This is a genomic window from Streptomyces sp. NPDC088261 (genome assembly GCF_044740805.1).
Lineage (GTDB): Bacteria > Actinomycetota > Actinomycetes > Streptomycetales > Streptomycetaceae > Streptomyces.
Genome location: NZ_JBIURL010000009.1, coordinates 1 through 115343, shown reverse-complemented (window position 1 = coordinate 115343; position 115343 = coordinate 1). Strand labels below are relative to the sequence as shown.

The window sequence follows — 115343 nt, the reverse complement described above, 5'->3', positions numbered from 1 at the left end:
TGTCCATCGACGAGGCCAAGAAGCAGGGCGCCATCGCCGAGTTCGGCGAGAAGTACGGCGAGCGCGTCCGCGTGGTGACGATCGGCGACTTCTCCAAGGAGCTGTGCGGCGGTACGCACGTCAGGAACACCGCCCAGCTCGGGCTGGTGAAGCTGCTCGGCGAGTCCTCCATCGGCTCCGGCGTACGGCGGATCGAGGCCCTGGTCGGCGTGGACGCGTACAACTTCCTCGCCAAGGAGCACACCGTCGTCGCCCAGCTCCAGGAGCTGGTCAAGGGCCGCTCCGAGGAGCTGCCCGAGAAGATCTCCGGGATGCTCTCCAAGCTGCGGGACGCCGAGAAGGAGATCGAGAGGTTCCGCGCCGAGAAGGTGCTGGCCGCTGCCGGCGGCCTCGCCGACAGCGCCAAGGACGTGCGCGGTACGGCCCTGGTGACCGGCCAGGTCCCCGACGGCACGTCGGCCGACGACCTGCGCAAGCTGGTCCTCGACGTGCGCGGCCGGATGCCCGGTGACCGGCCGGTGGTCGTCGCCCTGTTCACCACGTCCGGCGGCCGTCCCGTGACGGTCATCGCCACCAACGAGGCCGCCCGGGAGCGCGGCCTCAAGGCCGGTGAGCTGGTGCGTACCGCCGCCAAGACCCTCGGTGGCGGAGGCGGCGGCAAGCCGGATGTCGCCCAGGGCGGCGGGCAGAACCCGGAGGCCATCGGGGACGCCGTGGCCGCCGTCGAGCGCCTTGTCGCCGAGACGGCCTGACGCCCCCGTGGACGCCCCCGTACCTGCCGTGGAACGGCTCGCATGAGACGCGGACGCAGGCTCGCGATCGACGTCGGGGACGCCCGGATCGGGGTCGCCTCGTGCGACCCCGACGGGATCATCGCGACGCCGGTGGAGACCGTGCCGGGACGTGACGTCCCGGCCGCCCACCGGCGGCTGCGGCAGCTCGTCGAGGAGTACGAACCGATCGAGGTCGTGATCGGCCTGCCCCGGTCCCTCAACGGCGCCGAGGGGCCTGCCGCGGCGAAGGTACGTACGTTCGCACAGGAGGTCGCGCGGGGCGTCGCACCCGTGCCGGTACGACTGGTGGACGAGCGGATGAGCACGGTGACCGCCAGTCAGGGGTTGCGTGCTTCCGGCGTGAAGTCAAAGAAGGGCCGCTCCGTCATCGACCAGGTGGCGGCGGTTGTCATCCTTCAGAGTGCCCTGGAGACCGAGCGAGGCTCCGGCGAAGCCCCGGGCGAGGGCGTCGAAGTGGTCATCTGATCGCGGTACGGTAACGTTCCGCGCGATGCGGCGGTGTTCGAACAGCTGCCGCACAGCAAGAGGCGAAACGGACGCCGTACCGCTGGTGCCACGGCCGCCGCCTCGCGGCTCTAGGGGATCGATGACTGACTATGGCCGGGGCCCCGGCTCCGAACCGTGGCACCCCGAAGATCCCCTGTACGGGGATCAGGGGTGGGGAGCGCCGCAGGCGGCGGACGGCCAGGGCGTTCCCTACGGCGAGCAGCCGCAGCACCCTCAGCAGCAGTATCCGCAGCAGGGGTACGACGCCGGTCAGGCCGGTCAGGATCCGTACCAGCAGCAGCAACAGCAGCAGTACCCGCAGCAGTCGTACGACGGCGGGCAGCAGTACGACGCGCGGCAGCAGTACGCGGATCCCCAGCCGTACCAGCAGAATCCGCAGCAGTACCAGGACCCGCAGCAGTACCAGGGGCAGCAGCAGTACCAGCAGCAGCCGCAGGGATACGGCGGGCAGCAGGTGCCGCACCAGCAGCAGTACCACCCCGGTAACGGAGCCTGGGACCCCCAGCAGCAGGCCGCGATGGTGTACGGCGGGAATCCGTCCGACCCCTACGCGGCCCAGCACCAGGGCGGTTACCCGGAGGGCCAGGACTACTACGGCGCCCAGGACGCGTACCCGCAGTCCAGGCCGCAGCAGCCCCAGCCCCAGCAGCCGCAGCAGCCGCAGGCACCGGCCCCCGCCGCGGCGGCGGCTCCGGCCGCACCGGCGGTTCCGGAGAACGAGTGGGACGCTCAGCGGCCCCCGGAGACCCACCCCTTCTTCACGGGCGACGACGACGCGTCCGGCACCCGGGACCCCCGGAACGACGACGAGGACGACGACGGGCACGACGACGGACACGACGACGAGGACGACGGCCGGGACAGCCGTGACCGTCGTGGCAAGTCGGCGAAAAAGAAGAAGAAGGGCGGCAACGGCCGCGCCTGCCTCGTCCTCGCCGTGGTGCTCGTGGGCGGCGTCGGCGGGATCGGCTATGTCGGCTACACCTTCTACCAGGACCGCTTCGGCCCGCCGCCGGACTTCACGGGTACCGGCACCACCGAGGTACAGGTGGAGATCCCGCCGGACTCCGGGGGGTACGCGATCGCGGCGATCCTGGTGAAGAACGGCGTGATCAAGAGCGAGGGCGCCTTTGTCGAGGCGCAGAAGAACAACCCGAAGGGCAATCTCGTCCAGGCGGGCGTCTTCACGCTCCGGAAGGGAATGTCGGGCGAGAACGCCGTCAAGGCGATGCTCGACCCGGCCAGTCACAACGCGCTGGTCATTCCCGAGGGCAAGCGCAACGCCGAGATCTACAAGATGATCGACGACAGGCTCAAACTCGACAAGGGAACCACCGCCGCCGTCGCGAAGAAGCAGCTCAACAGTCTCGGTCTGCCGGACTGGGCACAGGGCCACAAGAACCTCAAGGACCCGCTGGAAGGTTTCCTCTATCCGGCGAGCTATCCGGTCGCCAAGGGCATGAAACCGGAATCCGTCCTCAAGAAGATGGTGTCCCGGGCGAACGCCGAATACGGCAAACTCGACCTGGAGGCCAACGCCAAGAAGTTCAAGGTCGACGGCCCGTGGGAGATGATCACCGTCGCCAGCCTCGTGCAGGTCGAGGGCAAGACCCACGACGACTTCCGGAAGATGGCCGAGGTGGTCTACAACCGTCTCAAGCCCACCAACACGGAGACCAACCAGAAACTCCAGTTCGACTCGTCCTTCAATTACCTCCAGGGCGAGAGCAACATCAATATCAGCGAGTCCGAGATCAACAGCAATCAGGACCCGTACAACACCTATACGCAGCGGGGTCTCCCGCCGGGACCCATCAGCAACCCGGGCGCCGAGGCACTGGCGGCGGCGCTCGATCCGACCTCGGACGGCTGGCTGTACTTCGTGGCGACCGACGGGGTGCACAAGACCGAATTCGCCAAGACGTACGAGGAGTTCCAGAAACTCAAGGACAAATTCAATGCCAAGCAGGGAAACTAGTCCGGGGATCCGCCGGGCGGCCGTCCTGGGGTCGCCCATCGCGCACTCCCTGTCGCCCGTCCTGCACCGCGCGGCCTACGGCGAACTCGGCCTGACCACGTGGTCGTACGACCGGTTCGAGGTCACCGAGACGGGGCTCGCCGACTTCCTCGGCGGGCTCGACCCGTCCTGGGCCGGGCTGTCACTGACCATGCCGCTCAAACGGGCGGTCATCCCGCTCCTGGACGGCATCACCGACACGGCGGCCTCCGTGGAGGCGGTCAACACCGTGATCCTCGGCGCCGACGGCCGGCGTACCGGCGACAACACCGACATCCCGGGGATGATCGCCGCCCTGCGCGAGCGGGGCGTGACCACGGTGGAGTCCGCCGCGATCCTCGGCGCGGGCGCCACCGCGTCGTCCGCGCTCGCCGCGCTCGCCCGGATCTGCACGGGCCCGGTCACCGCCTACGTACGGGGGGAGACCCGCGCCGCCGAGATGCGCGGCTGGGGAGCCCGCCTCGGCGTCGAGTTCCGTACGGCGGACTGGGCGGACGCGGCCGGGGCGCTCGACGCCCCGCTGGTCGTCGCCACCACCCCGGCCGGCGCCTCCGACGCGCTCGCCGGACAGGTCCCCGACCACCCCGGCACCCTCTTCGACGTCCTGTACGACCCCTGGCCCACCGCCCTCGCCGCCGCGTGGTCCGCGCGGGGCGGCCAGGTGGTCGGCGGGCTCGACCTGCTCGTCCACCAGGCCGTCCTCCAGGTCGAGATGATGACGGGCCGCGCCCCCGCGCCGCTGCCGGTGATGCGTAAGGCGGGCGAACAGGCACTCGCCGCCCGCTGACGCCTGTCCGGCCGGCCCCTGGCCACGGATCCGGCCGGATCAAGCCGCCTCTGTCCGTTTTCTGGACCGGCGGGCGGTCCGCGCCCGCGATCGTGGGAGGATCGGAGACGGCGGGCCAGGGCCGCGCACCCGGTGGCGCCGATGCAGTTCCGGGCGCGAGTAGAGGAGCACCGTTGAGCAGGTTGCGCTGGCTGACCGCGGGGGAGTCGCACGGCCCCGCCCTGGTGGCGACGCTGGAGGGTCTTCCCGCCGGTGTGCCCATCACCACGGAGATGGTGGCGGACCACCTCGCCCGGCGGCGCCTCGGCTACGGTCGCGGCGCGCGGATGAAGTTCGAGCGTGACGAGATCACCTTCCTCGGCGGCGTACGGCACGGCCTGACCATGGGATCGCCCGTCGCGATCATGGTCGGCAACACCGAGTGGCCCAAGTGGGAGCAGGTCATGTCGGCCGATCCGGTCGACCCCGAGGTGCTGGCGGGACTGGCCCGCAACGAACCCCTCACCCGCCCCCGCCCCGGTCACGCCGACCTCGCGGGCATGCAGAAGTACGGCGTCGCGGACGCCCGGCCCATCCTGGAGCGCGCCAGCGCCCGGGAGACCGCCGCCAGGGTCGCGCTCGGCGCCGTCGCCCGCTCCTACCTCAAGGAGACGGCCGGCATCGAGATCGTCTCGCACGTCGTGGAGCTGGCCTCGGCCAAGGCGCCCTACGGCGTCTACCCGAAGCCCTCCGACGTCGAGCGGCTCGACGCCGACCCGGTGCGCTGCCTCGACGCGGACGCGAGCAAGGCGATGGTCGCGGAGATCGACCAGGCCCACAAGGACGGCGACACCCTCGGCGGCGTGGTCGAGGTGCTGGCGTACGGCGTGCCCGTCGGGCTCGGCTCGCACGTCCACTGGGACCGCAGGCTCGACGCCCGGCTCGCCGCCGCGCTGATGGGCATCCAGGCGATCAAGGGCGTCGAGGTCGGCGACGGCTTCGGGCTGGCCCGGGTCCCGGGCTCCCAGGCGCACGACGAGATCGTGGCCACCGAGGACGGCGTCCGGCGCTCCTCGGGCCGGTCCGGCGGTACGGAAGGCGGCCTGACGACCGGCGAACTGCTGCGCGTACGGGCCGCGATGAAGCCCATCGCCACCGTGCCGCGCGCGCTGGCCACCGTCGACGTCGTGACGGGGGAGACGGCCAAGGCCCACCACCAGCGCTCCGACGTGTGTGCCGTGCCGGCCGCCGGGATCGTCGCGGAGGCCATGGTCGCGCTCACGCTCGCGGACGCCGTCGCGGAGAAGTTCGGCGGCGACAGCGTGCCGGAGACCCGCCGCAACGTGGAGTCGTACCTGAAGAACCTGGTGATCCGATGACCGGCCCGGTGGTGGTGCTCGTCGGGCCCATGGGGGTCGGCAAGTCGACCGTCGGCGAGCTGCTCGCCGAACGCCTGGGCACCCACTACCGCGACACGGACGCCGACATCGTCGCCGCCGAGGGCAGGACGGTCGCGGACATCTTCGTGGACGACGGCGAGCCGCGCTTCCGTGAGCTGGAGCGCGAGGCGGTACGGCTCGCGGTCGCCGAGCACGACGGCGTCCTGGCACTCGGCGGCGGGGCGGTCCTCGACGCGGCCACCCGCGACCTGCTCGCCGGACTGCCCGTCGTCTACCTGACGATGGAGGTCGGCGAGGCCATCAAGCGCGTCGGGCTGAACACCGCCCGCCCCCTGCTCGCCATCAACCCGCGCCAGCAGTGGAAGCAGCTGATGGAGGCCCGCAGGCACCACTACACGGACGTCGCGCGGGTGGTGGTCGCGACCGACGACCGCACCCCGGACGAGGTCGCGGAAGCCGTCCTCGACGCGCTGGAGCTCAAGCATTCCCCCGGGACGGCCCCCCGGACCCCCGGCAAGGAGAAGCTCGTATGACAGACCAGGAGTCCACCCGCGTCCAGGTCGGCGGCAGCGCGGGCCACGCGCCGTACGAGGTGCTGGTCGGCCGGCGGCTGCTCGGTGAACTGCCCGCGCTCATCGGCCCCCAGGCCCGGCGCGTCGCCGTCATCCACCCCGAGGCGCTGGCCGAGACCGGCGAGACACTGCGCCAGGACCTCACGGACCAGGGGTACGACGTCGTCGCCGTGCAGGTGCCGAACGCCGAGGAGGCCAAGACCGCCGAGGTCGCGGCGTACTGCTGGAAGGCGCTCGGGCAGACCGGCTTCACCCGTACCGACGTGATCATCGGCGTCGGCGGTGGCGCCACGACCGACCTGGCGGGCTTCGTCGCCGCCACCTGGCTGCGCGGCGTGCGCTGGATCGCCCTGCCGACGACCGTGCTGGCCATGGTCGACGCGGCCGTCGGCGGCAAGACCGGCATCAACACCGCCGAGGGAAAGAACCTGGTCGGGGCCTTCCACCCGCCCGCCGGAGTGCTCTGCGACCTCGCCGCGCTGGACTCGCTGGGTGTGCACGACTACGTCAGCGGCATGGCCGAGATCATCAAGGCCGGCTTCATCGCCGACCCCGCGATCCTCGACCTGGTCGAGGCCGACCCGCAGGGCGCCCGTACGCCTGCCGGACCGCACACCGCCGAGCTGATCGAGCGCTCGATCCGCGTCAAGGCCGAGGTCGTCTCCAACGACCTCAAGGAGTCCGGGCTGCGCGAGATCCTCAACTACGGCCACACGCTGGCCCACGCCATCGAGAAGAACGAGCGGTACAAGTGGCGGCACGGCGCCGCCGTCTCCGTCGGCATGGTCTTCGCCGCCGAACTGGGCCGCCTGGCCGGGCGGTTGGACGACGCGACGGCCGACCGGCACCGCGCCGTCCTGGAGTCCGTCGGGCTGCCGCTCACGTACCGCGCCGACCAGTGGCCCAAGCTGCTGGAGAACATGAGGATCGACAAGAAGTCGCGGGGGAACCTGCTGCGGTTCATCGTGCTCGACGGGCTCGCCAAGCCGACCGTCCTGGAGGGCCCCGACCCCGCCGTCCTGCTCGCCGCGTACGGCGAGGTGTCGGCGTGAGCCGGCCGGTCCTGGTCCTCAACGGCCCGAACCTGGGGCGGCTGGGCTCACGGGAGCCCGACGTGTACGGGTCGACGTCCTACGCCGGTCTGGTGGAGGTCTGCCAGGCACTCGGCAAGGAGCTGGGCCTCGACGTGGACGTCCGCGAGACGAACGACGAGGGCGAGCTGATCCGCTGGCTCCACGAGGCCGCCGACGGCTCGATCCCGGTCGTGCTCAACCCCGGGGCGTTCACGCACTACTCGTACGCCATGCGGGACGCGGCGGCGCAGCGCACCGCGCCGCTCGTCGAGGTGCACCTCTCGAATCCGTACGCACGCGAGGAGTTCCGCCACACGTCGGTGGTCGCGGCGGTCGCCAGCGGTACGGTCGCGGGCTTCGGGATCGGCTCGTACCGGCTGGCACTGCGGGCGCTGGCCGACGAACTGACCGGCTGACAGACCGGGCACTCACGTGCGCCCCCGGCCGTTCCCCGGGGGACGGCCGGGGGCGGTACCGTGTCGCAGCGCGGGAACCACGCGACCGGGGCCCGGCGTCAGACGCACCAGCCAGTCGTACGAACCGGCCGGTCAACGGGTCGGCCGGACGAGTCGAGTCAGTCGCACGAGACGGAGTGGCACCGGATGCAGCACGCAGTGGGGGCTCCGCTGCCGCCTCACCAGGGGTCGGCGCACGACGGTTGGACGCGGCAGGCGCCTCCGCGGGGCGCGCAGGGGGCGCCGCCCGGCGGGCAGGCACCTCCATCCGGCGGGCAGGGGCACCCCCCCACCCCGGGCTGGCACCCACCGCAGGGCCCGCCGGCGCCACCACTCGGCCCGCCGTCGGGGCCGCCGGGACTGTCCGGGCCGCCGCAGGGCACCTCCCAGGGTCCGCCTCGGCCCCCCCAGCCCCCGCAGGGTCCGCCGTCGGGGCCGCCCGGGCCGCCGCAGGGCGCGTCCCAGGGGCCGCAGCCCGGGCTGCCGCAGGGCACGTCCCAAGGCCCGCCCCGGCCCCCGCAGCCCCCGCAAGGTCTTCCGCCGCACCACCCCCAGGACCGCCTGTACCGTCCGCCACCCCCCGGTGCCGTGCCGCCGCTGGGTCATGCGCCCCGGCAAGCGCCCGTCCCGCCGCCCGGCCGTCCCTCGGCGCCGGCGCCCTCCGACGTCACCGGGCACGTCCAGCTGCCGCCCGGCGGCCCCGTGCCCATCCCCGCGCCGCTGCCCGGCGACAGCGGTACGGGCGTGGCGACGCTTGCCGTGCTGCTCATCGGCCCGGCCGGCGCGGGCAAGACGACGGTCGCGCGCCACTGGGCCCAGAGCCGCCGGGTGCCCACGGCGCACATCAGCCTCGACGACGTCCGCGAGTGGGTCTGCTCCGGCTTCGCCGACCCGCAGTCCGGGTGGAACGACCACTCCGAGGCGCAGTACCGCCTGGCCCGCCGCACCTGCGGCTTCGCCGCGCGCAACTTCCTCGCCAACGGGATCTCCTGCATCCTCGACGACGCGGTCTTCCCCGACCGCCCGGTCGTCGGCCTGGGCGGCTGGAAGCGCCATGTCGGCCCCGGCCTGTTGCCGGTGGTCCTGCTGCCGGGGCTGGAGATCGTCCTGGAACGCAACGCGGAACGCACGGGCAACCGCCGGCTCGCGGACGAGGAGGTGGCCGGGATCCATGGCCGGATGGCCGGCTGGTACGGGTCGGGGCTGCCGATCATCGACAACTCCAAGTACGACGTGGAAACGACCGCGCGGGTCCTGGACGACGTCTTGGCGCGCGCGCTGGCGAGCCCACCGAGCTGGTAGCGCGGCTGCCTGTCGGCGGTGGGCGCGGCGTCTCGCTTGTCCTCGCGCTGGACGGGCGTCTGCGCCCCGGTGGTGGGCGCGGCTTCCTTCTTCGTCCTCAATCGCCGGACGGGCTTGTTTGTGCGTCTGCCCGGGGCGCGGGCGCGGCTTACCGATGTCCTCAATCGCCGGACGGGCTGGGTTTGTCGTGGTGGCGGGGGGCGGGGCCTCCGGAGGCACGTATGTCCGGACTGCATGTTTTACGTCGCGTGCGACCGGTCGTATTGATTGACGATCGCCATGCGACACAAAACACGCTTTACGTCCGGACACACGCACCTCCTCCGACCCCACCCCCCTCACGCCGCCGGGAACAGTGAACGACCCCGCCCGCCCCGGGGGTGGTTGTGGCCCGGCACGCGGGCGCGGCTTACTGATGTCCTCAAACGCCGGACGGGCTGGATGGTGCCCCCGCGCGGTGCGCCGGTGCGGGTCAAAGATGTCCTCAATCGCCGGACGGGCTGGGGGTGCGGCCGGACGGGCTGGAGAGGGGCGTCCGGGCGGGCTGGGGTGCGTCGGGACGGGCTGGAGGCGTCTCCGGGTTGCGGGCCCGGGTTGCCCCCGGGTGCGGGGCACCGGTTGCTCCCAGGCCCGACGGGCCGTCGGTTGTCTTGACGCGGGCCTGGAAGGGGGACGGGCAGGGGTCGTGTCCGGAACGTAAAGCGTGTTTTGTGTCGCATGGCTACCGTTACGCAAAACGAGGGCGCGCACGCGACGTAAAACATGCAGTGCAGGACATGGCCCCTGACCGGCCCCCGGCAACCGGCCCGCGGACAAAGCCCCGGCCCGCAGCGGGCACCATCAAGCCCGTCCGGCGATTGAGGACAAGCAGGAAGCCGCGCCGCCCACCAGGGCGCAGGCGCCCGTCCGGCGTGAGGACAGGGAAGAAGCCGCGCCGCCCACCAGGGCGCAGGCGCCCGTCCGGCGTGAGGACAGGGAAGAAGCCGCGCCGCCCGCCTGGGCGTACGCGTCCGTCCGGCGCGAGGACAGGCAGGCAGCCGCGCCGCCCATCAGGCCGCGCCCCCCCGGTCGGCCTCGTTGAGGGGGCGGGAACATCGGCCCCCTCCTACGCTCGGACCATGTCACAGGTGCACGCGGCCCGCCGCGCGCGGCTCCGAGACCGCTGCTCCGCCGCAGGCGACACCGCGGCGCTCGTCTCGCGGCCCGCCAACGTCCGCTATCTCGCCGGCGGCGCCCCACCCGGCGCGGTGCTGCTCGTCGGCCCCGACGAGGACCTGCTCCTGTGCCCCCGTACCCCCGTGCCCGAGTCCACCGAGGGCCACGTCGACGAGGAGCTGCGGCTCACCGTCCTGCCCACCGCCGGCGGCGACCCCGCGGTCGCCGCCGCCGGGGTGCTCGCCCGGTCCGCCGTGGACTCGCTGGCCGTCGAGGAGCACCACCTCACCGTCACCCGGCACCGGGCGATCGGCTCCGTCGCGCCGGGACTGCGCCTCACCGACCTGGGCGCCGCCGTCGAGCACCAGCGGATCGTCAAGGACGAGGAGGAGATCGCCTGCCTCCGGATCGCCGCCGAGATCGCCGACCACGCGCTGGGCGAACTGCTGGAGTCGATCCTCGTCGGCCGCACCGAACGCCACCTCGCCCTGGAGCTGGAGCGCCGGCTGGTCGACCACGGCGCCGACGGTCCCGCCTTCCCCACCGCGATCGCCACCGGCCCCCACTCGGGCCGGCCGCGGCACCGGCCGACGGACCGGCGGGTCGAGGAGGGTGATTTCCTGTCCGTCACCCTCGGCGCCGACTACCGCGGCTACCGCTGTCTGATCGGCCGTACGTTTGTCATCGGGACGTCTCCCGCCGAGTGGCAGATCGAGTTGTACGAGTTGGTCTTTGGCGCACAACGGGCAGGTCGGGAGGTCCTTGTGCCCGGCACGGGATACCGCGACGTGGACCGCGCGGCCCGGCAGCCGCTGGAGGCCGCGGGCCACTCGGAGGGGCTCGCTCCCCGTACGGGGCACGGCGTCGGGCTCGAAATCGACGAGGACCCGCAGATCGCCCCCGCCGCCATGGGTAAACTGGACGCTTGTGTGCCGGTCACCGTCGGACCGGGGGTCCACCTTCCGGGCCGGGGCGGTGTCCGGATCGATGACACGCTCGTCGTCCGCCCCGAGGCGGACGGCGGACCCGAGCTACTCACCATTACGACCAAGGAGCTGCTCGCGCTCTAGCGCGGCGCACCCCTGGTCGTCCGCCAGCTTTCAGTCCAGGAGATTCCGCAACCGTGGCTTCCACGAACGACCTCAAGAACGGCCTGGTGCTCAAGCTCGACGGGGGCCAGCTCTGGTCCGTCGTCGAGTTCCAGCACGTCAAGCCCGGCAAGGGCCCGGCCTTCGTGCGCACCAAGCTGAAGAACGTGCTCTCCGGCAAGGTGGTCGACAAGACCTTCAACGCCGGCGTGAAGGTCGAGACGGCCACCGTTGACCGCCGCGACATGCAGTTCTCGTACATGGACGGCGAGTACTACGTCTTCATGGACATGGACACGTACGACCAGCTCATGGTCGACCGCAAGTCCGTCGGCAACGCCGCGAACTACCTGATCGAGGGCTTCACCGCCAGCGTCGCCCAGCACGAGGGCGAGGTGCTCTACGTGGAGCTGCCCGCCGCCGTCGAGCTGGTCGTCCAGCACACCGACCCGGGCCTCCAGGGCGACCGCTCCACCGGCGGCACGAAGCCGGCGACTCTGGAGACCGGTTACGAGATCGGCGTCCCGCTCTTCATCACCACCGGTGAGAAGATCAAGGTCGACACCCGCACCGGCGACTACCTCGGCCGGGTGAACAGCTAACCGTGGCTGCCCGGAACAAGGCCCGCAAGCGGGCCTTCCAGATCCTCTTCGAGGCCGACCAGCGCGGTGCGCCCGTGCAGACGGTCCTCGCGGACTGGATACGGCACGCCAGGACCGACGAGCGCCAGCCGCCGGTCGGTGAGTACACCATGGAGCTGGTCGAGGGGTACGCGGTGTACGCGGACCGGATCGACGACCTGATCTCCACCTACGCGGTCGGCTGGACGCTCGACCGCATGCCGGTCGTCGACCGGAACATCGTGCGGCTCGCCGCGTACGAACTGGTCTGGGTGGACGACACCCCGGACGCCGTGGTGATCGACGAGGCGGTCCAGCTCGCCAAGGAGTTCTCGACCGACGACTCCCCGTCCTTCGTGAACGGCCTCCTGGGCCGTTTCAAGGAGCTGAAGCCGAGCCTGCGCCGGCCTGCCGACACGCCCTGAGGGCGTCCGCGGGCCCGCCCGTGCTCCCGTGCTTCCCGCCGCCGGGCAGGCTGACCGTCAGCCTGCCCGGCGACGTCCGTCCGGGGGCCGTGCGGTCCTGGCCGGGGGAGTCCGTGCCGTCCTGGCCGGTGGAGGCCGCGCGGTCCTGGTGGCGGCGGGGACCGGGGGCGCGCGGAGCAACCCGCTCCGCGCCTCTTGGAGCCCGTGTGCGCCCCCCTGGATCACGTCCGCGCCCGGATGCCCGGCCGCGGGCCCGGAGGCCGGTGGCGGTGCCGTGGGACGGATTCACGCCGCCTCGCACGCCCCGGGAGTGCGCCGTACCCCGGCCGAGCACGCCGGAAGGACGGACCCGGCGTGCGGGTCCGTCCTCCCGAGGTGACGTTTCTGCTGTTTTGCGTGGGGCGGAGGATCAACCCTCGTCGTGCGCGACGGCACGGCGGGCGTCCGCGTCCAGGACTCCCCAGCTGATCAGCTGCTCGGTCAGGACCGACGGCGACTGGTCGTAGATGACCGCGAGGGTGCGGAGGTCGTCCTGGCGGATCGACAGCACCTTGCCGTTGTAGTCCCCGCGCTGGCTCTGGATCGTCGCCGCGTAACGCTGGAGAGGGCCTGCCTTCTCCTGCGGGACGTGGGCCAGGCGCTCCAGCTGGAGGACCAGCTTCGGCGGCGGCTCGGCTGCGCCGCCGGGCGTCGTACCGGGCAGGAGCTCCTGCACCGGGACCCCGTAGAAATCCGCCAGCTCGGCGAGGCGCTGCACCGTGACGGCACGGTCGCCGCGCTCGTACGAACCGACCACGACGGCCTTCCAGCGGCCCTGGGACTTCTCCTCCACGCCATGGAGCGAGAGGCCCTGCTGGGTGCGGATGGCGCGGAGTTTGGCCCCGAGCTGCTTTGCGTATTCGCTGGACATATAGCTCCCCGGACGAAGTCTGGTAACTCACTGTGAGGTTACGCAGCGTTACTTGGATGCGTCAAGCCGAATGGTCCGTACCGCCCTTCCGCACAGCCTCGCGGCCCGTCCCCCGCAGGGGCGCCACCAGGCACTCCACCGTGCCCTGCTAACGTGGGTGGCGCAATTTCGACGTCCTTTAAGATCCGTCCCGTGAGGCGGAGAAGGAGGTCCGTTTCCAATGGACTCGCACAGCCCTGCCCACAGCTCCGAGGCCGCCCGCCCCGTGCTGGAGGCCCCCGACATCGCCCGGGTCCTGACCCGTATCGCCCACGAGATCGTCGAACGCGCCAGGGGCGCCGACGACGTGGTGCTGCTCGGCATCCCCACCCGCGGTGTCCACCTCGCCCAACGGCTGGCGGACCGCCTCGCGGAGATCACCGGCCGTACGATCCCGGTCGGCTCCCTGGACATCACGATGTACCGCGACGACCTGCGCATGCGGCCCGCCCGCGCGCTGGGCCGCACCGACATCCCCGCCGACGGGGTCGACGGACGCCTCGTGGTCCTCGTGGACGACGTGCTCTTCTCCGGCCGTACGATCCGCGCGGCGCTCGACGCGCTCGGCGACATCGGCCGCCCCCGGGCCGTCCAGCTCGCGGTCCTCGTCGACCGCGGCCACCGCGAACTGCCGATCCGCGCCGACTACGTCGGCAAGAACCTCCCCACGTCGCTGCGGGAGACGGTCAAGGTCCAGCTCGCCGAGGAGGACGGGCGCGACACGGTCCTGCTCGGCCTGCGCGGGCCCGCCACGTCCGGCGAGCGGTAGCCGCAGCTCCCGTACGAAATCCGACCCACCCGTACGGCAGCGCTCGCGCGCCCGCACACCGCCACCACCTCCGGAGCAGACACCCGATGCTGCGTCTCCCAGGGACAAGCCCCCGCACGCCCGGCCACCTCATCTCCGCCGGCGATCTCACCCGCGACGAAGCCGTCCACATCCTCGACACCGCCGAGGAGATGGCCAGGGTCGCCGACCGGCCCATCAAAAAACTGCCCACCCTCCGCGGCCGTACCGTCGTCAACCTCTTCTTCGAGGACTCGACCCGGACCCGGATCTCCTTCGAGGCCGCCGCCAAGCGCCTCTCCGCGGACGTCATCAACTTCTCCGCGAAGGGCTCGTCCGTCTCCAAGGGCGAGTCGCTCAAGGACACCGCGCTGACCCTGGAGGCGATGGGCGCGGACGCCGTCGTCATCCGGCACGGCGCCTCCGGCGCCCCCTACCGGCTCGCCACCTCCGGCTGGATCGAAGGGGTCGTCGTCAACGCGGGCGACGGCACCCACGAACACCCCACCCAGGCCCTCCTCGACGCGTTCACCCTGCGCCGCCGCCTCGTCGGCGCCGACCAGGGCATCGGCCGTGACCTGGAAGGACGCCGGGTCACGATCGTCGGCGACGTCCTGCACAGCCGGGTCGCCCGCTCCAACATCCTGCTGCTGCACACCCTGGGCGCCCAGGTCACCGTGGTCGCGCCGCCCACCCTCGTACCCATCGGCGTCGAGCGGTGGCCCTGCGAGGTCAGCTACGACCTGGACCAGGTGCTGCCCGCCTCCGACGCCGTCATGATGCTGCGCGTGCAGCGCGAGCGGATGAACGCCGCCTTCTTCCCCACCGAGCGGGAGTACTCCCGCCGCTACGGCCTGAACGGCGACCGGATGGCCCGGATGCCCGGGCACTCCGTCGTGATGCACCCCGGCCCGATGAACCGCGGCATGGAGATCACCGCCGAGGTCGCCGACTCCGACCGCTGCACCGCCGTCGAGCAGGTCGCCAACGGTGTGTCGATCCGCATGGCCGTGCTCTACCTGCTGCTGGGCGGCAACGAGCCCGCCGTCAGCCACGCCCGTACCGAGGAGAACAAGTAACCATGACCAAGATCCTTGTCCGGGGCGCACGGGTGCTCGGTGGCGCGGTGCGGGACGTCCTGATCGACGGCGAGACGATCGCGGAGGTCGGCGCCGGCCTCGACGCCGGTGACGCGACCGTGATCGAGGCGGACGGGCTGGTCCTGCTGCCCGGTCTCGTCGACCTCCACACCCACCTGCGCGAGCCGGGCCGCGAGGACTCCGAGACGGTCCTCACCGGCACGAAGGCGGCGGCGATCGGCGGCTTCACGGCCGTCCACGCCATGGCCAACACCTTCCCCGTCGCCGACACCGCCGGAGTGGTCGAGCAGGTCTGGCGGCTGGGCCGCGAGTCCGGCTACTGCGACGTCCAGCCCGTCGGCGCGGTCACCGTCGGCCTGGCGGGCAAGCAGCTCGCCGAGCTGGGCGCCATGCACGACTCGGCGGCCGGCGTCCGGGTCTTCTCCGACGACGGCAAGTGCGTGGACGACGCCGTGATCATGCGCCGGGCGCTGGAGTACGTGAAGGCCTTCGACGGCGTCGTCGCCCAGCACGCCCAGGAGCCCCGCCTCACCGAGGGCGCGCAGATGAACGAGGGCGTCGTCTCCGCCGAACTGGGCCTCGGCGGCTGGCCCGCCGTCGCCGAGGAGTCGATCATCGCCCGCGACGTCCTGCTCGCCGCGCACGTCGGCTCGCGGGTGCACATCTGCCATCTCTCCACGGCCGGTTCCGTCGAGCTGGTCCGCTGGGCCAAGTCCAAGGGGTGGAACGTCACCGCCGAGGTCACCCCGCACCACCTGCTCCTCACGGACGAGCTCGTACGGTCGTACAACCCGGTCTACAAGGTGAACCCGCCCCTTCGTACGGAGGCCGACGTGCTGGCCCTGCGCGAGGCGCTGGCCGACGGCACGATCGACTGCGTCGCCACCGACCACGCCCCGCACCCGCACGAGGACAAGGACTGCGAGTGGGCCGCGGCGGCCATGGGCATGGTCGGCCTGGAGACCGCGCTCTCCGTCGTCCAGCAGACGATGGTCGACACCGGACTGCTCGACTGGGCGGGGGTCGCGGACCGCATGTCGTTCCGCCCGGCCAGGATCGGCCGCCTGGAGGGACACGGCCGGCCCGTCTCGGCAGGCGAGCCCGCCAACCTCACCCTGGTCGATCCGGCTTACCGTGGTGTCGTGGACCCCGCGGGTTTCGCCTCCCGCAGCCGCAACACCCCCTACGAGGGGCGTGAACTGCCGGGACGCGTGACCCACACCTTCCTGCGGGGCCGCGCCACGGTCGTCGACGGGAATCTGGCGTGACAAGCGTGACAACTGCGAACCTCTTCATCCCCCTGGCCGCCGAGCAGAAGTCGGCGGAGGTGACCGACTGGGCCGCCAGGATCGGCTGGGTGGCCGGCCTGCTGCTCTTCGTCGTGCTCGTCTACTGGCTGATGCGGCAGGGCTGGAAATGGCGCGGCAGTCTCCAGTCCGACGTCCCGGACCTGCCCACGGCCCCGGAGACCCCGGGCGAGGCCCGGCTGGCCCTGACCGGCCGCTACCACGGCTCCACCACCGCCGGGCAGTGGCTCGACCGGATCGTGGCCCACGGGCTCGGCACCCGCAGCCGCGTCGAACTGACCCTGACCGACGCCGGACTGGACGTGGTACGCCCCGGCGCCACCGACTTCTTCGTCCCCGCCGCCCAACTGCGCGAGGCGCGGCTCGACAAGGGCATCGCCGGCAAGGTCCTCGCCGAGGGCGGCCTGCTGATCGTCACCTGGCAGCACGGCGACCGGCTGATCGACTCCGGCTTCCGGTCCGACCGGTCGGCCGAGCAGGCGGAATGGGTCGCCGCGATCAACCACGTCGTCATGAACTCCATGAACCACTCGACCACGACGGAAGGCGCATCATGACCACCTCCCCCCGGGGATCCGCCCGTGACAAGGCGTCTCCCGCCGTGCTCGTCCTGGAGGACGGCCGCAGTTTCCGCGGCCGCGCCTACGGGGCCGTGGGGGAGACGTTCGGCGAGGCGGTGTTCTCCACCGGCATGACCGGCTACCAGGAGACCCTCACCGACCCCTCGTACCACCGCCAGGTCGTCGTGATGACCGCCCCGCACGTCGGCAACACCGGGATCAACGACGAGGACCAGGAGTCCCGCCGCATCTGGGTGTCCGGCTATGTCGTACGGGACCCCGCGCGCGTCCCGTCCAACTGGCGCTCGCGGCGCTCGCTGGACGACGAACTGTCCGCCCAGGGCGTCGTCGGCATCAGCGGGATCGACACCCGCGCCCTCACCCGCCACCTGCGCGAGCGGGGCGCGATGCGCGTCGGCATCTTCTCCGGGGAGGCGCTCAACAGCGCCTCCGGCAAGGGCGTCGCGGACGGCGCGGCGCTGCTCGCCCGTGTCCTGCGGGCCCCCGAGATGAGCGGCGCCGAGCTGTCCTCGGAGGTCACCACCACCGAGCCGTACGTCGTGCCCGCGATCGGCACCAGGCGGTTCACCGTCGCCGCCCTCGACCTCGGCATCAAGGGCATGACCCCGCACCGGCTGGCCGAGCGCGGCATAGAGGTCCACGTCCTGCCCGCCACCGCCACCCTGGACGACGTCTACGCGACCTCCCCCGACGGGGTCTTCCTCTCCAACGGCCCCGGCGACCCCGCCACCGCCGACCTCACCGTCGTCAAGGGCGTCCTGGAGCGCGGCACCCCGCTCTTCGGCATCTGCTTCGGCAACCAACTGCTGGGCCGCGCGCTGGGCTTCGGCACGTACAAGCTCAAGTACGGCCACCGGGGCATCAACCAGCCCGTGCAGGACCGGACGACGGGCAAGGTCGAGGTCACCGCGCACAACCACGGCTTCGCCGTCGACGCCCCGCTCGACCGGGTCTCCGAGACCCCGTACGGCCGCGCCGAGGTCAGCCACGTCTGCCTCAACGACAACGTGGTGGAGGGCCTGCGGCTGCTCGACCGGCCGGTGTTCAGCGTCCAGTACCACCCGGAGGCGGCCGCGGGCCCGCACGACGCCGCGTACCTCTTCGACCGCTTCACATCCCTGATGGAGGACCAGCGTGCCTAAGCGCACCGATATCCAGTCCGTCCTGGTCATCGGATCGGGACCGATCGTCATCGGCCAGGCCGCTGAGTTCGACTACTCCGGCACCCAGGCGTGCCGGGTCCTCAAGTCCGAGGGCCTGCGCGTCATCCTGGTCAACTCCAACCCCGCCACGATCATGACGGACCCGGAGATCGCCGACGCCACGTACGTCGAGCCGATCACCCCCGAGTTCGTCGAGAAGATCATCGCCAAGGAGCGCCCCGACGCGCTGCTGCCCACCCTCGGCGGCCAGACGGCGCTCAACACCGCCATCTCCATGCACGAACAGGGTGTCCTGGAGAAGTACGGCGTCGAGCTGATCGGCGCCAACGTCGAGGCGATCAACAAGGGCGAGGACCGCGAGCTGTTCAAGGGCGTGGTCGAGGCCGTCCGCGCGAAGATCGGCCACGGCGAGTCCGCCCGCTCGGTGATCTGCCACACGATGGACGACGTCCTCGCGGGCGTGGAGACGCTCGGCGGCTACCCCGTCGTCGTCCGCCCCTCCTTCACCATGGGCGGTGCCGGCTCCGGCTTCGCCCACGACGAGGAGGAGCTGCGCCGGATCGCCGGCCAGGGACTGATGCTCTCGCCGACCACCGAGGTGCTCCTGGAGGAGTCCATCCTCGGCTGGAAGGAGTACGAACTGGAGCTGATGCGCGACAAGAAGGACAACGTCGTCGTCGTCTGTTCCATCGAGAACTTCGACCCGATGGGCGTGCACACCGGCGACTCGATCACCGTCGCGCCCGCGATGACGCTGACCGACCGTGAGTACCAGACTCTCCGGGACGTCGGCATCGCGATCATCCGCGAGGTCGGGGTGGACACCGGCGGCTGCAACATCCAGTTCGCCGTCAACCCCGACGACGGCCGCATCATCGTCATCGAGATGAACCCCCGGGTGTCCCGGTCCTCCGCGCTCGCCTCCAAGGCCACCGGCTTCCCGATCGCCAAGATCGCCGCCCGGCTCGCCGTCGGCTACACGCTGGACGAGATCCCGAACGACATCACCGAGAAGACCCCGGCGTCCTTCGAGCCCACGCTCGACTACGTCGTCGTGAAGGTCCCGCGCTTCGCCTTCGAGAAGTTCCCGCTCGCCGACGCCACGCTCACCACCACCATGAAGTCGGTGGGCGAGGCGATGGCCATCGGCCGTAACTTCACCGAGGCGCTCCAGAAGGCCCTGCGCTCCCTGGAGAAGGCCGGCAGCCAGTTCTGCTTCACCGGTCCGCCCGGCGACAAGGACGCGCTGCTGGAGACCGCCAAGGTCCCCACCGACGGCCGGATCAACACCGTCATGCGGGCCATCAGGGCCGGGGCCACCCCGGAGGAGGTCTTCGACGCGACGAAGATCGACCCGTGGTTCGTGGACCAGCTGTTCCTGATCAAGGAGTACGCGGACGAACTGGCCGCCGCCGACCGGCTCTTCCCCGAGCTGCTCGCCGAGGTCAAGCGGCACGGCTTCTCCGACGCCCAGATCGGCGAGATCCGCGGACTGCGCGAGGACGTCGTCCGGGAGGTCAGGCACTCGCTGGGAGTCCGCCCGGTCTACAAGACGGTCGACACCTGCGCCGCCGAGTTCGCCGCGAAGACCCCCTACTTCTACTCCTCGTACGACGAGGAGAGCGAGGTCGCGCCCCGCGAGAAGCCCGCCGTGATCATCCTCGGCTCCGGGCCCAACCGGATCGGCCAGGGCATCGAGTTCGACTACTCGTGCGTGCACGCCTCCTTCGCGCTCAGCGACGCCGGCTACGAGACCGTGATGGTCAACTGCAACCCCGAGACCGTCTCCACCGACTACGACACCTCCGACCGGCTCTACTTCGAGCCGCTCACCCTGGAGGACGTGCTGGAGATCGTGCACGTCGAGTCGCTGGCCGGGCCGATCGCGGGCGTCATCGTCCAGCTCGGCGGGCAGACCCCGCTGGGCCTCGCCCAGGCCCTCAAGGACAACGGCGTCCCGGTCGTCGGCACACCCCCCGAGGCGATCCACGCCGCCGAGGACCGCGGCGCGTTCGGCCGGGTCCTCGCCGAGGCGGGCCTGCCCGCGCCCAAGCACGGCACCGCCACCACCTTCGCCGGGGCCAAGGCGATCGCCGACGAGATCGGCTACCCGGTGCTCGTCCGCCCGTCGTACGTGCTCGGCGGGCGCGGCATGGAGATCGTGTACGACGAGACGCGCCTGTCCTCGTACATCGCCGAGTCCACGGAGATCAGCCCCACCCGCCCGGTCCTCGTCGACCGCTTCCTCGACGACGCCATCGAGATCGACGTGGACGCGCTCTACGACGGCACCGAGCTGTACCTGGGCGGCGTCATGGAGCACATCGAGGAGGCCGGGATCCACTCCGGCGACTCGGCGTGCGCCCTGCCGCCCATCACGCTCGGCGGCTACGACATCAAGCGGCTGCGCACGTCCACGGAGGCGATCGCCAAGGGCGTCGGGGTACGCGGTCTGATCAACATCCAGTTCGCCCTGGCGGGGGACATCCTGTACGTCCTGGAGGCCAACCCGCGCGCCTCCCGTACGGTCCCCTTCACCTCCAAGGCGACCGCCGTACCGCTCGCCAAGGCCGCCGCCCGCATCTCGCTCGGCGCCACCATCGCCGGACTGCGTGCCGAGGGCCTGCTCCCGGCGCACGGCGACGGCGGCACGCTCCCGCTGGACGGGCCGATCTCCGTCAAGGAGGCCGTGATGCCGTGGTCGCGCTTCCGCGACGTCCACGGACGCGGTGTCGACACCGTCCTCGGCCCGGAGATGCGCTCCACCGGCGAGGTCATGGGCATCGACTCCGCCTTCGGCACGGCGTACGCGAAGTCGCAGGCGGGCGCGTACGGGCCGCTGCCGACCAAGGGCCGCGCCTTCATCTCCGTCGCCAACCGCGACAAGCGCTCGATGATCTTCCCGGCGCGCGAGCTGGTGGCCCACGGCTTCGAACTGCTCGCCACCTCCGGCACGGCCGAGGTCCTCAAGCGCAACGGCATCAAGGCCAGGGTCGTACGCAAGCAGTTCGAGGGCGAGGGCCCCAACGGCGAGCAGACCATCGTCCAGCTCATCCACGCGGGCGAGGTCGACCTCATCGTCAACACCCCGTACGGCACCGGAGGGCGGCTCGACGGCTACGACATCCGGACGGCCGCCGTGGCGCGCGGGGTCCCGTGCCTGACGACGGTCCAGGCGCTGGCCGCCGCCGTCCAGGGCATCGACGCGCTCACCCACGGCGACGTCGGCGTCCGGTCCCTCCAGGAACACGCGCGACACCTGATCGCGGCCCGCGAGGACCAGTAGCCCGTACCCGAGGGGGGACACCGGAACCGGTGTCCCCCCTCGCGCATGACCTCCCGCACGCCCCCGCACGACCTCTTCGTGATCTCTTGAGGAAGCACCCACTCCATGTACCGACTCCTCTTCCAGCTGGTCTTCCGGCGGATGGACGCCGAACGCGCCCACCACCTCGCCTTCCGGTGGATCCGCCTCGCCGCCCGCGTCCCCGTCCTGCGCACCTTCGCCGCGGCCCTCCTCGCCCCCCGGCACCCGGAGCTGCGCACCGAGGCGCTCGGCCTGCGGATGCACGGCCCGTTCGGACTGGCCGCCGGCTTCGACAAGAACGCCGTCGGCGTGGACGGCCTGGCGATGCTCGGCTTCGACCACGTCGAGATCGGGACCGTCACCGGGCAGCCCCAGCCGGGCAACCCGAAGAAGCGGCTCTTCCGGCTCGTCGCCGACCGCGCCCTGATCAACCGGATGGGCTTCAACAACGAGGGCTCCGAGGCCGTGGCCGCCCGACTCGCCGCCCGGCGCGAGGTCTTCCGTACCACCGTCGGCGTCAACATCGGGAAGACCAAGGTCGTCCCCGAGGGTGAGGCGACCGCGGACTACGTCCTGTCGACGGAACGGCTGGCCGCCCACGCCGACTACCTGGTGGTCAACGTCAGCTCGCCCAACACCCCCGGACTGCGCAGCCTCCAGGCCGTCGACCAGCTCCGGCCGCTGCTCACCGCCGTACGGGAGGCCGCCGACCGTACGGTCACCGACCGCCGCGTCCCGCTCCTCGTCAAGATCGCCCCCGACCTCGCGGACGAGGACGTCGACGCCGTCGCCGACCTCGCCGTCGAGCTGGGCCTGGACGGCATCATCGCGACGAACACCACCCTCGCCAGGGACGGCCTGGGACTCCGCTCGCCCGCCGGCACCGTCGCGGAGACCGGCGGACTGTCCGGCGCGCCCCTCAAGGCCCGCTCGCTGGCCGTCCTGAGCCGGTTGTACGCCCGGGTGGGGGACCGGATCACCCTGGTCGGCGTCGGGGGCGTCGAGGACGCCGAGGACGCCTGGCAGCGGATCCTCGCGGGCGCGACGCTCGTCCAGGGCTACAGCGCGTTCGTCTACCAGGGGCCGTTCTGGAGCCGCCAGGTCCACCAGGGGCTCGCGGCGCGGCTGCGCACGAGCCCGTACGCCACCCTCGCCGACGCCGTCGGCGCCGAGACCCGGAAGGTGACCGCATGACCGCACGCCAGGAGCCCGCACCGAGGGAGGCCCCGGAGCCCGGCGAGCCCTTCGGCGCCAGGCTGCGCCGGGCCATGGACACCCGCGGGCCGCTCTGCGTCGGCATCGACCCGCACGGATCGCTGCTCACGGCCTGGGGCCTGGGCGACGACCTCGCGGGACTGGAGCGCTTCACCCGCACGACCGTGGAGGCGCTGGCCGACCGGGTCGCCGTCCTCAAGCCGCAGTCCGCGTTCTTCGAGCGCTTCGGCTCCCGGGGCGTCGCCGTACTGGAAAAGGCGGTCGAGGAGGCGCGGGCGGCCGGCGCGCTGGTCCTGATGGACGCCAAGCGCGGCGACATCGGCTCGACGATGGAGGCGTACGCCCAGACCTACCTGGACAGGGACTCGCCGCTGTTCTCGGACGCGGTGACGCTCTCGCCCTACCTCGGCTTCGGCTCGCTGCGCCCCGCCCTGGACGCGGCCGCCGCCTCCGGGGCGGGTGTCTTCGTCCTGGCGCTCACCTCCAACCCGGAGGGCGCGGAGGTCCAGCGGGCGACCGCCGCCGACGGCAGGCCGCTGGCGCAGGTGGTGCTCGACCACATCGCCGCCGAGAACCGGGGCGCCCCCGTCCTCGGCTCGGTGGGCGCGGTCGTCGGCGCCACGCTGGGCGACGCGGGGGTCGACCTCGCCGTCAACGGACCGCTGCTCGCCCCCGGCATCGGGGCGCAGGGCGCGATCCCGGCGGACCTCCCGGGCGTCTTCGGCGCCTCGGCCGGGAACGTCGTCCCGAGCGTCAGCCGGGGTGTCCTGCGGCACGGTCCTGACGTCGCGGCGCTGCGCGCGGCGGCCGAGCGCTTCACGGCGGAGGTCAGGACGGCCGTCGCGGCGGCCGGGGACACTCCTCCGTGACGTCCGGACGCGCCGGTACGCACCCGGACCCGACCGGACGACGGCTTCGCGGGGACGTTACGGAGACGTTCCGGAGACCGCGCGGGGACCTGGCGGGGACCCGTCGGCGACGCGACGGGAGCCCTCTTGACCAAAATGTGGGGCAAAATGACCGGAATGTCGCCCCCGATCAATGCTGACCAGGACTTTTCGTCTGTTCTCGCTGACTCCGGCGGCCTTGGCCGCTAGTCTCCGTCGAGAGCCAACGTGCAGTGCGTTGCCCGTTGCTCGCCCTGGTGCGGGGCGATCAGGTCCCGCGCCGGTCCGTATCCGACAGTTCGACATCCGAGGTGACGTAGGCGTGGCTCTTCCGCCCCTTACCCCTGAACAGCGCGCAGCCGCGCTCGAAAAGGCCGCCGCGGCTCGCCGGGAGCGGGCCGAGGTCAAGAATCGACTCAAGCACTCCGGTGCTTCCCTCCATGACGTCATCAAGCAGGGCCAGGAGAACGACGTCATCGGGAAGATGAAGGTCTCCGCCCTCCTTGAGTCCCTGCCCGGTGTGGGCAAGGTCCGCGCCAAGCAGATCATGGAGCGGCTCGGGATCTCCGAGAGCCGCCGCGTGCGCGGTCTTGGCTCCAACCAGATCGCGTCCCTGGAGCGCGAGTTCGGCGGCGCGGCTTCCTGACGTTCCCGGGCACTCCCGGGAACCTGGATAATCGCCGCATGGCAGCAGAGGTACGACCGCGGCTGACCGTGCTCTCCGGCCCCTCCGGGGTAGGCAAGAGCACGGTCGTCGCGCATATGCGCAAGGTTCACCCCGAGGTCTGGCTCTCGGTGTCGGCCACCACGAGAAAGCCGCGCCCCGGCGAGCGCCACGGCGTCCAGTACTTCTTCGTCTCGGACGAGGAGTTCGACAAGCTGGTCGCCAACGGCGAGCTGCTGGAATGGGCCGAGTTCGCGGGCAACCGGTACGGCACTCCGCGCCGCGCGGTCCTGGACCGCCTGGAGTCGGGTGATCCCGTACTGCTGGAGATCGACCTCCAGGGCGCACGGCAGGTCAAGGAGTCGATGCCCGACTCCCAGCTGGTCTTCCTGGCTCCGCCGAGCTGGGACGAGCTGGTGCGCCGGCTCACCGGCCGGGGCACCGAATCCGCGCCTGTCATCGAGCGACGGCTCGCGGCCGCCAGGATCGAGCTGGCCGCCGAGTCGGAGTTCGACACGACCCTCGTCAACACGTCCGTCGAGGACGTCGCGCGCGAGCTGCTAGCCTTGATGGCAGTTGCATGATCTTTAGTGTTGGCATCTTCGGTGCCGATGCCTCTTAGTGTCCCTAAGCGTTTCCCTGAATTTTCTTCGGAAGGCCAGAGAGTGTCCTCTTCCATTTCCACGCCCGAGGGCATCATCAACCCGCCGATCGACGAGTTGCTTGAGGCCACGGACTCGAAGTACAGCCTCGTGATCTACGCGGCCAAGCGCGCGCGCCAGATCAACGCGTACTACTCGCAGCTCGGCGAGGGCCTGCTGGAGTACGTCGGCCCGCTGGTGGACACCCACGTCCACGAGAAGCCGCTCTCGATCGCGCTGCGCGAGATCAACGCCGGTCTGCTGACCTCCGAGGCCATCGACGGCCCGGCCCAGTAGGCACGTACACGCTCGCTCAGTCACGTACCCGCACTTTCACCCAGGCCCGGCAGTACGACTGCCGGGCCTGTGGTGTGTCATGTCCTAGGAGGAGACACGGTGGACGGCAGGCCGAAGGTTGTTCTGGGAGTCGCGGGCGGGATCGCCGCGTACAAGGCGTGCGAGCTGCTGCGGCGGCTGACCGAGTCGGGCCACGACGTACGGGTCGTGCCGACCGCGGCCGCGCTGCACTTCGTGGGGGCGGCCACCTGGTCCGCGCTCTCCGGCCACCCGGTCTCCACCGAGGTCTGGGACGACGTGCACGAGGTGCCGCACGTACGCCTCGGGCAGAGCGCCGACCTGGTCGTGGTGGCACCGGCCACCGCCGACCTCCTCGCGAAGGCGGCCCACGGCCTCGCCGACGACCTGCTCACCAACACGCTCCTCACCGCCCGCTGTCCCGTCGTCCTCGCCCCCGCGATGCACACCGAGATGTGGGAGCACCCCGCGACCCAGGAGAACGTCGCGACGCTCCGCCGGAGGGGCGCGATCGTCGTCGAACCGGCGGTCGGGCGGCTCACCGGCGCCGACACCGGCAAGGGGCGGCTGCCGGACCCGGGCGAGATCTTCGAGGTCTGCCGCCGGGTGCTCGCCCGTGGCGCGGCCGCGCCCGACCTGGCCGGGCGTCATGTCGTGGTCAGCGCGGGCGGGACGCGCGAACCGCTGGACCCCGTGCGCTACCTGGGGAACCGCTCGTCGGGGAAGCAGGGATACGCCCTGGCCCGTACGGCGGCGGCGCGCGGCGCGCGGGTCACGCTGATCGAGGCCAACACGGGGATCACCGACCCGGCGGGCGTCGACGTCGTGCACGTGGGGACGGCGGTGCAGCTGCGCGAGGCCGTGCTGAAGGCGGCGGCGGACGCGGACGCGGTGGTGATGGCGGCGGCCGTCGCGGACTTCCGGCCCGCCGCGTACGCGCCGGGGAAGATCAAGAAGAAGGACGGCGAGGAGCCCGCTCCCGTCGCGCTGGTCCGCAACCCGGACATCCTCGCCGAGATCGCGGGCGAGCGCGCCCGGCCGGAACAGGTGGTGGTCGGCTTCGCGGCGGAGACGGACGACGTCCTCGCCAACGGCCGGCGCAAGCTGCTCCGCAAGGGCTGCGACCTGCTGGTCGTCAACGAGGTGGGGGAGCGCAGGACCTTCGGCGCGGAGGAGAACGAGGCGGTGGTGCTCGCGGCCGACGGCGGCGAGACGCCCGTACCGTACGGCCCCAAGGAAGCGCTCGCGGACGTCGTCTGGGACCTGGTCGTCCCGCGCCTGGGCCCGGCCGGACTCGACCCCCGATCCAGAAACGCATGAATTCTCTGTGGCGGAGTGTCGGACGGTGTTTCGCCGGAGCCCGCGCCTCCCGCGGCCGGAACCCCGGGAAAACCGCAGGATAAGCCGCGTATTGCCCCCGGAGGGGGCCCGATCGGCGGATCCGGCGCCACGCCGGTGAACACCGTGAAACCTTCATGGATCGAGAAACGTGGCCCGGTGTCCGCATCTGACCGATAAAGTGGTCGAGGAGCGTCGCGGGGCGCAGCCCCCCGCCGTTCCGGAACCACCCATGTTTGAGCCAGCAGCCGCTGCAACCCCAGGGAGCGTTGTGTCCCGTCGTCTCTTCACCTCGGAGTCAGTGACCGAAGGTCACCCCGACAAGATCGCTGACCAGATCAGCGACACCATTCTCGACGCGCTCCTGCGGGAGGACCCGACCTCCCGGGTCGCCGTGGAGACCTTGATCACCACGGGCCAGGTCCATGTGGCCGGCGAGGTGACCACGAAGGCGTACGCGCCGATCGCCCAGCTGGTCCGCGACAAGATCCTGGACATCGGTTACGACTCCTCGAAGAAGGGCTTCGACGGCGCCTCCTGCGGCGTGTCGGTGTCCATCGGCGCCCAGTCGCCCGACATCGCGCAGGGTGTCGACACCGCGTACGAGAAGCGTGTCGAGGGATCCGCCGCGGGTGACGAGGGCGACGACCTCGACAAGCAGGGCGCGGGCGACCAGGGCCTGATGTTCGGCTACGCGTGCGACGAGACGCCCGAGCTGATGCCCCTCCCGATCCACCTGGCGCACCGGCTCTCCCGGCGCCTGTCCGAGGTCCGCAAGAACGGGACGATCCCGTACCTGCGCCCGGACGGCAAGACGCAGGTCACCATCGAGTACGACGGCGACAAGGCCGTCCGTCTCGACACGGTCGTCGTCTCCTCCCAGCACGCCTCGGACATCGACCTGGACTCGCTGCTGGCGCCCGACGTCCGCGAGTTCGTCGTGGAGCACGTCCTGAACCAGCTGGTCGAGGACGGCATCAAGCTCGACACCGAGGGCTACCGCCTGCTGGTCAACCCGACCGGCCGCTTCGAGATCGGCGGCCCGATGGGCGACGCCGGCCTGACCGGCCGCAAGATCATCATCGACACGTACGGCGGCATGGCCCGCCACGGCGGCGGCGCCTTCTCGGGCAAGGACCCGTCGAAGGTCGACCGCTCGGCGGCGTACGCGATGCGCTGGGTCGCGAAGAACGTCGTCGCGGCCGGCCTGGCCTCCCGCTGCGAGGTCCAGGTCGCGTACGCGATCGGCAAGGCCGAGCCGGTCGGCCTCTTCGTGGAGACCTTCGGCACGCACACGGTCGACCCGGAAAAGATCGAGCAGGCCATCGCCCACGTCTTCGACCTCCGCCCGGCCGCGATCATCCGCGACCTGGACCTGCTCCGCCCGATCTACGCCCAGACGGCGGCGTACGGCCACTTCGGCCGCGAACTCCCCGAATTCACCTGGGAGCGCACGGACCGCGTGGACGCCCTCCGCGAGGCAGCGGGCCTGTAGCACCCCCGGCACCGCACGACGGACCCCGGCCACGTTCTCTGGTGGCCGGGGTCCGGCGCGTTCCGGCCCGGTCACGCCCCGGTCGGCCCCGCGCCGTCCCCGGTCGGCTGCGGGTCCGCCGGTGTCGGTGGGGTCTGGTAGGTATGAAGCTGTGAGCAGCGACGACGAGCAGTCCGAGGGGTCCGGAGAGGGGGGCGGGCCTGAGCAGCTCGCGTTCATTCGGGAGACCGTGCGGAAGGCCAAGGTGCCGCGGGCGAAGCCGCGGACGTGGCGGGGGGCCGCGTTGGCGGGGGAGTTGCCCGTGGCGCGGGTGGTGGTGAACAAGGGGGTGCTGCACCTCGACCAGTTCTTCGACTACGCGGTGCCCGAGGAGCTGGACCGGGACGCGCAGCCGGGCGTGCGGGTGCGGGTGCGGTTCGGGGCCGGGGCGCGACAGGTGCGGGGCGGGCGGCGGGAGGGCGGGCGGCTGATCGACGGGTTCGTCGTGGAGCGCCGGGCCGAGTCCGACTACGCCGGGCCGCTGGCCGCGCTGGCCGGGGTGGTGTCGCCCGAGCCCGTGCTCGGCCCGGAGCTGCTGGGGCTCGCGCGGGCCGTCGCCGACCGGTACGCGGGGAGTCTGGCGGACGTGTTGCAGCTGGCCGTCCCGCCCAGGAACGCGCGCGCGGAGAGCAGGCCGTCACCCGATCCGCTGCCGCCGCCCGCCGCGCCGGAGCCGGGGAGCTGGGAGCGGTACGGGAAGGGCGCGGCGTTCCTGGAGGCGCTGGCCGGGGGCGGGGCGCCGCGTGCCGTGTGGACCGCGCTGCCGGGGCCGCACTGGGCGGACGAGCTGGCGCGGGCCGTGGCGGCCACGCTGGCCTCCGACCGGGGCGCCCTCGTCGTCGTACCGGACGGGCGGGTGGCGGGCCGGGTCGACGAGGCGCTCACGGAGCTGCTGGGGGCCGGGCACCACGCGCTGCTGACGGCCGAGGCCGGTCCCGAGAAGCGGTACCGGGAGTGGCTGGCCGTACGGCGCGGGTCGGTGCGCGCGGTGGTCGGGACGCGGGCGGCGATGTTCGCGCCCGTACGGAACCTGGGCCTGGTGGCCCTCTGGGACGACGGCGACGGCAGCCACAGCGAGCAGCACGCGCCGCAGCCGCACGCCCGCGAGGTCCTGCTGCTGCGCGCGGCCCACGACAAGTGCGGGTTCCTGCTGGGCGGTACGAGCTGCACGGTGGAGGCGGCCCAGCTGGTGGAGACCGGCTGGGCGCTGCCCCTGGCCGCCGACCGCGAGCAGGTACGGAAGGCGGCTCCGCTCGTCCGTACCGTCGGGGACGGCGAGCTGGCCAGGGACGAGGCCGCGCGGGTGGCCCGGCTGCCGAGTCTGGCCTGGCAGGCCGTCAGGGAGGGGCTCAGGACGGGCCCGGTGCTGGTGCAGGTGCCCCGGCGCGGCTATGTGCCCCGGCTGGCGTGCGAACGGTGCCGTGCGCCCGCCCGCTGCCGGCACTGCGCGGGGCCGCTGGAGGCCCCGGAGCAGCGGGAATTGCACTGCGCGTGGTGCGGGAGGGGCGAGCCGGCCTGGCGCTGCGGGGAGTGCGGGAATACGCGGCTGCGCGCGCAGATCGTGGGGGCGCGGCGGACGGCGGAGGAGCTGGGACGGGCGTTTCCGGCCGTGCCGGTCCGTACGTCGGGCCGGGACCACGTCCTCGACTCGGTGCCGGGGCGTCCGGCCCTGGTGGTCAGTACGCCGGGGGCCGAGCCGGTCGCGGAGGGCGGCGGGTACGCGGCCGCGCTGCTGCTGGACGGTTGGGCGATGCTGGGGCGGCCCGATCTGCGGGCGGGCGAGGAGGCGTTGCGGCGCTGGATGCAGGCGGCGTCGCTGGTGCGCGGGCAGGGGGAGGGCGGGACGGTCGTGATCGTCGCCGAGCCGACGCAGCGGCCGGTGCAGGCGCTGGTGCGCTGGGACCCGGTGGGGCACGCGCAGCGCGAGCTGGCGGAGCGGGCCGAGCTGGGGTTCCCGCCGGTGTCCCGGATGGCGGCGGTGACGGGGCGGGCGGAGACGGTCGGCGCGTTCCTGGGCTCCGCCGCGCTGCCGTCGGACGTGGAGGTCCTGGGGCCCGTACCGCTGCCGGTGACGGACCCCGGCCGGCCGCGCAGGCCCGGCGATCCGCCGCCGGGGGAGGTCTGGGAGCGGGCGCTGCTGCGAGTGCCGCCGGGGAGTGGGGCGGCGCTGGCGGGGGCGCTGAAGGCGGCGCAGGCGGGGCGGTTGGCCCGGGGCGGGGCGGAGCCGCCCGTGCGGGTCAGGATCGACCCGCCCGACATCGGGTGAGGGGTGGCGGCGGGCGCCACGGGTCGGTGGTGGTGGGGGCGGCGGGGGCGTTGCGGGTTCGGGTGCGCCGGGGCGTTGCGCTGCCTTCGGCCGCGCTGTGTCCTCAATCGCCGGACGGGCTTGATGGGTTGGCCGGGCCGGATGGGGATCGGCGTGTGCGCGGAGGGGTGTGAGGGGTCCGGACCGGCTTGCTTCGTTGCCCGGGTGGCGCGAGGAGTGCCGGATGGGGTGACGGGGCGTCGCACCCGCGTGGGGGCGGCCGGTGGAGTGCGCGACGCCCGGTGCCGGAGTGGGCGGCGCCGGACGGGCGTTTCCAGCCCGTCCGGCGATTGAGGACACCCCCCTCAGCCGCCCCGAGGGCCCGGGAACGCGGTCGGGCGGGTCTCCTCGCGGAGCGACTGCGTGCTCGCCGTCGGCTGCGGTGGCATCGAGCGCGCCGCCGGGACCGCCGGCAGCGGGCCCGGGACGGCCGGCACGGACGGCCGGGACGTGGCGGGCGAGGCGGGCGCGGCGGGGTCCTGGGCGGCGGCGGCATGCTCCGCCTCCGCCGCCCCCGGCTGCGGCGTCGCCCGCCGTGCGCCGTAACGGCGGTGCACCGCCTGCTTGGTGACCCCCAGCGCCGACCCCACCGCGTCCCAGGAGAAGCCCAGCGAGCGGTCGAAGTCCACGGCCGCCGTCACCAGGGTCTCGACGCTGTCGCGCAGCTCCTGCGCGAGGCGGACGGTCGGCGCGGGGGCTCTGCCGTAGACGACGAAGCCCGTCGACGGGCCGGAGCGGCGCGGGCGGTAGACGTTCCCCAGCTGGGCGGTGAGGGTGCGCAGCGCGTCCACCTGACGCCTGACCCGCTCGATGTCCCGCACCAGGAGGTGCAGACTTGCCCGGGCTTGTGCGTCGTGGGTGGTGTGGTCGGCCATGAACAAGCCTCTCGAACCGGCGTTGAAAAGGATCCGGGCCGCACCGGTGCGGCCCGTGTAGGTCAATCTCCCTTGACAACGCGTAACCCGCCGTTGTGGTCACGCTGCGGGGGCGTATCCGTATGTGCGCGGGGCGCGCGCCACGACGTACGCCCCCTCAGGCCCCCACCCCCGCCGCCGCATAGACTGGTGCGTCGCCCGCGCCCCGTACCGGCTGGTCACCGCGCGAGCGGCCCACCGCACCCGTCCGAGAGGCAGTCAGCCACCGATGAAGCTCGTCTTCGCCGGCACCCCCGAGGTCGCCGTACCCGCCCTGGACGCACTCCTCGCCTCGGGCAGGCACGAGGTCGCCGCCGTCGTGACCCGGCCCGACGCCCCCGCCGGACGCGGGCGCAGGCTGGTCGCCAGTCCGGTCGCCGAGCGCGCGGAGGAGGCCGGCATCGAGGTGCTCAAGCCCGCGAAACCCCGCGACGAGGACTTCCTCGCCCGGCTCCGGGAGATCGCCCCCGACTGCTGCCCGGTGGTCGCCTACGGCGCGCTGCTGCCCCGCGTCGCCCTCGACATCCCCGCCCACGGCTGGGTGAACCTGCACTTCTCGCTGCTGCCCGCGTGGCGCGGCGCCGCTCCCGTACAGCACGCCGTCATGGCCGGTGACGAGATGACCGGCGCGGCCACCTTCCAGATCGAGGAAGGGCTCGACTCGGGGCCGGTCTACGGGGTGATCACCGAGGCGGTACGGCCCACCGACACCAGCGGCGACCTGCTGACCCGCCTCGCCTTCGCCGGCTCGGGACTGCTCGCCGCGACCATGGACGGCATCGAGGACGGCACCCTCAAGCCCCGCCCGCAGCCCGCCGAGGGCATCACGCTCGCCCCCAAGCTGACCGTCGAGGACGCGCACGTCGACTGGGGGGCGCCCGCGCTCCGCGTCGACCGGGTCGTCCGCGCCTGCACCCCCGCCCCCGGCGCCTGGACGGTCTTCCGGGGCGAGCGGCTCAAGCTGATCCAGCTCGGGCTGTTCCCCGGCCGTACGGAACTGGCCGCGGGCGAGCTGGCCGTGGGCAAGAACGCCGTGCACGTGGGGACCGGTTCGCACGACGTCGAGCTGCTGTGGGTCCAGCCGCAGGGCAAGAAGCCGATGCGCGCCGCCGACTGGGCCCGCGGGGTACGGATCGCCCCGGGCGAACGGCTGGGCGCCGCCGACGTAGGCTGAGAGGGATCGACTCTTTCCTCACCGCGGAGCACCTTTGAACGAGCAGGCCCGTCGCCGTCCCGCCACCCCGTACCGCCGCCCCAAGAAGGATCCCGTGCGGATGCTCGCCTTCGAGGCGCTACGGGCGGTGGACGAACGGGACGCGTACGCGAACCTCGTTCTCCCGCCCCTCCTCAAGAAGGCCCGGGAGAACAAGGAGTTCGAGACCCGCGACGCGGCCCTCGCCACCGAGCTGGTGTACGGGACGCTGCGCCGCCAGGGCACCTACGACGCGATCATCTCCGCGTGCATCGACCGGCCGCTGCGCGAGGTCGACCCGCCCGTCCTGGACGTGCTGGCCCTCGGCGCCCACCAGCTCCTCGGCACCCGCATCCCCACGCACGCCGCCGTCTCCGCCAGTGTCGAACTGGCCCGGGTGGTCCTCGGCGACGGCCGCGCGCGGTTCGTCAACGCCGTCCTGCGGAAGATCTCGCAGCACGACCTGGACTCCTGGCTCCAGCAGGTCGCCCCGTCGTACGACCAGGACCCCGAGGACCATCTCGCGGTGGTCCACTCCCACCCCCGCTGGGTGGTGTCCGCGCTGTGGGACGCGCTGGGCGGCGGCCGCGCCGGCATCGAGGACCTGCTCGAAGCCGACAACGAACGCCCCGAGGTGACGCTCGTCGCCCGCCCCGGCCGCTCCACCACCGCCGAACTGCTCGAAGCGGTCGGTGAGGACTCCGCGCTGCCGGGCCGCTGGTCGCCCTACGCGGTACGGCTGGCCGAGGGCGGCGAGCCCGGAGCGCTGGACGCGGTACGGGACGGCCGGGCCGGCGTCCAGGACGAGGGCAGCCAACTGGTCGCGGCAGCCGTGGCCAACGCCCCGCTCGACGGCTCCGACGCCCGCTGGCTCGACGGCTGCGCGGGCCCCGGCGGGAAGGCGGCCCTGATGGCCGCCCTCGCCGCCGAACGCGGCGCCTTCCTGCTGGCCGCCGAGAAACAGCCCCACCGCGCCCGCCTCGTGGCCCGCGCGCTCGCCGGGAACCCGGGGCCGTACCAGGTGATCACCGCCGACGGCACCCGCCCGCCGTGGGTCCCCGGCTCCTTCGACCGGGTGCTGGTCGACGTCCCGTGCTCGGGTCTCGGCGCGCTGCGCCGCCGCCCCGAGTCACGCTGGCGCCGCCGCCCGGAGGACCTGGAGGGCTTCGCCCCGCTCCAGCGCGGCCTGCTGCGCGAGGCGCTGGGTGCCGTACGGATCGGTGGGGTCGTCGGATACGCGACGTGCTCGCCGCACCTCGCCGAGACCCGGATCGTGGTCGAGGACGTCCTCCGCGGCCGCGGCGGCCCGGCCGTCGCCGCGGAATGGGTGGACGCCAGGCCCCTCATGCCGGGCGTGCCCGCGCTGGGGGACGGCCCGGACGTCCAGCTCTGGCCGCACCTGCACGGCACGGACGCGATGTACCTGGCCCTGCTGCGCCGTACCGCGTGAGCTTCGGCGCGCGGTGTGTGACCGCCGCCGGCGCGGCGGTGTCCTCAAGCGGCGGACGGGCTTGATGTGCGGCGTCACCCGTCCGCGCGATACGCGAGGATTGCGCGGAGTGTGACTGTCCGTGGCGGACATCGGCCGGATCCGGCCTCCCCCGGACGGTCGGGAAGCGCCCCGGAGCATGGCAGGCTTGGCACATGGCTCAGATCAACCCCAGCATCCTGTCCGCCGACTTCTCCCGGCTCGCCGAGGAGGCGAAGGCCGTCGAAGGCGCCGACTGGCTCCATGTCGACGTCATGGACAACCACTTCGTACCGAACCTGACCCTCGGCGTCCCGGTGGTCGAGGCGCTCGGACGGGCGACGGACACCCCGCTGGACTGCCACCTGATGATCGACGACCCCGATCGCTGGGCCCCGCAGTACGTCGAGGCGGGGGCGGGCTCGGTGACCTTCCACGTGGAGGCCGCCGCCGCGCCCGTACGGCTGGCCCGTGAGATCCGCGCCAAGGGGGCCAGGGCGTCCATGGCGCTCAAGCCGGCGACACCGATCGAGCCGTACGAGGACCTTCTCCCCGAACTCGACATGCTGCTGATCATGACGGTCGAGCCGGGCTTCGGCGGACAGGCGTTCCTGGACATCATGCTGCCGAAGATCCGCCGCACCCGGCAGCTGGTCTCCAAGCACGGCCTGGAGCTGTGGATCCAGGTCGACGGCGGGGTCTCCGCCACCACCATCGAGCGCTGCGCGGAGGCCGGGGCGGACGTCTTCGTCGCCGGTTCCGCGGTGTACGGGACGGACGATCCGGCCGCCGCCGTACGGATGCTGCGCAACCAGGCGAACGAGGCGACCGCGGCCGCGTCCTGGGCGTGCGCGCACTGACGCGCGCCGAATCGACCACTGAGCCACACGTAAGTGAACGGGCCCCATCAGGGCTGATCAAGAACGGCTGGATCTGACAGGATGAAGAGCGGATCCGGGGTGCGAAGAGCCCAGAGTGTGAAGAGCAGTGAGGAGATCGCGGTGTCTGGTATGTCGGCGGGTCGGCCGGCCCTGCGGATGGGACCCGCGGAGCTGGTGCAGGCGGCGGCCATGGCACGCCGTTTCTACCTCGAGGGCAAGTCCAAGATCCAGATCGCGGAGGAGTTCGGCGTCAGCCGCTTCAAGGTGGCCCGGGTCCTGGAGACCGCCCTGGAGCGCGATCTCGTACGGATCGAGATCCGCGTACCCGCCGAGCTGGACGCGGAGCGCTCCGACGCCCTGCGGGCCCGCTACGGACTGCGGCACGCCGTGGTCGTGGAGTCCCCCGCGGAGGCCGCCGACGAGTCGCCCGACCCGGAGAACCTGGGCGAGGTGGCCGCCGACCTGCTCGGCGAACTGGTCGCGGAGGGCGACGTGCTCGGGCTGGCCTGGGGCCGCTCGACGATCCACATGGCCGCCGCGCTCGACCGGCTGCCGCCCTGCACGGTCGTCCAGCTGACCGGGGTGTACGACGCGGGCACGGCCGAGCGCGGCTCGGTCGAGGCCGTACGGCGCGCCGCCCAGGTCTCCGGCGGCGAGGCGCACCCCATCTACGCGCCCATGCTGCTCCCCGACCCGGCGACGGCCGCCGCGCTGCGCAGCCAGCCGGGCATCGCCCGCGCTTTCGAGTACTTCGACAAGGTGACGGTCGCGGCCGTCTCCATCGGCTCGTGGGAGGCCGGGATCTCCACGGTCCACGACATGCTGAGCGACGAGGAGCGGTCCCACTACGCCTCGCTCGGCGTGGCCGCCGAGATGTCCGCGCACCTCTTCGACGCGGAGGGCCGGCGGGTCGGCCGTGACCTGGGGGAGCGGTGCATCACGGTCGAGGCCGACCGGCTGCGCCGTATCCCGGAGGTCGTGGCGATCGCGGGCGGACTGCGCAAGGCCGAGGCGATCGGGGCGGTGCTGCGCTCGGGTCTGGTCACCAGCCTGGTCACGGACACGGCGGCGGCGGACTTCCTGCTGACGGAGTTCACGCCGGCGCCGCGCCCGGCGCTGGAGCGGTCGGACCCGGACACGCTCTAGGGGGGTATCCGGCCCGCCGGAGCCTGTCCGGGGCGGCCCGCCGGAATCCTGTGTGTTCCCCTGTGTTTCCTGTCACGCGGTCGCGACGGACGAACGCCCAAGAACGCGGCCCGGGGTCCGGAGGAAGCCACAGAACCGGGGGCCGGTGTTCGCCCCCGGCCCGGGTGATCGGTGATGATGACGTAGGAGCCGTCGCCCCGGTCCGCTCCGGCCCGGTGCTGACTCCCCACCCACCCCTTCCGCAGAACTCCAGGTGACAGGGTCAGCATGCGTTTCCTCAACGGCCAGACACCGTCCTACGACCTGACGTACGACGATGTGTTCATGGTCCCCGGCCGGTCGGCCGTCGCCTCCCGTCAGGACGTCGACCTCTCCGCCCCCGACGGCACCGGCACCACCATCCCGCTCGTCGTGGCGAACATGACCGCGATCGCGGGCCGCCGGATGGCCGAGACCGTCGCCCGGCGCGGCGGGCTCGCCGTCATCCCCCAGGACATCCCCATCGAGGTCGTCGCCGACGTCGTCGGCTGGGTCAAGACCCGGCACCTCGTGCTGGACACCCCGATCGTGCTGTCGCCCTCCCAGACCGTCGGCGACGCCCTGTCCCTGCTGCCCAAGCGGGCCCACGGCGCGGGGGTGGTGGTCGACGCCGACCGCCGGCCCGTCGGGATCGTCACCGAGCACGACCTCACCGGTGTGGACCGCTTCACCCAGCTCTCCGAGGTCATGTCCAAGGACGTGCTGGCGATCGCCGCGGACAGGGACCCGCGTGAGGCGTTCAACGCGCTCGACGGGGCCAACCGCAAGCTCGCCCCGGCCGTGGACGCGGACGGGCGGCTCGCCGGGATCCTCACCCGCAAGGGCGCCCTGCGCGCCACCCTCTACACCCCCGCCGTCGACGGCAGGGGCCGGCTGCGGATCGCCGCCGCCGTCGGGATCAACGGGGATGTGGCGGGCAAGGCCCGGCAGTTGCTCGACGCCGGGGTCGACACGCTGGTGGTCGACACCGCGCACGGCCACCAGGAGTCGATGCTCGCCGCCGTCAGGGCCGTCCGGGCGCTCCGCCCCGACGTGCCCGTCGTCGCGGGCAACGTCGTCTCCGCCGAGGGGGTACGGGACCTGATCGAGGCGGGCGCGGACATCGTCAAGGTCGGGGTCGGCCCCGGCGCCATGTGCACCACCCGCATGATGACGGGCGTGGGCAGGCCGCAGTTCTCGGCCGTCCTGGAGTGCGCCGCCGAGGCGGCGAAGCACGGCAAGCACGTCTGGGCCGACGGGGGTGTACGGCACCCGCGCGACGTCGCCATGGCGCTGGCCGCCGGTGCCTCGAACGTGATGATCGGCTCGTGGTTCGCGGGGACGTACGAGTCGCCGGGCGACCTCCAGGAGGCGTCCGACGGGCGGCTGTACAAGGAGTCCTTCGGGATGGCGTCCGCCCGCGCCGTACGCAACCGTACGAGCGAGGAGTCGGCGTACGACCGGGCGCGCAAGGCGGTGTTCGAGGAGGGCATCTCCACCTCCCGGATGTTCCTCGACCCGGCGAGGCCCGGCGTCGAGGACCTGATCGACTCGATCGTCGCGGGCGTGCGCTCGGCGTGCACCTACGCGGGGGCGGGCTCGCTGGCGGAGTTCACCGAGAAGGCCGTGGTCGGGGCCCAGAGCGCCGCCGGATACGCCGAGGGCAAGCCGCTGCACGCCAGTTGGGGCTGAGCCGGCGAGGTCGATGGGGCGGGCAGCGGGGCGGGCTTCCGAAGTCCGCGAAAAATTTCTGAAGTTTGCGGACATGGATGGGTGAGGACCGGGTAAGCGCCTTCCCGCACTGTCCACGGAGCAAGGGAGGCCGATGTGTCCACGGCGAACGCGGTGCCGGCGACGCGCATCCGCTACGGGACGCGGCACGACGCCACGTCCACGGAGCACGCCCTTCCGTATCTGGAGCGCCCGGCGGACGTGGCACCCAAGGACGCACGGGAGATCTCGAAGCTCTTCTTCGCCCGGCTCGCGGAGCTGGAGGAGGGCACGCGTGAGTACCAGTACGCGCGCAACACCCTGATCGAGCTGAACCTTTCGCTGGTGCGGTACGCGGCGGGCCGGTTCCGTAACCGCGCGGACCAGATGGAGGACATCGTCCAGGTCGGCACCATCGGCCTGATCAAGGCGATCGACCGCTTCGAGCTCACCCGCGAGGTGGAGTTCGCGACCTTCGCCGTCCCGTACATCGTCGGCGAGATCAAGCGGTTCTTCCGGGACACCAGTTGGGCCGTGCACGTGCCGCGCCGGCTCCAGGAGCTGCGCATCGACCTCGCGCGGGCGTCCGACGACCTGTCGCAGCGGCTGGACCGCGCGCCCACGACGGCCGAGCTGGCCGAACACCTCGGGCTGGAGGAGGAGGAGGTCATCGAGGGCGTCGTCGCCGGGAACGGCTACACGGCCGGATCGATCGACATCCCCTCCGACGACTCCTCGGACTCCTCCGCCCCGCTCTCCGACCGCCTCGGCGCCCCCGACGCGGGCCTGGAGGCGGCGGAGAACGTCCAGGCGCTCAAGCCGCTCCTCCGGGAGCTGGACGACCGGGAGCGGCAGATCCTCCAGATGCGCTTCGGCGACGAGATGACGCAGGCGGAGATCGGCGCCGCACTGGGCGTCACCCAGATGCATGTGTCCCGGCTGCTGTCCCGGATCACCGGGCGGCTGCGGGACGGCCTGCTCGTGGTGGAGTAGACGACGGCGTCACACCGGACCGGTCCCGCCGGGTCTTACGGAGGAGAGGCACCCCACGTGTGTGGGTGCCTCTCCTCCGTCGTACGGGGCGTCGTGTTCTACTTCGGTGACGGCCTCCGCCGACCCGCCACCGCAGAGAAGTGAACCACCAGCAGTGCGACTCAACGATCTCGACGAACGCATCGTCCACGCCCTCGCCGAGGACGCCCGCCGTTCCTTCGCGGACATCGGGGCGCTCGTCGGGCTGTCCGCGCCGGCCGTCAAGCGGCGGGTCGACCGGTTGCGGGCCGAGGGGGCGATCACCGGATTCACCGTACGGGTGGACCCCGCCGCGCTCGGCTGGCAGACCGAGGGGTTCATCGAGATCTATTGCAGCCGCAACACCTCGCCCGAGGCCATCCACCGGGGCCTGGAGCGCTACCCGGAGATCGCGTCCGCCTCGACCGTGACCGGGGACGCCGACGCGATCGTCCAGGTCTTCGCCGCCGACATGCGCCACTTCGAGCAGGTCCTCGAACGCATCGCGGGCGAGCCCTACGTCGAGCGGACGAAATCGGTGCTGGTGCTGTCGCCCCTGCTCAGGCGCTATTCGTCGGGGTCTCCCGGCGCCCCGGGTTCACCCGCGCGTCACGGCTGAGACCCCCCGCGCAACAAATCGCCGCCCCCACCCTCCCTCGCGCAACAGATCGGTGGTCGGCGCGCAACGGACGTCTCTTGTCCCGGCCGGGCGGCGGCCCGTACGGTCGAGACGTCCCCCAGAACCCCTTTCGTACCGTCCGAGGTCCCGCCATGCCGTCGCTCCGCACCGCCCTGCTCCAGAGCTCCGGCCGGCCCGGTTCCGTGCCGGGCAGTCTCGCGGTGCTCGACGCGGCGGCCGGCCGGGCGGCGGCGGCCGGGGCCGGGCTGCTGGTGTGTCCCGAGATGTTCCTGACCGGGTACGCGATCGGCGACGACGTGAGCCGGCTGGCCGAGCCCGCCGACGGCGCCGGTGCCCGGGCCGTCGCCGCGATCGCCGCCCGGCACGGGATCGCGGTCGCGTACGGCTACCCCGAGCGCGACGGCGAGCGGGTCTTCAACGCCGCCCAGGTCGTCGGCCCCGACGGGGCGCGGCTCGCGAACTATCGCAAGACCCATCTCTTCGGCCCGTTCGAGCACGCGCACTTCAGCCCCGGCGACCGGCCCGTCGTCCAGGCCGAGCTGGGCGGGCTGCGGCTCGGACTGCTGATCTGCTACGACGTCGAGTTCCCGGAGAACGTCCGGGCCCACGCCCTCGCCGGGACCGACCTGCTGCTGGTGCCCACGGCGCAGATGCACCCCTTCGAGTTCGTCGCCGAATCCGTCGTGCCGGTCAGGGCCTTCGAGAACCAGATGTACGTCGCGTACGTGAACAGGACCGGCCAGGAGGGCGCGTTCGAGTTCGTCGGACTGAGCCGCCTGGCGGGACCCGACGGCGCGACCCGGGCGCGCGCCGGACGCGGCGAGGAACTGGTCCTCGGTGAGGCCGACCCGGCGCTGCTGAGCGCTTCCCGCGAGGCCAATCCGTATCTGCTGGACCGCCGTCCCGGGCTGTACACGTCCCTCAGCTGACACCCGGCCCGCCTTTCCCACCCCGCGCCAGTCGTACCCGCAAGGAGTCCGTACCCCATGACGGTGCCCACCGCTGTCGAGCACGTCGAGCCGGCGCTGCCGCCGATCACCATGTTCGGACCCGATTTCCCCTTCGCGTACGACGATTTCCTCCGGGACCCGGTCGGCCTCGGCCAGATACCGGCGACCGAGCACGGCCAGGAGGTCGCCGTCATCGGCGGCGGGGTCTCCGGCCTCGTCGCCGCGTACGAACTGATGAGGATGGGGCTGAGACCGGTGGTGTACGAGGCCGACCGCCTCGGCGGCCGGCTCCGTACCGTCGGCTTCGAGGGCTGCGACCCCGGACTGACCGCCGAGATGGGCGCGATGCGCTTCCCGCCGTCGTCCACCGCGCTCCAGCACTACATCGACCTGGTGGGCCTGGAGACGCGGCCCTTCCCCAACCCGCTGGCCGCGGGCACCCCTTCGACCGTCGTCGACCTCAAGGGCGAGTCCCACTACGCCAGGACCATCGACGACCTCCCGCAGGTCTACCGCGACGTGATGGCCGCCTGGAACACCTGCCTGGAGGAGGGCGCCGACTTCTCCGGCATGAACCGGGCCTTGCGGGAGCGTGACGTGCCGCGGATCCGGGAGATCTGGGCCCGGCTGGTGGAGAAGCTCGACAACCAGACCTTCTACGGCTTCCTGTGCGACTCGCCCGCCTTCAAGTCCTTCCGCCACCGGGAGATCTTCGGCCAGGTGGGCTTCGGCACCGGCGGCTGGGACACCGACTTCCCCAACTCCATCCTGGAGATCCTGCGCGTTGTCTACACCGAGGCCGACGACCACCACCAGGGCATCGTGGGCGGCAGCGAGCAGTTGCCGCTGCGGCTCTGGTCGCGCGCGCCGGAGAAGATGACGTTCTGGCCGGCCGGGACCTCGCTCAAGTCGCTGCACGACGGCGCGCCGCGCCCCGCCGTGACCCGGCTGCACCGCACCGCGGGCAACCGCGTCACCGTCACGGACGCGTCGGGCCGGATCCGTACGTACCGTGCCGCGATCTTCACCGCCCAGTCCTGGCTGCTGCTCTCCAAGATCGCCTGCGACGACTCGCTCTTCCCGATCGACCACTGGACGGCGATGGAGCGGACCCACTACATGGAGTCGTCCAAGCTGTTCGTGCCGGTCGACCGGCCGTTCTGGCGCGACGAGGCGCTTGACGACCAGGGGCGGCCCACCGGGCGGGACGTCATGTCGATGACGCTCACGGACCGGATGACGCGGGGCACGTACCTGCTGGAGAACGGCCCTGACGAACCGGCCGTCATCTGTCTCTCGTACACCTGGTGCGACGACAGCCTCAAGTGGCTGCCGCTGTCGGCCGAGGAGCGCATGGAGGTCATGCTCACCTCGCTGCGCGAGATCTATCCGCGGGTCGACATACGGCGGCACATCATCGGCAGTCCGGTGACGGTGTCGTGGGAGAACGAGCCGTACTTCATGGGCGCGTTCAAGGCGAACCTGCCCGGTCACTACCGCTACCAGCGGCGGCTGTTCACCCACTTCATGCAGGACCGGCTGCCCGCCGACAAACGGGGGATCTTCCTGGCCGGGGACGACATCTCGTGGACGGCGGGGTGGGCCGAGGGCGCGGTCCAGACCGCGCTGAACGCGGTGTGGGGCGTGATGACCCACTTTGGCGGCGGTACGGACCCGTCGAACCCGGGGCCCGGCGACGTGTTCGACGAGATCGCGCCGGTCGAGCTGCCGGAGGACTGAGCGGGGCGGGGGCGGGGCGGTGACAGGGGCTTCTGTCGGACACGTATGCCTATAGCAGTTCCCATTCATGAATCGTGTGCGAACCATTGTCAGTCGCAGAGGGCACCTCTACGCTCCAACGGTCTCGTTCGTGAATGTCATTCACATACATGATGATGGGAGCGCTCGATGAGCGGAACCCCCCGAAGGCGCCTGAGGACCCTGATCGCCGCCGTGTTCACCGCCGCGGCCGTCCTGATCCCGGCTGTCCCCTCCACCGCGGCCCCCGCCGTCCCCGCAACCCCGGTGATCGACGGGAAGCGGCTCCAGCAGGCCCGTATCGCCCTGGACAAGGGTGACCCCGCCCTCAAGAAGGCCCTCAAGTCCCTGACCGCGCAGGCCGATTCATGGCTCGGCCAGGGGCCCTGGACCGTGGTCGACAAGCCCAGGCCCGCGCCCAGCGGCGATCCTCACGACTACCTGAGCCAGGCCCCGTACTGGTGGCCTTCGCAGCCCAAGACCGCCGAGAACCCATGGGGTTGTCCGTACGTGCAGCGCGACGGCGAGCGGAACCCCGAGGTCGACACCGGCACCGACCGCCCCGACCTCGGCAAGGTGTTCAACTCGACCACCACGCTCAGCCTGGCCTGGTACTACACGGGCCAGAGGGAGTACGCCGAGCAGGCGGCGAAAGTCCTGCGCGCCTGGTTCGTCGACCCCGCGACCCGGATGAACCCGAACCTGAACCATGGGCAGTTCATCCCCTGCAAGTACGACGGCCGGGCGATCGGCATCATTGATTTCAGCCAGCAGTTCAGCTCGGTTTTGGACGCGCTCGCGATCCTCGACACGGGCGCGCCCGGCTGGACGAAGAGCGACCGCAACGGAATGCGCGCGTGGAACAAGGACTTCCTCGGCTGGCTGGTCAACTCCCCCTTCGGCAAGGAGGAGTCGGCGGCCAAGAACAACCACGGCACCTTCATGGACCTCCAGGTGGCGTCCCTCGCGCTGGCCACCGGCGACAAGGCGCTCGCCCGCAGGACCGTCCTCGACTCGCGGGCCCGGCGGATCGATCCGCAGATCGCGGCCGACGGCAGCCAGCCGCAGGAACTGGCCCGTACCCGCAGCTGGCACTACTCCACCTTCGACCTGGTGGCGTACACCCGCCTCGCCGCCATCGGCAAGCAGGTCGGGGTGGACCTCTGGGCCCATCAAGGGCCCCAGGGGCAGAGCCTGTTCAAGGCCGTCGACTATCTGCTGCCGGCCGCGACCGGGGCGGCTGCCTGGCCGCATCCGGAGCTGGAGTTCTACCGGTACGCGGCGAGCGACGTCGTCCACGCGGCGGCCGACGCCGGTGACAGCAAGGCGCGCGCGGCCGTCCCGCTGCTCCAGGCGCCGCCCGGCGGCGACGTCTGGGCGCTGCGGCCCGCGGCGGAGCAGCTGGACTCGATCGCGGGCTAGCTCTGAAGGGATGCGGGCGGGACTCCTGCGCGGATGCGCGAGGCGGATAGGATAAAAACATCCATACCGGCCATCTCGGCCGTCTCGCACCGCCCGGGAGTCCCCTCGTGACCGCTGGCACCCAGCCCACCACCGACCACGTCGACTTCGGCGTCCTGGTCCCGCTCACCGTGTACTTCGACGACTTCGACCCGATGGGCCTGCTCCACAACAGCCGCTACGCGGTGCTGGTCGAGCGCGCCTGGATCGCCTACTGGGAGAGCCAGGGATTCGGCGGCCGGAAGTTCGCCGCCGCCGAGGGCGACGAGTTCAACGTCGTCAAGGACCTGCACATCGTCTTCGACCTGGCGCTGGACCGGGCGGGGGAGTACGCCGTACACCTGTGGCTGGAACCCCTCGGCCGTACGTCGGCCACCGCCGGCTTCCGCGTCTGCTCGGCCGACGCCTCGGTGACGTACGCCCACGGCACCCGTACGGTGGTCCGCCTCGACCCCCGGACCCTGCGGCCCGTCGCCTGGAGCGACCACGTCAGGTCGCTGTCTTCGTCGATGCTGCGTCCGCGGCCGGACCGCTGACCCCGGCCGGCCGCCGGTCGCCCGTCCGCAGCACCCCGGCGCCCGCGATCAGGCCGAAGGCCAGCACGGTCACCACCCCGAAGGAGACGACCAGCGACGTCGCGTCGGCGACCGCGCCGATCGCCGAAGGGGCGATCAGCCCCGAGGTGTACGTGATCGTCGCGACGCCCGCGATGGCCTGGCTGGGGTTGGGCCCGCTGCGCCCGGCCGCCGCGAAGGCGAGCGGTACGACCACCGCCACACCCAGTCCCAGCAGCCCGAAGCCCGCCATGGCGACCGGCGGATGGGGCGCCACGACCACCAGGACCCCGCCCGCCAGGGCGAGTGTCCCGCCCGTCCTGACCGTCCGTACGGCCCCGAACCGGTCCACCACCCGGTCGCCCACCAGCCGTGCCACCGTCATCGTGAGGGCAAAGGCCGTGGTCGACGCGGCGGCGACCCCGGCCGAGGTGTCCAGGACGTCCCGGAGATAGACGGCGGACCAGTCGAGACTCGCGCCCTCCGCGAAGACCGCGCAGAACCCGACCGCCCCGATCAGCAGCGCCGACCTCGGCGGCAGCGCGAAGTGCGGCGGCGGCTCCTCGTCGGGCGCGCTGCGCAGGTCCAGGACCCGCCGGCAGGCCAGCAGGCCGAGGGCGGTCAGCACCAGGGCCGCGATCAGGTGATGGATCCGCGCGTCCGTGCCCAGGTGCGCGGCCACGGTGCCGGCGGCGGAGCCGATCAGCGCCCCCATGGACCACATGCCGTGCAGGCCGGACATGATCGACTTGTTGAGGCGGTTCTCGACCTCCACGCCGAGCGCGTTCATCGCGACGTCCGCCATGCCCGACGTCGCGCCGTACACGAACAGCGCCAGGCACAGCACGTACAGGTTGGGCATCAGGGACGGCAGGACGAGGGAGAGCGTCCACAGCGCGAGCAGCACGCGCAGCGCCTGGCGTGCCCCGAGCCGGTGGCTGATCGCGCCGGCCAGCGGCATCGCGAGGGACGCGCCGATCGCGGGGAAGGCGAGCGCCAGGCCGAGCTGGCCCGCGCTGATGCCCGCGTGGTCCTGGATCCAGGGGATACGGGTGGCGAAGCTGCCGGTCACGGCGCCGTGCACGCAGAAGACCGCCATCACGGCCCTCCGTGCCTGCCGCAACCTCGCCCCGTCGTAGACCGCTTCGGTCGTCATCGCGTCCAGTCCTCCCCTGCCGGTCGTGTGTGTGGCCGCCCGTGCCGTCGATGCGGGGAGTAAACTATCAGGAACCCTGCCTGATAGATAGCGGACCACCGAGCGAAAACACCCGCAGGCGATCTGGAAGGATCCCCGCATGGCCGCATCACCGAGCACCGCCCGTGCCATCAACGACCGGCTCGCGCTCCGACTCCTCCAGCAGGAAGGCCCGTTGACCGCCGGACAGCTCAAGACGATGACCGGGCTCTCCCGCCCCTCCGTCGCCGATCTGGTCGAACGGCTCCAGGGATCCGGGCTCGTCCACGTCGTCGGGGAGACCGGCGACCGCCGGCGCGGGCCCAACGCGCGGGTGTACGGGATCGTCGCCGACCGCGCCCATCTCGCCGCGCTCGACGTACGGACCCACAGCGTCTCCGTCGTCGTCGCCGACCTGCTGGGCGCCACCCTCGCCGAGGCCACCCTGCCCATCGGCAGCGACACCGCCAGCGAACCGGCCGTCGAGCAGGCCGCCGCCCTGCTGGAGCGCACCGCCCGCGAGGCCGGGGCCGTACGCCTGCACAGCGTCGGCATCGGCGCGCCGGGACTGGTCGACCCGGTCAGCGGCGAACTGCGCGAGACCAGCGGGCTGCCCGCCTGGCACCGGCTGCTCGTCACGGCCCTGCACGAACGGCTCCCCGCGACCGTCCTGGTGGAGAACGAGACCAATCTCGCCGCCCTCGCCGAACAGCGCCTCGGCGCGGCCCAGGGGCAGGACACGTTCGTCCTGCTCTGGCTCGGCCACGGCGTGGGCGCGGCCGTCATGCTCGACGGCCGCCTCCGCAGAGGGGCCTCCGGCGGGGCGGGCGAGATCGGCTTCCTGCCCGTGCCGGGCACCTCGCAGCTGCCCTCCGCGCTCGCCTGCGACGGCGGCTTCCACAGCCTGGCGGGCGCGGCGGCCGTCTGCGAACTGGGCGAGCGGCACGGCCTGACCCCCGAGCCCGGGCCGCGGGAGGTACCGGCGGCGGCCTATGTGCGCGCCGCCCTGGCGGCGGGGGAGAAGGGCGAACCGTTCCTCGTCACGCTCGCCGAGCGGCTGGCCGTCGGGGCGGCGGCGGTCAGCGCGGTCCTCGACCCCGGCCGGGTCGTCCTGGCGGGCGAGATCGGCCACGCGGGGGGCGCGGCCCTGGCCGCCCGGGTCGAGGAACGGCTCGCGGCGATGACCCCGCTGCGTACGGAGGTCAGGGCCGGGACCCTCGGCGGGGCGGCGGTCCTGCGCGGGGCGCTGCTGACCGCGCGGGACGCCGCGCAGGACGAGCTGTTCGCGCCGGGGGCGGAGACGCGCTGACCGGGCGCCACTGGTCCGCCGACCGCGCGCCGGCTGGCCTGCGGGCCGGGCACCGGCCGGTCCGCCGACCGCGCCGCTCCCCTCCGGCCGATCACGCCGGTCCGCCGACAACCCGACGACCCGGCGCCGGCCGAACCGACAGTCCTGCCCTGGGCGATCGGTGACCATGCGCTGACCGTCTGTGAGTCAGCACACAAGGGTCACCCGGTTGGCCGACGATCAGGCGTGGCACACTGTTTCTGTACCAGAAGCAGCGCACTCCGGGGTCGGTGTAATTCCGAACCGGCGGTTATAGTCCGCGACCCGTCCGCAGCCAGCGGCCGGTTGACCAGGTGAGATTCCTGGACCGACGGTGAAAGTCCGGATGGGAGGCAGTGCGCGGCGGGCCATGATCGGGTATTGCCGCCGTCGGCGGTTCGTCCTCGGACGAGCCGGTTCGCCGGACCGGGCGTCCCGGATGTGTCCCGTTTCTCTGTCGTCATCGACAGGCCCCGGAGTCCGTGCCCCAGAGGCAGGAGGACCCGGTGGCAACGGAAGCCGAAGCGGTGACCGACGCGGACGCGATGCGTCGCGCGATCACGCTCGCCGCCCTCGGACTCGGCTCCACCAGCCCGAACCCGGTCGTCGGTTGCGTGATTCTCGACGCCTCGGGACGCCTCGCGGGCGAGGGCTTCCACCGGCGGGCCGGCGGCCCGCACGCCGAGATCCACGCCCTGCGCGCGGCCGGCGGGCGCGCCCGGGGCGGCACGGCCTACGTCACCCTCGAACCCTGCGACCACACCGGCCGTACGGGCCCCTGCTCCCAGGCACTCGTCGACGCGGGCGTCGCCCGGGTCGTGTACGCGGTCGCCGACCCCGACCCCCGGGCCGGGGGCGGCGCCGGCACCCTGCGCGCGGCCGGGGTCACGGTCGAGCGGGGGCTGCTCGAAGAGGAGGCCGAAGCGGGCAACACCGCCTGGCTGACCTCCGTACGGCTCGGCCGCCCCCACGTCCGGTGGAAGTACGCGGCCACCCTCGACGGCCGGATCGCCGCCGCCGACTCCACCAGCCGCTGGATCACCTCCCCCGAGGCCCGCGCCGACGTCCACCGGCTGCGCGCCGAGGCCGACGCCGTCGTGGTCGGGTCGGGCACCGCCCGCACCGACGACCCGCACCTCGCGGTGCGGGGCATCGACGGCGCCGTACAGCCGCTGCGTGTCGTGGTCGACACCGAGGCCACGGCGGTACGGCCCGGCGCGCGGATCCTGGATTCCGCCGCGCCCACCCTGATCGCCGTCGCCGAGGACGCCGACCTGGGCGGGCGGGGGCACCTCAAGGACGTCGTACGGCTGCCCCGTGCGGACCGCGGCCTGGACATCCCCGCCCTGCTCGCGGCGCTGTACGAGCGCGGGGTCCGCTCCGTCCTCCTCGAAGGCGGTCCCTCGCTGGCCGGTTCGTTCGTCGCCGCGGGCGCCGTCGACCACGTTGTCGGCTATCTCGCCCCGGTCCTCCTGGGGGCCGGACCCCACGCCCTCGGGGACGCCGGAATCACCACGCTCGCGCGGGCGTTGCGACTGCGCATGACGGAGAGCACCCGGATCGGCGCGGACCTGCGCGTCACCGCCGTCCCCGACGCCGCTGTCCCCGACAGTGCCGTCCCCGACACCGCGCTCCCCGACTCCACCGTCCCTCACACCGCCGTCCACGACAGTGCCGTCGCCGACACCTCCACCCCCGTGCCCGCCACCCCGGGCACCCCCACGAAGGAGCACTGAGTGTTCACCGGAATCGTCGAAGAACTGGGTGAGGTGACCGCCGTCGAGAGTCTCGGCGACGCCTCCCGCTTCACGCTGCGCGGCCCCGTCGTCACCGACGGCGCCAAGCACGGCGACTCCATCGCCGTGAACGGTGTCTGTCTGACCGTGGTCGACCTGGACGGGGGCGCGTTCACCGCCGACGTGATGGCCGAGACCCTCGACCGCTCCAGCCTCGGCGCGCTCGCCGTCGGCTCCCGGGTGAACCTGGAACGCCCCATGGCCGTCGGCGGCCGGCTCGGCGGGCACATCGTCCAGGGCCATGTGGACGGCACCGGCACGGTTGTCGCACGTGAGGTCTCCGAGCACTGGGAGATCGTCAAGGTCGCGCTGCCCGCGCACCTCACCAAGTACGTCGTGGAGAAGGGCTCCATCACCGTGGACGGCGTCAGCCTCACGGTCGTGGACGCCGGGCCCGACTACTTCACCATCAGCCTCATCCCCACCACCCTCGCGCTGACCACCCTCGGCCACAAGGGACCCGGCGACCCGGTCAACCTCGAGGTCGACGTCATCGCGAAGTACGTGGAGCGCCTGCTCGGCGCCCGATCCGGGGAGCCCGTCCAGTGAGCGCCCTGACCTGGCTGAACGGCGAGGCCTTCACCGCCTTCGGGCAGCACATCCTGTGGTCCGACATGATCGGCAACATCATCGGCCTGGGCGCGCTCGCGCTCGGCTGGCGCCGCTCGATCTGGACCTGGCCCGCCCAGTTCCTCTCCGGCCTGATTCTGGTCGGCGCCTACGCCTCCGCGGACCTCAGCGGCGGAGTCGGCAAACAACTCCTCGTCATCGGCGTGGCGTTGTGGGGCTGGCGGCTCTGGCAGCGCGGCCGGCGGCAGGCGCAGGACGGCACCGTCGCCGTCCGCTTCGCCACCTGGCGTGAGCGCGCCGCCCTGCTCGGCGGCACCGCCGTGGGCACGCTCGCCGTCGGCGGCCTCTTCACCGCCTTCCCCGACCTCTCCTGGAACCCGTGGCCCGACGCGTACATCTTCGTGGGCACCCTCGCCGCGATGGTCGCCCAGGCCCGCGGCCTGGTGGAGTTCTGGTTCGCGTGGCTCCTGGTCGACCTCGTCGGCGTCCCCCTCGCGTTCAGCAGCGGGCTCGCCTTCTCCGGTCTCGTGTACGTGATCTACCTTGCCCTCGTCCTGTGGGGGATGCGCGACTGGTGGCTGCGCTCCAGGGCCGGCGCCGTCTCTCTGGAAGGAGCAGCAGCATGACCACCACCGCACTGCCCACCTGGTACTCCACGGACAACGCCGAGGACTTCGCCCTCGACCCGGTCGAACAGGCCGTCCGCGACATCGCCGCGGGCCGGCCCGTCGTCGTCGTGGACGACGAGGACCGGGAGAACGAGGGCGACCTCGTCATCGCGGCCGAGAAGGCCACGCCGGAGATCATCGCCTTCATGATGAGCGAGTGCCGCGGCCTGATCTGTGCCCCCATGGAGGGGGACGAACTGGACCGGCTCGCCCTGCCGCAGATGGTGGACCACAACACCGAGTCGATGGGCACCGCGTTCACCGTCTCCGTGGACGCGGGCCCCGCCCACGGCGTCACCACCGGCATCTCCGCCGCCGACCGCGCCACCACGCTCCAGCTGCTCGCCGGCGGCACGGCGGGCCCCGCCGACTTCGTACGGCCCGGACACGTCTTCCCGCTGCGCGCCAAGGAAGGCGGGGTGCTGGTACGCAACGGTCACACCGAGGCCGCCGTCGACCTGGCCCGGCTGGCCGGACTGCGCCCCGCCGGGGCCATCGTGGAGATCGCGGGCGAGGACGGCGTGATGCTGCGCCTGCCCGACCTCGTGCCGTTCGCCCGCAAGCACGGCCTGACGATCATCTCCATCGAGGACCTGATCGCGTACCGCCGTACGACCGAGCCGGCCGTCCGCCGCGAGGCAAAGGTCCATCTGCCCACCGCCTCGGGCGACTTCACGGCGTACGGCTACCGCTCGGTCGCCGACGGCGTCGAGCACCTCGCCCTCGTCCACGGCGAGATCGGCGACGGCGAGGACGTGCTCGTCCGCGTCCACTCCGAATGCCTCACCGGCGACATCTTCGGCTCGCTGCGCTGCGACTGCGGCCCCCAGCTCCAGGCCTCCATGGACCGGATCACCGAGGCGGGCCGCGGAGTCGTGGTCTACCTGCGCGGCCACGAGGGCCGGGGGATCGGGCTGCTGTCCAAGCTGCGCGCGTACGAACTCCAGGAGCGCGGCCGCGACACCCTCGACGCCAACCTGGAACTGGGCCTGCCCGCCGACGCCCGGGACTACGCGGCCGGCGCGCGGATCCTGGACGACCTCGGCGTGCGCAGCCTGCGGCTGATGACCAACAACCCCGACAAGACGTCCGCGCTGGTACGCCACGGGCTCACCGTCACCGGCCGCGAGCCGATGCCCGTCCAGGCCGGCGAGCACAACCTCCGCTACCTGCGCACCAAGCGGGACCGGATGGGGCACGACCTGCCGTGGCTGGATCCGGCCGTCGCCGTGTCCGCCTGCGGCAACCAGTAGGACACATACACCTACACCTACACCTACACCTACGACCCCTGCGTCCACCCGTGACCAGGCACAGAACGAGCTTCGAGGAGAGACGTGAGCGGCAAGGGCGCACCCGAACTGAGTGTGAAGAACTGCGGTGACCTCCGGGTCGCCGTGATCGCGGCGCAGTGGCACCAGAAGGTCATGGACGGCCTGGTCGACGGCGCCCTGCGCGCCCTGCGGGAACTGGGCATCGACGAGCCGACCCTGCTGCGCGTGCCCGGCAGCTTCGAACTGCCGGTCGTGGCCAAGGTCCTGGCGGACCGCGGTTACGACGCCGTGGTCGCGCTGGGCGTCGTCATCCGGGGCGGCACCCCCCACTTCGAGTACGTGTGCCAGGGCGTCACGCAGGGCCTCACCCAGGTTTCCATCGACACCGGCGTCCCCATCGGATTCGGGGTGCTGACCTGCGACACCGAGGACCAGGCCCTCGACCGCGCGGGCCTGCCGGAGTCGCACGAGGACAAGGGCCACGAGGCGGTGACGGCCGCCGTCGCCACCGCGACCGTCCTCCGTACTGTGGCCGAACCCTGGCGTTGAGAGACGGGCCGGGCCGCGTAAAGTGGGCGCCACCATGTCGAAGAAGACGTTCGAGGAGCTGTTCACCGAGCTCCAGCAGAAGGCCGCCAGCGGCGACCCCGCCACCTCACGCACCGCCGAGCTGGTGGAAAAAGGCGTGCACGCCATCGGGAAGAAGGTCGTCGAAGAGGCGGCCGAGGTGTGGATGGCCGCGGAGTACGAGGGCAAGGAGGCCGCCGCCGAGGAGATCTCCCAACTGCTCTACCACGTCCAGGTGATGATGGTGGCGCGCGGCATCTCCCTCGACGACGTGTACGCCCATCTCTGAGCCGTACCGCCGTACGCCTCCCTGACCGGATCGCCAGGCCCCGTACCACCCGCCCCTCCGCACAAAGGAATCGGACCCCATGCTGCGCATCGCCATCCCCAACAAAGGCTCCCTCTCCGGACCTGCGTCGGCGATGCTCCATGAGGCCGGCTACCAGCAGCGCAAGGAGTCCAAGGAACTGGTCCTGGTCGACCCGGAGAACGGGGTCGAGTTCTTCTACCTCCGCCCCCGCGACATCGCGATCTACGTCAGCTCGGGCCGGCTCGACATCGGCATCACCGGCCGCGACCTGCTGCTGGACTCCGGCGCGAGCGCGGAGGAGATCCTGCCGCTCGGCTTCGCCCGCTCCACGTTCCGCTACGCCACCAAGCCCGGCACGGCCAACGGGGTCGCGGAGTTCGGCGGCATGACCGTCGCCACCTCGTACGAGGGCATCGTCGCCAAGCACCTCGCGGACAACGGCGTCGACGCGTCCGTCGTCCACCTGGACGGCGCGGTCGAGACCGCGATCGAACTGGGCGTCGCCCAGATCATCGCCGACGTGGTCGAGACCGGTACGTCCCTGCGCAACGCGGGCCTGGAGGTCATCGGCGAGCCGATCATGACCTCCGAGGCGATCGTCATCCGCCGCACCGGCGCGGACTCCGCGTCGCCCAAGGTGCAGCAGTTCCTGCGCCGCCTCCAGGGCGTCCTGGTGGCCCGCAGCTACGTGATGATGGACTACGACTGCCGCGCCGAGCACCTGGAGCGCGCCGTCGCCCTCACGCCCGGCCTGGAGTCGCCGACCATCTCCCCGCTGCACAACGAGGGCTGGGTCGCGGTCCGCGCCATGGTCCCCGCCAAGGAGGCGCAGCGGATCATGGACGACCTGTACGAGCTGGGCGCACGCGCGATCCTCACCACCGCCATCCACGCCTGCCGCCTCTGAGACCGGCCCGTTCCCGCCGGCCCGTACCCCCGGCTCCGACGCCACCTCTGGAAGACCAAAACACCATGTCAGTGCTGCCCGTGCTCCCCGTCACCTTCCGGGCCACCCGTACCCGGATCGTGCTCCTCAGCGTCGGCGCGGTGATGTTCGCGGTCATCTCCGTCATCGGCCTGACGCTGGAGCAGCTGAATCCGGGGGAGCGGCTGAGCTTCATCGTCACCGCCGCGCTCTTCTTCGGGGTGCTCGCGCTCCTGAGCCGCCCGAAGGTCGTCGCCGACGCCGAGGGGGTGACCGTGGTGAATCTCACCCGGACCCGCCGCCTGGCCTGGGCGGAGATCCTGCGGGTCAATCTGCGCACCGGCGACCCGTGGGTCTTCCTCGACCTCAGCGACGGCAGCAGCCTGCCCGTCCTGGCCATCCAGCCCGGTGTCGCCAAGGAACACGCCATCCGGGACGCGCGCGCCCTGCGCGCCCTCGCGGAGTCCCACGGCACCGGAACCGACACCCGGGACGCCGCGCCGCAGGGCCCCGGGACCGGTCCCGGAGGCGCCGGTTCCGGTGACGCCGGAAGCCACAACGGCTGAGCCCCTGCCCTCCACGCCCCTGTCTTGATTACTCTGGTGGGTGGCGGCGCCGAAGTGCGCCGCGCCCCGCATCCGACGGCCGTGTCCGGCCCGTGGGGCATCCTGCGACCCGAGGAGTGACTCCCTCCAGCAATGGACGGATCATCCGGTAGTACCTGCGCCGCCCCCTTCGACGAGGCGGCGGCATGACCCTCTCCCTTCTGCTGCTCGCCGCGGCATTCCTTCTCATCCTCGCCAACGGCTTCTTCGTGGCGGCCGAGTTCGGCCTCGTCACCGTGGACCGGCCCGACGCCGAGCGCGCGGCCGCCGCGGGCGACCGGCGGGCTCGTACCGTCGTCAAGGCACTCGGCGAGCTGTCGTTCCAGCTCTCCGGCACCCAGCTCGGCATCACCATCACGTCTCTGGTCGTCGGCATGCTCGCCGAACCGGCCCTGGCCCACCTGCTCGACCGGCCGCTGACCGCGACGGGGCTGCCCGACGGCGCCGTCTCCGGGATCTCGGTGGTGGTGGGCATGCTGCTCGCCTCCGCCGTCCAGATGGTGATCGGCGAACTCGTCCCCAAGAACTGGGCGGTGTCCCGGCCGCTCCAGGTGGCCCGGTTCGTCGCCGGACCGCAGCATCTCTTCTCCACCGCGTTCCGGCCGGTGATCACCCTGCTCAACACCGTCGCCAACCGCCTCGTCCGGATGCTGGGCGTGGAACCGACGGACGAGCTCGCCTCGGCCCGTACCCCCGGCGAGCTGGTCTCGCTGGCCCGGCACTCGGCCCAGGCGGGCACGCTCGAACAGGACACGGCGGACCTGTTCGTACGCACCCTGTCCCTCGGCCGGCTCACCGCGCAGCACGTGATGACACCGCGCGTGAAGGTCAGCGCCCTCCAGTCGGACGCGACCGCCGCCGACGTCCTCAACCTCACCCGGGCGACCGGCCTGTCGCGCTTCCCGGTCTACCGGGAGCGCATCGACGAGATCGTCGGCATGGTGCACCTCAAGGACGCGCTGGCCGTGCCCCGCGACGAGCGGGCGCGTACGGAGGCCGGGCGCATCGCCGTCCCGGCGCTGCTGGTCCCCGAGACCCTGCCCGTCCAGCAGCTGCTGGAGCGGCTGCGCAGCGAACAGCCCATAGCCGTCGTGGTCGACGAGTACGGCGGTACGGCCGGGGTCGTCACCCTGGAGGACATCATCGAGGAGCTCGTCGGCGAGGTCAGGGACGAGCACGACGCCGAGGGCGACGGGCGGCCGGAACTGGCCCCCGTCGCCGCCGAGGACGGCAGGCCCGCCTGGGAGGCCGACGGCAGCGCCCGCGTCCTCACCCTGCGGCGCATCGGCCTGGACGTGCCGGACGGCCCGTACGAGACGCTGGCGGGCCTGGTCGCCGACCTGCTGGGCCGTATCCCCGCTCCCGGGGACCGGGCCGAGCTGCCCGGCTGGCGGCTCTCCGTCCGGCGGGTGGACCGCTACCGGGCCGAGCGGGTACGGCTGGTCCGTACCGGCGACGTACCGGCGGAGGCGTACGCGGACACCTCGAAGGACCTCGCGGCCGACGCGCCCGCCTCCCGGCCCGCCGGATCCCGTACCGGCGGCCCCGCGAAGGCGCCGGTGGGCGCGGCCGGTGACGGTCCGTCCGGCGGCGCGCACGACGACCTGCCGGGCCTGGTGGCGCAGGACGCCTCCACGGACACCCCCGCGATGGCGGAGGGCTCCCGATGAGCGTGCTGCAACTCGGCCTCGCCGTGCTCCTCGTCCTGGCCAACGGGTTCTTCGTCGGCGCCGAGTTCGCCCTCGTCTCCGTACGCCGCAGCCAGATCGAGCCGCACGCCGCCCACGGCTCCGCCCGGGCCCGGCAGGTGCTGCACGGTCTGGAGAACCTGCCGCAGATGATGGCGGCGGCGCAGTTCGGCATCACCGTCTGCTCCCTGACGCTCGGCGCGGTCGCCGAGCCGACGGTGGCGCGGCTGCTGGAGCCGCTGTTCCACGCGGTCCGGGTGCCCGAGGGGCTGATCCATCCGCTGGGCTTCGTCATCGCCCTGGCCCTGGTGGTCTTCCTGCACCTGGTCATCGGGGAGATGGTCCCGAAGAACCTCGCCATGGCCGCCCCGGAGAAGACCGCGCTGTGGCTCAGCCCCGGGCTCGTCGGCTTCGCCCGGCTCTGCCGCCCGGTCACGGCCGCGCTGGGCGCGTGCGCCCGGGTGGTCCTGCGGGCGTTCCGGGTCGAGCCCAAGGACGAGGTGGAGGCGGTCTTCACCAGTGAGCAGCTCAACCGCCTCGTCGAGGACTCCGGCCAGGCCGGGCTGCTCGACGCGGAGGCGCAGGAGCGCCTGGAGGACGCGCTGGAGCTGGGCAGCCGCCCGGTCACCGACGTCCTGCTGGCGCGCGCCTCGCTGGTGACGGTGACGCCCGCCGTCACCCCGCGCGAGATCGAGGAGCTGACCGTACGGACCGGCTTCTCGCGCTTCCCGGTGTGCGCGGAGGGCAACGCGGCCTTCATGGGCTACCTCCACGTCAAGGACGTCCTCGACCTGGAGGCGGACGAGCGGGCCGTACCGCAGCACGTGTGGCGGCCCATGGCCACCCTGCGGGCGGAACTGCCGCTGGACGACGCCCTCACCGTGATGCGCCGCGCGGCCACGCACCTCGCGCAGGTCGCGGACGCGTCCGGGCGGGTGCTCGGGCTGGTGGCGCTGGAGGACGTGCTGGAGATGCTGGTCGGTGAGGTACGGGACCCGTCCCACCGGGAGAACGACCAGGCGTTGGCGCTCTGATCCGGCGCGCGTCCTGAAAGCGATCGAGGGCCGGCCCCACCACGGGGCCGGCCCTTCGCCGTTGGACTTCGCCGTGCGGCCTCGCGCCCGGCTCAGGCCCCCGGCGGATCCTGCGGGCCCCGGTTGACCGGCCCCCGGCCCGACAGCACCTCGCCGTACGCCTGCATCAGGTCGGGCAGCCGCAGCGTCGCCAGGTCGTCGCGCCCCGGGGTGCCGCTGTACCCGGACAGCCGCAGATCGCGGTACGCGCAGCTCTTCTCGTACAGCGTCCTGAGGAAGCGCCCGTTTCCCAGCTCGTCGATCCACCCCTGGTCCACGACGTGCGCGCTGATCGAGCGCAGCTCGTCCACCGCCTCCTCGTCCCAGGCGTCGCCGTTCTCCGCCGCCAGCACCTGGCCGATGGCGGTCAGTTCCGGCGGCCGGTAGCTGGGGAAGTCAACCCGGCTGGTGAAGCGGGAGGAGAGGCCGGGATTGGTGGCGAGTAGCCGGTCCATGCCCTCGGGGTAGCCCGCCAGGATCACCACGAGATGGTCGCGGCTGTCCTCGGCGCGCTTGAGCAGCACCTGAAGGGCCTCGTCGCCGTAGGCGTCCCCCTTGCTGTACCCGGTGTTGGCGAGGCTGTACGCCTCGTCCACGAACAGCACCCCGCCGATCGCCGAGTCGATCAGGTCGTTCGCCTTGACCGCCGTCTGGCCGAGGAACTCACCCACCAGATCGGCCCGCTGCGCCTCCACGAGATGGTCCCCGCCGAGCAGCCCGAGCGCGTAGAAGACCCGGCCCAGAATGCGGGCGACGGTGGTCTTGCCGGTGCCGGAGGGGCCCGAGAAGACAAAGTGACGTTTCGGCGGCTGGACGGGCAGTCCCTCGACGGCCCGCAGCCGCGCCATGTTGAGTTGCGCGGAGAGCGCCTTGACCTGCCGCTTGACCGGTTCCAGGCCGACCATCCGCTCCAGCTCGGCCAGCGCGCTCGCCAGCAGCACCGGATCGGTGGGGCCCGCCGGGAAGCGCGGGGGAGCGGGCTGTACGGGCAGCGGGACCTTTTCCCGTACCCCGTCGAAGGTGCCGGGCGCGGGGTCCGCGGGACCGGTGCCCAGCAGCGGTTGCGGGTCCCCGCCGAGGCGTGCGTCGGAGGCGGGCGGGGCCTCTGGATCGGCCTGCGCGTCGAGCGCCTCCTGGCCGAAGCCCGCCAGCGCCACCGAGGCGAGCCCGCCCGGGTCGTCGGCGCCCTCGTACCCGTCCTGTTCCGTGATCGCCGCGAGCCGGGCGGCCGTGTCCATGAAGGACGGGTCGAGCCGGTGCACGGCTCGGTAGAGCGGTAAGGCGGCGGCGCTGCGGCCGGTGCCCTCGTGGGCGCGCGCCAGCCAGTAGCGCAGCTCCTTGCGCTGCGGCTGCTCGCTGCGGCAGCGCATCAGCGCCGTGGCCAGCAGCGGCTCCGCCTGCGTGAACATCTCCAGCCTGACCCGCGCCATGCCCCCGAACAGGCCCGCCTCGATGCCCAGGAGGGTGTCGTCGACGAGCGGTTCGGTGTGGCGTACCAGCTCGTCCCAGTCCTTGACGAGGTACGCGCGGCACGCGTGCAGGAACCGCACCTGCGGATCGGCGTTCACGGGCGGCAGGCCGGCGAGCGCCCGGTCCAGTTCCGGTACGTGCCGGCCGTCCAGCCAGTGCGAGGCGTGCGCGAGGAGCAGGTCCCGGCCGCTCTCCAGCACCGGCTGCACCCACCAGCCCAGCCAGTACCAGGAGTTGAGCGTACGGCGGTGGTGGGCGCGCTGCTCGCCGAAGCGGTCGCGGTGGCGGTACATCCGGAGCAGGGCCGTCGTGGTGTCGACGCGCAGCGCGTGCAGCCCCAGCCAGCCGTCGGCCATCCCGGGATCGAGCCGTACGGCGGTCCTGAACTCCTCCTCCGCCTGCGGATACGCGCCCATGGTGTACGCGTCCACGCCACGCACCCACGCGAGGTCGGCCGGGGCGTGCGTGCCCTGCGTGCCGATATCCATCAGGTCCCCCACAAACCGTGCACCCATGATGTCCCGCCGGGCGGGAGCCCGTCGGCAGCGTGCCGAACCACCTTGTCGCGGACGGGAATTGACCGCACCGAGATGCATCGTACCTGCGCAGGGGGTACGGGACTAAGGGTGCCGCGCGCCGGGAAGGTGCGGTGACCGACGGTGAGCGCGGGGCGCGGCGCGGGGGCCGGGACGGGGTGAAAGGGGCAGAACGAAGCCCCCGATCACGGGGGAACAACCGGGGGCTTCGCGTCCGCGGCGGCTCCGAAAAGCCGCACATTAAGAACGTAAGACCTGTCCCACCCGTCGGTCAAGCGGAGTTGGAGCACACGCCGGGCCGGCGGCCGACCGCGCGGCAGGGCGACCGGAACTGATCACGTTGGGTGAGGGGCCGGTTCGGTTCCCGCTGTCGCGGGCGGTGCGGGGGACACCACGTACCCCTCCCGTACCTCCCGTACCAGCGCGTCGGCGAACGGCCGGGAGGGATCCGCGGCGAAATGGCTGGTCTCCGCCACCGTCCAGCCGTCCCAGAACCGGGTCTGCGCCGGTCCGTCGCGCCGGCGCCCCCGGCGCCAGGACTCCTCGGCGCCCCGTTCCATCCACAGCAGCCGGGCGAGGTACGGCCGCAGGGTCCGCCGCCCGGCCCCGACGCCCTCGATCAGGACGACGGGGGCGGGCGCCAGGAGGCGCGGCTTACCGAAGCGGCGCCGGGTCCAGTCGTACGGCGCGTAGCGCGCGCTCGTCCCGCGCGCGAGAGGATCGATCACCTGGTCGAGCAACCGGGGCAGCCACGCGAACAGCTCCTCGTGGGTCGCCAGGTCGTCGAGGCGCAGGACGGGCGCGCCGCCGAGCGCGTCCGCGAGGCGGGCGGCGAAGGTGCTCTTCCCGGAGCCCGCGTGGCCGTCGACCGCCACCAGCCGTACGGGACCGCAGGAGGGCGGCAGGGCGCACAGGGCGGCGGCCAGGTCCGTCAGATCGTCCATCCGCCCAGCCTACGAGGGGTGCGGGTGGGTCGCGGGGGCCCGGTGGGTCCGCAGGTCATGCCACTGGTCGGGACCAATATTGCTCGCGCCACGCGGGGTGAATCGCTGGCAGAAGGCCGTCGGGAGCCTGGATAGTTGACGACTGCCGAGCAGCCGTTCCATCCCCTCTCCCCTCAGCCCCGCCCCTTCCGCCCTTCCCCCCTGCTTCTCCCCTTTTCCCGTTTCTCCCCTTCTGCCTCGACCGGAGGTCCCCCCTGTGACCCGTCCCACCTCCCGCAGAACCGTACTGGCCGCCGTGCTCGCGTCCGCCGCGTCCGCCGCCGTGGTCTCCGCCGCCCCGGCCACCGCCCTGTTCGTCCCCCCTTCCGCCCCCTCCGCCGAGCCGCTCGTGGACAACTCTTTCTGGACCTCGTACTCCGACTGGCGCGCGGGCGACGCCCGCGGCACCCGCGCCGTGGCGGGCGCCCGGCCCTCGCTGGTGATCGGCTCCCCGATGGGCCGTACGGACTACGCCGATCCGCACACCGGGCTGACCACCGCCTGGGAGTACGGCACGTGGACCTCGCCGGTCCACCGCCCGGCCGTCCCCGCCACCGAACTCGTCGCCTCCTGGAACGCCAGGACACCGGCCGGCACCTGGATCCAGATCGAGCTGCGGGGCGACTACTCCGACGGGACCAGGACCCCCTGGTACGTCCTGGGCCGCTGGACCTCCGGCGACGGCCCCGGCGACATCCGCCGTACCTCCGTCGACGACCAGACCGACGGGCGCAGCAGCATCTGGACCGACACCTTCTCCGTGGACGACGCCGCGAGCGGGCTGCGCCTGGCTTCGTACCAGCTGCGGCTCACCCTCTACCGCAAGCCCGGCACCCGGCTCACCCCGACCGTGCACCGGCTCGGCGCGATGGCGTCCGACATCCCCGACCGGTTCACCGTGCCGGCCTCCGTGCCCGGCCCGGCACGGGAGCTGACCGTGCCGCGCTACTCGCAGAACACCCACGCCGGGCAGTACCCCGAGTACGACAACGGCGGCGAGGCGTGGTGCAGCCCCACCTCCTCGCAGATGATCATCGAGTACTGGGGGCGGAAGCCCACCGCCGGGGATCTCGCCTGGGTCGACCCGTCCTACGCGGACCCGCAGGTCTGCCACGCGGCCCGGTACACGTTCGACTACCAGTACGACGGGTGCGGCAACTGGCCCTTCAACGCCGCCTACGCCGCCACGTACCGGGACCTGAATTCCGCCGTCACCCGGCTCGGTTCGCTGACCGACGTGGAGAACCTGGTCCGCGCCGGCATCCCCGTCATCACGTCGCAGTCGTTCCTCCAGAAGGAGCTGACCGGGGCGGGCTACGGCACGGCGGGGCACCTGATGACCGTGATCGGCTTCACGGAGTCCGGGGACGTGATCGCCAACGACCCCGCCTCGCCCGACAACAACGCGGTACGGCGGGTGTACCGGCGGGCCGAGTGGGAGACGATCTGGCTCCGGACCAAGCGCTACAACGCGGCGGGGAACGTCACCTCGGGAACCGGCGGCGTCTGTTACGTCTACTGGCCCGCCGACCCCAGCACGGCCCAGCAACACGCCCTGCGCGCGGTCGGACTGCTCTGACGGGAAGCCAGCACCGCCCCCGGAAGCCAGGACCGCCCCGGCCGGAAGCCCGGCCGCTCCGGCCGCACCGGTCTCCGGCCGCCCCCGGTGTCTCTGCAATACTGCGGGCATTCTGAGGCAGCCGGAGACCAGGACGCGAACGTGAATCGTAGTCAGCAGCGGGGCGCGTCCGCCCGATCACAGGTGCGACGCTCCGAACTCATCGCCACCGGAAGGAAGTTGTTCGCCGACACCTCGTACGACGCGCTGTCGATGGACGACATCGCCTCGCACGCCGGGGTGGCCAAGGGGCTGATCTACTACTACTTCGAGAGCAAGCGCGGCTACTACCTCGCGATCGTCGAGGACGCCGTCACCGAACTCGTCACCCTCGCCGCGGGCGGCGCCGAACTCCCGCGCACCCAGCGCGTGCAGCGGACCGTCGAGGCGTATCTGCGCTTCGCCCAGTACAACGAGGCGGCCTACCGCACCGTCATCAACGGCGGGGTGGGCTTCGACACGCAGGTGCAGGCCATCCGGGACGCCGTGCGTACGGGACTGGTCTCCACGATCGCCGACGGCGCCTACGGACACCACGACATCCCGCCGATCGCCCGGCTCGCGCTGCTGGGCTGGCTGAGCAGTGTCGAGTGGCTCACGCTCGAATGGCTGGCGCACCGCGACACACTGCCCCGGGAGATCCCGCGCGACCTGCTGGTGCGGATGCTGCGCCACACCCTCAACACGATCGAGGAGTTCGCGCCGGAATGCCCGGCGCCGCCACCCGACCTGGAGTGGCGGCCGTTCACGGGCCTCGACGACCGGCAGGCGGAGAGCCTGCTGGACTCGCCGGACGGGCAGGACGCCCGCCCGCCCGGCGAGGAGTGAGAACCGTCCTGCCTAGTTGATCGCCTTGATCAGCTCACCGTTGGTGGTGTCGCCGCTCAGCTCCCAGAAGAACGTGCCGCCCAGACCCTGCTGGTTCTTGTAGGCCATCTTCCCGGCGATGGTGGCGGGGGTGTCGTAGCTCCACCAGTTGTTGCCGCAGAAGGCGTACGCGGTGCCGCCGACCGTACCGTTGGCCGGGCAGCTGGTCTTGAGGACCTTGTAGTCCTCGATGCCCGCCTCGTACTTGCCGGCCGCCGCGCCCGTCGCGGACCCGCCCGGCGCCTTCTGGGTCACACCGGTCCAGCCGCGCCCGTAGAAGCCGATGCCGAGCAGCAGCTTCGAGGCCGGGACGCCGAGGCTCTTGAGCTTGGCGATGGCGGTGTCGGTGGTGAAGCCCTGGGTCGGGATGCCCGCGTAGTTCGTGAGGGGGGAGTGCGGGGCGGTGGGACCCTGGGCCGCGAAGGCGCCGAAGAAGTCGTACGTCATCGGGTTGTACCAGTCGAGGTACTGCGCGGCGCCCGCGTAGTCGGCGGCGTCGATCTTGCCGCCGGGGGTGCCGTCGGCCGTGATGGCGGCGGTGACCAGGTTCGGGGCCTTGAACTGCGTGCGCAGCGCGGAGGCGAGGTTCTTGAAGGCGGCGCGGCCGCTCGTGTCACAGGTCAGACCGCAGGAGTTGGGGTACTCCCAGTCGATGTCGATGCCGTCGAAGACATCGGCCCAGCGCGGGTCCTCCACCAGGTCGTAGCAGGACTTCGCGAAGGCGGCCGGGTTCCGCGCGGCCTCGGTGAAGCCGCCGGACCAGGACCAGCCGCCGAACGACCAGATGACCTTCAGGCCGGGGTGCTTCGCCTTGAGCTTGCGCAGCTGGTTGAAGTTGCCGCGCAGCGGCGCGTCCCAGGCGTCGGCCTTGCCGTCCACGCTCTGGTCCGCGGTGTACGCCTTCTCGTAGTCGGCGTACGAGTCGCCGATCACGCACTTGCCGCCCGTGACGTTGCCGAAGGCGTAGTTGATGTGCGTGAGCTTGGCGGCGGAACCGGACGTCTCGATGTTCTTGACGTGGTAGTTCCGGTCGTACACCCCCCAGTTGGTGAAGTAGCCGACCACCTTGCTGCCGGCCGCCGCCGCTGCCGGAGCGGCGGCCCGCTGGGCCGCCTGGTGCGCGGCCGCCGGCGACGTCGGCGCGCCCGCGGCGGCGCTGCCGGCGCCGGCGAGGAGGCTGACGCCGAGAGCGGCGGTACACGCAGCGGCGACGAGCGCCCGGAACCGGGTGCGTGAACGGTGAAGTGTGAGCACGGAGTCTCCTCGTGGGGGAGGACGTACGGGTGGGGGAGTGGCCGGACGGGACGGAGCGGTGGAAGGGCGGCCGGCCACGGTCCGGATGTGACATGAACACCGAACCCGTTCCGGGTGGACGTTAGAAGGACTAGACCACTGCGGTCAATGGTGCGGACCAACTCGGCCGCGCCGTAAGGGGACGAAGAGGACGGGCCGGGCGCCGGAGCGCGACCGGCGGCGCTAGGGCGTGTCCGCAAAGTGGGGTCGTCCGCCCGGAGGGCGGGGCTCGCGGCATCTGGTGCGTGCGATCGCAAGGCGGAGGACCCACCCCGTACTGGACGTACGGGGTGGGTCCGACAACGCCGCGAGCGCGCGTGCCAGACGCCGCGAGCCAGACCCCACTTTGCGGACACGCCCTAGGCGCGGGCGGATCCGCCCCGGTGACGGGCGGCCGCCGATCGGGCATACTCAACGCGCCACAACCGCTGGTCAGCCCCTTCCGCGATCCGGGAAGGCAGCATCGGTTGGGCAGTACGCGTCCGGGGACACCCCGGACCTCAGCCGGCGGCGCCGCCCCACCCCGTGCGCGACCGCCGCCGTGTCCCGACAGGGAGGAGAGCGCCGCCATGCCCGACCGCGCCCCGCAGCCGGTGGAACGTCACCTGCCCACCGAGGAGTCCGAGGATCTTCTCGCGCTCGTACGCGACATCGCCCAGCGGGAGATCGTTCCCGCGGCCGCCGGGGAGGAGGAGGCGGGACACTTCCCGCGCGCCCTCTTCACCCTGCTCTCCGAGTCGGGCCTGCTCGGCCTGCCGTACGACTACGCCGTCGGCGGCGGGGACCAGCCGTACGAGGTCTACCTCCAGGTCCTCGAAGAACTCGCCGCCGCCCGCCTCACCGTCGGCCTCGGCGTCAGCGTCCACTCCCTGGCCTCCTACGCGCTCGCCGCGTTCGGCAGCAAGGAGCAGCAGGCCGAACACCTCCCCGCGATGCTGGGCGGCGGTCTGCTGGGCGCCTACTGCCTCTCCGAGCCCGCCTCGGGCTCCGACGCCGCCTCGCTGCGGACGCGCGCGGTCAGGGACGGCGACGACTGGGTCATCACCGGCACCAAGGCCTGGATCACCCACGGCGGGATCGCCGACTTCTGCACCGTCCTGGCGAGGACCGGCGGCGACGGCGCGCGGGGCATCACCGCGTTCCTCGTGCCGGGCGACGCCCCCGGCCTGCACGCCGCCGCCCCGGAGAAGAAGATGGGCATGAAGGGCTCGCCCACCGCCCAACTCCACTTCGACGGCGTACGGGTGGCCGACGACCGGCGCATCGGCGAGGAGGGGCAGGGCTTCGCGATCGCGCTCGCCTCGCTCGACTCGGGACGCCTCGGCATCGCCGCGTGCGCCGTGGGCCTCGCGCAGGCGGCGCTGGACGAGGCCGCGGCGTACGCGACCGGCCGACAGCAGTTCGGCCGGCCCATCGCGGACTTCCAGGGCCTGCGCTTCCTGCTCGCGGACATGGCGACCCAGATCGAGGCGGGCCGCGCGCTCTACCTCGCCGCCGCGCGCCTGCGCGACGCCGGGCTGCCGTTCTCCCGGCAGGCCGCCATGGCGAAGCTGTTCTGCACGGACGCGGCCATGCGCGTCACCACCGACGCCGTCCAGGTCCTCGGCGGCTACGGCTACACGACGGACTTCCCCGTCGAGCGGTACCTGCGCGAGGCGAAGGTGCTCCAGATCGTGGAGGGCACCAACCAGATCCAGCGCATGGTGATCGCCCGTCAACTGCTGGGCCCGGAAACCCGCTAGGGCACGCCCTGGTTCCGGAACGGACCCCGCACCACGACGAACACGTCGTCATGGTGCGGGGGTTGACCTACGTACGGTACGGCTCCGCGCTCACGCGGCGCGGGAGGCCTGACGCGCCGCCGGGAACGACTTGAACGGCCGCGAGCCCGGGCCGCCGACGTGCGAGAAGGGCTGCGTCCGCCAGTCGAGCCCCTGAGGAAGCGTCAGGAGGAGGGCGGTGTGCTGCTCCTGGGCCTCCGGCGACTCGTCGGCGGCCCCGGCCTCCGACGCCCGGCGTCCCGTACCCGCGCAGACCGTCAGCACGAACGGGTTCCACGGGGACGGGCACAGCGCGTGCTCGGGCAGGACGTCCTCGTCCGCCAGGAGCGCGATCGGCCGGGCGCAGTCCGGGCAGACGACCCGGTACATCTCGAACGTGTCGTAGAGATCGGACTCGTCGAACTCGTCGGAATCGTCCGCCTCGACCAGCTCGACGGATTCCGGTTCGCCGCGTCCGGCGCGCTTCAGGCTCTGCATGGAGACATTCCCCCTCGGGTGGGCCGACCAGGCACTTGTGGTCTCGACCACAGCAAGCAATTCCCTCCGTGCGCGTCCGGTAACCGTGAGGTCCCGACGGACCGCCCCACAGATCTGTGGCGTTCGTCACATGCCCGCCGCACGTGTCCGCGAGGCACGGGGAGGCCCCCCGCACGGGACCCCCGCCGACTGTGCCGGAGGGGACCCGGGGCAATAGGTTGATCCGTATGGAGGAGCTGGATCGTCAGATCGTGGAGTTGCTCGTCAAGGACGGCCGGATGAGCTACACCGACCTGGGCAAGGCCACCGGCCTGTCCACCTCGGCGGTGCATCAGCGGGTCCGCAGGCTGGAGCAGCGCGGTGTCATCCGCGGGTACGCGGCCGTGGTCGACCCCGAGGCCGTCGGCCTGCCGCTGACCGCCTTCATCTCCGTGAAACCGTTCGACCCCAGCGCCCCCGACGACATCGCGGAGCGTCTCGCGTCGGTCCCCGAGATCGAGGCGTGCCACAGCGTCGCCGGGGACGAGAACTACATCCTCAAGGTCCGGGTCGCCACCCCGCTGGAGCTGGAGCACCTGCTGACCCGTATCCGCGGCCTGGCCGGCGTCTCCACCAGGACGACCGTGGTCCTCTCCACCCCCTACGAGGCGCGCCCGCCGCGCATGTGAGGGTCCGGCGCGTTTCTTCGTACGGACCGTCGTACCGGATCCCCCGGCGGCCGGGCGCCCGGCCGGAAAAGAGACACTGGTCGGCATGACCGAGAGCGAAACCCGCACCGTGCTCCTGCGCGGCGGAGAAGTCCACAGCCCCGCCGACCCCTTCGCCACCGCCATGGTGGTCGAACGCGGCCATGTCGCCTGGGTGGGCTCGGAAGGGGCGGCCGACGCCTTCGCCACCGGGGTGGACGAGGTCGTGGACCTCGACGGCGCGCTGGTCACCCCCGCCTTCACCGACGCCCACGTCCACACCACCGCGACGGGCCTCGCGCTCACCGGCCTCGACCTGTCCGGCGCGCGGAGCCTGGGGGACGCGCTCGGGCTCGTACGGGCCCACGCCACCGCGCACCCCGGCGTGCGGATCCTCCTCGGCCACGGCTGGGACTCCGCCCGCTGGCCCGAGCGGCGCGCGCCGTCCCGCGCCGAACTGGACGAGGCGACGGGCGGCCGGCCCCTCTACCTGACCCGTATCGACGTGCACTCCGCCGTCGCGACCACCGCCCTGCTCGACCTGGTCCCCGGCGTCACCTCCCTCACCGGCTACGACCGGGAGGGCCCGCTGACGGCCGCCGCGCACCACGCCGTCCGGGCGGCCGCCCACGCCGCCGTCTCGCCCCACCAGCGCGCCGAGGCCCAGCGCGCGGCCCGGCAGCACGCCGCCTCCCTCGGCATCGGCAGCCTGCACGAGTGCGCGGGCCCCGACATCTCCGACGAGGACGACTTCACCGCGCTGCTGGCCCTCGCCGCGGACGAACCGGGACCCCGCGTCCACGGGTACTGGGCCGAGGCGATCACGGACGCGACGGGCGCGGCGCGCGTGCGCGACCTGGGGGCCGTCGGCGCGGCCGGTGACCTCTTCGTGGACGGCTCGCTCGGCTCCCACACGGCCCACCTGCGCGAGCCGTACGCCGACGCCCCCCACACCGGGACCGCCCACCTCGACGCCGCCACCGTCGCCGCCCACGTCACGGCGTGCACCGAGGCCGGTCTCCAGGCCGGTTTCCACGCCATCGGGGACGCCGCCGTCGGTGCCGTCGTGGACGGCGTGCGCGCCGCCGCCGAACGGCTGGGCCTGGCCAGGATCAGGGCCGCCAGGCACCGCGTCGAGCACGCCGAGATGCTCGTCCCCGAGACGATCGCCGCCTTCGCCGAGCTGGGGCTCACCGCCTCCGTCCAGCCCGCGTTCGACGCGGCCTGGGGCGGCGAGGACGGCATGTACGCCGAGCGGCTGGGCGTGGCGCGGGCCAGGACGCTGAACCCGTACGCGGCCCTGCTCCGCGCGGGCGTCCCGCTCGCCTTCGGGTCCGACAGCCCGGTGACCCCGCTCGACCCCTGGGGCACGGTCCGCGCGGCGGCCTTCCACCGCACGCCCGACCACCGGATCTCGGTACGGGCCGCCTTCACCGCCCACACCCGGGGCGGCTGGCGGGTCCTCGGCCGCGACGACGCCGGTACGCTCGTGCCGGGCGCCCCCGCCGACTACGCCGTCTGGCGTACCGGCGCCCTGGTCGTCCAGGCCCCGGACGACCGGGTCTCCCGCTGGTCCACCGACCCCCGCTCGGGCACCCCGGGACTGCCCGATCTCACGCCGGGCGGACCGCTGCCGGAATGCCTGCGGACCGTTGTCGCCGGACAAACGGTGTTTGTGGGACCGAAAGAGTGACGTACGGACATTTCGTACCGCCGACCGATGCTTCCCGGCCTCCGCCGCGACCTGCGGATCTTCCCCACTGACCTGCTGATTTGGGTCAACACCGCAGGTCAAACGACTGTTGACAGTAAGCAGTCACCGGCGGGTAGGTTCGGCCGAGTCCACCACAGGACGTCCGTCCGGCAACCTCCGCGCAGTCGTCGAACGCCGCTGGGCCACGGGGCGGTGTGCCGCACCGGCGCACCTCCACTGGGAGCCAGGTCCAGCACCCGCGTCTCGGGGGCGAGGGAAGGTTTCGGCCGGCCGGCAGGTGCGACCCGGGCGGGGTCCCGGCGTTCAGTAGACAACGGCTTTCGGTCGACCCGCAGCCAGCGGGTCCCAGGTCGGCCCGAAGGACGCCGGGTCCCGGTCCGTAGGTCCGCGATGCGGTGACCGAGGACCCTCACATGCTCGCTAAGGTGGTGCCTCTGCGTACGGCGCGATTGAGGGGCAGCAGTGAACGACGGTGGTCAGAGGCGGTACGGCCCGCTCGGTAGAGCCTTGGTGATCATCCCGACCTACAACGAGGCCGAGAACATCAAGCCGATCGTCTCCCGGGTCCGCGCGGCGGTGCCCGAGGCCGACATCCTGATCGCCGACGACAACAGCCCGGACGGCACCGGCAAGCTCGCGGACGAGCTCGCCGCCGGGGACGGCCAGGTCCGGGTCCTGCACCGCAAGGGCAAGGAAGGGCTGGGAGCGGCCTATCTGGCGGGCTTCCAGTGGGGCATGGAGCAGGGCTACGGCGTCCTGGTCGAGATGGACGCCGACGGCTCCCACCAGCCCGAGGAGCTGCCCCGGCTGCTGACCGCGCTCAAGAGCGCGGACCTCGTCCTCGGCTCCCGGTGGATGCCGGGCGGGCGCATCGTCAACTGGCCCAAGAACCGGGAGTTCCTCTCCCGGGGCGCCAGCACCTACTCACGGCTCCTGCTCGGTGTCCCCATCCGGGACGTCACCGGCGGCTTCCGCGCCTTCCGGGCCGAGACGCTGGAAGGGCTCGGCCTCGCCGCCGTCTCCTCCCAGGGCTACTGCTTCCAGATCGATCTCGCCCGGCGCGCGGTCGAGGCAGGATTCACGGTCGTGGAGGTGCCGATCACGTTCGTGGAGCGCGAGGTGGGCGACTCCAAGATGAGCAAGGACATCGTCGTGGAAGCGCTCTGGAAGGTGACCGCCTGGGGCGTCGAGTCCCGGGCGAACCGCTTCCTCGGCCGCAAGCCCTCCTGAGGGCCGGACCACGGGCCTTCCGCCCGGCGCTTTTTTGATCGCTCCCCTACGCCGTACCGACCCCCGCCCAGGCACACTGGAACCATGACGACCGGACATCCTGGGCCTCCTCGGACCCCACCGCGCTCCCGTGCCCGCACGCTGATCCCGCTGGGCCTCGCTCTGTGGGTGGTGCTGGAGATCTGGCTGCTGATCTTTGTCGCCGGGGTCTCCGGCGGCCTCACGATCCTCGCGCTGCTCATCGGCGGGGCCGTGGTCGGCGCCGTGGTCATCAAGAGCGCCGGCCGGCGGGCCTTCGCCAACCTGACCGCGACCCTCCAGCGCCAGCAGCAGGCGCAGCAGGCCGCCGGTCCGCAGGCCGTGGCGCCGCCGGAGGGGCACGGGTCCACCGGCAACGGGTTCCTGATGCTGGGCGGCCTGCTGATCATGATCCCCGGGCTGCTCACGGACGTGCTGGGGCTGCTCCTGCTCATCCCGTTCGTACGGAAGGCCCTGGGCAGGTACGCGGAGCGGTCGCTGGAGCGGCGGATGAGCGCCGTGGCGGCCCCCGGCAGCCTGGGTGACGCCTTCCAGCAGGCCCGGATGCGGCAGCCGGACGGCAAGGTCGTCCAGGGCGAGGTCATCCGGCACGACGAGCCGCCGCGCCCGCCGGAGGACAACGGCCCCCGGCCGCCGCTCTCCAAGTAACGAGGCCGACCCGGGGAACGAGGCCGACGGGACAGCCGATGGGCCCGGCACACGGTGTGTGTCGGGCCCATCGGCTGTTCTGTGGCTCTACTGCGTTATGCGCTCTTATGGCTGTTGTGCGGTGGTTGCATGCTCGCGGTCAGGCCGACTTCCGGCTGTCCCGCGGGTGCACGGCGATGTTCATGGCGCCGGAGCGCAGGACTGCCAGCCGTTCGGCCAGCACCTCCTCCAACTCCTCGCGTGTGCGCCGCTCCATGAGCATGTCCCAGTGCGTACGCGCAGGCTTGCCCTTCTTCTCCTCGGGGCCATCTCCGTCGACCAGGAGTGCCTGGGCGCCACACGCCTTGCACTCCCACTCCGGCGGGATGTCCGCCTCCACCGAGAACGGCATCTCGAATCGATGTCCGTTCTCGCATGCGTACTCCACCGCCTGGCGCGGGGCCAGATCGATGCCGCGGTCCGTCTCGTAGCTGGTAACCACGAGTCGCGTGCCGCGGAGAGCTCGCTCACTCATGAATCGTGCCTCCCGGGCTTGTCGCCCACAGGACAGGTGTCGCTGTCGTCGTCATCCGGTCAACGTCCGGTCCGCGGTAAAGATTCCCGTGCCGGGTCTTGCGTCGCCCGTCGTGCCGCCCCTTGTTGTACCCACCAGTGACCGCTTTGTCACCTCTGACAGAAGATGTCACCCGGCGAATTCATTTCTCCACTACGCAGGAACGGTCCGCCCGGCAGGCCAAACGCGTACACTACCGCCCTTTGACTTCAACGTCTAAATCCGTGCCGGTACGGGGTTTCCGGCGGCGGCTGTCGCCCGCCCCACCGGCACCCTCGCCAGCAGCACGGACCCCACGACGAAGAACACCACGAGGGAGATGATCGCATCCCGGTAACTCCCCGTGAGCTGGTACGCGAGCCCGAACACCAGAGGGCCCAGCCAGCTCAGCCCCCGGTCGCTCATCTCGTACGCGGAGAAGTACTCGGCCTCCTTGCCGCGCGGCACCAGGTGGGAGAAGAGCGAGCGGGACAGCGCCTGGCTGCCGCCCAGCACCAGGCCGATCGCCGCCGCCAGCGCGTAGAACGCCACCGGCGTCCCGGCCGGCAGGAAATAGCCCGCCCCGAGGATCAGCGTCCACACCGCCAGGGAGGCGAGGACGATCCGCTTGGCACCGTACGACCTGGCCAGCCTGCCCATCCCGAGCGCGCCCGCCACCGCCAGGACCTGCACCAGCAGCACCGCCGTGATCAGCGTCGTCTGGTCCAGGTCCAGCTCCTCGGAGCCGTAGACCGAGGCCTGTGAGATCACCGTCTGGATGCCGTCGTTGTAGACCAGATAGGCGAGCAGGAAGGACAGGGTCAGCGGATGGCGGCGCATGTCCTTCAGGGTGTTCACCAGCTGCCGCCAGCCGGTGCCGACCGATCCCTCGCCGTGCGCCGGCACCGCGCGGTCCCGCAGCCGGCGCAGCGGGACGAGCGTGAAGGCGCCCCACCAGACCCCGGCCGACGCGAGGCAGATCCGTACCGCCGTCGACTCCGAGACGCCGAACGAGTCGTGGCCCGTGTACAGGACGAGGTTCAGCACCAGCACCAGGGCGCCCGAGGTGTAGCCGAACGCCCACCCCTTGGAGGAGACGGCGTCGCGCTCCTCGGGCCCGGCTATCTGGGGGAGGAACGCGTTGTAGAGCACCATCGAGACGGACAGGGACGCGTTCGCCACGATCAGCAGCAGCGCGCCCAGCAGATACCGGTCGCCGTCCAGGAAGAACATCCCGGCCGTGGCGGTCGCCCCCAGGTACGCGGCGGCCGCCAGCAGCGGCTTCTTGCGTCCCGTACGGTCGGCCACCGCGCCCGCCAGCGGCATCACGAGCACCGCCACCACGACCGACACGGAGACCGAGTAGGCGAAGACGGAACCCGCGCGCAGCGGGATGCCCAGCGGGCGCACGAACCCGTCGGCGTCGGCGGCGGCCTCGGCCACCGAGGTGAAGTACGGGCCGAGGAAGACGGTGAGCACGCTCGTGGAGTAGACGGAGCAGGCGAAGTCGTAGAAGTACCAGCCTCGTTGCTCGCGCCTGCGCTCGCGCACCCCGTCCGGCCCGCCCGGCTCGTCGGTACGGTCCACGGTCTCGGCGGTCACCCGCGCCCCCTCGATCAGTTCCGGGCGTTCGGTGCCCGGGGTTCAGCGTGCGGTGTTCGGCGTGCGGTTCAGTGCCAGGCTCCCCGCGCGGTGAACACGGCGCGCAGCGTTTCCAGTTGATCGGTCATGATGCCATCCACGCCGAGGTCCAGCAGGGCCTCCATGCGATCCGCCTCGTTGACGGTCCAGACGTGCACCTGGAGACCGCGCGCGTGGGCCGTCCGTACAAAACGCCCGTCCACCACCGGGATGCCGCTCTGCGCCTCGGGCACCTGCGCGGACACCGCCCCCGTCCGGACCGGGAAGGGGACCCCGTACGAGCGAAGTCGCAGGCCCAGTACGCCCCGTACCCCGTACGAGGTGGCCAGCCGGGGGCCCGCGAGCCGCGCCGCAGCGGCCACCCGGCGCTCGGAGAAGGACCCCACGCAGACCCGGTCCCAGCTGCCCGTCCTGCGGATCAGGTCGACCAGCGGGACCAGGGCGGGGGCGGCCTTGATGTCCACGTTCCAGCGGGCGTCCGGGAATTCGTCCAGCAGGTCCGCGAAGAGGGGCAGCGGCTCCTTGCCCGCGACGCGCGCCTGCCGCACCTCGTCCCAGGGGAGGTCGGCGATCCGGCCGTGCCCGTCCGTCACCCGGTCGAGTGTCGTGTCGTGGAAGGCGACCAGCCGGCCGTCGGCGGTGGTGTGCACGTCGGTCTCGAAGTAGCGGTAGCCGAGGGAGTCCGCGCGGCGGAAGGCGGCGGCGGTGTTCTCCAGGCCGTCTGCCGTGCCGCCGCGGTGCGCGAACGGGATCGGGCCGGGGTGGTCCAGGTACGGATGGCGTGGGTGGGTCACGGCCGCAGTATGGCCTGCTCCGGTGACCCGGCGGCGACGACGGGGCTGCTCGCGGGCGCCGCGGGGACGGCGAAGACACGAAGGAAGAGCTGCGCGAGCGGGCCGATGGCCAGGGCGTAGGCCACCGTGCCGATCCCGACCGAGCCGCCGAGGGCGAAGCCGGTGGCCACCACGGCGATCTCGATCGAGGTACGGACGAGCCGGATCGAGCGGCCGGTCACCCGGTTCAGCCCGGTCATCAGACCGTCGCGCGGGCCGGGTCCGAAGCGGGCCGCGATGTACAGGCCGGTGGCGACGCCGTTGAGGACGATGCCCGCGATCAGCAGGGTGATCCTGGCGGGCGCGCCGTGGGCGTCGGGGACGAGGGCGAGGGTGGCGTCCATGGCGAGGCCGACCACGAAGACGTTGGAGACCGTGCCGAGCCCCGGGCGCTGCCGCAGGGGTATCCAGAGCAGCAGGACGGTGGCGCCCACGATGATCGAGACGACGCCCATGGACAGGCCCGTGCGCTCGGACAGCCCCTGGTGCAGCACCCCCCACGGCTCCAGGCCCAGCCCGCCGCGCACCAGCAGGGCCGCGCTCGCCCCGTACAGCGCGAGTCCGGTGGCGAGCTGGAGCAGCCGACGGGTGAGATGGACGCCCCGGAGGCCGGCGGTGGTGGACATGAGGGGGTCTCCTGGTGCGATGGTGGACTGGTACGCATCACTCTGTGGCTGGCGCTTCCTCGCCAACCATGGCCAATTCGGTGAAGGTGGACTGACTTTCATGGCGCAGTGGACCTCTGCGGTCGGCGCGGCGCAGCTCGCCCGGCAGCTCAAGGCGCAGCACGACCGGCCCGCCGGGCCGAACAGCCGGCGGCCGCCGGCGTACCGGGCGCTCGCCGAGGGGATCAGGCTGCTCGTGCTGGAGGGCCGGGTGCCGGTCGCGGCGCGGCTGCCCGCCGAGCGGGAGCTGGCCGTCGCGCTGTCGGTGAGCCGTACGACGGTGGCCGCCGCGTACGAGGCGCTGCGCGCCGAGGGCTTCCTGGAGTCCCGCAGGGGCGCGGGCAGCTGGACGGCGGTCCCGGCGGGCAGTCCGCTGCCGGCCCGCGGTCTGGAACCGCTGCCGCCCGAGGCGCTGGGCTCGATGATCGACCTGGGGACGGCCGCGCTGCCCGCGCCCGAGCCCTGGCTCACCCGGGGCGTCCAGGGGGCCCTGGAGGAGCTGCCGCGCTACGCGCACACGCACGGCCGCTATCCGGCGGGGCTGCTGGCGCTGCGGCAGACGGTCGCCGACCGGTACACCGCGCGTGGCATCCCGACCATGCCGGAACAGATCATGATCACCACGGGGGCGATGGGTGCGATCGACGCGATCTGCCAGCTCTTCGCGGGCCAGGGGGAGCGGATCGCGGTGGAGTCGCCGTCGTACGCGAACATCCTCCAGCTGATGCGGCAGGCGGGGGCCCGGCTGGTGCCGGTCGCGATGGCAGAAGGGCTGGCCGGTTGGGACCTGCCGCGCTGGCGGCAGGTGATGCGGGACGCGGCGCCCCGGATCGCGTACGTCGTCGCCGACTTCCACAACCCGACCGGCGCGCTGGCCGACGAAGACCAGCGGCGCCAGCTGGTCGACGCGGCGCGTTCGGCGGGGACGGTGCTCGTCGTGGACGAGACCATGGCGGAGCTGCCGCTGGACGACGGCCTGGAGATGCCGAGGCCGGTCTGCGCGTTCGACCCGGCGGGCAGCACGGTCCTGACGGTGGGCTCGGCGAGCAAGGCGTTCTGGGCGGGGCTCAGCATCGGGTGGGTACGGGCGGCGCCGGAGGTCATCCGGTCGCTGGTGTCGGCGCGGGCGTACGCGGACCTCGGCACGCCGGTGCTGGAACAGCTCGCCGTGAACTGGCTGATGCGCAGCGGCGAGTGGGAGGACGCGGTCGCCTTCCGGCGGGGGCAGGCGCGAGGGAACCGGGACGCGATGGTGGCGGCGGTACGGGAGCTGTTGCCGGACTGGGAGTTCGAGGTGCCCCGGGGCGGCCTGACCCTGTGGGCGAGGACGGGCGGCCTGTCGGGCTCGCGCCTGGCGGAGGTGGGCGAACGGGTGGGCGTACGGGTCCCCTCGGGCCCCCGCTTCGGCGTCGACGGCGCCTTCGAGGGCTACGTCCGCCTCCCTTTCACGGTGGGAGGCCCGGTGGCGGCGGAGGCGGCGACGCGCCTGGCGACGGCGGCGCGCCTGGTACGGGGCGGCGCGGGCACGGGCACGGACACGCCGAAGACCTTCGTGGCGTAGCGCGCTGCCGCGCGCGGTCCACGGCGACCGCGTGCGCCCCGGCGGACGGGTGTCCTCAATCGCCGGACGGGCTTGAAGGGGTGCGGCCCGGTGGGTGGGTGTCATCAAACGCCGGACGGGCTTGGAAGGTGCGGCCCGGTGGGTGGGTGTCCTCAAACGCCGGACGGGCTTCAAGGGGTGGGCCGGTGTCGTCAATCGGCGGACGGGCTTGGGGAGATGGGCCGGTGTTCTCAACCGCCGACTGGGTTGGGAGAGGCCGGCTGAATTCAGCCCGTCCGGCGTTTGAGGACACCCGTCCACCGGGCCGCGCCCGGTCATCGTGTCCGGCCGAATTCAGCCCGTCCGGAGTTTGAGGACACCCGCCCACCAGGCCGCGCCCGGTCATCGCGTCCGGCCCAATCCAGCCCGTCCGGCGATTGAGGACACAGGCCCACCGGGCCGCACCCGGTCGTCGCAACGGTCAGCCCTCGACCGGCACCCCCGTCGCCACCGCCCCCGCAGAGGCCACCCGCTCCACCCCCCGCCCAGGAACCGGCCCCCCAGCCGGAGGCGTCACCGCGTCGGGGAGCAGTTCCAGCACCGCCCGCCGGTGCCCCTCGCTCGTCGCGTCGTCGTACGGGTCCGGCGTCGCCGGCACCTGGAGCCTCAGCACCGGACCCGTACCGAGGCGTGCGTACCCCCGCCCCGGCGGAACGTCCGCCGTGGGCGTCGTGTGCGGCGGCGCCCCGAGCACCGCCTCCACCTGCGCCGCGACCACCGGCCCCAGGACGACCCGGGCGCGCGTGTGCGACCGTACGGCGTCGCCCAGCGCGTCCAGGCTGTCGAGCTGCTCCGCGACGACCACCGTCACCCCCGCGGCCCGCCCGTGCCGCAGCGGGATCTGGAGGTGATCCTGCGGATCGGGCCGCCCGCCCGCCGCCGCCAGCTGCCCGAAGACGCTCGGCCGGTCCACGAGGATCCACAGCGGGCACTTCACGTCGTCGGGCGTGGGATGCCCGGACTGCCGTGCCCGGTTCGCCGCGATCAGCCGCCGTTCCGTCTCGTGCGAGGCCCATTCGAGGCTGGACAGCGCGCCGGACAGCGAGGACTCCACCGACAGCACCCCCCGGTGCCCCGCGAGAAACGCGAACTCGCCCGTCGCGCTGCCCTCCACGATCAGCACGTCGCCGTGCTGGAGCGCCTGGAGCGCGAGCGAGCGCAGCAGGCTCGTGGCGCCGCTGCCCGGCTGGCCGGCCACCAGCAGGTGCGGCTCCGTGGAGCGCGGGCCCGTACGCCACACCACCGGCGGCGCGTCGTGGGTCTCGTCGCCCGCCAGGACCGGCACGGTGCGCTGGACCGCGTCGTCGTCGGTGAAGCCGAGCACCGTCTCACCGGGGACGGTGACAAAACGCTGCGCGGCGATGGCGGTGGGCAGGGCGGCGAGCACGGTCAGCGTCAGCCGGTTGCCCTCCTGGTCCCAGTCGAAGAGGTATTCGCGCCCGCGCCCCGACTTGGCGTGCAGGAGCTGTTCGATCCTGGCGCGGGCGGCCGGCTCACCGTCGGTGAAGTACGGGGGGTACTTCATCCGCAGCCCGGTGAGCCGTCCGTCACCGTCGAACGCGTACTCGTCGAACGCCGACTCCCACTCCCCGCCGTGGGAGAAGAGCGGAGTGGGGTCCTCCGGTACGGAGAAGTAGGGCACCAGCGCCTCGTAGAGGGACCGGAGCCGCTCCGTCTCCGCCTCGTCGGGCCCCGTCCGCTTCGGCGTACGGTCCCGTCCCTTCCAGGCGGCCGCGGCCATCACCGAGACGAGGGCCAGCAGTGGCCCGTACGGGATGAGCGCGACCACCAGTCCGCAGGCCGCCACCAGGAACAGCGCGGGACCGCGCCGCTCCCTGGGGGTGCCGGCCCACTTCTGGCGCGCGGTGGCGGCCAGCACCCGCAGACCACGGGTGATCGTGATCAGCGGATGGAGAACGTCCGTGGCGCCGTCGGCGGCCGTGCGGGCCATCTCGCGGCTGCGAGCGAGCTGGGCACTGCCGCTGCTCAGAATGCGGGGGAGCGGTCGCCGGGCCACGTCTGTCTCCTGGGGGGATGCGGGAAGGGAGGGAGGCGGGGGTCAGAACTTGATCCCGCCCAGCAGACCGGCGAGGGAGGCGCCGCCGGCCGTGATGCTCGGAGCGATGGCGGTGCCCGCGAGATAGAAACCGAAGAGGGCGCTCACAAACGCGTGGGACGCCTTGAGCCCGTCCTTCCTGAAGAAGAGGAAGACGATGATTCCGAGCAGCACGACACCTGAGATGGACAGGATCATGAGGATTCTCCTGGTTGAGGGGACAGTCACCATGAGTTCTTCCAGGATCACCGAAAGTATCTATGCGACAAAAGGTGCAAATGAGTGAATTATTTGGTATTTCACTGCACTGGCCCACATCGGGACCCCGCCCGGGTGGCGGACCGCCCGACCTTGCCGCTGAGCAGTACCCTTTCGTCACCCGGACGGCTGCGCACGCCGTCCGCCCCAGGTCAACGGCGTGAAAGGCGGTTCACCGATGAGCGAGGCCCACGATCCGGCGGTGGTGGAGCTGGCGACGCGGATCTTCGAGCACGCCCGGCGGGGTGAGGGCGACGCCCTCGCCGCGTTCGTGGACGCCGGAGTGTCGCCGAACCTCTCCAACGACCGGGGCGACTCCCTCGTCATGCTCGCCGCTTATCACGGCCACGCCCCCGCCGTGGAGCTTCTTCTCGCGCGTGGCGCGGACCCGGACCGGCCCAACGACCGCGGCCAGACCCCGCTCGCCGGCGCCGTCTTCAAGGGCGAGGACGCGGTGATCCGCGCCCTGCTGGCCGGCGGCGCCGATCCGGCGGGTGGCACCCCCTCCGCCGTGGATACCGCGCGCATGTTCGGGAAGACGGACCTCCTGGAGCTCTTCGGGGCCCAGTGAGGCGGGACGGTCCCGCCGTGTGCGGCGGGAGGCTCCGTAGGACGGGCGCGGGAACGGGCGGGAGGCGAAATGTGGTCGCGGAGGCGAAATGGCTGGGTCATCATGACGTCGAGCCCGTACGGGGCCCCCGACGAGAGGCAGAGGAAGATGGTCCACACCAAGCGACAGACGACGGTCGGCCGAACTTGTTGCCGCGCGGCCTAGGTATTTCTACCCCCCGGTTGCGTCGACAGCTTGAGTGAGGCTTTCCCCATGTTCGATCCAGTCATAGCGCCGAGCGGCACGCTGCTCGGCCTGTTGCAGAGGGGCCGCGGCGACGGCACGCTGCACGCGCTCGCCGCGCCCCGCGCGGAAGCGCTCGCCGCCCTCAACCACTGCGTGCTGACCGACCCGCGCCACGACTGGCAGGTCGAGAACCGCTCGCTGTACTACGCACGCCTCTACCTGGATCTCCACGGCCGTCTTGACGCCATCGACCACCATCTCTTCCGGGCAGAGGACCACTTCGACACCGAGGAGTCCAGGACCGGGCTCTCCCTCGCCGTCCTGGGGCACCTCGCCTCGTACGGCAGGCGCGACGCCCTGGACCTCCTCAGGCGCTACGCCGCGACCGGCTCCAACTGGGCCTGGGCCCTGGACGAGCTGGCGCTGCGCGACGACGACACGGGCCTGCGCTCCCTCGCGCTGCCCGTGCTCGCCCGCTTCCCGGCCACCCCGGAGGGCGAGGCCGAGCTGGCCTCGGCCGTACGGGACGCCTTCGAACCCCGCCCCTGGCGGCTCTGGGCCGACGATCCGCGCGCCGCGGTCGGCGGCCGGATCAGGGCCGCGGGCGAACAGGGCTCGTTCGACCGCTGGCAGCGCCAGATGCGGCCGAGCGGACCACGGCCGGGCTGGAGCGTCCAGGCCGTCTTCGACTGGGCGCAACAGGCGCTCGACCGGGGCACGCCCCTCCACGTGCCCGCCGCGCGCTGCCTCACGGCGGTCGCGGGGCCCGACGACCGGCGGGCGATCGTCGAGGCCGCGCGCAACGGACCCGACGCGGCCCGGTGCGCCTCGCTCCACTACCTCGCCGAGATCCGCGACCCGGTGGTTCTCGACCTGATCGAGGCCGCCGCGTCGAGTACGGACCGTACGGTCGCGGAGGCCTCCGTCGCCGCGTTCGAGCGGATGTGCGGCGAGGACGCCGTCGACCGGGCCCGGGGCTGGGTCCACCGGCCCGACGCCCTCGGCGCCTCCGCCGCGGGGGTGCTGGCCGGCCGGGGCGGCACGCAGGACACCCAGCTGGTCCTCGGCGCGCTGCGCGAGACCGTACGGTCGGAGGGGCCCGACGCGCCCCTGCTGTGGACCCTCGTCGACGGGGCGGGACGCCTCGGCATCGTCTGCGCCGCTCCCGTGCTGCGCCACGTCTACCGCGAGACCGCCTCCTCCCAGCTGCGCGGGCGCGCGGCGAGGGCGCTGGCCGCCACCGACCCCTCGTACGCCACCGGATTCGCCGTCGAATGCCTGTGGGACTGCGAGGAGACCACCCGGGAGGTCGCCGCGCTGCACGCGGAGACCGCCGACGTACGGGTGGCGGAGCGGCTGCGGCGGCTGGCCGCGGATCCGGCCGAGGAGGCCGAGGTGCAGACCGCCGTACGGAGCAGGATCGGGCCCGACGCCGCCGCTCTGTGACCACCGGACGCTCATGACCTCGGGACGACCCCCGGGACGGCCTCAGGGGCGTGAGCGTCCGGCGGAGCGCCAGGCCGGTGGTCACGGGCGCGTCACGCCCGCCGCTCGTGTGCGTTCCAGGTGTGTTTCCGTACGACGTCCGAGGCCGCGGCGCCCTCCGGGACGCCCCGGAGTCCAATGCTCATGGGGCGTTCGTCGGGCGGAAAGATCCACGTTGGCAGGGACACGTCCGGCAGGACGACAACACGAGCATGCGTGTCGTCATTGTCACCGAGTCCTTCCCGCCCGACGTCAACGGCGTGGCCCACTGCGCCCTCCAGACCGCCCGGCACCTCGCCGCGCGCGGTCACGACCCGCTCGTCATCGCCCCGGCCGTGGCCGGCGACGACGAGATCGACTCACCGTGCCCCGTGGTACGTGTGCCCTCACTCCCGCTCCCCGGCTACCCCCAGGTCCGGGTGGCACTCCCCAGCCGGCGGGTGGCCGCGACGATCGCCGCGCACCGCGCCGACCTCGTCCACCTCGCGGGCCCCTTCGTGCTCGGCGTGCGCGGCATGTCGGCCGCCACCCGGCTCGGCGTCCCCGCCGTCGCCGTCTACCAGACCGACCTCGCCGGGTATGCCAGGACGTATGTCGGCGCCGGCGAGGCGGCCGCCTGGCGGCGCATCCGCGCCGTCCACACCGCCGCCGACCGCACCCTCGCGCCCTCCAGCGCCGCCGTCAGCGATCTCGCGGCGCACGGCATCCCCCGGGTCAGCCTCTGGCCGCGCGGGGTGGACACCGTACGGTTCCGGCCGGAGCTGCGGGACGAGGCGCTGCGGCGGCGGTTCGCGCCCAACGGTGAGCTGATCGTCGGGTACGTCGGCCGGCTGGCGCCCGAGAAGCACGTGGAGCTCCTCGCGGGCGTCTGCGCGCTGCCGGGCGTCCGGGTGGTGATCGTCGGCGACGGCCCCAGCGAGGCGTCCCTCCGGGGCGCGCTCCCTGGCGCGCTCTTCCTGGGCCGTACCACCGGTGACGAACTGGCCAGGACCTTCGCGTCCTTCGACGTCTTCGCGCACACCGGCCCCTACGAAACCTTCTGCCAGACCGTGCAGGAGGCCATGGCCAGCGGGGTACCGGTGATCGCGCCCGCGGCGGGCGGACCGCTCGACCTCGTCGACCACGGCCGTACGGGAACGCTCGTGACGCCCCTCGACACCGACGCCGTCACCCGCGCCGTCGAAGACCTCGCCCACGCGCCGGTCCTGCGCGCCTCCTACGGACAGGTGGCCCGGGCCACCGTCGAGGGGCGCACCTGGGCGGTGGTCGGGGACCAGCTGATCGACCACTACGCGGACGTGCTCGGCGCCCGCACGGCGGTGGTCGCGTGAACGCGGCGGGCGCTTCCCTTCCGTCCCTTCCGGCCGCCTCCGGAGGGGGCGGCCTGCGGATCGTACGGCTGGCGAACTTCGTCACCCCGGCCTCCGGCGGCCTGCGCACCGCGCTCCAGGAGCTGGGCAGCGGCTATCTGGCGGCCGGGCACGAACCGGTGCTGATCGTGCCGGGGGAGCGGGAGACCGACGAGCACACCGGGCAGGGGCGGGTGATCACCCTGCCGGGCCCGGTGCTGCCCGGCACCGGCGGTTACCGCGTCCTGACCGCGCGGCGGCGGCTGCGGGAGGTGCTCGGACAGCTCCGTCCCGACCGGCTGGAGGTGTCCGACAGGACCACCCTGCGCTGGACCGGGGAGTGGGCGCGCCGCCACCGCGTGCCGTCCGTGATGGTCTCCCACGAGACCGCCGACGGGGTGCTGCGGACCTGGGGCGTGCCCGGGGCGGCGGCGGGGCGGACGGCCGACCGGATCAACCTGCGCAGCGCGTGGGCGTACTCCCGGATCGTGTGCACCACGGAGTGGTCGGAGCGCGAGTTCCTGCGCATCGGCGCGCGGAACGTGGTGCGGGCGCCGCTGGGCGTGGACCTGGTGCGGTGCCGGCCGGAGCGCCGTGACCCGGCGCTGCGGGAGCGGTACGCGCGCGGGGCGGACGTCCTGCTGCTCCTCGGCTCCCGCCTGTCGGTGGAGAAGCGGCCCGGTACGGCGCTGGACGCGCTGGCGGAGCTGCGGGCGCGGGGCGTGCGGGTGGTGCTGGTCGTGGCGGGCGAGGGCCCGCTGCGGGCCGGGCTGGTCCGCAGGGCGCAGGCGCAGCGGCTGCCCGCGCTGTTCCTGGGCCATGTACGGGACCGGGCCGCCATGGCGGATCTCCAGGCGGCGGCGGACATCTGCCTGGCGCCGGGGCCCGCCGAGACGTTCGGGCTCTCGGCCCTGGAGGCGCTGGCCTGCGGCACGCCGGTGGTCGCGAGCGCGTCGTCGGCGCTGCCCGAGGTCATCGGCGACGCGGGCAGGTCGGCGGCGGACACGGGCGTGGCCTTCGCCGACGCCGTACAGGCCCTGCTGACCCGCCCGGAGGCGGAGCGGCGCACGGCGGCGAGGACGAGGGCGGAACTGTTCGGCTGGGACCGCTCGGTGAAGGCGTTCCTGGCGGCGCACGAGGCCGGGTCGCCGCGACCGGCGGACCGCCTGCCGGACCCGCTGCCCACCCCGCCCCTCCGCCACCCGGACGGGGCCCCGCGGTGAGCGGGACGACCCCCGCCACGCGGGAGACGCGCACACCGCCGCCGGTACGCGACACCACGCCGCCCGCGGGCGCACCCGCCCCCACCCGGACGCCCGACCCGTCCCCCACGCGGAGGATCCAGGCAGCCGCCCTCACGGGCACACGAACGGCCCCCGACGCCGCCGCGACCCGGTTTCCTTCCACCACCCCGAAGACGGCCCCGGAACCGCCCCCGCCCGGCGGCCGGCCCTCGGGGCCTGCGGCGGGGCCGCCTCCGACCGGACCGGAAGCCGCTCCGTCATCGGCCACCCGGCCGGCGGCGGGGGCCGCTGCCGACCCGACGCCGGCCGGGCGGGCGGCAGCCGGGACCGTTGCCGTGCCGTCCTCGGTCGAGCTGACCACGCCGGGGGTCTTTGTCGAGCCGTCCCGCGTCGGGCGGACGGTGGTGGGGGGCGTTGCCGGGGTGTCGTCCGTCGGGTGGGGCGCGCGGGTGGACCCCGGCCAGCTGGGCGCGTCCGGCGATGGAGGGGGCGGGCGCGAGGGTGGTGCGCCGTCGCGGGGGATTCGGTTCGCCGCGCTCGGGGATTCTCTGACCGCCGGGGTCGGGGACCCCGTGGACGGAGGGTGGCGCGGGTGGGCCGCCCTGCTCGGGGGCGGGCTGGGCGGGGACGCCGAGTTCCGTAACCTCGCCGTCAGCGGCGCCCTCACCCGCGACGTCGAGGAGGACCAGCTGCCCGCCGCCCTCGACTTCGCCCCCGACCTCGCCTCCGTCCTCGTCGGCGTCAACGACACCCTGCGCTGCGCCTTCGACATCCAGGACCTCGCCCGCCGCCTCGACCGCGTCTGCCACGCCCTCGCCGCGCGCGGCGCCGTCCTCCTGACCGCCTGCCTCCCGGACCCCGGCACCATGCTCGGCCTGCCCGCACCCCTCGCCCGCCCGCTCGCCCGGCGCCAGCGGGCCGTCAACGCCGTCGTGCACGCGCTGTCCGAGCGGCACGGCGCGGTCCACCTGCACATGGCGGACACCGCCTGGGTCGCCGACCGGACCCTCTGGAGCGCCGACCGGCTGCACCCGGGCGAGCGCGGCCACCGGATGACCGCCGCCCGCTTCCACGACCTGCTCGCCGCCCGCGGCCTCGCCCCCGGCCCGGCCCCCTCGCTGGCGGCGGACCGGCCGCCCCCGACCCGTACGGCCGCACTGGCCTGGCTCGCCACCGCGGGCACCGGCTGGGTCGTACGGCGGTGCCAGGACCTCCTCCCCGAGCTGCTGCGCCTGGCCGGTGACGAGGTACGGCACTGGGCCAGGGGCACCACCGCCCGCCTCGACCTCCACGCCGAACACGCGCTCTCCGGCGCGCTCGCCGCGCTCGCCGCCCGGGCACCCGGGCCGTCTCTTGCGAGAATGGGGGAATGACCGGGACCGGACGCTGGGAATTCTGGATCGACCGGGGCGGCACCTTCACCGACGTGGTGGGGAGGCGCCCCGACGGCCGGCTCGTCACCCGCAAACTCCTCTCCCACCAGCCGGAACGCCACCAGGACGCGGCCGTCGCCGGCATCCGGCTCCTCCTCGGCCTCGCCCCCGGCGAACCCGTCCCGGCGGACCGGGTCCGCCTCGTGAAGATGGGCACGACCGTCGCCACCAACGCCCTGCTGGAGCGGCGCGGCGAGCCCACCGTCCTCGTCATTACCGAAGGCTTCCGCGACGCCCTGCGGATCGCGTACCAGAACCGCCCCCGGCTCTTCGACCGCCGGATCGTGCTGCCCGAGGCGGTGTACGAACGGGTCGTGGAGGTCCCGGAACGGATCGACGCGCACGGCGCCACCGTCCGCCCGCTCGACCTGGACCCCGTCACCGACGCCCTGCGCGCCGCCCACGACGACGGCTTCCGCGCCGCCGCCGTGGTCCTCATGCACGGCTACCGCCACCCCGCCCACGAGACCGCCGTCGCCGAAGCCGCCCGCGCGGCGGGCTTCACCCAGGTCAGCTGCTCCCACGAGGTCAGCCCCCTGATCAAGCTGGTCCCGCGCGGGGACACCACCGTCGTGGACGCCTATCTCTCCCCGATCCTGCGCCGGTACGTCGAGGAGATCGCCGCCGAACTGCGCGGCATCCGGCTCATGTTCATGCAGTCCAACGGCGGCCTGCGCGAAGCCGCCCACTTCCGCGGCAAGGACGCCGTGCTGTCGGGCCCGGCCGGCGGGGTCGTCGGCATGGTCCGTACGTCGGAACAGGCCGGCTTCGACCGCGTCATCGGCTTCGACATGGGCGGCACCTCCACCGATGTCTCGCACTACGCGGGCGCGTTCGAGCGCGACCTGGGCACCCAGGTCGCCGGCGTCCGGATGCGCGCCCCCATGATGAACATCCACACCGTCGCCGCCGGCGGCGGATCCGTCCTGCACTTCGACGGACAGCGCTACCGCGTCGGCCCCGACTCGGCGGGCGCCGTGCCGGGCCCCGCCTGCTACCGGCGCGGCGGGCCGCTCACCGTCACCGACGCCCACGTGATGCTCGGCCGGATCCAACCCGCCCATTTCCCCGCCGTGTTCGGCCCCGGCGGGGACCGGCCGCTGGACGCCGAGGTCGTACGGACCCGCTTCGCGGAACTGGCCCGGGACGTGACGAAGGCCACCGGTGCGCACCGGACGCCGGAGCAAGTCGCCGCCGGTTACCTGGAGATCGCCGTCCTCAACATGGCGAACGCCGTCAAGAAGATCTCCGTACAGCGCGGACACGACATCACCCGCTACGCCCTCACCAGCTTCGGCGGCGCGGGCGGCCAGCACGCGTGCGCGGTCGCCGACGCCCTGGGCGTCGACACCGTGGTCGTGCCCCCGCTCGCCGGGGTCCTCTCCGCGTACGGCATCGGCCTCGCCGACGCCACCGCCATGCGCGAGCAGTCGGTCGAGGCCGAGTTGACCGGACCGGCGCTGCGGCGCGTGCGCGAGGTGTGCGACGATCTGGCCGCGCGCGCCCGCGCCGACCTGCGCGCCGATTCCGTCCCGGACGACGCGATCACCACCCACGCGCGGGTGCTTCTGCGGTACGCCGGTACGGACGCGAGCCTGTCCGTCGCCCTGGACACCGTCCCGGCGATGGCGGCGGCCTTCGTCGCCGAACACCGCTCCCGTTACGCCTTCACGATGGACAAGCCGCTGGTGGTGGAGGCGGTCTCGGTCGAAGCGATCGGCGCGGCGGGCGGCGAGCACCGGCCCGGGCCGACGGGGCAGGCCCGCACCGATTCCGGGGCGGGGACGGCGCCCGAGCCGTACGCCCTGACCGGCATGTTCGTGGACGGCCGGGTCCGCGACACTCCGCTCCACCGGCGCGCCGACCTCCGTACGGGCACCACCGTCACCGGCCCCGCCGTGATCACCGAGCCCGACGCCACCACGATCGTCGAGCCCGGGTGGCGGGCGCGGGCGGCGGAGTCGGGGCACCTGCTGCTGACCCGGGTACGGCCCCGGCCCCCGCGCGTCGCGGTCGGCACGGACGTCGACCCGGTGCTGCTGGAGGTCTTCAACAACCTCTTCATGGCCGTCGCCGAACAGATGGGCGTGCGCCTGGAGAACACCGCCCACTCCGTCAACATCAAGGAACGGCTGGACTTCTCCTGCGCGCTCTTCGACGCCGAGGGCAACCTGATCGCCAACGCCCCCCACATCCCGGTCCACTTGGGGTCGATGGGTGAATCCATCAAGGAGGTGCTGCGGCGCAACGCGGGCGAGCTGCGCCCCGGTGACGTGTACGCCATCAACGATCCGTACCACGGTGGCACGCATCTGCCCGACGTGACGGTCGTGACCCCCGTCTTCGACGAGCGGGGCGGGGAGCTGCGGTTCCTGGTGGCCTCCCGGGGCCACCACGCCGAGATCGGCGGCATCACCCCCGGCTCCATGCCGGCCTTCAGCACCGACATCCACGAGGAGGGCGTGCTGTTCGACAACTGGCTGCTCGTCAGGGACGGCCGGCTGCGGGAGGAGGAGACGCGGGACCTGCTCACCGGCGCCCGGCATCCGTCCCGCGACCCGGACACCAACCTCGCCGATCTGCGCGCCCAGATCGCGGCGAACGAGAAGGGCATCGCCGAACTCCACGCCATGGTCGAGGAGTTCGGACTCGACGTGGTCCAGGCGTACATGGGTCACGTACGGCGCAACGCCGAGGAGTCCGTACGGCGCATCGTCGCAGGGCTCCACGACGGTTCGTACCGCTACGAGACCGACTCCGGCGCCGTGATCGAGGTCGCCCTGCGGGTCGACCGGGCGGCGCGCAGCGCGGTCGTGGACTTCGCCGGCACCTCGCCGCAGCAGCCCGGCAACTTCAACGCGCCCCGGTCCGTGGTGATGGCGGCGGTGCTGTACGTCTTCCGGACGCTCGTGGCCGACGACATCCCACTCAACAGCGGCTGTCTGGTGCCCCTGGAGGTGCGGGTACCGGACGGGTCGATGCTCGCGCCCGCCTACCCGGCGGCCACGGTCGCGGGAAACGTGGAGATCTCCCAGGCCGTCACGGGCGCGCTGTACGCGGCGCTCGGGGTCCAGGCGGAGGGCTCGGGCACCATGAACAACCTCACCTTCGGCAACGACCGGGTGCAGTACTACGAGACCGTCGCCAGCGGGTCGGGCGCGGGCGACGGATTCGGCGGCGCCGACGCCGTACAGACCCATATGACCAACTCCCGCCTCACCGACCCCGAAGTGCTGGAGTGGCGGTATCCCGTACGGGTGGACAGCTTCGCCGTCCGCGAGGGCAGCGGGGGCGCGGGACGGTGGCGGGGCGGGGACGGAGTCGTACGGCGCGTCCGCTTCCTGGAGCCGATGACGGTGACCCTTCTGACAAGTCACCGCAGGACGGCTCCGTACGGGATGGCGGGCGGCGGTCCCGGCGCGCTGGGCGACAACTCCCTGGAACGCGCGGACGGTTCGGTCACACCGCTGAAGGGGGTCGACTCGGTGGAGGCGGGAGCGGGCGACGTCCTGGTGCTGCGGACACCGGGCGGCGGTGGGTACGGGACGGCGGAGGGGACCTGAGGGCAGCGGGTACGGGGGTGAGTTCAGCCGGTACCGGGGGTGAGCCGGCCGGTGAGGGGTGGGCGCCGGCCGACCGGGACGAAGCGGATCGGCGTACCGGGGACCGCCTGCGCCGCCGCCGCGAGGTCCGCCTCCCGCACGACCGCGACCACCGGATAGCCCCCCGTGGTCGGATGGTCGGCGAGGAACACCAACGGCAGCCCGTCCGGCGGCACTTGCACCGCGCCGAGCACCATGCCCTCGCTGGGCAGTTCGCCGGTCACCGCCCGCTCCAGCGCGGGCCCCTCCGTGCGCAGGCCGATGCGGTTGCTCGCGGAGGACACCCGGTAGACGGCGGAGCCGAGCGTCCGCAGGGCCGCGTCCGTGAACCAGCCGTCGCGAGGCCCCAGCCGTACCCGCAACACCAGTTCGGCGGGTGGCGCCTGCGCGGGCACGACGTCGGCCGGGGCCGCCGAGGCTCGCCGGGGGCCCAGCGCCAGGACCGTACCGTCGCGCAGGGGCGCGGGGCCGAGGCCCGACAGGAGGTCGGTGGACCGGCTGCCCAGCACCGGTTCCACCAAGACCCCGCCGCCGAACGCCAGATAGCTCCGGACCCCGGCCACCGCAGGCCCCACGTCGAGCACCGCTCCCGCCGGGACCCGTACGGGTTGCCCCCACGCCACCGGACGGCCGTCCACGGCCACCCCGCACGGCGCGCCCGTCACCGCCACCTCGACCGGGCAACGCGGCCGCACCGCACAGCCGTTGAGCGTTGTCTCCAGCGCCGCCGCGCCCTCCGGATTGCCCACCAGCCGGTTGCCCAGCCGCAGCGCGGGCGGGTCCAGCGCCCCGGAGCGGGGCACACCCAGGTGCGCGTGTCCGTGCCGCCCGAGATCCTGGACGGTGGTCAGCGCACCGGCCCGTACGACCGCCAACGCCCGGTCCGTCACCGGCCCTTGCTCCCGTGTCCGTCGTCCTCCACCGCCGTGAAACGCACGCGCGTCCCGGGGGAGAGGAGGGCGGCGGGCTCGCGCGACGCGTCCCACAGCACGGTGTCCGTTGTGCCGATCAGCCGCCAACCCCCGGGCGAGGAGCGCGGATACACCCCGGTGTACGGCCCCGCGAGACCGACCGCGCCCGCCGGGACAGCCGTCCGGGGCGTGGCCCTGCGCGGGACGGCGTACCGCTCACCGAGCCCGGTGAGATAGCCGAAGCCGGGCGCGAACCCGCAGAAGGCGACCCGGAACGCGGCCGCCGTGTGGATCCGTACCACCTCCTGCTCCGGCACACCCCAGAGCGCCGCGACCTCCGCGAGGTCGGGGCCGTCGTAGCGGACCGGCAGGGTGACGGTGTCCGACCCCCCGGAGCCGGGAGGGGGCAGCTCCCAGCTGCGCAGCCCGGCCGCGAAACCGGCCGGGTCGTCCAGTCCGTCGAGCAGGACCGTGCGCGCCGCCGGGACGATCTCCCGTACCGCCGGGAGGGTTCCGGCGGCGCGTCTGCGCAGCAACTCGGCGTGGAAGGCCGCCGCTTCCTCACCGTCGGCCAGCTCCACGAGCAGCGCCCGGTCGCCGACGGGCAGGGCCGTACCGCCATAGGCACGCGCGGTCGCGCCCACCGCAGCGGCCGCACCCCCACGAAGGCCCCCACCGGAGTTCGGGCCGTAGACCGTGGTCATACGAAGGCCTCCACCCGCACCCCCGCCGCCTCCAGTTGGCTCCGCACGCGCCGGGCCAGACCGACGGCGCCCGGCGTGTCCCCGTGCAGGCACAGCGAGCGCGCGCGGACATGGACCGACCGCCCGCACCGCGAGGTCACCACCCCGAACCGCGCCATGGACACGGACCGTTCGACCACGGCCGCCGCGTCGGTGATCACCGCACCTTCCTGGCCGCGCGGCACCAGCGTGCCCTCGGGTGTGTACGCGCGGTCGGCGAACGCCTCGGTGACGGCGGGCAGTCCGGCCTTCTCCGCCAGGTCGTGCAGCCGCGACCCCGGCAGGCCGAGCAACGGCAGCCGCTCGCCGGTGAGTTTGACGCCCTCCACGACGGCCTCCGCCTGTTCCGCGTCGTGCACCACCCGGTTGTAGAGCGCGCCGTGCGGCTTCACGTACGCGACCCGCGCGCCGGCCGCCTTCGCGAAGACCTCCAACGCGCCGATCTGATAGGCGATCTCGGCGGCCAGTTCGTCCGGCGGCACGTCCATCGACCGCCGCCCGAAGCCCGCCAGGTCCCGGTAGGAGACCTGGGCGCCGATCCGTACCCCCCGCTCGACGGCCCACGTGCAGACCCGCCGCATGGTGGCCGCGTCCCCCGCGTGGAAGCCGCAGGCCACGTTGGCGCTGGTGACGACGGAGAGCAGTTGCTCGTCGTCGGTCAGCCGCCAGCGGCCGAAGCCCTCGCCCAGGTCGGCGTTGAGATCGACGGACGCCCAGGTCATGGAGTCACCTTCCGGTCGTGACAGTCGTGCGGTTCACAGCAGTTCGCGCCCACGGGTCTCCGGGAGGCCGAGCAGCGCGAGTACGGCGAGACCGTAGCCGACGGCCCCGAAGACCAGAGCGCCGCCGACCCCCCAGCTCGTGGCCAGGAAACCGACGAGCGTGGGGAAGAACGCGCCGACGGCGCGCCCGGTGTTGTACGTGAAGCCCTGGCCCGTACCGCGCACGGCGGTCGGATACAGCTCGCTGAGGAAGGAGCCGAAGCCGCTGAAGATGGCCGACATGCAGAAGCCGAGCGGGAATCCGAGGACGAGCAGCAGGCCGTCCGCCGATCCGGGGATGTTGACGTACACCAGGATGGCGAGGGCGGACAGGACGGCGAAGATCGCGATGTTCTTCTTCCTGCCCAGCCGGTCGGTGAGGTAACCGCCCGTCAGATAGCCGAGGAACGCCCCGGAGATCAGGAACGCGAGATACCCGCCGGTGCCGACGACACTGAGCCCGCGCTCGGTCTTGAGGTACGTGGGCACCCAGGTGGCGAGCGTGTAGTAACCCCCTTGCACCCCGGCGGACATGAGGGTCGCGAAGAGCGTCGTGCGGAGCAGGCCCGTACGGAAGATGGTGGCGAAGCTGCCCTTCTCGGCGCTCTCGCGCCGCTGTCGGGCCGCCTCCGGAGCGTCCTCGACGTTGCGCCGTACGTAGATGATCAGCAGCGCCGGCAGGGCGCCCGTCCAGAACATCACCCGCCAGGCGGTCTCCGCGTCGAGGAGTTGGAACACGAGGGTGTAGACGAGCACGGCGAGCGCCCAGCCGGCCGCCCAGGCGCTCTGGACGGCGCCGAGGGTACGGCCCCGGTGCCTGCCGCTCGCGTACTCCGCGACCAGGATCGCGCCGACGGCCCATTCGCCGCCGAAACCGAGGCCCTGGAAGGCGCGGAAGACCAGCAGGGTCTCGTAGGTGGGTGCGAAGCCGCACAGGACGGTGAAGACCGCGTACGTCCCCACGGTGATCATCAGGGCCCTCACCCGCCCGATGCGGTCCGCCAGAATGCCCGCGAGGGCGCCGCCGACGGCCGAGACGACGAGGGTCACGGTGGTGAGGAGGCCGGTCTGGCCGCTGTCGAGTCCGAAGTAGGCGGCGATCGCCACCATGCCGAGCGGCAGGGTGAAGAAGTCGTAGGAATCCAGGCCGTATCCGCCGAACGCACCGCCGAACGCGCGGCGCCCCTGCGGGCCGAGGGCGCGGAACCAGGCGAACGCGCCGGTGTCCTCGGGGAGTTCGTCCTTGGTCAGACGTGCTTGGGTCGTGCTCATCTGCACCTCGAAGGGGGAGGAGGGAGAGAGTGCCGGGACCTTGAGCTGACTCCACGGTAGGGGATTGTTGAACGATCCCACAACAGTCTTGTGGTCTCGTTCTTGTTTCCTGCCGGCCGCTCCCTACGATGGACGCCGTGGGGCGGGGCGGGCGCGTGACGACGGCGGGGAGGGGAGGCGCTGTGGGTGAACTGGCCGACGACCGGGTGCTGCTGGGGCGTACGAGTACGGCGGAACGGGTCGCGGACATCCTGCGCACCCGGATCGCCGAGGGGTACTTCCGGCCGGGGGAGCGGCTTTCGGAGGAGACCATCGGCGGGGCGCTCGGCGTCTCCCGCAACACGCTGCGTGAGGCGTTCCGGCTGCTCACCCACGAACGGCTGCTCGTCCATGAGCTGAACCGGGGGGTCTTCGTCCGGGTCCTCGCCGTCGAGGACGTCGAGGACATCTACCGCACGCGCCGGCTGGTCGAATGCGCGGTCGTGCGCGGGCTCGGCGAGCCGCCGTACCCCCTGAGCGGGCTCGAAGCGGCCGTCGGCACGGGCGAACGGGCGGCCCGCGACGGGATCTGGACCGGCGTCGCGACGGCCAACATCCACTTCCACCGCGAGCTGGTCGCCCTGGCCGGCAGCGCGCGGACCGACGAACTGATGCGCGGGGTCCTGGCCGAACTGCGGCTCGCCTTCCATGTCGTGGACGAGCCGCGAGAGCTGCACCAGCCGTATCTGGTCCGCAACCGCGAGCTGCTGGAGTCGCTCGGGTCGGGGGACAGGGACGGCACTGAGCGGCTGCTGGCCGCGTATCTGGACGACTCGCGCGAGCGGCTGGTGGAGGTGTACGCGCGCAGGGTGGCGCGGACGTAACCGCGACACCCCACGGACCGGCCACCGGACGGGTCGCTTCTGCGCCGTTTCGACCGTTGTCAGTCCGAGGATCTAATCTGTGCAACGTGACTTCGCCTGCCTCGCCGGAATTCGTTCCGCCCCAGCTCAGCGCGGGGCCGCGGCCCGCACAGGGCCCGGCCGCCGACGAAGGGCTGGCGCGGCGGCTGCGCGCGCTCGCGTGCACGGCGCCCCTGCACGATCTGGACACCCGCAAGGCCAAGCTCGCGGGGGAGTACTCGATATACGCGATGGCCGAGGTCGCGCTCTCCGCGATCGATTTGGTCACGCTGAACATGGACTTCGACACCGGCGCCGACCATGAGCAGATCGTGGCGAGGCTGCTGCCGCGCGTCGCCGCGCAGGCCCCGCGCCGCCCCGCCGCCGAGCACGAGCGCGTCGCCCGCTGGGTGCTGGAGAACCTGATCAACGTCGGCAGCGTGGACCGCGGCTTCCGTGCGGTGTACGGGACGTTCGGCACCGACGGCGTCTACACGCGCAGGGACTACGACTTCAAGCTCATCGAGGAGGTCCCCGGGCACGGCGGGAGCGTCTACCTCCGTACGACGGACGAAGCGGTCAACGTCCTGGTGGGCGCCCTCGACACGGACGTCACGAGCGCGCAGATCGCCGCCGAGGTCAAGCTGGAGGTCCTGATCAACCGCGGCCGGCTCGCGGACGCGCAGCTCGCCGCCGAACAGGCCAGGTACCGCACGGTGCAGTACGCGGAGACGCTGCGGCGGACGCTGGAGGCGACGCGGCGCAACGTCCGCGCGGTCGACTGGCTCAACGCCGTCCCGGACATGATCGACGAAGCGCTCGACCACGTCGCCGACCGGTACCGCCACGAGAACGCGATCCTCACGAACATCCGCAAGGCCCGCGACGAGGCCGAGACGGGCAACGACCCCAAGACGGCCGAGCACAAGCGGCGCGCCGCCGAGCTGGTCGACATCGTCAAGGACTGCATCCGCCGGCACACCCAGCTCCAGTCCCGGCTGCTGGAGGCCGGACCGCTGTTCCGGGCCGAGCAGGACCGCCAGGCGTTCGCGGGACCGTCGGCCCGGGCGGGCCTCGACCTGTACGGCCAGCTGGTCGCCCCGCTGCTGCCGCTGCCGGTGGAACAGGCCACGCGCGTGACGGACGCGTTCTTCGCCCGGGGCACCGGACCGCGCACGCCGGTGTCCGTCCGGGTCGGCGACCTGATCGACCTGCTCCTGACGCCCCCGGTCGAGCGCGACCACCTCGGCGCGGAGATGCCGGAGCCGGACCTCATCGCGACGCCGGACGACAGCCGATTCAGCGAGGAGCAGCTGGCGAGCGCGATGGAACTGCTCACGCTGGAACACGACGCCCCCCGCCGCCTCTCGGGCCTCCTCGCCGAGGCCCGCCTGCGCGATCCCGAACTGCCGTACCTGGTGATCCTCCTGGCCATCCACGCGGCCAGCCCGCCCGTGGGCACGGCCTACCGCCAGGGCGAGGAACGCCTCCTGTTCGCCGTGGACGACGGCACCCCCCTGCACGACCCGGAGTTCGGCGGTGCCGACCTGATAGTGGGTACGGCACTCCTGGACGCGGCCGGCATGACGGCGGCCCGCACGGAGGCGGCGTGAATCCGACAGCACGGCTTTCGGCGACGGAGGCCCGGCCACGGTGGGCCTTCTTTCCGGCGGGCCCGCTTTGGGCGGCCGGGCCTTCGGCGGCCGGGCCTCGGACGACGGCGCCTCCGGCGCCGGCGGGGCCGACGCTGGAGCTTCCGGCGGGGGAGCCTTCGGCGGCCTGGCGTCCGGCGCCGAAGCCGGTGGCGGTCCGGCCTCCGGGGGCAGCGACTCCGGCGTACGTGTGCCTGCCGTCCGGGCGGGAGGCGACAGGGCCTCCGGTGCCTTCGGGGATCACGCCTCCGGCGTCCCCGCAGTCGGGGATCACGCCTCCGATGTCCCCGCGGTCGGCGACCACGCCTTTGACGGGCCCGTGGCCGGCGGCGGGCCGGGTGCGCCCCGGTGACCCCACCCCTCGCCGCGGTGGACCGGCGGCGCGGCCCCGGCGGGCGACGGGCGGGGCGGATCGGAGCCGTACAAGAAAGGCAGGAGGAGCGGCGAGACCGGGGCTCCCGTCCCCGGGGCGCGGTGGCCGTGCCTCGTCGGGCCGTCGGGTCGTTCTCGTCACAGCCAACCCCCAGCGCAAGGAGCAGTCCCCGTGAGCGACCACCCCGCCGAGCACTCGGCCGCGTGGGGCGAGCCCGCCGTCGTGGAGACGGCCGAGCGCGCCGTCCCGGCGGCGAGCGGTGCGGTCACGCCCGCCGACGCGGCCGACGCCGCCCGGCTCGTCTCCTTCGGCCTCCAGCCCAAGCTGCTCCCCGCCCGCGACGCGGAGTACACCGAACTGCTGCGCCGCTACCGCGAGGACACCGCCTTCGCCCGGATCGCCGACGCCGTCGCCACCGGCTTCGGCCTCGTCGTCCTGGAGGTCTCCCCCCGCGCCGGCATGGCCGTCACCGCCGCCGAGGACTCCGTCTTCGCCGTCCGCATGGGCGACTACGCGCGCCGCGCCGCCACCGACTCCGCCGACCGCTTTCTGCACGGCCTCGCCCATCTGGCCGTCGCCGCCATGGCGTTCCCCCGGCCCGAGGACCTCGCCGACGACGGCTACATCGGCCGGATCACGGTCAACGGGGTCGACGGGTTCGTCCGCCAGGCCTGCCGGCGGCTGGAGGAGCGCGCCGAGGAGGACGGCGAGAACACCGACCCGTCCACGGACGCCCCCGGCCTCGAAGCCGCCTGGCGGATCTACTCACGGCGCAGCGCCACCGGCGCCACGAAGGACGCGCGGCGGCTCGCCGGTTCCACCACCGGCATCGTCGGCAAGGCCGTCGCCTTCCTCACCGACTCCGGCTTCCTCCAGCGCACCGGCGACGACGCCGGAGGCGCGTACCGCACCACCGCCCGCTACCAGCTCCAGGTACGGGACATGGCCGGCCACGCGGCCATGACGGAGCTGCTGGAGCTGGGCGTCGTCCCGGTCACCGACGGCTCCGCCACCCTGCTGCCGCCACGCGACGGTGACTACCTGGACCTGGTCGCCGACGCGGGACTGCCCTTCCACTCCTGACGGCGCGTCGCCGTCCGTCACCCGTCCCCCCCCACACACACCCGCCTTCCACGCCCGCCTCCCAGACTCGCCCCCCACACCCGCACCGTTCACCAGACGAGAGTCCGCCGCCATGTACGAGCTGTCCCGGGTCCGCCTCTACTCCATCGGCCCCGCCGGTGCGCGCTACGCCGACACCGTGCTCGACCTGCGCGGAGTGGGCGCGCCCGTGCCTCACCCCGCCCCCGCCCAGGCGGAGTTCTTCGAGGAGGAGCCCGTCGGGCCGCCGCGCAGGCCCGCCCCCGCCGGCGTGCTCTTCCTGGAGAACGGCGGTGGCAAGTCCGTCCTGCTCAAGCTGATCTTCTCGGTGATGCTCCCGGGACACCGCAACACCCTTGGCGGCGCCAGCTCCGGCGTCCTGCGCAAGTTCCTCCTCGCCGACGACTGCGGTCACGTCGCCCTGGAGTGGCAGCACGTCCTCACCGGCGAACTCGTCGTGGTCGGCAAGGCCAGCGAGTGGCGCGGGCGCCAAGTCTCCAACGACCCGCGGAAGTTCACCGAGGGCTGGTACTCCTTCCGGCCCGGCCCCGGGCTCAGCCTGGACTCCCTGCCGGTCGCCGAGGCCACCGCCGTCCGGCCGCTCGCCGAGGGCGCCTCGGGCGCGCGCGGCCGGCGCCGCACGATGAAGGGCTTCCGGGACGCGCTCACCGAGGCCGGCAAGTTCTACCCCCACCTCGACGTCCACTGGGAAGAGATCCACGACCGCTGGAACGAACACCTCGGGGATCTCGGCCTCGACCCCGAACTGTTCCGCTACCAGCGGGAGATGAACGCCGACGAAGGCGAGGCCGCCGGTCTCTTCGCCGTGAAGAAGGACTCCGACTTCACCGACCTCCTGCTGCGCGCCGTCACCGACACCCGTGACACGGACGGCCTCGCCGACCTGGTCGGCGGCTTCGGCAACAAGCTGGGCCGCCGCGCCGAGCTGACCGCGGAGCGCGACTTCACCGCGGGGTCGGTCGATCTGCTCGGCCGTATCGTCGAGACCACCGGGACGCGTGCGAGGGCCCGCGACATCCACACGGCCGCCGAGCGCCGGGCCCGTACGCTCGTACGGCGGATCGCCGCCCGCGCGGCCGAGGAGCGCGGCCGGGCCGCCGAACTGGCCCAGCGGGTCACCGCCGCCGCGCACACCGTGACCGGCGCCGAGCAGGCGCGCGGCCGCAGCGCGCTGATCGCCGCCGAACTAGCGTACCGGCACGCCTCCCTGGCCCTCGCCGTCGCCGAGAAACGCGCCGCCGCGCAGCGCCGTGAACTGACCGAGGCCCGTACGCTCCACTCCGCCTGGCAGGCGGCCGAGGCCGTCCTGCGGCACCGCGCCGCCGCCGACCGCGCGGCCCGCGTGGCCGTCGCGATCCGCGAGGCCGAGCGGGACGCGGCGCCCGCGCTGGCGGCGCGCGCCACGGCCGCGGGTGATCTCGTACGGGCGCTGCACGCCGCCGCCGAGGACGGCGAACGCCTCGCGAACGAGGAGGAGGAGCGTTCCGCCGTCCTCCAGGAGACGGGCGAGGCCGCCCACCGCGACGCGACCTCCGCCGCGACCGAGGCGCAGCGTGCCCGCAGCGAGATCGGCCATCTGCGGCAGCGGCTGGGCGAGGTGGAGCAGGAGACGACGGAGGCGGTACGGGCGGGCTGGCTCGACGACACCGCACCGGACGCGGACCCGGCGCGCGCGGCGCTCGCCGCGACGGACGCGGAGAAATCGGCGGTGGCGGCGTGGGACGGGGCGCGCGAGGCGGCCCGTGCGGCCGCGGAGCACGCGCGGGAGGCGGCGGCGGAGGAGTCCCGCGCCGAACTGACGGCGGCCCGCGCCGCCGACGCGGCCCTGGCCGCCGAGCACGCGTACGACGCGGAGCGCCGCGCGGCCGAGTCGCTCGCCCGGGACGAACGCCTCGCGGAACTGCTCAGCCTGCCTCCGACCCCCCACCCCGCGGTCCCGGCCCCCCGCACGGCCCAGCCCCCACCCCGCACCAGCCCCGCCACCCACGAACGCTCGTCCCGCCCCACCAGGGTCACCGCGAAGCTCCCCACCCCACCGAGGGAGACGACGCGGTCCGAGGCCGACACTTCCCCGACCCCCGACGAAGCCCGGGACGTTTCGCCGGACACGGCGTCGGCCGAGGCCGGCCGGCCGGGCACCGGAGCGCGCGGGGCCACCGGCGCTGGCGCGCCGGGCCTGACCGCAGACGGGCGCCCCCGCCCGACCGAACCCCCCGGCGAAGCCGGTCCCGCGGGCCAGAACCATGCTTCGGCGACGCCCGGCGGAGGCGGCCGGCCGGGTACGACGACGAACGAGCACGACGGCTCGGGCGAGGCCGGCCCACCGGCTCAGGCCCACGCTTCGACGACGCCCGGCGAAGCCCGAAACGGCACGTCGGCCACGGCGTCGGCTGCGGACGCCGGGACGGCCGACCGCCCGTCCGCCACCATCGGCGAAGCCGCTCCGAAAGGGCAGGGCGGTTCTGCGCCCGGCGGCGCCGGAATCGGGGCCCACGGCCGCAGTTCGCTGGTGCCCGGTGCGGGCGCGGGTGGTTCCGGTGAGGACGGGAGCGTGTCGGAGCCCGCTGGGGCGGCGTCGGGCGGAGGGCGGGTTCTCGGCAGGGGTGGTGAGCCGGGTGGCGTCGCCCCCGGGGCGTACGACGCCGTAGGCGCGGCCGGTACGGAGTCCGGCGGCCCGCGTCGTCAGGCTCACGACGACCTCGTGGGCGCCGACGCGGCAGACGGCACCGCCCCGGCCGGCGACGCCGACGACCACGGGGCCCCCGCCCGCCGCAGGCGTTCCGCCCCCCGCCGCGCCTCCGACGCGCCCCTCACCCCCGCCGAGTTGGACCGGTACGCCGACGAACTGCGTGAGCTGCTCGACCAGGGCATCGCCGCCGCAGAGCGGCAGCTGTTCGACCTCCGTACCGTCGCCGCCGACGACTCCCGGATCCTCGGCGCGCTCGGCGACGGCGGGTTGCTCCCGCCCGGGCCCGACGTCCTGGCCACCGTCGAGTACCTGGGCGAGCACGGCATCCCCGCCCTCCCCGGCTGGCGTTACCTCGCCCAGGCCGTCGACCCCGGCGACCACGCCGCCGTCCTCGCCGCCCGCCCCGAGCTGGTCGACGGCGTCGTGATCACCGACCCCGCCTCGCACGCCCGCGCCCGCGACGCCCTCGCCGGGGCCGCCCTGCTGCCCCGCTCCGCCGTCGCCGTCGGGACGGCCGCCGCGCTGCTCGCGCCCGTCCCCGGCCCCGGCGCGCCGGGACTGGACGACGGCGGGGTGTTCCTCGTACCGCCGAACCCGGCCATGCACGACGAACACGCCGCCGACGAGGAGCGCCAGGCCCTCCGCGCCCGCGCCACCGTCCGCGACGAGGACATCAAGCGGCTCGCCGCCCGCCTGGCCGGCGACCGTTCGCTGGCCGCCCGCCTCGGCTCCTGGCGCGCCGACTGCCCGCCCGGCATGCTCACCGAACTCGCCGAGGCGGCCGAGACCGCCAGGCGGACCGCCGTGACGGCCGAGGCCGCGCTCGCGGAAGCCCGTACGGTACGGGCCGAGGCGGACGAGGCCGCCGCCGACACCGCCCGCGTCCGCGAGGAACGGCAGGAGACCGCCCAGCGCGCCCGCCGCGTCGCCGACGCCCTCGCCGGCCTCGCCTTCCGCCTCCGCGAACGCGCCGCCTGGCAGGCGAAGCTCCGCGAACTGGCCGACGACGCCGCCGAGTCCGAGGCCAGGGCCGCCGCCTGCCTGGAGCGGGCCCGCGCCTCGGACGAGGACCGCAGAACCGCCCAGCGCGCCGCCGACGACGCCCGCCGCACCGCCCGCGCCCTGCGCGCCGAACGCGCCGAGATCGCCGGCGCGCCCGAGACCCTCCCGGAGCCCGCCCCCGACGCCCCCCGCATCGCCCTGCCCGCCCTGCGCGAGGCCTACCGCGCCGCCTCCCAGCTGTACGAGAAGGTCGGCGTCGGCGCCGACCTCCGCGCCGAACAGTCCCGCGCCGAGAGCGACGAGAGCGCCGCCGTCACGGAGCTGGACCGGCTCAGCAACAAGGTCCGCACCCGCGCCGCCCACCTCCTCGAATCCACCGACGGCGCCGACGGCCCGTCCCGCCAGGCCGCCGCCGCCCGCGCCGAATCCCTCGTCCAGATGCTGGAGACCCGCGCCACCACCGCCAGCGAGCAACTGGGCCGCCTGCGCGGCGAGGCCGAACGCCTCGCCCCCGCCGACGGAGAGGGCGACGGCGGCGCGCACACCGAACTGCCCGACGACCTCGTCCCCGCCGACGTCGAGCAGGCGCAGAGCATGCTCCGTACGGCCACCACAGAACGGGCCCTGCGCACCGACGCGTTGGACACCGCCCGCGCAGCCCACGCCGAACTGCTCCACTCCCACCGCGCCGCCGAGGACGCGGCGGGCGGCTTCGACGAGACGAGCGCCCTCCTGCGCGACCTGCTGCGCGGCGCCGCCGCCGACGACCCCGCCGCCGACGAGACCACCGAGCCCCCGGAGCCGTATCCCGGCAGCCTGGAGGAGGCCAGACAGGCCGCCGCCGAGGCCCGCCGGTCCCTGCGCGGCTGTGCCCAGGACCTCTCCACGGCGGACGCCGCCCTGCGGGGGACCTGCGACGTGCTCGTACGGCACGCCAACTCCACCCGCTACGAACAGGTCAGGACCCCGGCCCGCCAGCAGATCCGGGAACTGCCCGCGTCCGCCCTGCCGGAACACGCCGAGCGCTGGGCGGCGGCCTTCGCCCCCCGGCTCCGCGTCCTGACGGACGAGCTGGCCCAGCTGGAGCGCAACCGCGAGTCCATCGTGGACCGGCTGCGCGGCCTGGTCGAGTCCGCCCTGACCACGCTCCGGTCCGCCCAGCGGCTCTCCCGGCTGCCGGAGGGCCTGGGGGAGTGGTCCGGGCAGGAGTTCCTGCGGATCCGCTTCGAGGAGCCGGACCGTACGACCCTCACCGAGCGGCTCGGCGAGGTCGTGGACGAGGCGACCCGCGCCGCCCTCAAGAAGAACTCCGACCTCCGCAGGGACGGCATGTCCCTCCTCCTGCGCGGCGTCCAGGCGGCGCTCCAGCCCAAGGGCATCGCCGTCGAGATCCTCAAGCCGGACGCCGTGCTGCGCGCCGAGCGTGTCCCCGTCGGGCAGATGGGCGACGTCTTCTCCGGCGGCCAGCTGCTCACCGCCGCGATCGCCCTCTACTGCACGATGGCGGCGCTCCGCAGCAACGACCGGGGCCGAGACAAGCACCGCCACGCGGGCACGCTGTTCCTCGACAATCCGATCGGCCGCGCCAACGCCACGTACCTGCTGGAGCTCCAGCGCGCGGTGTCGGACGCCCTCGGCGTGCAACTCCTCTACACCACGGGCCTCTTCGACACGACGGCGCTCGCCGAGTTCCCCCTGGTCATCCGGTTGCGCAACGACGCGGACCTGCGCGCCGGGCTGAAGTACATCAGCGTGGAGGAACACCTGCGCCCCGGTCTGCCCAAGCAGGACCCGGACGGCGAGGTCGTCCACGGCGAGATCACCGCGACCCGTATGTTCAAACGGAGCCAGGACGCCGTCGCCCCCGAGGGCCAGGCCGCAGCCACCCCCGAAGGAGACGCGGCCACCCCCGAAGGAGCGGCCACCCCCTAAGGCGTGTCCGGCGAGATCAGGCCCCAGGCCCTCACGCCCGGCTCAGCCGACCGCTGCCGGCGTGCTCGCGCCCCCGCTCGCCCGCCAGGCCGTGGCTCCGCTCCGGAGCCCGGCCGTCGCGGGGCCTCTCTATGCGTCCCCCGGCGCGCTCCGCGTCCCGCGCCGAACTCCGCGCGGTCCGGCGCGCCCTGCGCCGCTCCCGGCGCAACTGGCGGGCCGTGCTGCTCGGTACGGACACCACGCCGTTGCGCTGGTTCCACACCTGCCGTGTCACCCAGACGTCCAGCACCGACCAGGTCGCCACCACCGTCGACGCGACACTGCTGATCACCATCGGGAACGCCAGCCACGAGGCGCTGAGCGTGCCGAGAAACGCAATCATGGCCTGAATCAGCGTCACCGCCGCGATGATCACCGCGCGGACCGCCGCCCTCCTGACCGGATCCGGCATGCGGTACCTGAGCGCGGGCTCCTCCACCCAGAGCTGCCGCGAACCTCCCGGGAAACCCTGCGAGACCCCCGAGAAGTCGTCCGCCGGCGCCGCACCACGCCGCTGATCCGTATCCATGGACCCGTCACTCCCCACCACTGTCCGACCACCACTCCGGCCCCCGAGGCCCCCGCATGTCCGGCCTCAAGGGTGACTGCCCGACTTCCGCCGCTTCACGCCCGCCCACGACGACATCCGCACGTACGGCACAAGGACACCCGCACGTACGGCACCAGGACATCCGTACCCACGACACCAGGACATCCCCGCCCCCACGGAGACCCCGCACACAGGACATCTCCGTACACAAGGACGACCGGCGGCGCGGGAACATTCCCGGGCGTGACCACGGCAGAACGATTCCGGCCAACTGGTTGAGAGTTCATACGTCGTCCGGCCCGCCGAATTTCGCCCCAGCAACGGACGGCAACTCGCCGAATACCGGGACAACTCATGATCAAGTCGTAGGGAGGCGGCCGAAAAACATACGGACGTGCCTTCGAGTTGTCGGTGTGACAGTAGTAGGCTCGCGCCGTTTGTTGACGGAAGTTCACCGGGAGACCCCCGCACCGGGCGGGGATCGAGCAGGGGGAGGCCATGCGCTTTCGCGGGAAGTCGATCCGCCGGAAGATCGTGGCGCTGCTGCTCGTGCCGCTCGTCTCGCTCACCGCCCTCTGGGCCCTGGCGACGACGCTCACCGGCAGCGACGCCAAGCGGCTCCTGGACGTCGGTTACGTCATAGGCAAGGTCGGCGGCCCCGTCGAGGACACGATCCGCGTCGTCCAGAACGAGCGCAGGCAGACGCTGATCTACCTGGCGGACCCCCGCGCCCCCGACGCCCGGGTCACCCTCCAGAAGAGCCGCACCGACACCGACAGGGTCGCCGCGCGCGTCAAGGCGAACGCGACCCCCGACGTCCGCTCCGACCTCGACTCCGTCACCGCCCAGCAACTGACCGCCGTCATCGGCGGACTGGACGACCTGGCGACCACACGCCGTTCGGTGGACAACAACAAGATCTCCCGCTCCGGGGCCCTGGACTTCTACAGCCGGATCGTCGACCCGGGCTTCACCTTCCTCGCGACCCTGCACGGTCTCCAGGAAGTGGACGCGGACAACTGGGGCCGCGCGCTGATCGGCATGTCCCTCGCCCGCGAAATGCTCTCCCGCGAGGACGCGCTGGTCACCTCCGCGCTGATGACCGGCAGCATCAACGCCCAGGAGATCCGCCGGGTCTCCGACCTCGTCGCCAACCGCACCCTGCTCTACCGCACCAACCTCTCCGACCTGCCCGCCCGGGACCGCGCGATCCTGGAGCAGTACTGGCGCACCCCCTCGACCCTCACGCTCGGCTCCACCGAGGACAGCCTGATCACCGCCGGCGCCGGCGCGAGCCCCGCCGTGATCGACGTGGCCGGCTGGCAGAAGCTGACCGGCCCCGTCCTCGACGACCTGCACCAGGAGAGCAACCGCGCCGACACCCTCTACGCGGCGCACATCGACCCCCTGCGCACCGGCACCTACTTCCGCGCAGGACTGGCCAGCGTGCTCGGCTTCCTGGCGCTGCTCGTCTCCGTGATCGTGTCGGTACGGGTCAGCCGCGACCTGATCCGCGACCTCTCCCAGCTCCGCAAGGAGGCCCACGAGGTCTCCGGCGTCCGCCTCCCCAGCGTCATGCGCCGCCTCGCCGCGGGCGAACAGGTCGACGTGGAGACCGAGGCGCCGCGCCTCGACTACGAGAAGGACGAGGTCGGCCAGGTCGGCCAGGCCCTCAACACGCTCCAGCGCGCCGCCGTCGAGGCCGCCGTCAAACAGGCCGACCTTCGGCGCGGGGTCTCCGAGGTGTTCGTCAACCTCGCCCGGCGCAACCAGGTCCTGCTCCACCGTCAGCTCACACTCCTGGACACCATGGAGCGCCGTACGGAGGACACCGAGGAACTGGCCGACCTCTTCCGGCTCGACCACCTCACCACCCGCATGCGCCGCCACGCCGAGGGCCTGGTGATCCTCTCCGGCGCGGCACCCTCCCGGCAGTGGCGCAAGCCCGTCCAGCTGATGGACGTGGTGCGCGCCGCCGTCGCCGAGGTCGAGGACTACGAGCGCATCGAGGTCCGCAGGCTCCCGCGCATCGGCGTCGGCGGCCCGGCGGTCGCCGACCTCACGCACCTCATCGCCGAACTGCTGGAGAACGCCACGGTGTTCTCGCCCCCGCACACCGCCGTCCAGGTGCACGGCGAGCGGGTCGCCAACGGCTTCACCCTGGAGATCCACGACCGCGGCCTCGGCATGGCCCCCGAGATGCTCCTCGACGCCAACCTGCGGCTCGCGGAGACACCGGAGTTCGAGCTGTCCGACACGGACCGCCTGGGCCTGTTCGTGGTCAGCCGGCTCGCCCAGCGGCAGAACGTCCGCGTCTCGCTCCAGCCTTCCCCGTACGGCGGGACCACCGCCGTCGTCTTCCTCCCGGTCGCGCTGCTCACCGACGCGCCGGAGACCGAGGGCGTGGGCTTCCGGCTCGACCGCAAGGGCACGGCCGAGCGCGGCCGGGGCCGCGCCGAGAGCGGGTCGACCGGCCGCCTCACCGCGCTGGCGCAGATGCCGGCCGGACTGGGCAGCGGCCCTTCCGTGCTCGACGGACCGGTCGAGCTCGAACCACCCGTGGGTCCGCTCGGCAGGGACACCCGGCCGATACGTGGCGGAGGTGACGGCATCGCCGGTCTCGAGGATCCGGACAGCGAACGCGGCGGGCTCTTCCGCGCCCGCGAGCACCTGCGCGATCTCGACCTCGACCTGGGTCTCGGCGGGCGGGACGCGGGCCGCGACACGGGCGAGTCCTGGCAGGCCCGCGAGGACGTACGGCTCTCGCACGACGAGGTACGGCCCGCGCGGGACGGCGTCCGCAGCGCACGCGACGAGGCCCGTGAGGCCCGCGACCGGCGTGACGGCCGCCCGCCCACCCCGGAGCCGCACGACCTCCACGAGCCGTACGAGCCCCGGTCCGGGCCGGCGTCCGGGGGATCCGACGATCCCCTCTCGCTGCCCCGCCGCAAGCCGCCGACCCTGGTGGCCGACCGCGGCCGACGGGTCGACGAGACCGGCCGTACCCGCGCCGAATCCGCTCGCGGAGCGGCCGAACCGCCGTCGGGCGGACCGCTGTCCGGAGTCCCCGCGCCGCTGAGGGGCCGCCCGGCGGCCGCCCGCGGAGACGCCAGGACCGACAGGACCACCGGCGCCGACAGGGCCGGCAGGGCCGACCCGACAGCCGAGGCCCCCGACCTGCTCGGCGGCCTGCCCCGCCGCGTACGGCAGGCCAGCCTCGCACCCCAGCTGAGGGACAGCGCCCCCGAGCGCGCCCCCGGACAGGCGCCCGCCGGCCGGCAGGACGGCGAGCGGGACGCGGACGAAGTACGCAACCGTATGGCCTCGCTCCAGCGAGGCTGGCAGCGTGGTCGCCGGCAGAACGACGCCGAAGAGACCACCGGCCCCGGTGAGACAGACAGAACCACATCGGAGGGGGACGGTCGATGACCGCACCGAACGCCGCAGCACGCAACTCCGCCGACCGGGACGGCGCCGGAGAGCTCAACTGGCTCCTCGACGAGCTCGTCGAACGCGTGGCCAGCATCCGCAAAGCACTCGTGCTCTCCGGTGACGGCCTCGCGACCGGCACGTCCAAGGACCTCACCCGGGAGGACGGCGAGCACCTCGCGGCCGTCGCCTCCGGCTTCCACAGCCTCGCCAAGGGCGTCGGCCGGCACTTCGACGCCGGCAGCGTCCGGCAGACCGTCGTGGAGCTGGACGAGGCGTTCCTCTTCGTCACCGCCGCGGGTGACGGCAGCTGTCTGGCCGTCCTGTCCGACGCCGACTCCGACGTGGGCCAGGTCGCCTACGAGATGACGCTGATGGTCAAGCGGGTCGGCGTCCACCTCGCCACGAGGCCGCGGTCCGGTCTGCCCGCCGGAGGGTGAGTGGGGGCCGACATGAGTGACGAAGATCAGGACGCGCAGCACTGGTTCGACGGCGAAGCCGGACCGGTGGTACGCCCGTACGCCATGACGCGCGGCCGTACCAGCACCGCGACCCGCCACCGGCTCGACCTGATCGCGATCGTCATTCCCGAGCCCAAGGCGGACGACCCCGGCCGGGACCAGATGCTCTCACCCGAGCATGTGGAGATCGTCGACCGCTGCAACGACAGCCCCCAGTCGATCGCCGAGCTCTCCGCGAGCCTGGACCTGCCGGTCGGGGTGGTACGGGTGCTGGTCGGCGACCTCGTCGAGGACGAGATCGTCCATGTCACCCGCCCCGTCCCGCCGGCCGAACTGCCCGACGTGAGCATCCTCCGCGATGTGATCGACGGCCTGAGGGCGCTCTGACGTACGTCAACCGACCACCTGGGACCCACGATGCATCCGAACCGCACCCACCCCTCCGGGGAAGAAGAGAGCCATGACCCTCGGGCGCACTAGCCACCGGCCCCGCCCGGTCGACCCGGTCACACTGAAGATCCTGGTCGCCGGCGGGTTCGGGGTCGGCAAGACCACGTTGGTGGGCGCCGTCAGCGAGATCAGGCCGCTCCGTACGGAGGAGCGGCTCAGCGAGGCCGGCCGCCCCGTCGACGACGTCGACGGGGTCGAGGAGAAGACGACCACCACGGTCGCCATGGACTTCGGCCGGATCACCCTCCGCGAGGACCTGGTCCTGTACGTGTTCGGCACCCCCGGCCAGGACCGGTTCTGGTTCCTCTGGGACGAGCTGGCCCAGGGCGCCCTCGGCGCGGTGGTCCTCGCCGACACCCGGCGCCTCGCCGACTCCTTCGCCGCCGTCGACTACTTCGAACGGCGCGGGATCCCCTTCACGGTCGCCGTCAACTGCTTCGAGGGCGCCGACCGCTTCCCCGGCGAGACCGTCCGCGCGGCGCTGGATCTCGACCCCGAGGTCCCGCTGGTGATGTGCGACGCGCGCGAGCGGGAATCCGTCAAGGAAGTCCTCGTGACGGTCGTGGAGCACGCGCTGAACCGCGCGCAGCGCCACCGCGAGCACGCCGTCACCTGACCCGGGCGGCCCGGCGGCCCCGGCGAGGCGGCCCGTACCCCCGACCACCGGGGTACGGGCCCGCCCGCGCGTCGTACGCTCGTCAGGACCCGGCCACCGACCGCCACGCCACGGGGAAGTCGAAGTAGGTGTCGGGGAAGACCTCCGGCCGGTGCGTGAAGTGCCACCACTCCTCGGGCAGGTTGGTGAACCCGACCTCCTCCAGCGTGCTCTTCAGCAGCTGCCGGTTGGCGCGCTGCACCCCCTGGATCCGCGGGTCGTCGGTGTGCGCGAGCGGGTCGAAGCAGTCGTAACCCGTGCCCATGTCCACCGAGTTGTCCGGGAAGCGCTCCGCGCGCGGGGCGTAGCACGGGACGAGCGTCTCGCCGGGCACGTACGGCCGGGTGGGCAGGGCGGGCAGTTTCACCAGCGTCAGATCCACCGTGCTCCCCCGGCTGTGCCCGGACTTCTCCGCGATGTAACCGTCCTCGAACAGCCGCGACTTGTCGACGCGCGGATAGAACTCCGCCTTCATCGCCTCGTCCTGGAGATCCTTCGCCCACCGGACGAAGTGGTCGACGGCCCGCTGCGGCCGGTAACAGTCGTACATCTTCAGGGAGTAGCCCTGGCGCAGCAGCTTCCGCTGCGCCAGGCGCAGCGCCTCGGCGGCCGGCCGGGTCACCAGACAGACCGGCTGCCGGTACCCGTCCACCGGCACCCCCATGAAGTCGTGGGGCGTGGTGTACCGCATCTCCTGGATGATCGTCGGCGCGACCGACCGCAGCGCCACGAACTCCTCCGGAGCCCGCGGCCCGGTGACGGCGCCCGCCGCCGGCGCGGGAAGGGCGGGAAGGACGAGCAGAGCGACGGCGGAGGCGGTCAGCACCCGCAGGAGTGACACAAGAGGGCTCATGAGCCCTTTCGTCTATCAGGTTCCCGGGGACGGCGGAAGGGTGATCGGATACAGTCCGCGCGTGTCCGAGCCCGAGAAGAAGCCTCCGATGAACGCGTACTGCGGCAGCTGCGGCGCGCCGTACCCGCCCGGCGCCGGCTGGCCCCGTACGTGCGCGGTCTGCGGCGTCACCGCCTACCGCAACCCGCTGCCCGTCGCCGTCGCGCTGCTCCCCGTGACGGACGCGAAGGGGCGCGCGCTGGTGGTCATCACCCGCACGATCGAACCCATGCGCGGGGGAGTCGCCCTGCCCGGCGGCTTCATCGACCACCGCGAGGCCTGGCAGCACGCCCTCGTACGGGAGTTGGGGGAGGAGACGGGCATCGGGGCGGCCGAGGAGGACGTACGGCTGGCCGACACGCTCAGCTCCCCGGACGGGCACCTCCTCGTCTTCGGCCTGCTCCCCGAGCGGCCCGCCGCCCAACTCCCGCCGTCCGCCGCCACGGACGAGACGACGGGCTGGCATCTGCTGCGCGCCCCCGCAGAGTTGGCGTTCCCGCTGCACACCGAGGCGGTACGGTCCTGGTTCGCCGGCCGGTACGACACGGGGCCACGCCGCTGACCCGCGCGCGGCGGGGGCGGCCCGGCCCACCACCGGACCGCCCCCGCATCACCCCCCGGACGCCACGCCCCGTACCCGTACGGTCCGCTCCGGCTCCACGGTCCCCCCGTCCGTCACCCGCTCCACCCGGACCCGGCCGTCCACCACCCGCGAGGTGTACCGCTCCACCTCCGCCGTACCCCAGCCGTCGCCCGGATCCCCGATCACCAGCCCGCCCCCCGTCCGCCCGGGCGCCGGCGCCCACGCCTCCAGCTCCACCGCCCCGTCCGCGCCGCGCACCGGTATCACCGCACCCGCCCGCGCCAGCACCGGGACCCGCGACAGCGGCGCGTCGACCACCACCTGGCCCGGCCCCTCGTACGCCTTCCCGGTCGCCGTGTCGTACCACCGCCCCCGGGGCAGCCGCACCGCCCGCCGGTCCGCCCCGCGCGCCAGCACCGGCGCCACCAGCAGACCGTCACCCAGCATGAACGCGTCCTCGCAGTCCCGCAGCGCCCGGTCCTCCGGCGCCCCCCACCACACCGGCCGCACGTACGGCGCCCCCGTCAGCCGCGCGAGCTGCGCCAGCGTCATGAAGTACGGGCGCAGCCGCTCCCGTTCGGCCAGCGCGGCCCGCGCGTGTTCCAGCACCTCCGCGCCGAACTCCCACGGCTCCCTGCGCCCCGCGTCGATCGCCGCGTGCGTACGGAACAACGGCAGGTACGCCCCCAGCTGGAACCACCGCAGATACAGCTCCGGCGTCGGACTCCCGTCAAAACCGCCGACGTCGGGCCCCGAGTACGGCACCCCGCACAGCCCCAGTCCCAACACCAGCGCCAGCGAGGCCCGCAGCCCCGGCCACCCCGTCGCCACATCGCCCGACCAGGTGCCGCCGTACCGCTGCATCCCCGCCCACCCCGAGCGCGAGAACAGGAACGGCCGCTCGTCCGGGCGCAGCTTCCGCAGCCCCTCGAAACCGGCCCGGGACATCTCCAGGCCGTAGACGTTGTGCGCCTCCCGGTGGTCACCGCCCCGGCCCTCCAGCCGGTGCCTGGCCGAGCGCGGCAGCGTCGTGTCACCGAACGGCGCGAAGGACACCGGCTCGTTCATGTCGTGCCACACCCCGGAGAACCCCTGCGCCAGCCGCTCCGCGTACAGGCCGCCCCACCACTCCCGTACCCCCGGATCCGTGAAGTCCGGATACACGCACTCACCCGGCCAGACCACCCCCCGGACCTCGGCGCCCCGCGCGTCCCGTACGAACACGTCCGCCGCGCGCCCGCTCTCGTACACCGCGTTCCCGTCCGCCGCCTTCACCGCCGGGTCCACGATCGACACCAGCCGCACCCCGTCCGCCCGCAACTCCCCGGCCAGCCCCGGCAGATCGGGGAAACGCTCCCGGTCCACCGTGAACACCTGATGCGCGTCGTAGTGATCGATGTCGAGATGCACCGCCGACAGCGGAAGACCACGCTCCCGGTACCCGGCGACGATCCGCCGCACCTCCTCCTCACTGCCGAACCCCCACCGCGCGTGCTGCGGACCCAGCGCCCAGGCCGGCGGCGGTACGGGCGCCCCGGTCAGCGCCGTCCAGCCGTGCAGGACCCGCGCCGGCGTGCCGATCACCACCCAGCACCGCAGCGGCCCGCCGTCCATCCGCAGCTCGCTCGTCCCGGGCCGGTCGTGCCCCGAACCCGCGCCCTCCTCGCCCTCCCGCAGGGTCACCCGCCCGTCCCACGAGTTGTCCACGAACGCCAGATGCGTCCCCGCGTCCGCGACCACCAGCTGCACCGGCATCGTCACGTACAGCGGATCGTCCTCGGGACCGAAGCGGCCGCCGGGATCCGTGTTCCACAGCCGGTACGTCCCGTCCGCCAGCCGCGGCCCCCGCGCCCGCCCGCCCAGCCCGAAGAACCGCGCGTCCGCCGCCACCTCCGTCCGCTGCACCCACCGCGCCACACCCCCCGCGACCGGCTCCCACCAGCGCGGCGGCAGCTCACGGCGCAGCACCACCCCGCCCGGCGTACGGATCTCGATCCCGCCGTGCCGCGACACCGTCACCATGACGCGCTCCGACACCACCCGCCAGCCGCCGTCCGTGTTCGGCTCCAGCACCGCCCGGGGATCGGGATCCGGCGGCGAACCCGCCAGCGCGTACGACGGCAGCGGCTCCGCGCCGTCCCATCCCCAGAACACCGCACCGCCCACCGTCACGCACACCCGCAGCTCCGCCCGCGCGAACCGCACCACACCCCCGCCGGGCTCGGGCCGCGCCCCCGCCGCCTGCCCCGGCACCCTGGCCCGCTCGGCGCCGCGCACCGGCAGCGCCCTCGCGTCCGTACGGCGCTGCCGCCAGGCCGACCGCACGGAGCGGAGCCCCTGTACCGACCCGACCACTTTCATCGAACGCACCAGTTCACGACCGTCCATGCTGCTCAGCCTGCCACTCGTCCGACACCGGAAGGCGTTCGTTCAACTTCCGTTCACCCGGGGTGGGGGCACCCGTCCGCCCCCGTGGACGGGGGGGAGACCGACATCTGGTGCGAAAGACGATCACATGGCATCGTCCCTGTCAGCCGCGTCAAGACCGGGAGCCGCACATGACCACAGCCGCCAGCCCCGTACCGCTCTGGCAGCCCGATCCCGCACGGATCGCCGCCGCCGCGGTCACCCGCTTCCAGACGTGGGCGGCCGAACGGTACGGAGCCCCGGCCGAGGGCGGCTACGCGGCGCTGCACCGCTGGTCCGTGGAGGAACTGGACACGTTCTGGACCGCGCTCGCCGACTGGTTCGACGTACGCTTCAGCACCCCGTACGAACGGGTCCTCGGCGCCGACACCATGCCGGGCGCCCAGTGGTTCCCCGGCGCCACCCTCAACTACGCGGAACACGCGCTGCGCACCGCCCTGGACCCGGGCCGCGCCGACACCCCCGCGCTCGTGTACGTGGACGAGACCCAGGAACAGCGCTCCGTCTCCTGGTCCGAACTGCGCGACCAGGTGGGGGCGCTCGCCGCCGCGCTGCGCGACCTCGGCGTACGCCCCGGGGACCGCGTCAGCGGCTACCTCCCCAACATCCCGCAGGCCGTCACCGCCCTGCTCGCCACCGCCGCCGTCGGCGCCGTCTGGACCTCCTGCGCCCCCGACTTCGGCGCCCGGGGCGTCCTCGACCGCTTCCAGCAGGTCGAACCGGTCGTCCTGTTCGCCGTGGACGGCTACCGCTACGGCGGCAAGGAACACGACCGTACGGAGACCGTCGCCGAACTCCGCCGCGAACTGCCCACCGTCCGGGCCGTCGTCCACGTCCCGCTGCTCGGCACCCCGGCCCCCGAGGGCACGCTCGAATGGTCCGCCCTCGTCGAACGGACCCCCGACACCGGCGACACCGCGACGGCGGTCTTCGAACAGGTCCCCTTCGACCACCCCCTGTGGGTCCTCTACTCGTCCGGCACCACCGGCCTCCCCAAAGCCATCGTCCAGTCCCAGGGAGGCATCCTGCTCGAACACCTCAAGCAGATCGGCCTCCACTGCGACCTCGGCACCGAGGACCGCTTCTTCTGGTACACCTCCACCGGCTGGATGATGTGGAACTTCCTGGTCGGCGGCCTGCTGACCGGCACCACGATCGTCCTGTACGACGGCAGCCCCGGCTTCCCCGCCGTCGACGCCCAGTGGCGCGTCGCCGACCGGACCGGAGCCACCTTCTTCGGCACCTCCGCCGCGTACGTCATGGCCTGCCGCAAGGCGGACGTCCACGCCGCCCGTGACCACGACCTCTCCCGCGTACGCTGCGTCGCCACCACCGGATCACCCCTGCCGCCCGACGGCTTCCGCTGGCTGGCCGACGAGGCCGGCGACGACCTGTGGATCGCCTCCGTCAGCGGCGGCACCGACATCTGCAGCTGCTTCGCCGGAGCCGTACCGACCCTGCCCGTCCACCTCGGCGAACTCCAGGCGGCCTGCCTCGGCACGGACCTCCAGGCCTGGGACCCCGAGGGCCGGCCCGTGATCGAGGAGGTCGGCGAACTGGTCGTCACCCGGCCGATGCCGTCCATGCCGGTCCGCTTCTGGAACGACCCCGACGGCAGCCGCTACCACGACAGTTACTTCGACACGTACCCCGGCGTCTGGCGCCACGGCGACTGGATCACGCTCACCGACCACGGCTCGGTCGTCATCCACGGCCGCTCCGACTCCACCCTCAACCGTCAGGGCGTCCGGATGGGCTCCGCCGACATCTACGAAGTGGTCGAACGGCTGCCCGAGATCCGCGAATCCCTGGTCATCGGCGTCGAGGAACCGGACGGCGGCTACTGGATGCCCCTCTTCGTCCACCTCGCGGAAGGACAGCGGCTGGACGACGACCTGCGGGCGCGCATCGCGTCGACCCTCCGCCGGGAGCTCTCACCCCGCCACGTCCCGGACGAGATCATCGAGGTCCCCGGCGTCCCGCACACCCTCACCGGCAAGCGCATCGAGGTTCCCGTCAAACGCCTCCTCCAGGGCGCGAGCCTCGACAAGGCCGTCAACGCCGGATCCGTCGACCACATCGAACTCCTCCACTTCTACGCGGACCTGGCCCGCGCACGCCGCTGACGGCCCGGCCGCCGGACACCCGCCGCCGGCCCCGCTGTCAGACCCCTCGATTACTCTGAGTGAGCAATGATCGACAGCGCTCAGGGGGAGTCATGGCGCACACCGGCCACACCAGGCAGACCGAGACCGACCGCACCCGGCGCCGCCGGCTGCGGCGCGAAGTCCCCAGCACCGTCGGCCTGCTCGCCGACGAGCAGGACTTCACCGCGATGCGGCGGTACGACACCTTCACCTTCGACGACCACGCGACCTACCTGCGGCAGATCGAGGCCCTGCTGAGATCCCTCACCGCCCAGGGCGTCCACACCACGGTCGCCCTCTTCGACCCCGACGAATACGCGGAGTTCTGCGCGGCCGGCGGCCACGACCCCGACAGCACCGCCAGCCGCAGCCGCTTCACCGCCACCATCCCCGCGACCGGCGCCGCCGTCGCCTACACCGGCCAGCCCCTCGACACCCTGGTCCCGCTCCTCATCAACACCGCGGTCCGCAAGGCCACCTGGGAGTACGTCACCGCGCTGCTCGCCGACCTCGGGGACTGCGCCGATTGCGGCCAGGACATCGGACGAGCCGCCTTCGACCAGGCGTCGCGCCTCCTGTTCGCCCTCCTCGAAGCGGCGGGACCCGGCACCCACCACCTGGTGTGCAGCATCCCCGCCGCCGACGAACAACTCCTCGCCGCCCTCCAGGCCGACCACACCGGCGACACCTCCGCCGCCGTCGACCCCGAGGAAGGAGCCGAGTTCGTCTCGGTGCTCGCCGCGGGCATCGCGCTGGAACGGCCCGGGGGAGTGGTGCTCCGTACGACCACACCCGGCACCCCCGACCGCCTCCACGGCTGGCGCCTCCTGCACGGACACCTCGTCCCGCTCACCGAGGCCGAGGTCTTCAGCGCCTACTGCACGGACGCGGACACCGGAGAACCACTCTCCCCGGAATCCGGCGTCGAATACCGCGCGGGACACGACCTGGGCATCGACCCCACGGACACCCACCACTGAACGCCGAAGGGGGCTTCCCGCCGGACCACGGCGGAAAGCCCCCAGGAGCCCCCGTCCCTTTCACTCGCCGGACAGCACCGCCTGCGCCGCCGCCCTGGCACCCTCGGCGGAGTCCGCGGCCCGCGCGGCCGACGCGGCACGCTCGCACTGCGCGAGCGTGTGCTTCGCCAACGTCGCCCGCACATACGGAATCGACGCCGACCCCATCGACAACGACGTCACCCCGAGCCCCGTCAGCACACACGCCAGCAGCGGATCCGACGCCGCCTCCCCGCACACCCCGCAGCTCTTGCCCTCGGCCTTGGCGCCCTCGGCCGACAGCGCGACCAGATCCAGCAGCGCCGGCTGCCACGGGTCCTGCCACCGCGCCACCGCCCCGACCTGCCGGTCCGCGGCGAAGGTGTACTGCGCCAGGTCGTTCGTCCCCAGCGAAAGGAACTCGACCTCCTGAAGAATCGACCGCGCCCGCAGCGCCGCCGACGGAATCTCCACCATCGCGCCGAACTTGGCGTGCAGCCCCGCCGCACGACAGGCGTCCGCGAACGCCTTCGCGTCCGCGCGGTCCGCCACCATCGGCGCCATGACCTCCAGATACACCGGCAGACCCTCGACGGCCCTCGCCAGCGCCGTCAACTGCGTCCGCAGCACGTCCGGGTGATCCAGCAGACTCCGCAGCCCCCGCACCCCCAGCGCCGGATTCGGCTCATCGGCCGGCGTCAGGAACGCCAGGGGTTTGTCCGCCCCCGCGTCCAGCACCCGCACGACCACCCGGCCCTCGGGAAACGCCTCCAGGACCGACCGGTACGCCTCGACCTGCTTCTCCTCCGACGGCGCCCGCTCACTGTCGTCCAGGAACAGGAACTCGGTACGGAACAGCCCCACCCCCTCCGCCCCCGCCTCCACCGCGGCCTGGACGTCGGACAGCCCACCGATGTTCGCCAGCAGCGGCACCTTGTGCCCGTCCGAGGTGGCACCGGGCCCGGTGACCCCCGACAGCGCCGCCTTCCGCGCCGCCGCGGCCTCCTCCAGCTCCGCCTGCCGCTCGGCCGACGGCTCCACGTGGACCTCGCCCGTACTCCCGTCGACCGCGATCAGCGTCCCCTCGGCCAACTCGACGGCCCCCGGCAACGCCACCACGGCCGGCACCCCGAGCGCCCGCGCCAGAATCGCGCTGTGACTGGTCGGCCCGCCCTCCTCGGTCACAAAACCGAGCACCAGGCTCGGATCGAGCAACGCCGTGTCGGCGGGGGCGAGGTCACGGGCGATCAGCACGTACGGCTCGTCACTGTCCGGCACCCCCGGCATCGGCACGCCCAGCAGCCGGGCGACGATACGGTTCCGCACATCGTCCAGGTCCGCGACCCGCCCCGCCAGATACTCCCCGGCGTTGGCGAGCAGAGCGCGGTACGAGGCGAACGCGTCGTACACGCCACGCTCGGCGCTGCTCCCCACGGCGATACGCCGCTCCACGTCGGCCAGCAGATCGGGGTCCTGGGCCATCATCGCCTGCGCTTCGAGCACCGCCTGCGCCTCACCGCCGGCCAGGTTGCCTCGCGCGTTGAGATCGGCGGCGACGGCGTCCACGGCCTGGCGGGCGCGCGCCTGCTCCCGCTCGGCCTCCTCGGGACCGATCTGCTTGGCCGGCGGCTCCAGCACGGTGGTCCCCATGTGCCGGACCTCGCCGATCGCCACCCCGTGGCTGACCCCGACGCCTCGCAGCGTCGTCCCCATTACGCCGACTCCCAGCCGAAGAGCGTGTCGCCGGCCTTCAGGTCGCCGTCCTCCACGACGGCGGACAGGGCGTCGGCCGTGGCTTCGAGCGCCACGACCGGGCAGATCGGGGACTTCCCGGCCGCCGCGACGGCGCCGGGGTCCCAGCCAATGACGGCCTGGCCGCGCTGGACGGTGTCGCCCTTGTTGACATGCGGTTCAAAGCCCTCGCCGTTGAGCTGCACCGTGTCGATGCCGAGGTGCGTCAGCACACCGTGCCCGTCCTCGTCGACAACCACGAAGGCGTGCGGGTGGAGGGAGACCACCACACCGTCCACCGGTGAAACGGCCACGGACGGTTTGAGGAGGGGATCGATGGCCGTACCGGGACCGACCATCGCCCCGGCGAACACCGGGTCGGGGACAGCGGCGAGTCCGATGGCGCGTCCGGCGAGTGGGGCCGTCACGATGGTCATGGGGAGCCTCCCTGGGGGCGGAGATTCGTGAGCCGCCGTCACCGCCTGTGAGGGGACGACGTGCCGTTCAGAACTGTAAGTCATAAGAAGTGACGGTTCCGGGCGTGACCTGCCGTACGACTCGACCCGTCGGAGGCCACAAATCGATTTGCCTGGGCCGCGAGACGGCATGTACTGTCGTACTCCTGCCTGACACCGACACGACTTCGAGTCGGGGGTCGGCAGCACCTATCAAACCTTGATCCTTACCTCGGGTCCGCTTTTGCATGTCTGCGGATCGGTGGTCAGGAACACTGAAAAGGCCTGATAGAGTTTGAAACACGAAATGCCGAAGGGAAGCGCCCGGAGGGCCCCGGAGACGGGACCGAAGGAAGCGTCCGTTCCTTGAGAACTCAACAGCGTGCCAAAAGTCAACGCCAGATA

General features: G+C 72.9%; 96 protein-coding genes and 1 riboswitch (1 of these 97 running past the window's edge). Of the genes, 73 read left to right on the top strand and 23 right to left on the bottom strand.

Going from position 1 to position 115343, the window contains the following annotated elements; all coding sequences use genetic code 11:
* From alaS to nusB, 12 genes are all read left to right on the top strand, one after another.
* A protein-coding gene (gene alaS / locus ACIODU_RS19180) for an alanine--tRNA ligase (RefSeq protein WP_401768909.1) crosses the window boundary here: on the top strand, positions 1 to 752 show its 3' portion. It extends 1918 nt beyond the left edge of the window; 752 of the gene's 2670 nt are visible here — the last part of the coding sequence; its start codon lies off the left edge, out of view; the stop codon is at positions 750 to 752.
* A 42-nt stretch (positions 753 to 794) separates the two neighbouring features.
* Positions 795 to 1259, top strand: coding sequence for a Holliday junction resolvase RuvX (gene ruvX, locus ACIODU_RS19175; protein WP_401768906.1), 465 nt, complete (start codon positions 795 to 797; stop codon positions 1257 to 1259).
* Positions 1260 to 1380: 121 nt separating this feature from the next.
* Positions 1381 to 3279 (top strand): endolytic transglycosylase MltG, encoded by a 1899-nt coding sequence (mltG, locus tag ACIODU_RS19170; protein WP_401768903.1) that lies wholly within the window; start codon positions 1381 to 1383, stop codon positions 3277 to 3279.
* Positions 3260 to 4105, top strand: coding sequence for a shikimate dehydrogenase (locus tag ACIODU_RS19165; RefSeq protein WP_401768900.1), 846 nt, complete (start codon positions 3260 to 3262; stop codon positions 4103 to 4105). The genes mltG and ACIODU_RS19165 overlap by 20 nt, the downstream gene beginning before the upstream one ends.
* 173 nt (positions 4106 to 4278) lie before the next feature.
* The gene (aroC, locus tag ACIODU_RS19160) at positions 4279 to 5463 is read left to right on the top strand and encodes a chorismate synthase (RefSeq protein WP_401768897.1); all 1185 of its coding nucleotides are present in this window, start codon (positions 4279 to 4281) and stop codon (positions 5461 to 5463) included.
* The gene (locus ACIODU_RS19155; RefSeq protein WP_356424651.1) at positions 5460 to 6017 is read left to right on the top strand and encodes a shikimate kinase; all 558 of its coding nucleotides are present in this window, start codon (positions 5460 to 5462) and stop codon (positions 6015 to 6017) included. The genes aroC and ACIODU_RS19155 overlap by 4 nt, the downstream gene beginning before the upstream one ends.
* Entirely contained in the window at positions 6014 to 7108 is a 1095-nt protein-coding gene (gene aroB, locus ACIODU_RS19150) for a 3-dehydroquinate synthase (RefSeq protein WP_356424648.1), read from the top strand. Before ACIODU_RS19155 ends, aroB begins: the two co-directional genes overlap by 4 nt.
* Positions 7105 to 7545 (top strand): type II 3-dehydroquinate dehydratase, encoded by a 441-nt coding sequence (aroQ, locus tag ACIODU_RS19145; protein ID WP_401768893.1) that lies wholly within the window; start codon positions 7105 to 7107, stop codon positions 7543 to 7545. Before aroB ends, aroQ begins: the two co-directional genes overlap by 4 nt.
* A gap of 399 nt (positions 7546 to 7944) precedes the next feature.
* Positions 7945 to 8886, top strand: coding sequence for an AAA family ATPase (locus ACIODU_RS19140; RefSeq protein ID WP_401769158.1), 942 nt, complete (start codon positions 7945 to 7947; stop codon positions 8884 to 8886).
* A gap of 1118 nt (positions 8887 to 10004) precedes the next feature.
* The gene (locus ACIODU_RS19135) at positions 10005 to 11111 is read left to right on the top strand and encodes an aminopeptidase P family protein (RefSeq protein ID WP_356431170.1); all 1107 of its coding nucleotides are present in this window, start codon (positions 10005 to 10007) and stop codon (positions 11109 to 11111) included.
* A gap of 53 nt (positions 11112 to 11164) precedes the next feature.
* Complete coding sequence (efp, locus tag ACIODU_RS19130; RefSeq protein ID WP_356431168.1) at positions 11165 to 11731, top strand: elongation factor P; 567 nt, start codon at positions 11165 to 11167, stop codon at positions 11729 to 11731.
* Positions 11732 to 11733: 2 nt separating this feature from the next.
* On the top strand, positions 11734 to 12174 hold the full coding sequence (nusB, locus tag ACIODU_RS19125) for a transcription antitermination factor NusB (protein ID WP_161310968.1): 441 nt from the start codon (positions 11734 to 11736) through the stop codon (positions 12172 to 12174).
* A gap of 409 nt (positions 12175 to 12583) precedes the next feature.
* On the opposite strand, the gene bldD is transcribed toward nusB, so the two are convergent.
* Positions 12584 to 13084: a transcriptional regulator BldD gene (gene bldD, locus ACIODU_RS19120; protein ID WP_161310967.1), complete on the bottom strand. Its 501-nt coding sequence runs from the start codon at positions 13082 to 13084 to the stop codon at positions 12584 to 12586.
* A 220-nt stretch (positions 13085 to 13304) separates the two neighbouring features.
* Between bldD and pyrR the strand changes: the two genes are divergently transcribed.
* The 14 genes from pyrR to ACIODU_RS19050 all read left to right on the top strand — a co-directional run bounded on the left by pyrR (position 13305) and on the right by ACIODU_RS19050 (position 30228).
* Entirely contained in the window at positions 13305 to 13892 is a 588-nt protein-coding gene (gene pyrR, locus ACIODU_RS19115) for a bifunctional pyr operon transcriptional regulator/uracil phosphoribosyltransferase PyrR (protein WP_356431166.1), read from the top strand.
* Between the two features lie 86 nt (positions 13893 to 13978).
* Positions 13979 to 14989 carry an aspartate carbamoyltransferase catalytic subunit gene (locus ACIODU_RS19110; RefSeq protein WP_356431164.1) on the top strand — a complete coding sequence of 337 codons (1011 nt, stop codon included), beginning with the start codon at positions 13979 to 13981 and terminating at the stop codon, positions 14987 to 14989.
* 2 nt (positions 14990 to 14991) lie between these two features.
* Entirely contained in the window at positions 14992 to 16278 is a 1287-nt protein-coding gene (locus ACIODU_RS19105; protein ID WP_401768886.1) for a dihydroorotase, read from the top strand.
* Between the two features lie 5 nt (positions 16279 to 16283).
* Positions 16284 to 16874, top strand: a complete 591-nt coding sequence (locus ACIODU_RS19100) for a hypothetical protein (RefSeq protein WP_401768884.1) — start codon at positions 16284 to 16286, stop codon at positions 16872 to 16874.
* Positions 16871 to 18040, top strand: a complete 1170-nt coding sequence (locus ACIODU_RS19095) for a carbamoyl phosphate synthase small subunit (RefSeq protein WP_401768882.1) — start codon at positions 16871 to 16873, stop codon at positions 18038 to 18040. Before ACIODU_RS19100 ends, ACIODU_RS19095 begins: the two co-directional genes overlap by 4 nt.
* Complete coding sequence (gene carB / locus ACIODU_RS19090) at positions 18033 to 21347, top strand: carbamoyl-phosphate synthase large subunit (RefSeq protein ID WP_401768880.1); 3315 nt, start codon at positions 18033 to 18035, stop codon at positions 21345 to 21347. Before ACIODU_RS19095 ends, carB begins: the two co-directional genes overlap by 8 nt.
* 105 nt (positions 21348 to 21452) lie before the next feature.
* The gene (locus ACIODU_RS19085) at positions 21453 to 22562 is read left to right on the top strand and encodes a quinone-dependent dihydroorotate dehydrogenase (protein ID WP_401768877.1); all 1110 of its coding nucleotides are present in this window, start codon (positions 21453 to 21455) and stop codon (positions 22560 to 22562) included.
* Positions 22559 to 23452: an orotidine-5'-phosphate decarboxylase gene (gene pyrF, locus ACIODU_RS19080; RefSeq protein WP_401768875.1), complete on the top strand. Its 894-nt coding sequence runs from the start codon at positions 22559 to 22561 to the stop codon at positions 23450 to 23452. The genes ACIODU_RS19085 and pyrF overlap by 4 nt, the downstream gene beginning before the upstream one ends.
* A 340-nt stretch (positions 23453 to 23792) precedes the next feature.
* Entirely contained in the window at positions 23793 to 24116 is a 324-nt protein-coding gene (locus ACIODU_RS19075; protein WP_161310959.1) for an integration host factor, read from the top strand.
* 38 nt (positions 24117 to 24154) lie between these two features.
* Positions 24155 to 24718, top strand: a complete 564-nt coding sequence (gene gmk / locus ACIODU_RS19070; protein WP_161310958.1) for a guanylate kinase — start codon at positions 24155 to 24157, stop codon at positions 24716 to 24718.
* 81 nt (positions 24719 to 24799) lie between these two features.
* Positions 24800 to 25072 carry a DNA-directed RNA polymerase subunit omega gene (rpoZ, locus tag ACIODU_RS19065; protein ID WP_023542989.1) on the top strand — a complete coding sequence of 91 codons (273 nt, stop codon included), beginning with the start codon at positions 24800 to 24802 and terminating at the stop codon, positions 25070 to 25072.
* Positions 25073 to 25171: 99 nt separating this feature from the next.
* Positions 25172 to 26410, top strand: coding sequence for a bifunctional phosphopantothenoylcysteine decarboxylase/phosphopantothenate--cysteine ligase CoaBC (coaBC, locus tag ACIODU_RS19060; protein ID WP_356431150.1), 1239 nt, complete (start codon positions 25172 to 25174; stop codon positions 26408 to 26410).
* Between the two features lie 289 nt (positions 26411 to 26699).
* Positions 26700 to 27923, top strand: coding sequence for a methionine adenosyltransferase (gene metK, locus ACIODU_RS19055; protein WP_356431148.1), 1224 nt, complete (start codon positions 26700 to 26702; stop codon positions 27921 to 27923).
* Between the two features lie 151 nt (positions 27924 to 28074).
* The gene (locus ACIODU_RS19050; protein ID WP_401768870.1) at positions 28075 to 30228 is read left to right on the top strand and encodes a primosomal protein N'; all 2154 of its coding nucleotides are present in this window, start codon (positions 28075 to 28077) and stop codon (positions 30226 to 30228) included.
* A gap of 344 nt (positions 30229 to 30572) precedes the next feature.
* On the opposite strand, the gene ACIODU_RS19045 is transcribed toward ACIODU_RS19050, so the two are convergent.
* The gene (locus ACIODU_RS19045; protein ID WP_356431144.1) at positions 30573 to 31142 is read right to left on the bottom strand and encodes a hypothetical protein; all 570 of its coding nucleotides are present in this window, start codon (positions 31140 to 31142) and stop codon (positions 30573 to 30575) included.
* 268 nt (positions 31143 to 31410) lie between these two features.
* Between ACIODU_RS19045 and fmt the strand changes: the two genes are divergently transcribed.
* The 11 genes from fmt (at position 31411) to ACIODU_RS18990 (ending at position 43952) form a co-directional block, all read left to right on the top strand.
* Positions 31411 to 32355: a methionyl-tRNA formyltransferase gene (fmt, locus tag ACIODU_RS19040; protein WP_356431142.1), complete on the top strand. Its 945-nt coding sequence runs from the start codon at positions 31411 to 31413 to the stop codon at positions 32353 to 32355.
* A gap of 34 nt (positions 32356 to 32389) precedes the next feature.
* The gene (locus ACIODU_RS19035) at positions 32390 to 33823 is read left to right on the top strand and encodes an RsmB/NOP family class I SAM-dependent RNA methyltransferase (RefSeq protein WP_401768866.1); all 1434 of its coding nucleotides are present in this window, start codon (positions 32390 to 32392) and stop codon (positions 33821 to 33823) included.
* A 194-nt stretch (positions 33824 to 34017) separates the two neighbouring features.
* Positions 34018 to 34701 carry a ribulose-phosphate 3-epimerase gene (gene rpe, locus ACIODU_RS19030; protein WP_401768863.1) on the top strand — a complete coding sequence of 228 codons (684 nt, stop codon included), beginning with the start codon at positions 34018 to 34020 and terminating at the stop codon, positions 34699 to 34701.
* 117 nt (positions 34702 to 34818) lie between these two features.
* Entirely contained in the window at positions 34819 to 35868 is a 1050-nt protein-coding gene (locus tag ACIODU_RS19025; protein ID WP_356431137.1) for a sugar-binding domain-containing protein, read from the top strand.
* Positions 35869 to 36135: 267 nt separating this feature from the next.
* Positions 36136 to 37578, top strand: coding sequence for a GuaB1 family IMP dehydrogenase-related protein (locus ACIODU_RS19020; protein ID WP_401768859.1), 1443 nt, complete (start codon positions 36136 to 36138; stop codon positions 37576 to 37578).
* 135 nt (positions 37579 to 37713) lie between these two features.
* Positions 37714 to 38589, top strand: coding sequence for a SigB/SigF/SigG family RNA polymerase sigma factor (locus tag ACIODU_RS19015; protein ID WP_401768856.1), 876 nt, complete (start codon positions 37714 to 37716; stop codon positions 38587 to 38589).
* A gap of 154 nt (positions 38590 to 38743) precedes the next feature.
* A complete protein-coding gene (locus ACIODU_RS19010; protein ID WP_161309538.1) occupies positions 38744 to 39226 on the top strand; it encodes an Lrp/AsnC family transcriptional regulator in 483 nt (160 codons plus the stop codon).
* Positions 39227 to 39378: 152 nt separating this feature from the next.
* A complete protein-coding gene (locus ACIODU_RS19005; RefSeq protein WP_401768853.1) occupies positions 39379 to 40176 on the top strand; it encodes a carbon-nitrogen hydrolase family protein in 798 nt (265 codons plus the stop codon).
* Positions 40177 to 40233: 57 nt separating this feature from the next.
* The gene (locus tag ACIODU_RS19000) at positions 40234 to 41937 is read left to right on the top strand and encodes an NAD(P)/FAD-dependent oxidoreductase (RefSeq protein WP_356431131.1); all 1704 of its coding nucleotides are present in this window, start codon (positions 40234 to 40236) and stop codon (positions 41935 to 41937) included.
* Positions 41938 to 42105: 168 nt separating this feature from the next.
* On the top strand, positions 42106 to 43377 hold the full coding sequence (locus tag ACIODU_RS18995) for an alginate lyase family protein (RefSeq protein WP_401768850.1): 1272 nt from the start codon (positions 42106 to 42108) through the stop codon (positions 43375 to 43377).
* 107 nt (positions 43378 to 43484) lie between these two features.
* Entirely contained in the window at positions 43485 to 43952 is a 468-nt protein-coding gene (locus ACIODU_RS18990; RefSeq protein WP_356431127.1) for a thioesterase family protein, read from the top strand.
* Here the strand turns inward: ACIODU_RS18990 and ACIODU_RS18985 are convergent.
* Complete coding sequence (locus ACIODU_RS18985; RefSeq protein WP_356431126.1) at positions 43906 to 45126, bottom strand: MFS transporter; 1221 nt, start codon at positions 45124 to 45126, stop codon at positions 43906 to 43908. The two genes, ACIODU_RS18990 and ACIODU_RS18985, sit on opposite strands and share 47 nt — an antisense overlap.
* Before the next feature lie 139 nt (positions 45127 to 45265).
* Here ACIODU_RS18985 and ACIODU_RS18980 point away from each other — a divergent pair, with 139 nt between their 5' ends.
* The 11 genes from ACIODU_RS18980 (at position 45266) to ACIODU_RS18930 (ending at position 55908) form a co-directional block, all read left to right on the top strand.
* Positions 45266 to 46453 carry an ROK family transcriptional regulator gene (locus tag ACIODU_RS18980; protein ID WP_401768846.1) on the top strand — a complete coding sequence of 396 codons (1188 nt, stop codon included), beginning with the start codon at positions 45266 to 45268 and terminating at the stop codon, positions 46451 to 46453.
* Positions 46454 to 46704: 251 nt separating this feature from the next.
* A riboswitch (FMN riboswitch) is annotated at positions 46705 to 46835 on the top strand.
* Positions 46836 to 47016: 181 nt separating this feature from the next.
* Complete coding sequence (gene ribD / locus ACIODU_RS18975) at positions 47017 to 48207, top strand: bifunctional diaminohydroxyphosphoribosylaminopyrimidine deaminase/5-amino-6-(5-phosphoribosylamino)uracil reductase RibD (RefSeq protein ID WP_401769156.1); 1191 nt, start codon at positions 47017 to 47019, stop codon at positions 48205 to 48207.
* On the top strand, positions 48208 to 48816 hold the full coding sequence (locus ACIODU_RS18970) for a riboflavin synthase (protein WP_401768843.1): 609 nt from the start codon (positions 48208 to 48210) through the stop codon (positions 48814 to 48816). It abuts the gene before it with no gap.
* Complete coding sequence (locus ACIODU_RS18965; protein WP_356431121.1) at positions 48813 to 49463, top strand: nicotinamide mononucleotide transporter family protein; 651 nt, start codon at positions 48813 to 48815, stop codon at positions 49461 to 49463. The genes ACIODU_RS18970 and ACIODU_RS18965 overlap by 4 nt, the downstream gene beginning before the upstream one ends.
* Positions 49460 to 50758: a bifunctional 3,4-dihydroxy-2-butanone-4-phosphate synthase/GTP cyclohydrolase II gene (locus ACIODU_RS18960; protein WP_401768840.1), complete on the top strand. Its 1299-nt coding sequence runs from the start codon at positions 49460 to 49462 to the stop codon at positions 50756 to 50758. Before ACIODU_RS18965 ends, ACIODU_RS18960 begins: the two co-directional genes overlap by 4 nt.
* An 84-nt stretch (positions 50759 to 50842) precedes the next feature.
* Positions 50843 to 51328, top strand: a complete 486-nt coding sequence (ribH, locus tag ACIODU_RS18955) for a 6,7-dimethyl-8-ribityllumazine synthase (RefSeq protein ID WP_356431117.1) — start codon at positions 50843 to 50845, stop codon at positions 51326 to 51328.
* A gap of 34 nt (positions 51329 to 51362) precedes the next feature.
* Entirely contained in the window at positions 51363 to 51635 is a 273-nt protein-coding gene (locus ACIODU_RS18950; RefSeq protein ID WP_085208505.1) for a phosphoribosyl-ATP diphosphatase, read from the top strand.
* A 79-nt stretch (positions 51636 to 51714) separates the two neighbouring features.
* A complete protein-coding gene (gene hisG / locus ACIODU_RS18945) occupies positions 51715 to 52563 on the top strand; it encodes an ATP phosphoribosyltransferase (RefSeq protein ID WP_356431116.1) in 849 nt (282 codons plus the stop codon).
* Between the two features lie 65 nt (positions 52564 to 52628).
* Positions 52629 to 53147, top strand: a complete 519-nt coding sequence (locus ACIODU_RS18940) for a PH domain-containing protein (protein WP_401768836.1) — start codon at positions 52629 to 52631, stop codon at positions 53145 to 53147.
* Between the two features lie 185 nt (positions 53148 to 53332).
* Positions 53333 to 54856 carry a hemolysin family protein gene (locus ACIODU_RS18935; RefSeq protein ID WP_401768833.1) on the top strand — a complete coding sequence of 508 codons (1524 nt, stop codon included), beginning with the start codon at positions 53333 to 53335 and terminating at the stop codon, positions 54854 to 54856.
* Positions 54853 to 55908: a hemolysin family protein gene (locus ACIODU_RS18930; protein WP_356431111.1), complete on the top strand. Its 1056-nt coding sequence runs from the start codon at positions 54853 to 54855 to the stop codon at positions 55906 to 55908. The genes ACIODU_RS18935 and ACIODU_RS18930 overlap by 4 nt, the downstream gene beginning before the upstream one ends.
* A 92-nt stretch (positions 55909 to 56000) precedes the next feature.
* Here the strand turns inward: ACIODU_RS18930 and ACIODU_RS18925 are convergent, their stop codons facing one another.
* Positions 56001 to 57905 (bottom strand): AAA family ATPase, encoded by a 1905-nt coding sequence (locus tag ACIODU_RS18925; protein WP_401768830.1) that lies wholly within the window; start codon positions 57903 to 57905, stop codon positions 56001 to 56003.
* A 383-nt stretch (positions 57906 to 58288) separates the two neighbouring features.
* The gene (locus ACIODU_RS18920; protein ID WP_401768826.1) at positions 58289 to 58897 is read right to left on the bottom strand and encodes a uridine kinase; all 609 of its coding nucleotides are present in this window, start codon (positions 58895 to 58897) and stop codon (positions 58289 to 58291) included.
* A gap of 256 nt (positions 58898 to 59153) precedes the next feature.
* Between ACIODU_RS18920 and ACIODU_RS18915 the strand changes: the two genes are divergently transcribed.
* Both ACIODU_RS18915 and ACIODU_RS18910 read left to right on the top strand, forming a co-directional pair.
* Complete coding sequence (locus ACIODU_RS18915) at positions 59154 to 60515, top strand: peptidase C39 family protein (RefSeq protein ID WP_401768823.1); 1362 nt, start codon at positions 59154 to 59156, stop codon at positions 60513 to 60515.
* 141 nt (positions 60516 to 60656) lie between these two features.
* Entirely contained in the window at positions 60657 to 61382 is a 726-nt protein-coding gene (locus tag ACIODU_RS18910) for a TetR/AcrR family transcriptional regulator (protein WP_401768820.1), read from the top strand.
* 12 nt (positions 61383 to 61394) lie between these two features.
* On the opposite strand, the gene ACIODU_RS18905 is transcribed toward ACIODU_RS18910, so the two are convergent.
* A complete protein-coding gene (locus ACIODU_RS18905) occupies positions 61395 to 62675 on the bottom strand; it encodes a glycoside hydrolase family 18 protein (RefSeq protein WP_401768817.1) in 1281 nt (426 codons plus the stop codon).
* A gap of 608 nt (positions 62676 to 63283) precedes the next feature.
* On the opposite strand from ACIODU_RS18905, the gene ACIODU_RS18900 reads away from it, so the two are divergent.
* The gene (locus ACIODU_RS18900) at positions 63284 to 64456 is read left to right on the top strand and encodes an acyl-CoA dehydrogenase family protein (RefSeq protein ID WP_401768814.1); all 1173 of its coding nucleotides are present in this window, start codon (positions 63284 to 63286) and stop codon (positions 64454 to 64456) included.
* 90 nt (positions 64457 to 64546) lie between these two features.
* Here ACIODU_RS18900 and ACIODU_RS18895 read toward each other — a convergent pair whose 3' ends face one another.
* Entirely contained in the window at positions 64547 to 64972 is a 426-nt protein-coding gene (locus ACIODU_RS18895) for a hypothetical protein (RefSeq protein WP_327237590.1), read from the bottom strand.
* A 227-nt stretch (positions 64973 to 65199) separates the two neighbouring features.
* Here ACIODU_RS18895 and ACIODU_RS18890 point away from each other — a divergent pair, with 227 nt between their 5' ends.
* The 4 genes from ACIODU_RS18890 to fxsA all read left to right on the top strand — a co-directional run bounded on the left by ACIODU_RS18890 (position 65200) and on the right by fxsA (position 69289).
* Positions 65200 to 65640 (top strand): Lrp/AsnC family transcriptional regulator, encoded by a 441-nt coding sequence (locus ACIODU_RS18890; RefSeq protein ID WP_356431231.1) that lies wholly within the window; start codon positions 65200 to 65202, stop codon positions 65638 to 65640.
* An 85-nt stretch (positions 65641 to 65725) separates the two neighbouring features.
* Entirely contained in the window at positions 65726 to 67351 is a 1626-nt protein-coding gene (locus ACIODU_RS18885) for an amidohydrolase (RefSeq protein ID WP_401768810.1), read from the top strand.
* Positions 67352 to 67834: 483 nt separating this feature from the next.
* The gene (locus tag ACIODU_RS18880; protein ID WP_356431234.1) at positions 67835 to 68602 is read left to right on the top strand and encodes a polyprenol monophosphomannose synthase; all 768 of its coding nucleotides are present in this window, start codon (positions 67835 to 67837) and stop codon (positions 68600 to 68602) included.
* Positions 68603 to 68686: 84 nt separating this feature from the next.
* Positions 68687 to 69289 (top strand): FxsA family membrane protein, encoded by a 603-nt coding sequence (fxsA, locus tag ACIODU_RS18875; RefSeq protein WP_401768807.1) that lies wholly within the window; start codon positions 68687 to 68689, stop codon positions 69287 to 69289.
* Between the two features lie 139 nt (positions 69290 to 69428).
* Here fxsA and ACIODU_RS18870 read toward each other — a convergent pair whose 3' ends face one another.
* From ACIODU_RS18870 to ACIODU_RS18855, 4 genes are all read right to left on the bottom strand, one after another.
* Positions 69429 to 69803: an RNA polymerase-binding protein RbpA gene (locus ACIODU_RS18870; protein ID WP_161311542.1), complete on the bottom strand. Its 375-nt coding sequence runs from the start codon at positions 69801 to 69803 to the stop codon at positions 69429 to 69431.
* 255 nt (positions 69804 to 70058) lie between these two features.
* Positions 70059 to 71423, bottom strand: coding sequence for an MFS transporter (locus tag ACIODU_RS18865; protein ID WP_401768804.1), 1365 nt, complete (start codon positions 71421 to 71423; stop codon positions 70059 to 70061).
* 68 nt (positions 71424 to 71491) lie between these two features.
* Positions 71492 to 72256: a glycerophosphodiester phosphodiesterase gene (locus ACIODU_RS18860; protein WP_401768801.1), complete on the bottom strand. Its 765-nt coding sequence runs from the start codon at positions 72254 to 72256 to the stop codon at positions 71492 to 71494.
* Positions 72253 to 72921: a YitT family protein gene (locus tag ACIODU_RS18855; protein ID WP_401768798.1), complete on the bottom strand. Its 669-nt coding sequence runs from the start codon at positions 72919 to 72921 to the stop codon at positions 72253 to 72255. The genes ACIODU_RS18860 and ACIODU_RS18855 overlap by 4 nt, the downstream gene beginning before the upstream one ends.
* A 100-nt stretch (positions 72922 to 73021) precedes the next feature.
* Here ACIODU_RS18855 and ACIODU_RS18850 point away from each other — a divergent pair, with 100 nt between their 5' ends.
* Complete coding sequence (locus tag ACIODU_RS18850) at positions 73022 to 74521, top strand: PLP-dependent aminotransferase family protein (protein ID WP_356431240.1); 1500 nt, start codon at positions 73022 to 73024, stop codon at positions 74519 to 74521.
* Positions 74522 to 74981: 460 nt separating this feature from the next.
* Here the strand turns inward: ACIODU_RS18850 and ACIODU_RS18845 are convergent, their stop codons facing one another.
* Positions 74982 to 76577 carry a hypothetical protein gene (locus tag ACIODU_RS18845; RefSeq protein WP_401768795.1) on the bottom strand — a complete coding sequence of 532 codons (1596 nt, stop codon included), beginning with the start codon at positions 76575 to 76577 and terminating at the stop codon, positions 74982 to 74984.
* A gap of 42 nt (positions 76578 to 76619) precedes the next feature.
* Positions 76620 to 76814: a hypothetical protein gene (locus tag ACIODU_RS18840; protein WP_161307554.1), complete on the bottom strand. Its 195-nt coding sequence runs from the start codon at positions 76812 to 76814 to the stop codon at positions 76620 to 76622.
* A gap of 238 nt (positions 76815 to 77052) precedes the next feature.
* Here ACIODU_RS18840 and ACIODU_RS18835 point away from each other — a divergent pair, with 238 nt between their 5' ends.
* From ACIODU_RS18835 to ACIODU_RS18810, 6 genes are all read left to right on the top strand, one after another.
* Positions 77053 to 77445, top strand: a complete 393-nt coding sequence (locus tag ACIODU_RS18835) for an ankyrin repeat domain-containing protein (RefSeq protein ID WP_161307555.1) — start codon at positions 77053 to 77055, stop codon at positions 77443 to 77445.
* A gap of 252 nt (positions 77446 to 77697) precedes the next feature.
* Positions 77698 to 79116, top strand: coding sequence for a HEAT repeat domain-containing protein (locus ACIODU_RS18830; protein ID WP_401768791.1), 1419 nt, complete (start codon positions 77698 to 77700; stop codon positions 79114 to 79116).
* A 251-nt stretch (positions 79117 to 79367) separates the two neighbouring features.
* Positions 79368 to 80486, top strand: coding sequence for a glycosyltransferase family 4 protein (locus ACIODU_RS18825; RefSeq protein ID WP_401768788.1), 1119 nt, complete (start codon positions 79368 to 79370; stop codon positions 80484 to 80486).
* Complete coding sequence (locus ACIODU_RS18820; protein ID WP_401768785.1) at positions 80483 to 81727, top strand: glycosyltransferase; 1245 nt, start codon at positions 80483 to 80485, stop codon at positions 81725 to 81727. The genes ACIODU_RS18825 and ACIODU_RS18820 overlap by 4 nt, the downstream gene beginning before the upstream one ends.
* A 485-nt stretch (positions 81728 to 82212) precedes the next feature.
* Positions 82213 to 83121: an SGNH/GDSL hydrolase family protein gene (locus tag ACIODU_RS18815; protein WP_401769154.1), complete on the top strand. Its 909-nt coding sequence runs from the start codon at positions 82213 to 82215 to the stop codon at positions 83119 to 83121.
* A complete protein-coding gene (locus tag ACIODU_RS18810; protein WP_401768782.1) occupies positions 83118 to 86744 on the top strand; it encodes a hydantoinase B/oxoprolinase family protein in 3627 nt (1208 codons plus the stop codon). Before ACIODU_RS18815 ends, ACIODU_RS18810 begins: the two co-directional genes overlap by 4 nt.
* Before the next feature lie 23 nt (positions 86745 to 86767).
* On the opposite strand, the gene ACIODU_RS18805 is transcribed toward ACIODU_RS18810, so the two are convergent.
* The 4 genes from ACIODU_RS18805 to ACIODU_RS18790 are packed head-to-tail and all read right to left on the bottom strand — an operon-like array spanning position 86768 to position 90470.
* Positions 86768 to 87673: a biotin-dependent carboxyltransferase family protein gene (locus tag ACIODU_RS18805; protein WP_401768779.1), complete on the bottom strand. Its 906-nt coding sequence runs from the start codon at positions 87671 to 87673 to the stop codon at positions 86768 to 86770.
* On the bottom strand, positions 87670 to 88398 hold the full coding sequence (locus ACIODU_RS18800; RefSeq protein ID WP_401768778.1) for an allophanate hydrolase subunit 1: 729 nt from the start codon (positions 88396 to 88398) through the stop codon (positions 87670 to 87672). The genes ACIODU_RS18805 and ACIODU_RS18800 overlap by 4 nt, the downstream gene beginning before the upstream one ends.
* Entirely contained in the window at positions 88395 to 89159 is a 765-nt protein-coding gene (locus ACIODU_RS18795; RefSeq protein WP_401768775.1) for a LamB/YcsF family protein, read from the bottom strand. The genes ACIODU_RS18800 and ACIODU_RS18795 overlap by 4 nt, the downstream gene beginning before the upstream one ends.
* A gap of 33 nt (positions 89160 to 89192) precedes the next feature.
* The gene (locus ACIODU_RS18790) at positions 89193 to 90470 is read right to left on the bottom strand and encodes an MFS transporter (protein WP_401768773.1); all 1278 of its coding nucleotides are present in this window, start codon (positions 90468 to 90470) and stop codon (positions 89193 to 89195) included.
* A 128-nt stretch (positions 90471 to 90598) separates the two neighbouring features.
* On the opposite strand from ACIODU_RS18790, the gene ACIODU_RS18785 reads away from it, so the two are divergent.
* From ACIODU_RS18785 to ACIODU_RS18770, 4 genes are all read left to right on the top strand, one after another.
* Complete coding sequence (locus ACIODU_RS18785; protein ID WP_401768771.1) at positions 90599 to 91333, top strand: GntR family transcriptional regulator; 735 nt, start codon at positions 90599 to 90601, stop codon at positions 91331 to 91333.
* An 86-nt stretch (positions 91334 to 91419) separates the two neighbouring features.
* A complete protein-coding gene (locus tag ACIODU_RS18780) occupies positions 91420 to 92964 on the top strand; it encodes a hypothetical protein (protein ID WP_356431257.1) in 1545 nt (514 codons plus the stop codon).
* Between the two features lie 583 nt (positions 92965 to 93547).
* On the top strand, positions 93548 to 94459 hold the full coding sequence (locus tag ACIODU_RS18775) for a hypothetical protein (RefSeq protein WP_356431260.1): 912 nt from the start codon (positions 93548 to 93550) through the stop codon (positions 94457 to 94459).
* 112 nt (positions 94460 to 94571) lie between these two features.
* Complete coding sequence (locus ACIODU_RS18770) at positions 94572 to 100121, top strand: hypothetical protein (RefSeq protein WP_401768768.1); 5550 nt, start codon at positions 94572 to 94574, stop codon at positions 100119 to 100121.
* A 31-nt stretch (positions 100122 to 100152) separates the two neighbouring features.
* On the opposite strand, the gene ACIODU_RS18765 is transcribed toward ACIODU_RS18770, so the two are convergent.
* Positions 100153 to 100689: a hypothetical protein gene (locus ACIODU_RS18765; protein WP_401768766.1), complete on the bottom strand. Its 537-nt coding sequence runs from the start codon at positions 100687 to 100689 to the stop codon at positions 100153 to 100155.
* Between the two features lie 519 nt (positions 100690 to 101208).
* On the opposite strand from ACIODU_RS18765, the gene ACIODU_RS18760 reads away from it, so the two are divergent.
* The 4 genes from ACIODU_RS18760 to ACIODU_RS18745 all read left to right on the top strand — a co-directional run bounded on the left by ACIODU_RS18760 (position 101209) and on the right by ACIODU_RS18745 (position 105666).
* On the top strand, positions 101209 to 104139 hold the full coding sequence (locus ACIODU_RS18760; RefSeq protein WP_401768765.1) for a nitrate- and nitrite sensing domain-containing protein: 2931 nt from the start codon (positions 101209 to 101211) through the stop codon (positions 104137 to 104139).
* Positions 104136 to 104579 carry a roadblock/LC7 domain-containing protein gene (locus ACIODU_RS18755; RefSeq protein ID WP_161312779.1) on the top strand — a complete coding sequence of 148 codons (444 nt, stop codon included), beginning with the start codon at positions 104136 to 104138 and terminating at the stop codon, positions 104577 to 104579. The genes ACIODU_RS18760 and ACIODU_RS18755 overlap by 4 nt, the downstream gene beginning before the upstream one ends.
* 12 nt (positions 104580 to 104591) lie before the next feature.
* Complete coding sequence (locus tag ACIODU_RS18750) at positions 104592 to 104987, top strand: DUF742 domain-containing protein (protein WP_161312778.1); 396 nt, start codon at positions 104592 to 104594, stop codon at positions 104985 to 104987.
* Positions 104988 to 105060: 73 nt separating this feature from the next.
* Positions 105061 to 105666: an ATP/GTP-binding protein gene (locus ACIODU_RS18745; protein WP_161312777.1), complete on the top strand. Its 606-nt coding sequence runs from the start codon at positions 105061 to 105063 to the stop codon at positions 105664 to 105666.
* A gap of 82 nt (positions 105667 to 105748) precedes the next feature.
* On the opposite strand, the gene ACIODU_RS18740 is transcribed toward ACIODU_RS18745, so the two are convergent.
* Positions 105749 to 106558, bottom strand: coding sequence for a M15 family metallopeptidase (locus ACIODU_RS18740; RefSeq protein WP_401768761.1), 810 nt, complete (start codon positions 106556 to 106558; stop codon positions 105749 to 105751).
* A gap of 88 nt (positions 106559 to 106646) precedes the next feature.
* Here ACIODU_RS18740 and ACIODU_RS18735 point away from each other — a divergent pair, with 88 nt between their 5' ends.
* Positions 106647 to 107159, top strand: coding sequence for an NUDIX domain-containing protein (locus ACIODU_RS18735; RefSeq protein WP_401769152.1), 513 nt, complete (start codon positions 106647 to 106649; stop codon positions 107157 to 107159).
* 48 nt (positions 107160 to 107207) lie between these two features.
* Here the strand turns inward: ACIODU_RS18735 and ACIODU_RS18730 are convergent, their stop codons facing one another.
* Complete coding sequence (locus ACIODU_RS18730; RefSeq protein WP_401768758.1) at positions 107208 to 109568, bottom strand: glycoside hydrolase family 31 protein; 2361 nt, start codon at positions 109566 to 109568, stop codon at positions 107208 to 107210.
* Between the two features lie 170 nt (positions 109569 to 109738).
* On the opposite strand from ACIODU_RS18730, the gene ACIODU_RS18725 reads away from it, so the two are divergent.
* Both ACIODU_RS18725 and ACIODU_RS18720 read left to right on the top strand, forming a co-directional pair.
* A complete protein-coding gene (locus ACIODU_RS18725) occupies positions 109739 to 111733 on the top strand; it encodes an acetoacetate--CoA ligase (RefSeq protein WP_401768755.1) in 1995 nt (664 codons plus the stop codon).
* A 92-nt stretch (positions 111734 to 111825) separates the two neighbouring features.
* Positions 111826 to 112734 (top strand): hypothetical protein, encoded by a 909-nt coding sequence (locus tag ACIODU_RS18720; RefSeq protein WP_401768753.1) that lies wholly within the window; start codon positions 111826 to 111828, stop codon positions 112732 to 112734.
* 60 nt (positions 112735 to 112794) lie between these two features.
* Here the strand turns inward: ACIODU_RS18720 and ptsP are convergent, their stop codons facing one another.
* The 3 genes from ptsP to ACIODU_RS18705 all read right to left on the bottom strand — a co-directional run.
* The gene (gene ptsP / locus ACIODU_RS18715) at positions 112795 to 114465 is read right to left on the bottom strand and encodes a phosphoenolpyruvate--protein phosphotransferase (RefSeq protein WP_401768752.1); all 1671 of its coding nucleotides are present in this window, start codon (positions 114463 to 114465) and stop codon (positions 112795 to 112797) included.
* The gene (locus ACIODU_RS18710) at positions 114465 to 114920 is read right to left on the bottom strand and encodes a PTS glucose transporter subunit IIA (protein WP_356431278.1); all 456 of its coding nucleotides are present in this window, start codon (positions 114918 to 114920) and stop codon (positions 114465 to 114467) included. Before ACIODU_RS18710 ends, ptsP begins: the two co-directional genes overlap by 1 nt.
* 231 nt (positions 114921 to 115151) lie before the next feature.
* The coding region (locus tag ACIODU_RS18705; protein WP_356431280.1) for a hypothetical protein at positions 115152 to 115343 on the bottom strand (192 nt) is incomplete at its 5' end.

Coding starts and splice junctions, on each gene's coding strand:
- ACIODU_RS18770 (WP_401768768.1), top strand. CDS start 94,572: ATGTACGAGCTGTCCCGGGTCCGCCTCTACTCCATCGGCCCCGCCGGT.
- ACIODU_RS18920 (WP_401768826.1), bottom strand. CDS start 58,897: ATGGACGATCTGACGGACCTGGCCGCCGCCCTGTGCGCCCTGCCGCCC.
- ACIODU_RS18935 (WP_401768833.1), top strand. CDS start 53,333: ATGACCCTCTCCCTTCTGCTGCTCGCCGCGGCATTCCTTCTCATCCTC.
- ACIODU_RS19135 (WP_356431170.1), top strand. CDS start 10,005: ATGTCACAGGTGCACGCGGCCCGCCGCGCGCGGCTCCGAGACCGCTGC.
- ACIODU_RS18825 (WP_401768788.1), top strand. CDS start 79,368: ATGCGTGTCGTCATTGTCACCGAGTCCTTCCCGCCCGACGTCAACGGC.
- ptsP (WP_401768752.1), bottom strand. CDS start 114,465: ATGGGGACGACGCTGCGAGGCGTCGGGGTCAGCCACGGGGTGGCGATC.
- ACIODU_RS18900 (WP_401768814.1), top strand. CDS start 63,284: ATGCCCGACCGCGCCCCGCAGCCGGTGGAACGTCACCTGCCCACCGAG.
- ACIODU_RS18785 (WP_401768771.1), top strand. CDS start 90,599: ATGGACGCCGTGGGGCGGGGCGGGCGCGTGACGACGGCGGGGAGGGGA.
- ACIODU_RS18855 (WP_401768798.1), bottom strand. CDS start 72,921: ATGTCCACCACCGCCGGCCTCCGGGGCGTCCATCTCACCCGTCGGCTG.
- ACIODU_RS18925 (WP_401768830.1), bottom strand. CDS start 57,905: ATGGATATCGGCACGCAGGGCACGCACGCCCCGGCCGACCTCGCGTGG.
- ACIODU_RS18985 (WP_356431126.1), bottom strand. CDS start 45,126: ATGACGACCGAAGCGGTCTACGACGGGGCGAGGTTGCGGCAGGCACGG.
- ACIODU_RS18745 (WP_161312777.1), top strand. CDS start 105,061: ATGACCCTCGGGCGCACTAGCCACCGGCCCCGCCCGGTCGACCCGGTC.
- ACIODU_RS18995 (WP_401768850.1), top strand. CDS start 42,106: ATGAGCGGAACCCCCCGAAGGCGCCTGAGGACCCTGATCGCCGCCGTG.
- ACIODU_RS19020 (WP_401768859.1), top strand. CDS start 36,136: ATGCGTTTCCTCAACGGCCAGACACCGTCCTACGACCTGACGTACGAC.
- ACIODU_RS18725 (WP_401768755.1), top strand. CDS start 109,739: ATGACCACAGCCGCCAGCCCCGTACCGCTCTGGCAGCCCGATCCCGCA.
- ACIODU_RS18885 (WP_401768810.1), top strand. CDS start 65,726: ATGACCGAGAGCGAAACCCGCACCGTGCTCCTGCGCGGCGGAGAAGTC.
- ACIODU_RS18890 (WP_356431231.1), top strand. CDS start 65,200: ATGGAGGAGCTGGATCGTCAGATCGTGGAGTTGCTCGTCAAGGACGGC.
- ACIODU_RS18720 (WP_401768753.1), top strand. CDS start 111,826: ATGGCGCACACCGGCCACACCAGGCAGACCGAGACCGACCGCACCCGG.
- ACIODU_RS18870 (WP_161311542.1), bottom strand. CDS start 69,803: ATGAGTGAGCGAGCTCTCCGCGGCACGCGACTCGTGGTTACCAGCTAC.
- ACIODU_RS18835 (WP_161307555.1), top strand. CDS start 77,053: ATGAGCGAGGCCCACGATCCGGCGGTGGTGGAGCTGGCGACGCGGATC.
- ACIODU_RS18735 (WP_401769152.1), top strand. CDS start 106,647: ATGAACGCGTACTGCGGCAGCTGCGGCGCGCCGTACCCGCCCGGCGCC.
- hisG (WP_356431116.1), top strand. CDS start 51,715: ATGCTGCGCATCGCCATCCCCAACAAAGGCTCCCTCTCCGGACCTGCG.
- ACIODU_RS19000 (WP_356431131.1), top strand. CDS start 40,234: ATGACGGTGCCCACCGCTGTCGAGCACGTCGAGCCGGCGCTGCCGCCG.
- pyrF (WP_401768875.1), top strand. CDS start 22,559: ATGACCGCACGCCAGGAGCCCGCACCGAGGGAGGCCCCGGAGCCCGGC.
- ACIODU_RS19165 (WP_401768900.1), top strand. CDS start 3,260: ATGCCAAGCAGGGAAACTAGTCCGGGGATCCGCCGGGCGGCCGTCCTG.
- ACIODU_RS18760 (WP_401768765.1), top strand. CDS start 101,209: ATGCGCTTTCGCGGGAAGTCGATCCGCCGGAAGATCGTGGCGCTGCTG.
- ACIODU_RS18830 (WP_401768791.1), top strand. CDS start 77,698: ATGTTCGATCCAGTCATAGCGCCGAGCGGCACGCTGCTCGGCCTGTTG.
- bldD (WP_161310967.1), bottom strand. CDS start 13,084: ATGTCCAGCGAATACGCAAAGCAGCTCGGGGCCAAACTCCGCGCCATC.
- ACIODU_RS18980 (WP_401768846.1), top strand. CDS start 45,266: ATGGCCGCATCACCGAGCACCGCCCGTGCCATCAACGACCGGCTCGCG.
- fxsA (WP_401768807.1), top strand. CDS start 68,687: ATGACGACCGGACATCCTGGGCCTCCTCGGACCCCACCGCGCTCCCGT.
- ACIODU_RS18800 (WP_401768778.1), bottom strand. CDS start 88,398: ATGACCACGGTCTACGGCCCGAACTCCGGTGGGGGCCTTCGTGGGGGT.
- ruvX (WP_401768906.1), top strand. CDS start 795: ATGAGACGCGGACGCAGGCTCGCGATCGACGTCGGGGACGCCCGGATC.
- ACIODU_RS18790 (WP_401768773.1), bottom strand. CDS start 90,470: ATGAGCACGACCCAAGCACGTCTGACCAAGGACGAACTCCCCGAGGAC.
- mltG (WP_401768903.1), top strand. CDS start 1,381: ATGACTGACTATGGCCGGGGCCCCGGCTCCGAACCGTGGCACCCCGAA.
- rpe (WP_401768863.1), top strand. CDS start 34,018: ATGGCTCAGATCAACCCCAGCATCCTGTCCGCCGACTTCTCCCGGCTC.
- ACIODU_RS19045 (WP_356431144.1), bottom strand. CDS start 31,142: ATGGCCGACCACACCACCCACGACGCACAAGCCCGGGCAAGTCTGCAC.
- ACIODU_RS19110 (WP_356431164.1), top strand. CDS start 13,979: ATGCTGCGTCTCCCAGGGACAAGCCCCCGCACGCCCGGCCACCTCATC.
- ACIODU_RS18850 (WP_356431240.1), top strand. CDS start 73,022: ATGGCGCAGTGGACCTCTGCGGTCGGCGCGGCGCAGCTCGCCCGGCAG.
- pyrR (WP_356431166.1), top strand. CDS start 13,305: ATGGACTCGCACAGCCCTGCCCACAGCTCCGAGGCCGCCCGCCCCGTG.
- aroB (WP_356424648.1), top strand. CDS start 6,014: ATGACAGACCAGGAGTCCACCCGCGTCCAGGTCGGCGGCAGCGCGGGC.
- ACIODU_RS18895 (WP_327237590.1), bottom strand. CDS start 64,972: ATGCAGAGCCTGAAGCGCGCCGGACGCGGCGAACCGGAATCCGTCGAG.
- ACIODU_RS18740 (WP_401768761.1), bottom strand. CDS start 106,558: ATGAGCCCTCTTGTGTCACTCCTGCGGGTGCTGACCGCCTCCGCCGTC.
- ACIODU_RS18755 (WP_161312779.1), top strand. CDS start 104,136: ATGACCGCACCGAACGCCGCAGCACGCAACTCCGCCGACCGGGACGGC.
- ACIODU_RS18795 (WP_401768775.1), bottom strand. CDS start 89,159: ATGACCTGGGCGTCCGTCGATCTCAACGCCGACCTGGGCGAGGGCTTC.
- fmt (WP_356431142.1), top strand. CDS start 31,411: ATGAAGCTCGTCTTCGCCGGCACCCCCGAGGTCGCCGTACCCGCCCTG.
- ACIODU_RS18940 (WP_401768836.1), top strand. CDS start 52,629: ATGTCAGTGCTGCCCGTGCTCCCCGTCACCTTCCGGGCCACCCGTACC.
- ACIODU_RS18950 (WP_085208505.1), top strand. CDS start 51,363: ATGTCGAAGAAGACGTTCGAGGAGCTGTTCACCGAGCTCCAGCAGAAG.
- ACIODU_RS19155 (WP_356424651.1), top strand. CDS start 5,460: ATGACCGGCCCGGTGGTGGTGCTCGTCGGGCCCATGGGGGTCGGCAAG.
- ribD (WP_401769156.1), top strand. CDS start 47,017: ATGCGTCGCGCGATCACGCTCGCCGCCCTCGGACTCGGCTCCACCAGC.
- ACIODU_RS19005 (WP_401768853.1), top strand. CDS start 39,379: ATGCCGTCGCTCCGCACCGCCCTGCTCCAGAGCTCCGGCCGGCCCGGT.
- ACIODU_RS18930 (WP_356431111.1), top strand. CDS start 54,853: ATGAGCGTGCTGCAACTCGGCCTCGCCGTGCTCCTCGTCCTGGCCAAC.
- ACIODU_RS18960 (WP_401768840.1), top strand. CDS start 49,460: ATGACCACCACCGCACTGCCCACCTGGTACTCCACGGACAACGCCGAG.
- ACIODU_RS19095 (WP_401768882.1), top strand. CDS start 16,871: ATGACCACCTCCCCCCGGGGATCCGCCCGTGACAAGGCGTCTCCCGCC.
- ACIODU_RS18750 (WP_161312778.1), top strand. CDS start 104,592: ATGAGTGACGAAGATCAGGACGCGCAGCACTGGTTCGACGGCGAAGCC.
- ACIODU_RS18810 (WP_401768782.1), top strand. CDS start 83,118: ATGACCGGGACCGGACGCTGGGAATTCTGGATCGACCGGGGCGGCACC.
- ACIODU_RS18730 (WP_401768758.1), bottom strand. CDS start 109,568: ATGGACGGTCGTGAACTGGTGCGTTCGATGAAAGTGGTCGGGTCGGTA.
- ACIODU_RS19105 (WP_401768886.1), top strand. CDS start 14,992: ATGACCAAGATCCTTGTCCGGGGCGCACGGGTGCTCGGTGGCGCGGTG.
- gmk (WP_161310958.1), top strand. CDS start 24,155: ATGGCAGCAGAGGTACGACCGCGGCTGACCGTGCTCTCCGGCCCCTCC.
- ACIODU_RS18710 (WP_356431278.1), bottom strand. CDS start 114,920: ATGACCATCGTGACGGCCCCACTCGCCGGACGCGCCATCGGACTCGCC.
- ACIODU_RS18765 (WP_401768766.1), bottom strand. CDS start 100,689: ATGGATACGGATCAGCGGCGTGGTGCGGCGCCGGCGGACGACTTCTCG.
- ACIODU_RS18840 (WP_161307554.1), bottom strand. CDS start 76,814: ATGATCCTGTCCATCTCAGGTGTCGTGCTGCTCGGAATCATCGTCTTC.
- ACIODU_RS19085 (WP_401768877.1), top strand. CDS start 21,453: ATGTACCGACTCCTCTTCCAGCTGGTCTTCCGGCGGATGGACGCCGAA.